The organism is Bartonella sp. B17 (genome assembly GCF_053795755.1).
Map to the genome: position 1 here is coordinate 1,591,075 of NZ_CP200032.1, position 115,343 is coordinate 1,706,417.

94 protein-coding genes (2 of these 94 only partly in view) are annotated in these 115,343 nt (G+C 36.7%); 37 read left to right on the forward strand and 57 right to left on the reverse strand.

What is annotated here, in order from left to right; genetic code table 11:
- On the reverse strand, positions 1 to 1,964 hold the 5' portion of the coding sequence (locus V4B18_RS07235) for a S9 family peptidase (protein WP_455475752.1). 136 nt of this gene lie to the left of the window's left edge; the window shows 1,964 of its 2,100 coding nt (coding positions 1-1,964); it begins with the start codon at positions 1,962 to 1,964; its stop codon lies off the left edge, out of view.
- An 885-nt stretch (positions 1,965 to 2,849) separates the two neighbouring features.
- Between V4B18_RS07235 and V4B18_RS07240 the strand changes: the two genes are divergently transcribed.
- Entirely contained in the window at positions 2,850 to 3,281 is a 432-nt protein-coding gene (locus V4B18_RS07240; protein WP_455475753.1) for a MucR family transcriptional regulator, read from the forward strand.
- Positions 3,282 to 3,396: 115 nt separating this feature from the next.
- Here the strand turns inward: V4B18_RS07240 and V4B18_RS07245 are convergent, their stop codons facing one another.
- Positions 3,397 to 3,807 (reverse strand): SufE family protein, encoded by a 411-nt coding sequence (locus tag V4B18_RS07245; protein WP_455475754.1) that lies wholly within the window; start codon positions 3,805 to 3,807, stop codon positions 3,397 to 3,399.
- 192 nt (positions 3,808 to 3,999) lie between these two features.
- Positions 4,000 to 4,290, reverse strand: coding sequence for a DUF5330 domain-containing protein (locus V4B18_RS07250; protein ID WP_455475755.1), 291 nt, complete (start codon positions 4,288 to 4,290; stop codon positions 4,000 to 4,002).
- 1,014 nt (positions 4,291 to 5,304) lie between these two features.
- Between V4B18_RS07250 and V4B18_RS07255 the strand changes: the two genes are divergently transcribed.
- Positions 5,305 to 6,129 carry a peptidoglycan-binding domain-containing protein gene (locus V4B18_RS07255; protein WP_455475756.1) on the forward strand — a complete coding sequence of 275 codons (825 nt, stop codon included), beginning with the start codon at positions 5,305 to 5,307 and terminating at the stop codon, positions 6,127 to 6,129.
- Positions 6,130 to 6,343: 214 nt separating this feature from the next.
- On the opposite strand, the gene ppdK is transcribed toward V4B18_RS07255, so the two are convergent.
- The 3 genes from ppdK to V4B18_RS07270 form a co-directional block, all read right to left on the reverse strand.
- A complete protein-coding gene (ppdK, locus tag V4B18_RS07260) occupies positions 6,344 to 9,019 on the reverse strand; it encodes a pyruvate, phosphate dikinase (RefSeq protein WP_455475757.1) in 2,676 nt (891 codons plus the stop codon).
- A 195-nt stretch (positions 9,020 to 9,214) separates the two neighbouring features.
- Positions 9,215 to 9,865: a DsbA family protein gene (locus V4B18_RS07265; RefSeq protein ID WP_455475758.1), complete on the reverse strand. Its 651-nt coding sequence runs from the start codon at positions 9,863 to 9,865 to the stop codon at positions 9,215 to 9,217.
- An 86-nt stretch (positions 9,866 to 9,951) separates the two neighbouring features.
- A complete protein-coding gene (locus V4B18_RS07270) occupies positions 9,952 to 10,452 on the reverse strand; it encodes a DUF721 domain-containing protein (protein ID WP_455475759.1) in 501 nt (166 codons plus the stop codon).
- 189 nt (positions 10,453 to 10,641) lie between these two features.
- Here V4B18_RS07270 and mutY point away from each other — a divergent pair, with 189 nt between their 5' ends.
- Positions 10,642 to 11,700: an A/G-specific adenine glycosylase gene (mutY, locus tag V4B18_RS07275; RefSeq protein WP_455475760.1), complete on the forward strand. Its 1,059-nt coding sequence runs from the start codon at positions 10,642 to 10,644 to the stop codon at positions 11,698 to 11,700.
- Positions 11,701 to 11,751: 51 nt separating this feature from the next.
- On the opposite strand, the gene V4B18_RS07280 is transcribed toward mutY, so the two are convergent.
- On the reverse strand, positions 11,752 to 12,894 hold the full coding sequence (locus tag V4B18_RS07280) for a DNA methyltransferase (RefSeq protein ID WP_455475761.1): 1,143 nt from the start codon (positions 12,892 to 12,894) through the stop codon (positions 11,752 to 11,754).
- Positions 12,895 to 13,217: 323 nt separating this feature from the next.
- On the opposite strand from V4B18_RS07280, the gene V4B18_RS07285 reads away from it, so the two are divergent.
- From V4B18_RS07285 to V4B18_RS07300, 4 genes are all read left to right on the forward strand, one after another.
- A complete protein-coding gene (locus V4B18_RS07285; RefSeq protein WP_455475762.1) occupies positions 13,218 to 13,919 on the forward strand; it encodes an HAD family hydrolase in 702 nt (233 codons plus the stop codon).
- Between the two features lie 645 nt (positions 13,920 to 14,564).
- Positions 14,565 to 15,962, forward strand: coding sequence for a threonine synthase (gene thrC, locus V4B18_RS07290; protein WP_455475763.1), 1,398 nt, complete (start codon positions 14,565 to 14,567; stop codon positions 15,960 to 15,962).
- An 82-nt stretch (positions 15,963 to 16,044) separates the two neighbouring features.
- Positions 16,045 to 17,316 (forward strand): M16 family metallopeptidase, encoded by a 1,272-nt coding sequence (locus V4B18_RS07295; protein WP_455475764.1) that lies wholly within the window; start codon positions 16,045 to 16,047, stop codon positions 17,314 to 17,316.
- Positions 17,317 to 17,762: 446 nt separating this feature from the next.
- The gene (locus tag V4B18_RS07300; RefSeq protein WP_455475765.1) at positions 17,763 to 20,642 is read left to right on the forward strand and encodes an EAL domain-containing protein; all 2,880 of its coding nucleotides are present in this window, start codon (positions 17,763 to 17,765) and stop codon (positions 20,640 to 20,642) included.
- 55 nt (positions 20,643 to 20,697) lie between these two features.
- Here the strand turns inward: V4B18_RS07300 and V4B18_RS07305 are convergent, their stop codons facing one another.
- Positions 20,698 to 21,282 (reverse strand): YqgE/AlgH family protein, encoded by a 585-nt coding sequence (locus tag V4B18_RS07305; RefSeq protein WP_455476558.1) that lies wholly within the window; start codon positions 21,280 to 21,282, stop codon positions 20,698 to 20,700.
- A 68-nt stretch (positions 21,283 to 21,350) separates the two neighbouring features.
- On the opposite strand from V4B18_RS07305, the gene V4B18_RS07310 reads away from it, so the two are divergent.
- A complete protein-coding gene (locus tag V4B18_RS07310) occupies positions 21,351 to 22,208 on the forward strand; it encodes a protein-disulfide reductase DsbD domain-containing protein (RefSeq protein WP_455475766.1) in 858 nt (285 codons plus the stop codon).
- A gap of 51 nt (positions 22,209 to 22,259) precedes the next feature.
- Here the strand turns inward: V4B18_RS07310 and rnhA are convergent, their stop codons facing one another.
- The 4 genes from rnhA to cyoE all read right to left on the reverse strand — a co-directional run bounded on the left by rnhA (position 22,260) and on the right by cyoE (position 25,883).
- Positions 22,260 to 22,727, reverse strand: coding sequence for a ribonuclease HI (gene rnhA, locus V4B18_RS07315; protein WP_455475767.1), 468 nt, complete (start codon positions 22,725 to 22,727; stop codon positions 22,260 to 22,262).
- A gap of 5 nt (positions 22,728 to 22,732) precedes the next feature.
- The gene (locus tag V4B18_RS07320) at positions 22,733 to 23,692 is read right to left on the reverse strand and encodes a homoserine kinase (protein ID WP_455475768.1); all 960 of its coding nucleotides are present in this window, start codon (positions 23,690 to 23,692) and stop codon (positions 22,733 to 22,735) included.
- Between the two features lie 23 nt (positions 23,693 to 23,715).
- Positions 23,716 to 24,747: a 4-hydroxy-3-methylbut-2-enyl diphosphate reductase gene (gene ispH, locus V4B18_RS07325; RefSeq protein ID WP_455475769.1), complete on the reverse strand. Its 1,032-nt coding sequence runs from the start codon at positions 24,745 to 24,747 to the stop codon at positions 23,716 to 23,718.
- Between the two features lie 200 nt (positions 24,748 to 24,947).
- The gene (gene cyoE, locus V4B18_RS07330; protein WP_455475770.1) at positions 24,948 to 25,883 is read right to left on the reverse strand and encodes a heme o synthase; all 936 of its coding nucleotides are present in this window, start codon (positions 25,881 to 25,883) and stop codon (positions 24,948 to 24,950) included.
- A 290-nt stretch (positions 25,884 to 26,173) separates the two neighbouring features.
- Between cyoE and V4B18_RS07335 the strand changes: the two genes are divergently transcribed.
- Together V4B18_RS07335 and tldD are read left to right on the forward strand one after the other, a co-directional pair.
- Positions 26,174 to 26,731: an invasion associated locus B family protein gene (locus V4B18_RS07335; RefSeq protein WP_455475771.1), complete on the forward strand. Its 558-nt coding sequence runs from the start codon at positions 26,174 to 26,176 to the stop codon at positions 26,729 to 26,731.
- A gap of 119 nt (positions 26,732 to 26,850) precedes the next feature.
- Positions 26,851 to 28,266: a metalloprotease TldD gene (gene tldD / locus V4B18_RS07340; RefSeq protein ID WP_455475772.1), complete on the forward strand. Its 1,416-nt coding sequence runs from the start codon at positions 26,851 to 26,853 to the stop codon at positions 28,264 to 28,266.
- A 54-nt stretch (positions 28,267 to 28,320) separates the two neighbouring features.
- Here the strand turns inward: tldD and V4B18_RS07345 are convergent, their stop codons facing one another.
- From V4B18_RS07345 to V4B18_RS07380, 8 genes are all read right to left on the reverse strand, one after another.
- The gene (locus V4B18_RS07345; RefSeq protein ID WP_455475773.1) at positions 28,321 to 29,574 is read right to left on the reverse strand and encodes a class I SAM-dependent RNA methyltransferase; all 1,254 of its coding nucleotides are present in this window, start codon (positions 29,572 to 29,574) and stop codon (positions 28,321 to 28,323) included.
- A complete protein-coding gene (locus V4B18_RS07350; protein ID WP_455475774.1) occupies positions 29,571 to 30,314 on the reverse strand; it encodes a TlyA family RNA methyltransferase in 744 nt (247 codons plus the stop codon). Before V4B18_RS07350 ends, V4B18_RS07345 begins: the two co-directional genes overlap by 4 nt.
- Before the next feature lies 1 nt (position 30,315).
- Positions 30,316 to 32,238, reverse strand: a complete 1,923-nt coding sequence (dxs, locus tag V4B18_RS07355) for a 1-deoxy-D-xylulose-5-phosphate synthase (RefSeq protein WP_455475775.1) — start codon at positions 32,236 to 32,238, stop codon at positions 30,316 to 30,318.
- A gap of 217 nt (positions 32,239 to 32,455) precedes the next feature.
- A complete protein-coding gene (locus tag V4B18_RS07360) occupies positions 32,456 to 32,710 on the reverse strand; it encodes an exodeoxyribonuclease VII small subunit (RefSeq protein ID WP_455475776.1) in 255 nt (84 codons plus the stop codon).
- Positions 32,711 to 32,717: 7 nt separating this feature from the next.
- Positions 32,718 to 33,830 carry a 3,4-dihydroxy-2-butanone-4-phosphate synthase gene (ribB, locus tag V4B18_RS07365; protein WP_455476559.1) on the reverse strand — a complete coding sequence of 371 codons (1,113 nt, stop codon included), beginning with the start codon at positions 33,828 to 33,830 and terminating at the stop codon, positions 32,718 to 32,720.
- A 15-nt stretch (positions 33,831 to 33,845) separates the two neighbouring features.
- The gene (aroC, locus tag V4B18_RS07370; RefSeq protein ID WP_455475777.1) at positions 33,846 to 34,934 is read right to left on the reverse strand and encodes a chorismate synthase; all 1,089 of its coding nucleotides are present in this window, start codon (positions 34,932 to 34,934) and stop codon (positions 33,846 to 33,848) included.
- 146 nt (positions 34,935 to 35,080) lie between these two features.
- Positions 35,081 to 35,899 carry an enoyl-ACP reductase FabI gene (gene fabI / locus V4B18_RS07375; RefSeq protein ID WP_455475778.1) on the reverse strand — a complete coding sequence of 273 codons (819 nt, stop codon included), beginning with the start codon at positions 35,897 to 35,899 and terminating at the stop codon, positions 35,081 to 35,083.
- 119 nt (positions 35,900 to 36,018) lie between these two features.
- A complete protein-coding gene (locus V4B18_RS07380; RefSeq protein ID WP_455475779.1) occupies positions 36,019 to 36,921 on the reverse strand; it encodes a DnaJ C-terminal domain-containing protein in 903 nt (300 codons plus the stop codon).
- 330 nt (positions 36,922 to 37,251) lie between these two features.
- On the opposite strand from V4B18_RS07380, the gene pdxH reads away from it, so the two are divergent.
- On the forward strand, positions 37,252 to 37,875 hold the full coding sequence (gene pdxH, locus V4B18_RS07385) for a pyridoxamine 5'-phosphate oxidase (RefSeq protein ID WP_455475780.1): 624 nt from the start codon (positions 37,252 to 37,254) through the stop codon (positions 37,873 to 37,875).
- A 472-nt stretch (positions 37,876 to 38,347) separates the two neighbouring features.
- Here the strand turns inward: pdxH and ubiA are convergent, their stop codons facing one another.
- Complete coding sequence (ubiA, locus tag V4B18_RS07390) at positions 38,348 to 39,352, reverse strand: 4-hydroxybenzoate octaprenyltransferase (protein WP_455475781.1); 1,005 nt, start codon at positions 39,350 to 39,352, stop codon at positions 38,348 to 38,350.
- Positions 39,353 to 39,445: 93 nt separating this feature from the next.
- Here ubiA and purD point away from each other — a divergent pair, with 93 nt between their 5' ends.
- Complete coding sequence (gene purD / locus V4B18_RS07395) at positions 39,446 to 40,729, forward strand: phosphoribosylamine--glycine ligase (protein WP_455475782.1); 1,284 nt, start codon at positions 39,446 to 39,448, stop codon at positions 40,727 to 40,729.
- A 440-nt stretch (positions 40,730 to 41,169) separates the two neighbouring features.
- On the opposite strand, the gene V4B18_RS07400 is transcribed toward purD, so the two are convergent.
- The 7 genes from V4B18_RS07400 to V4B18_RS07430 all read right to left on the reverse strand — a co-directional run bounded on the left by V4B18_RS07400 (position 41,170) and on the right by V4B18_RS07430 (position 48,136).
- The gene (locus V4B18_RS07400) at positions 41,170 to 41,694 is read right to left on the reverse strand and encodes a DUF6101 family protein (protein ID WP_455475783.1); all 525 of its coding nucleotides are present in this window, start codon (positions 41,692 to 41,694) and stop codon (positions 41,170 to 41,172) included.
- Positions 41,695 to 41,843: 149 nt separating this feature from the next.
- Positions 41,844 to 43,253, reverse strand: a complete 1,410-nt coding sequence (locus V4B18_RS07405; protein ID WP_455476560.1) for an FAD-binding oxidoreductase — start codon at positions 43,251 to 43,253, stop codon at positions 41,844 to 41,846.
- A 2-nt stretch (positions 43,254 to 43,255) separates the two neighbouring features.
- Complete coding sequence (locus V4B18_RS07410) at positions 43,256 to 44,218, reverse strand: L-threonylcarbamoyladenylate synthase (RefSeq protein ID WP_455475784.1); 963 nt, start codon at positions 44,216 to 44,218, stop codon at positions 43,256 to 43,258.
- Positions 44,215 to 44,886 carry a ribonuclease HII gene (locus V4B18_RS07415; protein ID WP_455475785.1) on the reverse strand — a complete coding sequence of 224 codons (672 nt, stop codon included), beginning with the start codon at positions 44,884 to 44,886 and terminating at the stop codon, positions 44,215 to 44,217. The genes V4B18_RS07410 and V4B18_RS07415 overlap by 4 nt, the downstream gene beginning before the upstream one ends.
- A gap of 262 nt (positions 44,887 to 45,148) precedes the next feature.
- Positions 45,149 to 46,057, reverse strand: coding sequence for a 4-(cytidine 5'-diphospho)-2-C-methyl-D-erythritol kinase (locus V4B18_RS07420; protein ID WP_455475786.1), 909 nt, complete (start codon positions 46,055 to 46,057; stop codon positions 45,149 to 45,151).
- A gap of 248 nt (positions 46,058 to 46,305) precedes the next feature.
- The gene (locus V4B18_RS07425) at positions 46,306 to 47,157 is read right to left on the reverse strand and encodes a S49 family peptidase (RefSeq protein WP_455475787.1); all 852 of its coding nucleotides are present in this window, start codon (positions 47,155 to 47,157) and stop codon (positions 46,306 to 46,308) included.
- Between the two features lie 190 nt (positions 47,158 to 47,347).
- Positions 47,348 to 48,136, reverse strand: coding sequence for a tRNA1(Val) (adenine(37)-N6)-methyltransferase (locus tag V4B18_RS07430; protein WP_455475788.1), 789 nt, complete (start codon positions 48,134 to 48,136; stop codon positions 47,348 to 47,350).
- A gap of 252 nt (positions 48,137 to 48,388) precedes the next feature.
- Here V4B18_RS07430 and V4B18_RS07435 point away from each other — a divergent pair, with 252 nt between their 5' ends.
- The 4 genes from V4B18_RS07435 (at position 48,389) to glyS (ending at position 54,468) form a co-directional block, all read left to right on the forward strand.
- The gene (locus V4B18_RS07435; RefSeq protein WP_455475789.1) at positions 48,389 to 49,405 is read left to right on the forward strand and encodes a polyprenyl synthetase family protein; all 1,017 of its coding nucleotides are present in this window, start codon (positions 48,389 to 48,391) and stop codon (positions 49,403 to 49,405) included.
- 95 nt (positions 49,406 to 49,500) lie between these two features.
- Positions 49,501 to 51,201, forward strand: coding sequence for a tetratricopeptide repeat protein (locus V4B18_RS07440; protein ID WP_455475790.1), 1,701 nt, complete (start codon positions 49,501 to 49,503; stop codon positions 51,199 to 51,201).
- Between the two features lie 100 nt (positions 51,202 to 51,301).
- Positions 51,302 to 52,246 (forward strand): glycine--tRNA ligase subunit alpha, encoded by a 945-nt coding sequence (locus V4B18_RS07445; RefSeq protein WP_455475791.1) that lies wholly within the window; start codon positions 51,302 to 51,304, stop codon positions 52,244 to 52,246.
- Positions 52,246 to 54,468: a glycine--tRNA ligase subunit beta gene (gene glyS, locus V4B18_RS07450; protein ID WP_455475792.1), complete on the forward strand. Its 2,223-nt coding sequence runs from the start codon at positions 52,246 to 52,248 to the stop codon at positions 54,466 to 54,468. Before V4B18_RS07445 ends, glyS begins: the two co-directional genes overlap by 1 nt.
- A gap of 253 nt (positions 54,469 to 54,721) precedes the next feature.
- Here the strand turns inward: glyS and V4B18_RS07455 are convergent, their stop codons facing one another.
- The 8 genes from V4B18_RS07455 to V4B18_RS07490 all read right to left on the reverse strand — a co-directional run bounded on the left by V4B18_RS07455 (position 54,722) and on the right by V4B18_RS07490 (position 62,597).
- Complete coding sequence (locus V4B18_RS07455; protein WP_455475793.1) at positions 54,722 to 55,219, reverse strand: F0F1 ATP synthase subunit B; 498 nt, start codon at positions 55,217 to 55,219, stop codon at positions 54,722 to 54,724.
- An 11-nt stretch (positions 55,220 to 55,230) separates the two neighbouring features.
- Entirely contained in the window at positions 55,231 to 55,797 is a 567-nt protein-coding gene (locus V4B18_RS07460) for a F0F1 ATP synthase subunit B (RefSeq protein WP_455475794.1), read from the reverse strand.
- Positions 55,798 to 55,932: 135 nt separating this feature from the next.
- Positions 55,933 to 56,163 carry a F0F1 ATP synthase subunit C gene (locus V4B18_RS07465; RefSeq protein ID WP_004855165.1) on the reverse strand — a complete coding sequence of 77 codons (231 nt, stop codon included), beginning with the start codon at positions 56,161 to 56,163 and terminating at the stop codon, positions 55,933 to 55,935.
- A 54-nt stretch (positions 56,164 to 56,217) separates the two neighbouring features.
- Positions 56,218 to 56,976, reverse strand: coding sequence for a F0F1 ATP synthase subunit A (locus tag V4B18_RS07470; RefSeq protein ID WP_455475795.1), 759 nt, complete (start codon positions 56,974 to 56,976; stop codon positions 56,218 to 56,220).
- Between the two features lie 7 nt (positions 56,977 to 56,983).
- On the reverse strand, positions 56,984 to 57,409 hold the full coding sequence (locus V4B18_RS07475) for an AtpZ/AtpI family protein (RefSeq protein ID WP_455475796.1): 426 nt from the start codon (positions 57,407 to 57,409) through the stop codon (positions 56,984 to 56,986).
- Positions 57,410 to 58,105: 696 nt separating this feature from the next.
- Entirely contained in the window at positions 58,106 to 59,533 is a 1,428-nt protein-coding gene (gene der, locus V4B18_RS07480) for a ribosome biogenesis GTPase Der (RefSeq protein WP_455475797.1), read from the reverse strand.
- A 4-nt stretch (positions 59,534 to 59,537) separates the two neighbouring features.
- Positions 59,538 to 60,209 (reverse strand): DUF2659 family protein, encoded by a 672-nt coding sequence (locus V4B18_RS07485; RefSeq protein ID WP_455475798.1) that lies wholly within the window; start codon positions 60,207 to 60,209, stop codon positions 59,538 to 59,540.
- Between the two features lie 615 nt (positions 60,210 to 60,824).
- A complete protein-coding gene (locus tag V4B18_RS07490; protein WP_455476561.1) occupies positions 60,825 to 62,597 on the reverse strand; it encodes an SLC13 family permease in 1,773 nt (590 codons plus the stop codon).
- A gap of 381 nt (positions 62,598 to 62,978) precedes the next feature.
- On the opposite strand from V4B18_RS07490, the gene V4B18_RS07495 reads away from it, so the two are divergent.
- Together V4B18_RS07495 and nhaA are read left to right on the forward strand one after the other, a co-directional pair.
- On the forward strand, positions 62,979 to 64,670 hold the full coding sequence (locus V4B18_RS07495) for a hypothetical protein (protein WP_455476562.1): 1,692 nt from the start codon (positions 62,979 to 62,981) through the stop codon (positions 64,668 to 64,670).
- Positions 64,671 to 64,801: 131 nt separating this feature from the next.
- Positions 64,802 to 66,163, forward strand: coding sequence for a Na+/H+ antiporter NhaA (gene nhaA / locus V4B18_RS07500; protein WP_455475799.1), 1,362 nt, complete (start codon positions 64,802 to 64,804; stop codon positions 66,161 to 66,163).
- A gap of 815 nt (positions 66,164 to 66,978) precedes the next feature.
- On the opposite strand, the gene V4B18_RS07505 is transcribed toward nhaA, so the two are convergent.
- Positions 66,979 to 68,235, reverse strand: coding sequence for an aspartate kinase (locus V4B18_RS07505; RefSeq protein WP_455475800.1), 1,257 nt, complete (start codon positions 68,233 to 68,235; stop codon positions 66,979 to 66,981).
- A gap of 195 nt (positions 68,236 to 68,430) precedes the next feature.
- On the opposite strand from V4B18_RS07505, the gene ubiG reads away from it, so the two are divergent.
- Positions 68,431 to 69,174, forward strand: coding sequence for a bifunctional 2-polyprenyl-6-hydroxyphenol methylase/3-demethylubiquinol 3-O-methyltransferase UbiG (gene ubiG / locus V4B18_RS07510; RefSeq protein ID WP_455475801.1), 744 nt, complete (start codon positions 68,431 to 68,433; stop codon positions 69,172 to 69,174).
- Between the two features lie 20 nt (positions 69,175 to 69,194).
- Here the strand turns inward: ubiG and grxC are convergent, their stop codons facing one another.
- Both grxC and V4B18_RS07520 read right to left on the reverse strand, forming a co-directional pair.
- Complete coding sequence (gene grxC, locus V4B18_RS07515; RefSeq protein WP_455475802.1) at positions 69,195 to 69,455, reverse strand: glutaredoxin 3; 261 nt, start codon at positions 69,453 to 69,455, stop codon at positions 69,195 to 69,197.
- 47 nt (positions 69,456 to 69,502) lie between these two features.
- Entirely contained in the window at positions 69,503 to 70,270 is a 768-nt protein-coding gene (locus V4B18_RS07520) for a ComF family protein (RefSeq protein WP_455475803.1), read from the reverse strand.
- A gap of 607 nt (positions 70,271 to 70,877) precedes the next feature.
- Between V4B18_RS07520 and V4B18_RS07525 the strand changes: the two genes are divergently transcribed.
- Positions 70,878 to 71,762 (forward strand): methyltransferase domain-containing protein, encoded by an 885-nt coding sequence (locus tag V4B18_RS07525; protein WP_455475804.1) that lies wholly within the window; start codon positions 70,878 to 70,880, stop codon positions 71,760 to 71,762.
- A gap of 14 nt (positions 71,763 to 71,776) precedes the next feature.
- On the opposite strand, the gene V4B18_RS07530 is transcribed toward V4B18_RS07525, so the two are convergent.
- The 4 genes from V4B18_RS07530 to V4B18_RS07545 all read right to left on the reverse strand — a co-directional run bounded on the left by V4B18_RS07530 (position 71,777) and on the right by V4B18_RS07545 (position 76,319).
- Positions 71,777 to 73,132, reverse strand: coding sequence for an L-cystine transporter (locus V4B18_RS07530; RefSeq protein WP_455475805.1), 1,356 nt, complete (start codon positions 73,130 to 73,132; stop codon positions 71,777 to 71,779).
- 316 nt (positions 73,133 to 73,448) lie between these two features.
- Entirely contained in the window at positions 73,449 to 73,862 is a 414-nt protein-coding gene (mutT, locus tag V4B18_RS07535; protein WP_455475806.1) for an 8-oxo-dGTP diphosphatase MutT, read from the reverse strand.
- Positions 73,863 to 73,998: 136 nt separating this feature from the next.
- On the reverse strand, positions 73,999 to 75,237 hold the full coding sequence (gene argJ / locus V4B18_RS07540) for a bifunctional glutamate N-acetyltransferase/amino-acid acetyltransferase ArgJ (RefSeq protein WP_455475807.1): 1,239 nt from the start codon (positions 75,235 to 75,237) through the stop codon (positions 73,999 to 74,001).
- A gap of 128 nt (positions 75,238 to 75,365) precedes the next feature.
- Positions 75,366 to 76,319, reverse strand: a complete 954-nt coding sequence (locus V4B18_RS07545; RefSeq protein ID WP_455475808.1) for a peptidylprolyl isomerase — start codon at positions 76,317 to 76,319, stop codon at positions 75,366 to 75,368.
- Positions 76,320 to 76,724: 405 nt separating this feature from the next.
- On the opposite strand from V4B18_RS07545, the gene secA reads away from it, so the two are divergent.
- The 4 genes from secA to prmC all read left to right on the forward strand — a co-directional run bounded on the left by secA (position 76,725) and on the right by prmC (position 82,013).
- Positions 76,725 to 79,442, forward strand: coding sequence for a preprotein translocase subunit SecA (gene secA / locus V4B18_RS07550; RefSeq protein ID WP_455475809.1), 2,718 nt, complete (start codon positions 76,725 to 76,727; stop codon positions 79,440 to 79,442).
- Complete coding sequence (locus V4B18_RS07555) at positions 79,426 to 79,875, forward strand: Fur family transcriptional regulator (RefSeq protein WP_455476563.1); 450 nt, start codon at positions 79,426 to 79,428, stop codon at positions 79,873 to 79,875. The genes secA and V4B18_RS07555 overlap by 17 nt, the downstream gene beginning before the upstream one ends.
- 195 nt (positions 79,876 to 80,070) lie before the next feature.
- Entirely contained in the window at positions 80,071 to 81,150 is a 1,080-nt protein-coding gene (prfA, locus tag V4B18_RS07560; RefSeq protein WP_455475810.1) for a peptide chain release factor 1, read from the forward strand.
- Positions 81,147 to 82,013, forward strand: a complete 867-nt coding sequence (gene prmC / locus V4B18_RS07565) for a peptide chain release factor N(5)-glutamine methyltransferase (RefSeq protein WP_455475811.1) — start codon at positions 81,147 to 81,149, stop codon at positions 82,011 to 82,013. The genes prfA and prmC overlap by 4 nt, the downstream gene beginning before the upstream one ends.
- Here prmC and nrdF read toward each other — a convergent pair.
- From nrdF to nrdH, 4 genes are read right to left on the reverse strand one after another with little or no spacing between them, the layout of a single operon-like run.
- Complete coding sequence (gene nrdF / locus V4B18_RS07570) at positions 82,010 to 82,984, reverse strand: class 1b ribonucleoside-diphosphate reductase subunit beta (RefSeq protein WP_455475812.1); 975 nt, start codon at positions 82,982 to 82,984, stop codon at positions 82,010 to 82,012. The genes prmC and nrdF overlap by 4 nt on opposite strands.
- Positions 82,985 to 82,996: 12 nt before the next feature.
- Entirely contained in the window at positions 82,997 to 85,147 is a 2,151-nt protein-coding gene (gene nrdE / locus V4B18_RS07575; RefSeq protein ID WP_455475813.1) for a class 1b ribonucleoside-diphosphate reductase subunit alpha, read from the reverse strand.
- On the reverse strand, positions 85,129 to 85,527 hold the full coding sequence (gene nrdI / locus V4B18_RS07580; RefSeq protein ID WP_455475814.1) for a class Ib ribonucleoside-diphosphate reductase assembly flavoprotein NrdI: 399 nt from the start codon (positions 85,525 to 85,527) through the stop codon (positions 85,129 to 85,131). Before nrdI ends, nrdE begins: the two co-directional genes overlap by 19 nt.
- On the reverse strand, positions 85,527 to 85,751 hold the full coding sequence (nrdH, locus tag V4B18_RS07585) for a glutaredoxin-like protein NrdH (RefSeq protein WP_455475815.1): 225 nt from the start codon (positions 85,749 to 85,751) through the stop codon (positions 85,527 to 85,529). The genes nrdI and nrdH overlap by 1 nt, the downstream gene beginning before the upstream one ends.
- Before the next feature lie 614 nt (positions 85,752 to 86,365).
- On the opposite strand from nrdH, the gene V4B18_RS07590 reads away from it, so the two are divergent.
- The 7 genes from V4B18_RS07590 (at position 86,366) to V4B18_RS07620 (ending at position 93,544) form a co-directional block, all read left to right on the forward strand.
- Positions 86,366 to 87,118, forward strand: coding sequence for an ABC transporter ATP-binding protein (locus V4B18_RS07590; protein ID WP_455475816.1), 753 nt, complete (start codon positions 86,366 to 86,368; stop codon positions 87,116 to 87,118).
- Between the two features lie 5 nt (positions 87,119 to 87,123).
- A complete protein-coding gene (locus V4B18_RS07595; protein ID WP_455475817.1) occupies positions 87,124 to 88,011 on the forward strand; it encodes a metal ABC transporter permease in 888 nt (295 codons plus the stop codon).
- Entirely contained in the window at positions 88,008 to 88,931 is a 924-nt protein-coding gene (locus tag V4B18_RS07600) for a metal ABC transporter solute-binding protein, Zn/Mn family (RefSeq protein WP_455475818.1), read from the forward strand. The genes V4B18_RS07595 and V4B18_RS07600 overlap by 4 nt, the downstream gene beginning before the upstream one ends.
- A gap of 394 nt (positions 88,932 to 89,325) precedes the next feature.
- A complete protein-coding gene (gene ugpB / locus V4B18_RS07605; protein ID WP_455475819.1) occupies positions 89,326 to 90,654 on the forward strand; it encodes a sn-glycerol-3-phosphate ABC transporter substrate-binding protein UgpB in 1,329 nt (442 codons plus the stop codon).
- 103 nt (positions 90,655 to 90,757) lie between these two features.
- Positions 90,758 to 91,642, forward strand: a complete 885-nt coding sequence (gene ugpA / locus V4B18_RS07610; RefSeq protein WP_455475820.1) for a sn-glycerol-3-phosphate ABC transporter permease UgpA — start codon at positions 90,758 to 90,760, stop codon at positions 91,640 to 91,642.
- Between the two features lie 10 nt (positions 91,643 to 91,652).
- Entirely contained in the window at positions 91,653 to 92,504 is an 852-nt protein-coding gene (gene ugpE, locus V4B18_RS07615; RefSeq protein WP_455475821.1) for a sn-glycerol-3-phosphate ABC transporter permease UgpE, read from the forward strand.
- Between the two features lie 2 nt (positions 92,505 to 92,506).
- The gene (locus tag V4B18_RS07620; protein WP_455475822.1) at positions 92,507 to 93,544 is read left to right on the forward strand and encodes a sn-glycerol-3-phosphate import ATP-binding protein UgpC; all 1,038 of its coding nucleotides are present in this window, start codon (positions 92,507 to 92,509) and stop codon (positions 93,542 to 93,544) included.
- 111 nt (positions 93,545 to 93,655) lie between these two features.
- Here V4B18_RS07620 and V4B18_RS07625 read toward each other — a convergent pair whose 3' ends face one another.
- The 4 genes from V4B18_RS07625 to V4B18_RS07640 form a co-directional block, all read right to left on the reverse strand.
- Entirely contained in the window at positions 93,656 to 94,378 is a 723-nt protein-coding gene (locus tag V4B18_RS07625; protein WP_455475823.1) for a glycerophosphodiester phosphodiesterase, read from the reverse strand.
- Positions 94,379 to 94,468: 90 nt separating this feature from the next.
- Positions 94,469 to 95,308 (reverse strand): abortive infection family protein, encoded by an 840-nt coding sequence (locus V4B18_RS07630; RefSeq protein WP_455475824.1) that lies wholly within the window; start codon positions 95,306 to 95,308, stop codon positions 94,469 to 94,471.
- A gap of 247 nt (positions 95,309 to 95,555) precedes the next feature.
- Positions 95,556 to 97,112: a glutamine-hydrolyzing GMP synthase gene (guaA, locus tag V4B18_RS07635; RefSeq protein ID WP_455475825.1), complete on the reverse strand. Its 1,557-nt coding sequence runs from the start codon at positions 97,110 to 97,112 to the stop codon at positions 95,556 to 95,558.
- 132 nt (positions 97,113 to 97,244) lie between these two features.
- The gene (locus V4B18_RS07640; protein ID WP_455475826.1) at positions 97,245 to 98,531 is read right to left on the reverse strand and encodes an RsmB/NOP family class I SAM-dependent RNA methyltransferase; all 1,287 of its coding nucleotides are present in this window, start codon (positions 98,529 to 98,531) and stop codon (positions 97,245 to 97,247) included.
- A 385-nt stretch (positions 98,532 to 98,916) separates the two neighbouring features.
- Here V4B18_RS07640 and V4B18_RS07645 point away from each other — a divergent pair, with 385 nt between their 5' ends.
- Positions 98,917 to 99,054, forward strand: coding sequence for a hypothetical protein (locus V4B18_RS07645; protein ID WP_455475827.1), 138 nt, complete (start codon positions 98,917 to 98,919; stop codon positions 99,052 to 99,054).
- Positions 99,055 to 99,220: 166 nt separating this feature from the next.
- Here V4B18_RS07645 and guaB read toward each other — a convergent pair whose 3' ends face one another.
- The 3 genes from guaB to V4B18_RS07660 all read right to left on the reverse strand — a co-directional run bounded on the left by guaB (position 99,221) and on the right by V4B18_RS07660 (position 104,205).
- Positions 99,221 to 100,720 carry an IMP dehydrogenase gene (gene guaB, locus V4B18_RS07650; RefSeq protein ID WP_455475828.1) on the reverse strand — a complete coding sequence of 500 codons (1,500 nt, stop codon included), beginning with the start codon at positions 100,718 to 100,720 and terminating at the stop codon, positions 99,221 to 99,223.
- A 152-nt stretch (positions 100,721 to 100,872) separates the two neighbouring features.
- Positions 100,873 to 102,390, reverse strand: a complete 1,518-nt coding sequence (locus tag V4B18_RS07655) for a phospholipase D-like domain-containing protein (RefSeq protein ID WP_455476564.1) — start codon at positions 102,388 to 102,390, stop codon at positions 100,873 to 100,875.
- Between the two features lie 438 nt (positions 102,391 to 102,828).
- The gene (locus V4B18_RS07660) at positions 102,829 to 104,205 is read right to left on the reverse strand and encodes a sigma-54-dependent transcriptional regulator (RefSeq protein WP_455475829.1); all 1,377 of its coding nucleotides are present in this window, start codon (positions 104,203 to 104,205) and stop codon (positions 102,829 to 102,831) included.
- A gap of 254 nt (positions 104,206 to 104,459) precedes the next feature.
- Between V4B18_RS07660 and V4B18_RS07665 the strand changes: the two genes are divergently transcribed.
- Positions 104,460 to 104,819 (forward strand): hypothetical protein, encoded by a 360-nt coding sequence (locus V4B18_RS07665; protein WP_455475830.1) that lies wholly within the window; start codon positions 104,460 to 104,462, stop codon positions 104,817 to 104,819.
- Between the two features lie 272 nt (positions 104,820 to 105,091).
- On the opposite strand, the gene V4B18_RS07670 is transcribed toward V4B18_RS07665, so the two are convergent.
- Both V4B18_RS07670 and galU read right to left on the reverse strand, forming a co-directional pair.
- A complete protein-coding gene (locus V4B18_RS07670; protein ID WP_455475831.1) occupies positions 105,092 to 106,087 on the reverse strand; it encodes a KpsF/GutQ family sugar-phosphate isomerase in 996 nt (331 codons plus the stop codon).
- A gap of 39 nt (positions 106,088 to 106,126) precedes the next feature.
- Entirely contained in the window at positions 106,127 to 107,017 is an 891-nt protein-coding gene (gene galU, locus V4B18_RS07675) for a UTP--glucose-1-phosphate uridylyltransferase GalU (protein ID WP_455475832.1), read from the reverse strand.
- 247 nt (positions 107,018 to 107,264) lie between these two features.
- On the opposite strand from galU, the gene V4B18_RS07680 reads away from it, so the two are divergent.
- Both V4B18_RS07680 and V4B18_RS07685 read left to right on the forward strand, forming a co-directional pair.
- Positions 107,265 to 108,527, forward strand: a complete 1,263-nt coding sequence (locus tag V4B18_RS07680) for a lytic murein transglycosylase (protein ID WP_455475833.1) — start codon at positions 107,265 to 107,267, stop codon at positions 108,525 to 108,527.
- Positions 108,528 to 108,542: 15 nt separating this feature from the next.
- Positions 108,543 to 109,589 carry an SGNH/GDSL hydrolase family protein gene (locus tag V4B18_RS07685; protein WP_455475834.1) on the forward strand — a complete coding sequence of 349 codons (1,047 nt, stop codon included), beginning with the start codon at positions 108,543 to 108,545 and terminating at the stop codon, positions 109,587 to 109,589.
- Positions 109,590 to 109,738: 149 nt separating this feature from the next.
- Here the strand turns inward: V4B18_RS07685 and V4B18_RS07690 are convergent, their stop codons facing one another.
- Positions 109,739 to 111,763 carry a M3 family metallopeptidase gene (locus V4B18_RS07690; RefSeq protein ID WP_455475835.1) on the reverse strand — a complete coding sequence of 675 codons (2,025 nt, stop codon included), beginning with the start codon at positions 111,761 to 111,763 and terminating at the stop codon, positions 109,739 to 109,741.
- Positions 111,764 to 112,122: 359 nt separating this feature from the next.
- On the opposite strand from V4B18_RS07690, the gene mgtE reads away from it, so the two are divergent.
- Positions 112,123 to 113,499, forward strand: a complete 1,377-nt coding sequence (gene mgtE / locus V4B18_RS07695; RefSeq protein ID WP_455475836.1) for a magnesium transporter — start codon at positions 112,123 to 112,125, stop codon at positions 113,497 to 113,499.
- Between the two features lie 299 nt (positions 113,500 to 113,798).
- On the forward strand, positions 113,799 to 115,343 hold the 5' portion of the coding sequence (typA, locus tag V4B18_RS07700) for a translational GTPase TypA (RefSeq protein WP_455475837.1). 282 nt of this gene lie beyond the right edge of the window; only the first 1,545 of its 1,827 coding nucleotides appear in the window; the start codon lies at positions 113,799 to 113,801; its stop codon lies off the right edge, out of view.

Here is a 115,343-nt window from a genome sequence, read left to right on the forward strand (position 1 = left end):
TCATCTATTTTTAAATCACGCAATTTTGCCACCCATTTTGCAGGCTCCCAATAAGTTACACGAGGATCAGTCAATCCAGCGATTACAAGGATAGAGGGATATTTCTGAGCTTTGACATTATCGTAGGGTGAATAAGAAGCGATAAGATTATAATCTTCTTGTGACTCAAGAGGATTACCCCATTCTGGCCACTCTGGAGGCGTTAATGGTAATGAAGCATCTAACATTGTGGTTAAGACATCAACAAAAGGCACATTAGCAACAATTCCAGCAAAATCCTGTGGAGCTATATTAGCAATAGCACCCATCAACATCCCTCCTGCAGAGCCACCCTGAGCGATAAGACGATTATGAGCAGTGAATTTATTATTTACAAGATAGCGCCCACAAGTAATAAAATCTGTAAATGTATTGTATTTAAAGTGGTGTTTTCCTTTCTCATACCATTCAACTCCTTTTTCTTTTCCTCCACGAACATGGGCAATTGCATAAATAAAACCTCTGTTAACCAGAGAAAGTACATTGCTATTAAAGCTAATAGGAATGGAAATTCCATAGGCTCCATAACCGTAGAGCAAGCAAGGTGCACTACCATCAAGCACAGTCGTTTTATGATAAAAAAGTGAAATAGGAATTTTCTCGCCATCATCTGCAATTGCTGTAACACGTCGCGTTATATATTCATCCTGATTATGCCCAGAGGGAACTTTTTGCGTTTTTAAAAGTATTCGTTCACGGCTTTTCATCTCATAATCAAAAATTTGATCAGGTGTTGTCATTGATGAATAGGAAAAGCGAATGGTTGAACTATTATATTCTGCAGCACCTTGTAAACCTAAGGAATAAGCTTCTTCTGTAAAAGCAATGGAATGAGTTTGCCTAGTAGCACGCTCCATTATCTGTATACGAGGGAGCCCCTCAAAACGTTCGAGCCAAATAAGAAAATCTTTATAAGCATCATGAGATATGATTAGACGTCCAAGCTGATGCGGTACAAGTTCAGACCAATTTTCTGATTGTGGGTATGAATATGGTACTATCATAATTTTAAAGTCTTTAGCATTACCTAAATTGGTAAGAATGTAAAAGACATCACCACCTTCTGTAAGCGAATATTCAATACCTTTTTGTCGCTTCCTTACACATTGTGGAACAGTAAGAGGCGCTTCAGCGGGAATAAGCCAAATTTCTGACGTTTCATGATCATGAACAGTAATATAAATAATATCGTTAAGTTTAGAACCACTTACGTGTAAAAAAAATCCTGGATCATCTTCACGAAAAATAAGCTTATCTTGCGATTGATCAGTGTTTAATCGGTGATAATAAAGCTCAGAGGGTCGATGATTTTCATCCATTTTAGTATAGAAAAAACCTTCAGATTTTGCATCCCACACAATCTGTCCGGATGTATCAACAATTATATCCGTGCAGTCCAACAATGTTTTTAAGTTACGAACTTTAGCTATGTAAAATTCTGATCCTTTGTCATCATAAGTCCATACAACATGTGTATGATCAGGAGATTCTTGAACCGAACCAAAATTGAAGTATTCTTTACCTTCTGCCAAAGTATCACCATTAAGATAAAAACTTTTTTCTCCTCCATTCCTTAGTGTACGAAAATAATGTGGCTGTTGACCTCCAATAACATAAGAGAATCCATAGGCAAAAGAGCCACGTTTTATAGGAACAGAACTATCATTTTCTTGGATTCGGCTTTTCATTTCAGCAAAAAGCAAATCTTGTAATGGTTTTGTATCTGCCATTTGGGAAGCTTGATAAATATTTTCTTTTTCAAGATGATGTCGAATATTTTTATCAAGGCAGTTTGGATTTTTAAAAACATCTTGCCAATTAGATGCACGCAACCAATAGTAGGGGTCATCACGATAAACACCGTGATACATTTCTCTATGAGCGATTTTTTTTGCTTTAGGGGGAAGTATAGGTGAGCTAGTCATACACAATCCTATGTAAAAGATGTTGATGATTTTGTCTATATGTTAGAATCATATCATTTATATAATAGCGCAAATCTATTACTTTTGCTCACTTGCAAAAATGTAGCTGAAGTATATTAACGGCGGTTACGTTATGAATTTTGTTTATTGTACACTGGCAAATATTATCTTTTGTGAATGTGAAGCGGCATTCTAGTAGACAAGCTAAAAATTGGATTTTTGATAACAGAATTACATTTTTAGATTGGTAGAATCGATTGTTAAGCATACACAATTAAAGCATATCAGTGGGACAGCGTTACAATTTGAGAAAAAAGCCCTTCTGCTACCGTACTGATGTGTGATTATAGCTATTTTAGTATTAATTTTTTTACAATGCACTACATTCATTATGCACATTTTGATTTATATATTTTATTTTTTTGTTTTATTCACTATATTTTTATTAAAATTTAAAAACCATTTTAATAAAAATATTATGTGTATTTTATGTATATAAAATTTATTTTTTCAGAATAGATACTTAAATTATAATAATATCAACATATAAAATGAAATATTTTCTTTATATATTACAGTTTTAAATTTATTAATTTTATTTCTAAATTCAATATAACATAGATAAATTTATGATATATTCTATTTTTATGCATGATATTCTATAATATAAGACTATAAAATAAAAGAACATAGCTTAGTTTTACTTATTATGTATTATGACAAAAAAGAGGAATTTATTTGATTTTTTTGTGTTTAGACGATTTTATAGAATAATTGAATTGACAAAAAAGATTTTTGTACAATATGAAACCTACGTGCATGGGATCTCTGTGTCATGAGTATAAATGCGAATGATGTGTCGGTTATAACTTAAAGGAAATAAGAATGGAACATCGCCCAGTCTTGGAGGCTGAAAGCAATTTGATTATTACATTGGTTGCTGATATTGTTGCTGCTTATGTGAGTAATAATTCAATCCGACCGACTGAGGTACCCAATTTAATTGCTGATGTTCACGCTGCTTTTCTCAAAGTAGGAAATATGGAGTTACCGGAAGTTGAAGTTGAAAAGCAAAGGCCTGCTGTTAATCCAAAACGCTCAGTATTTCCAGATTATCTCATCTGCCTTGAGGATGGAAAGAAGTTTAAATCTTTAAAGCGTCACCTTATGACACATTATGGAATGTTGCCTGAGGAATATCGTGAAAAGTGGCAATTGGACAGCTCTTATCCTATGGTTGCACCTAATTACGCAAAAGCACGCTCAGCTCTAGCAAAAGAAATGGGACTTGGACGAAAAAGTCAGCAGAAAAAATAAAATTACCATATCTACTCAGAAATAATGAAACTTCTTATATAACGGATAAGAGTATTTTTTGTAGTTATGTTTCTTATGATAACTTTCTGTTATTGTTTTTGCGAGAGTCTAGTGTTTATAGATGGCTTTCGTTACGGATTCGTTCAATCATCGATTTAAGGCCATTTGATCGTTGTGGTGTGAGATTTTCGCTTAAGCCAAGTTTTTCAAGGAGTCCTTCAGCATCAGCATCACGAATTTCAGAGGCTTTTTTACCTGAATAAAAAGTGAGAAGAATGTAAATAAGTCCACGCACAATGTGAGCATCAGAATCACCTTGGAATGTTAATATTGGATTTTCTGAATGATCATGTGAAAATAAAAGCCATACTTGGCTAACGCAACCAGGAACTTTATGGGCGTCGTTTCGAGCACTTTCTGGAAAGGGTGGCAATTCATTGCCAAGTTCAATTACATAACGGTAGCGATCTTCCCAATTATCTAAAAGAGAAAAGTTTTCTATGATATCATCAATTGTTTCTGCCATAACCCCATCCTTATTTTAATTTAATCTAATTTTATAATCATGTTGATTTATTTAATGGATAAATTAAGTGTTTATTTTTTTAGCATGAAACCAATGACAAACATCCAAAACTTTTATTGTATGATTCTATTATGTGTAAACTTCTGTGCATCCACATTGAAAAAATTGCTTTTAAGTTGAACCATATTCTTATCATTCAATATGCTGTCCAAGATATTCATAAGCCGCTCTTGCACCATGATATGCACGTTCACCAAGTGAACTTAAAAAGGATTTTCCAATTTTGCATGTTTCTGAATTACGCTCACAGAATGACCATAAATCACTTAGAGCTTCTTTAAAAGCAACAACTACGTCACTTGTTGTCGTATCTTGATTTCTTTTGGCAGAAAAATGGTTACCACTTGGTTCAGCTGCAAAAAATGAAATAATGACAAAAATAAAAAACAAAAAGAATGATATTTTGATTAAAAAGCGGATCATGAGCAGCCAATATATCGCAATTGTAAACAAAACAATAGTAACAGTTTATACTCTTTTTCTTTATAAAAATTATAAAATTAGCATATTACAACATTAAGCATTTGTTTATCAAAATCTGTATCATGAATCTGTATTGCAAAAATATGTTATGAAAATTGTACAAAGGTAAAGTATCTTTTCCTTAGCAACTTAACATAAAATTTGTACAATAAAAATAGAGAAGACCATTGAATACACATCAATTCGCATTCTCACCATATATAATGGAGGTCAATGCACTAGCAATCAAGGGAAAACAATAGATATTAACGATGATAATGGAGGAAAAGGATTAGAGTACTATATAACATCTATTACAATTTTCTATTACCTTTCTTTTACTGCAAAGAAGCTCAAATATAAAATTGAGCAATTTTTTGCTATCTTGCAGATATTTTGAAATTAATTTTTCCTACAATTCACAAAATTTATTGAATATTAGTAGAGTGAATTTATATCGAACATAACGAGATATTGAGACAAACACATGCTGATTTTATCGTTGCACAGAAGTATAAGTTCATCTACATGGAACATTCAAAAACACATACTGCTATCAGCTTTCCAGCGCTATGGGATGTCTCAGTTCTACTTTACATATTATCAAATACGTGCGCAAAAAAGTGATGAGATTATATATGCACATAGCTTAGATAATCACAGAAAATTAACTATACACAATGATAAGATGGAAAATCAAAAAAATGATATTGCATAGTTAAATTGTTTAACTTTCCTTTTTAATTTTCCTTTATGCATACTAAAAAATACACGTGGAATATAAAATTTAGATTAGAGAATCGGATAAAAGATTATTGCTTATTTATAAACTCACACATTGATCAACGACCATATTGATTTTTATAATTTGAAAAGATGGAGAGCAATGATATAAATGCACCCTCCTTGGATTAAGAATGCGAATAGTTTATGTTGATTTCTGTGTAAGAAAATAATTGCAATTTGAAATAAAAAATGACAAAAAAACGAAAAATGCGCAAAACAAAATCTGTAAAACGGAAGACACACAGTAGTATTATTATAGCATTTTTTCTCATAACTGGTCGTTTATTTTTTTGGATAATAAAACAAATTTATTTCCTTACACAAAAAAATGCTTTACTGGTTTTTGGTTTTCTTATTTTTATTATTAGCTTTGGATTTATTTCATTTAATGCTTTATTTTCGCAAATAAGAACATATCAAGGTATATTTTCTCAGATAAAAATTACATCTGCTTTAAGCATAGGACAAAATTCTGATTTATCTCCAAAAGAAGCAAAATCTCACGCAGATGCCTCTCCTATTCCTTTACCATCTCTAAATGATATACGCACAAATTCATCTACAGAATTTCTATCAGAAAGCATGCTAGAAATGCAAAAAAAATTGGCAAAACTAGGATTTTATGATGGTCCTTTAGATGGAAGAGACGGACCTAAAACGCGTCGCGCCATAGCATTATGGAAAAAGCAAACCGCTGATAAAAATACTATTTCACCAAATCCCGCAACAGATGAGATTGCAATATTAATTAAGCGTAGCGAAATAGAAATGGAAAAAGAGTTATCCTATTCAAAAGCAGACATTTTAAAATCTCCGCTTCCAGCTAAAAATATTGTGCGCGTTCAGGAAGCTTTACGTGCTTTTGGTAACCAAGAAGTAGCTATCACAGGTGTAGAGGATCAAAAAACTATTGATGCCTTAAAACAATTTCAAGAAATGTTTAATCTTCCCATAACGGGTAAAATTGATCAAGTAATTTTGAAAAAAATGCGTGAAATTCGTTTGTTGAATTGAAGATAATCCTTCATCTTTTAGAATATAAAATGAAAATATATGAACTATGTGATCTTATGTTCTCTTTCATCAATAATACATCAAAGATATAATTTAATCTTTTCCTTATGTAACCAACTGTGATCTCTAAAAACTTCATTCTTCCTTTAGTGAAGCAAAAAAATAAATTAATAATTTATCCTGTAAATTACAGTCGCTACACAATGAACATATTTCAAAAATTTTTAGTTTTTTTTGCAATTGCAGACTGTGCTGCAGCTAAACGCGCAATTGGCACTCGAAAAGGAGAACATGAAACGTAATCTAAATTATTTTCTTCACATAAAGCAATAGAAGCAGGATCTCCTCCATGCTCACCGCAAATTCCTAGTTTAATTTTTGCGCGCTGTGAACGTCCACGCTGTGCAGCAATAGTAATGAGTTCTCCTACCCCATCACGGTCAATTGATACAAAAGGATCTTGTTCCAAAAGTCCTTTTTGAAAATAAGTTGTTAAAAAAGAAGCTGCATCATCACGTGAAATACCAAAAGTAGTTTGTGTCAAATCATTAGTCCCAAATGAAAAAAACTCTGCGGTTTCTGCAATTTCGTCTGCCCGAAGAGCAGCTCTTGGAAGCTCAATCATCGTCCCAACTATGTACTGAATATTACTTCCCTTCTCTTTCATCACTTCACTGGCAACCTTATCAACATACGCTTTCACAAAATCTAATTCAGATTTAAGTGCAACAAGTGGAACCATAATTTCAAGCATAACAGGCGATCCAGATTTTTGCGCAGCTTCCACTGCAGCTTCAAAAATAGCTCGCGCTTGCATTTCTGCAATTTCAGGATAAGTAATAGCTAAACGGCACCCTCGTAACCCAAGCATAGGATTAAATTCGTGCAATTGCTGAGCGCGATCACTAAGTACTTCAACAGGAACTCCCATAGCTGCCGCAACTTCATAAATTTCTGCATTCGTTTTTGGTAAAAACTCGTGTAACGGTGGATCTAATAAGCGGATAGTAATAGGCAAACCACACATAATTTCAAATAATTTGATAAAATCTGAGCGCTGCATTGACAAAAGCTTATCCAGCGCTTTACGACGCCCACTTTCATCATTACTTAAAATCATTTCTCGCATAGCGACAATACGCTCGCCAGAAAAAAACATGTGTTCCGTACGACAAAGACCAATACCCTCAGCCCCAAAGGAACGTCCCATACGCGCATCAGACGCTGTCTCAGCATTGACACGAACTTTTATACGCCGCATGCCATCAGCCAACTTCATTAATTTTGCGAAATCTCCGCAAAGTTCAGGCTGCAACATAGCAACCTTCCCTTTAAAAATCTCCCCGCTTCCACCATCAATCGTAATGACATCGCCTTTTTTAAAGCTTTGTCCTGAAACAAACATTGTATTTGCATTATAATCAATTCGCACACTTCCTGCACCTGAAATGCACGGCTTTCCCATACCACGTGCTACAACAGCAGCGTGACTTGTCATACCACCACGCGTCGTTAAAATTCCTTCTGCAGCGTGCATACCATGAATATCTTCTGGACTTGTTTCTGTGCGCACTAAAATAACTTTGCGACCTTCTGTTAGTGCAGTTTCTGCTTCTTCAGAAGTAAAAACAATTTCACCAGTTGCAGCCCCAGGAGAGGCAGGTAGACCACGTGCAATTACAAAACGTGTAGCTTTAGGATCCAGTGTGGGATGTAGAAGTTGATCAAGCGATTTTGGATCAACTCGCATTACTGCCTCTTCACAGCTTATCAAGCCTTCCTCAACCATTTCAATCGCCATCTTTAAAGCTGCACGTGCCGTTCGCTTTCCAGAACGAGTCTGCAGCATCCATAATTTACCTTTTTCAATTGTAAACTCAAGATCTTGCATATCTCGATAATGCTGCTCAAGCTTCTGAGCAATCTTACACAACTTCAAAAAAGCCTCTGGCATAATTTTTTCTAAAGATGATTTATTTGAACCTGCAATAATACGCGCATTTTCCGTGATATTTTGGGGGGTTCGAATACCTGCTACAACATCTTCCCCTTGTGCATTGACTAAAAATTCACCGTAAAGCTCTTTTTCTCCCGTCGATGGATTACGTGTAAAAGCAACACCTGTTGCTGAATCCTCACCCATGTTGCCAAATACCATTGCCTGTAAATTAACCGCTGTTCCCCAACTTTCAGGAATATTATTTAAACGACGATAAGTGACTGCGCGCGCTGTCATCCAACTTGAAAAAACCGCCCCAATTGCACCCCACAACTGTTGCTCAGGATTTTGTGGAAAAGGTTTTCCTAACTTTTCTTCAACATGTGCCTTATAGGAAATAATAACATCTTTCCAATCAGCTGCTGTCATTTCTGTATCGACATCATAACCATTGCGTATTTTTACTTCATCAAGAATCTCTTCAAAACATAAATGATCTAATCCCAAAACGACATTAGAATACATTTGGATAAAGCGGCGATAACTATCATAAGCAAAGCGTTCATCACTAGCCTGTAAAGCAATGGCTTTAACAGTCTTATCATTCATGCCAAGATTCAGTACTGTATCCATCATTCCAGGCATAGAAACCCGTGCCCCTGAACGAACAGAGAGTAAAAGTGGTTTTTCTTCGTTACCAAATTCACGCCCTGTTTGTTCAGCAATTCGTTTAAGTGCTTGTTGAACAGCCTTCTGTAATTCTTCTGGATAAGATTTATTGTGTGCGTAATAAAAATTGCAAACTTCTGTCGTAAGAGTAAATCCGGGAGGTACGGGCAACCCAAGATTACTCATTTCTGCCAAATTAGCTCCTTTGCCACCGAGAAGATTACGCTCACTCGCACTTCCTTCTGCATTGCCATCACCAAAACTATAAACCCATTTTTCCACCGTACGTTGTGCCTCCCATATTAATAATATCAAAATATCATATCATTTGATCCAAGTTAATCTTCAAAAACAACGCTTCAATTCAAAATTGGCCAAAAATCAAAAAACGTCGCTTAATAAATGCACACAACCAATTTTCTTTGGAAAAAAGCAATGATCACAAGCATCAATACTCACCATCTGAAAAAACTTATTTTAAAAAAAACTATCAATCACCAAGGATAAGGCTTCTACTGACATTGTACCTTCATACATATTACCATTAATAAAGAAGGTAGGTGTCGCTTTGACACCAAATTCTTTTCCATGTTCAAAAGATGCATTAACTTCATTTAGAATAGACTGATTTGTTAGACAAGCATTAAAACTCTCTTCAGTAAAACCTGCCATAAAAGCAATTTTCTTTAACGGTGTTAAAGCATCTCGCACAAAAGCCCACTCCTGTTGTTTTTCAAATAAAATTCCTATCAAAGGAAAGTAACGATCTTCAGGTACACACCGCGCTAACATAAAGCCTGCCGTTGCCCGAGGATCAAAAGCAAATTCTCGAAAAATCAATTTTGCTTTCCCCGTTTTGATATATTTTTTACGAATTTGAGGGAGTACATCATTATAAAAACTCGCACAATGAAAACAGGTTACTGAAGCATACTCAACAATTGTTACTGGTGCATTTTCTTCTCCCTCAATCTTATCTTTAACCTTGCTTAATTGAAGAATTTTACTCATGTCAACAATTGCAACTGGCTTAGGCATAGGAACTGAAGCAATTGCTGCATCAACTTGTGTAATTATCACCAAAATTGAAATGATTGCGGAAGATAAAAGAGAAAAAAAATTTATCATAAATAATACTTTTCTTTTTTTAATTAAATAAACAAGGATTCAATATCTTCTTACTTAGATGAAAAAGAAGTTTAAAATACTCTACTTTATTTATTATTTTTTTCTGCAAAAATGCAACAGCCAAATTCGTAAAGTGATTGACGCAAATTTTTATTTGTAATTTTTTCAAGCATCTTTTCTACATGTTTTTTGTCTTTTTCACTTAGAGCCAACTTTATTGGCAAACAGTCTGTAGGAGAAACTATATATCTTTGTTCAATTTTGATACGATCAATAGCTATATACCCAAAAAAAGCATTAATTCTATGAAGCAATTCGCCTGTTTCATGAATTACTTTTAATGCAGCAAATCCTTCACAAGCTATAACAAGCGTTGCAGGTTGAAAAATTTCATCCTGATCGACACGACGTTTCCAAATAATTTTAAGAGGCATTGTATGCTTAGCGATATCGTGTCCTGCAATCTGTAACCAATGCTCTATAAGTGCTACATTAAGACCCGTTCGCTTGCGTAAAACCGGATCAAGCATTTTCGCTACAGTTTCAAAAAGAGAATAAAAATGGCGCTTTTTAAATTGTTTGCTCATTTTTTTGTTCATTCTTAAAATGTTTGTCAAATTATAACATTAAAAATTATTATCCTACGAGCTAATCAAATACCGACAAAATCCGATACTCCTATTCAATCAAATCCTACAATAAAAAGAAAAAATGAGTTATAAATTTAAAATAAGTACTTTTTTGTATTTTATATTTTCCTATGATTGAAGGCAATCATGTATAAAATTCCATTCTATCTTCTTTCTTGGTATGATCAAAATCACCGACATTTACCGTGGCGCATTACTCCTAAAGAACAAATGCAAGGCATCTGTCCTGATCCTTATCGGGTTTGGTTATCTGAGATTATGCTTCAACAAACAACTGTTGAAGCTGTTAAGTCTTATTTTCAAAAATTTATAAATCTTTGGCCTGATCTTCCTTCTTTAGCGAAAGCCTCACAAGATGACATTATGAAAGCATGGGCTGGTCTTGGATATTATTCACGTGCACGCAATCTTAAAAATTGCGCTCAGCAGCTGATTCAAAATTTCGCAGGACAATTTCCACAATCCGTAAAAACATTACGAACTCTTCCTGGTATTGGGGATTATACTGCAGCTGCTATCGCCGCAATTGCGTTTAACTGCCCTGTAGCCGTTGTTGATAGCAATGTCGAACGCGTTGTAACTCGCCTGTTTGCAATCAAATCAATATTACCCAAAGCAAAAACGGAAATTAAAGAAAAAACACAAAAAATCGTTTCTTTAAATCGTCCTGGCGATTTTGCTCAAGCCATGATGGATCTGGGGGCAACAATTTGTACACCGCGCAAACCATCTTGTTGCCTTTGCCCTCTTAAAAGTTTATGTAAAGCAGCAAAATTGCAAATAGCAGAATTGTTACCAATTAAAGCTCCTAAAAAAGAACGACCTTTAAAAGTGGGTGTCGCTTTTGTTGTGCTTAATGAAAATAACCAAATTTATCTAGAAAAACGACAAGATAAAAAACTACTCGGTGGAATGACCCAAATCCCCAACAATATCGGAATAAACGATGAAAACGGACTTCAAAATGCGCCCTTTACTGCCAATTGGCAATTCAAAGGACAAATTACGCACGTTTTTACCCATTTCTCTCTAAAACTTGATGTGTATTATATCAGTGGTATTCGTGAAGTAAAAAGGGAAAACGGCTGGTGGTGTGACATAAACTATCTTGCAAAAGAAGCCCTCCCCACTGTTATGAAAAAAGCCATTTCCACAGCCATCCCTGATTATTTTAGATTTAAATAACTTTTCCTACTATCAAAATGAAATAACCCTAAGTATGAACTCATTTATTTTTTATAGAACACCAGTTTTTAACATCTGTGAGCGTATTATCGCTCTTAAATCATTTATTGACTTTAACTTTCCATTTTCCTCGTAATACCAAAATGTCCAACCATTACAACTTTGCGAATCTTGAGCCTTTCTTCCCATTGCATGAATAGAACCAGCTTCACCACCATGCATGATAGTACCATCTACTCTTACAATAGCCGATACTTGCTTCTTTCGATCGTAAAGAACGTCCCCAGGATGCAATAAACCTGCTTCAAGCAAACCATTAAATGCTACACGCGGTTCTACTTTTTTTCTATCAAAAACCGCTAATTCCGATTCATCTAAAGATTTAACCGCAGCAATCCTCTCCTGTGCAGCATCAATGTAGTGTTGCTCGCGCTCAATACCCACAAAATCGCGCCCTAGATATTTGGCAACAGCGCCTGTCGTTCCTGAACCAAAAAACGGATCAAGAATAACATCACCTGGTTTACTAGAAGCCATAATAATACGCGCTAATAACACTTGTGGTTTTTGTGTTGGATGTAATTTACGCCCTGCTTTATCTTTTAAGCGTTCAGCACCCGTACAAATAGGAAAAAGCCAATCTGAACGCATTTGCACATCTTCATTCGCAGCTTTTAAAGCATCATAATTAAACGTGTATTTTTTATCTTTTTGATCGCGAACAGCCCAAATCAGCGTTTCATGGGCATTTTGAAAACGTCGTCCCCGAAAATTAGGCATGGGGTTGTTTTTACGCCAAATGATATCATTAAGAACCCAAAAGCCTAAATCTTGTAATGCTGTACCAACCCGAAAAATATTATGATAAGATCCAATAACCCAAAGTGTTCCATTGGGTTTCAATACACGACGACAAGCAAGCAACCATGCACGTGTAAAAGCATCATAAGCAGCAAAATCTTCAAATTGATCCCATTCATCGTTAACTGCATCAACCAATGAATGATCTGGACGATACAAAGCACCCTCTAATTGTAAATTATAAGGAGGATCCGCAAAAATCATATCAACTGAATGTTTTGGAAGTTTTTCCAATACTGCAACACAGTCTCCTTTAAAGATTTTGTTGCGCCATGGCATCTGTGAGGAAGTAGGAGTATAAACGAAATCTTTTTGAAGCTGAAGAACTGTCATAAAATACCCAACAAAACGAAATAGAGTTGTCCTATAACCAAAATGATTTATAGGCCCGCATTACTGATCTATATTCACAAAATAGAGTAAATGTATCGTTAAACTTATTTAAAATTGATGCTAGTTTTTACTTTTTCAAAAAAATAAGATAATTTTATATGAGAAAATTTTTATTTTTCTTTCTTTAAATACACTATTCACATATCCTCTACTCCATCAAAATGAATGGGAATCATTTTTAAGTATATTTTGAATTAAAATCTTCTCAGTGTCCTTTTCATGCAGTTTTTTTAAAACTACAAACAGAATATAAGGAATATTTTATGCCTCAAATAGATCTTGTTATTTTTGATTGTGATGGAGTTTTAGTAGATTCTGAATATCTCGCAGCAAAAATTGGATCTCAATTATTAAAGCAAATAGGGTATGAAATATCACCTGAAGAAGTAAGTAGGCTTTATTCAGGATTAACTTTTCTTGATATTTTAAAAAAAGTTGAACAAGAAACAGAAAAACCAATTTCTGCTCATCTCGTAGATAAAATGGAAAATCTTTTTCGGAAACAAATAAAAACTGAATTACGTGCTATCGATGGCATAAGAGAAGCGGTAGAAGCTATTAAATCTCGCTATCCTTATTGTATTTGCTCTAATGCAGCGAGCATAGATATAAAAGAAATGCTCACCATTGTTGGCCTTTATGACCTTTTTGATGATAAAGACAAAATATTTTCTGCCCCCGAAGTTGGAACAAAAAAAAGTAAACCCGCTCCTGATGTTTTTCTTTTTGCCACACGACAATTACACGCAAAGCCAACAAACACCGTTGTTATAGAAGATTCTATTTATGGCGTACGTGCTGCAACAACAGCAGGTATGCGCGTCATTGGTTTTACTGGCGGATCACACAGTTATCTTAGCCATTCTAACGCTCTTGTAGATGCTGGCGCCGAAACATCTATCACCAAACATGCTCATTTAGTAGAAGTCTTAGAAGCGATGGCAGTATGGCAAGACTTATCATAAAAAAGTCTCTTAAACGCACATCAACTAACCCCTCTTATTCAATAACCTTTTTTGCAGCAACACACTTATTAGATTGAGGTATATTTGTGCTCATTTGCATACAAAAGTGATTAAGACTTACCATTATCATAAATAATAAATTTACTCATATTGCCTAACCTGGATTAGATAAAAACTGATTATTGCAAATAAGTAAATTTTTTATTCCTTTCAATAACAACGATATGACATAGCACGTCGAATATCTTTAGAGTTATAATCTACAAATACACAGTTCAAAGTTGTACCCACATGAAAAAAGTTTCATAAGGCGTATTCTTTATGCATAAACATTATAAAGTAATGCTCAACGTACCTTCCTTATCCAGATTATATCGCATGCATGTAAAACATTCATTATAATAAATTATCCACCAATAAAAAAACAATTGAACTATAAACACAACAATTAAATATTATAATGAAAATTATTAAAAACAATATATTATCATATAAATTTAAAGCAATATAATAAGATAAAAAAAATTATAAAAAAGCTACTATCTACTAGACCAATAAAACTTCCATTCATTGAATAATTTTTATATCGTTAAAAGCGTAAAATAGATAACTTCATCAACCTACCGGAAATAAAGGAAAAGACACATGAAATATATCAGCACGAGAGGTGAAGCTCCTGCTTTAGGATTTACTGAAACTATCATGACTGGGTTAGCTAGTGATGGCGGTCTTTATCTTCCAGAAAAATTTCCTCACTTATCACCAGATGCATTACGAGCGCTTCGCGGACAATCTTACACAACAATTGCAAAAACTATTCTTTGGCCTTTTGTAGATAATGAAATTGAATACACATCTTTTGAAAAGATAATTGCCGAATCTTATGCTACCTTCCATCATCCTGCAACTTGTCCATTGCTGCAAATTGGCTCTGATGAATTTATTCTTGAACTTTTTCACGGTCCTACTTTAGCATTTAAAGATGTTGCAATGCAGTTTCTCTCCAGACTAATGGACTACATTCTCACTAAAAAAAATAGATGTGCAACAATTGTTGGTGCCACATCAGGAGATACAGGGGGTGCAGCAGTGCAAGCTTTCGCTGAAAGTGGACACGCAGACATTTTTATTCTGTTTCCTAAAGGGCGCGTATCACCCATTCAACAAAGGCAGATGACAACTAATAAAAGCACAAATATTCATGCCATAGCCATAGAAGGAAATTTTGATGATTGCCAAGCACTCGTTAAAGCAATGTTTAATGACCATGATTTTCGTCAAAAAAAAGCGCTTTCAGGAGTTAATTCTATAAATTGGGCGCGAATCATGGCACAAGTTGTTTATTATTTCTCATCCGCGCTTTCCTTAGGTGCTCCCGATAGATCGGTCTCATTTACCGTTCCTACTGGGAATTTTGGCGACATTTTTGCGGGTTATGTCGCAGCCCGTATGGGATTACCTATTGCACAGCTGATCATCGCAACAAATGATAATGACATCCTTGTACGCACATTAACTAGTGGCATTTATGAAATACGACCGATAACTCATACAACATCGCCCTCTATGGATATTCAAGTCTCCTCTAATTTTGAACGATTGCTATTTGAAAGTAGTGACCGTGATCCCGTGTGGATTCGCAATGCAATGGAAAATTTAAAAAAATCAGGACGTTTCCATCTTGATGAAAAACAGCTTAAAAATATTCGTTCCCTATTTTCTGCTGGGAAAAGTAATATGACTGAAACAGCTCAAACAATTGACGGCATTTATAAAGAAAGCGGCTACCTCGTTGATCCACATACAGCTGTTGCCCTTAAAGTTGCGCGTAAAAACAAGCAACCACATATTCCGATGATCATCCTTGCTACCGCTCATCCTGTTAAATTTCCTGATGTAATTAAAAGTGCCTGTGGTATTGATGCCCCATGGCCATCTTGTTTAAACGATCTAATGGAACGCAAAGAGCACTTTATAAGTCTTGCTAATGATGAAAAAATAGTAAAAGACTACATTGCTTTAAAATCACGTGCATCTTATTAAGGTTCATTGCGTTAACTTAAATAACAATACTCCAATGTCTTTACAGCAAGACACTGGGCTTATTTAATGGAGTCGTAAACACATGGGTGTAAATATCAGTCGCCTTAGTAATGGTTTGACTATTGCCACACACACAATGCAACACATTGATAGTGTCGCGCTTGGAATATGGATTAAAGTCGGCTCACGCAATGAATCCCTCACACAGCATGGCATCGCCCATCTTCTTGAACATATGGCCTTTAAGGGAACTGAAAACCGTACAGCCTTTCAAATTGCAGCTGATATTGAAGATGTTGGCGGTGAAATTAATGCCACCACAAGTACTGAAACAACTGCCTACTTTGCACGTGTTCTCAAAGATGATATCCCACTTGCCATTGATATTTTAGCTGATATTCTGATGAATTCAAAATTTGATGAAGACGAATTAGAACGAGAAAAGCAAGTAGTTTTTCAAGAAATTGGTGCTGCTCGTGATACTCCTGATGATATTGTCTTTGATTACCTTACCGAAACAGCTTTTCGTCACCAATCTTTTGGCCGTTCGATTTTAGGAACACCAAAAACAATTCAATCATTTACATCTGCTGATATCCATAATTTTATGAATAAGCAATATAGTGCAGATCGTATGATAGTTGTTGCCGCAGGAGCAGTACAGCACAAAGATTTTCTGCAAGAAGTAGAAAGCCGTCTTAGTACTTTTCGTCCCCATTCAACAGCACCTCTTGCTAGCCTTGCAAATTATGTTGGCGGCGATTTTCGCGAATATCGAGATTTAATGGATACACAAGTTGTTCTCGGTTTTGAAGGGCGTGCCTATCATGCACGCGACTTTTATGCTACCCAAATTCTTTCAATTATTCTTGGCGGCAGCATGTCATCACGCCTTTTCCAAGAAGTGAGAGAAAAACATGGATTATGCTATTCTATTTATGCTTTTCATTGGGGATTTTCAGATACTGGACTTTTTGGCATTCACGCCGCCACTGGACAAGATAAGCTAAAAAAGCTGCTCCCTGTAATTCTTGATGAACTCTCTAAGGTAGGAAAAAATATCCATGCAAATGAACTTCAACGCGCACAAGCACAATATCGCGCTAACCTTATAATGTCACAAGAAAATCCATCCAGTAAGGCGCACCTAATTGCCCGACAAATTCTTCTTTATGGTCGACCAATTCCCATATCAGAAACAATTGAACGCTTAGAACTTATTACTCCCGCAAGATTAACTGATTTAGCTACTCGTCTTTTTATTAATTCCACTCCAACACTAGCAGCCGTCGGACCTGTTGGGCCTCTCATACACTTTGATGATTTAACATCAACTCTCTCATCCAATAAATAAGACTGAATACCGCTCTCTTCAAACATTTTAATGCATATATGTAAAACATGCTTTTAAAAACATCTGTATAATGATACGCATAAACGCTATAATAAAATTCACCACTAAAATTCTTTTTTTACTGAATAAGTTTTGGAAATATTTTTCAAAATGGTATACAAAACTATCCAACTTACACTTCGTGTGATAAACAGTTAGTGAGCAAGAGTATATCTGCAAAATTTGAAAACTAATAATTTTATTTCTTTAAAATGTAAAATTCTATTAGTTTTATGTTTCATTGAAGCAAGCAATTATCTGATTTACTTTTGTGTAAGATCGTATAACTTTTTCAAAAGAAAATAACGGCCGTTTATTTATATAAAACAAATTATAAAAAGTGGATGCATCTTTTCGAAAATCTAAGTAAAAATTAAACATTCTAAAAATGCTAAGAGTGGTATATTGTGAAGAGTTTGCGTAAAATAATTGATATCATTTTTGTTATAATCGTCAACTCTTTTGTCTATCTTACATCGGCACAAGCCATTGAACCAGTTAAAATTTCTCCCAAGGATGCCGCTCTTGACCTCTCAAAAGCAATAGAAATTCATCACACAAATAACTCTATTTTTCAAACAAGTACAGCACCAAGACAAGATGGTATTGTATGGCGCATTGAAGTGCAGGCAAAAAGTAAAAATTTTTCTGGAAATTGGGCAGTATTTTCTCTTGCAAACCCAACAGATGAGCAAATCGACCGTCTCATAGTTGCACCTCATTATCGCATGGCTCATTCAGGCTTTCTTTGGCCAGACCTTGGATCAATGCGGATTCAATCCATCACTCCAAGTGAAGGATTTTCTCTCGATCGCCAAGCCAGCGCAAATTCAGACATCTTTCGTATTACCCTTAATCCTGGTGCTGTCGTTACGTTTATTGCTGAACTCAATTCCGCGAATCTACCACAAATTTATTTATGGAAACCTGAAGCTTATAAGGATGCAATAAATTCTTATACGCTTTATCATGGTATTCTTCTTGGGATATCAGGTCTATTAGCACTTTTGTTAACTGTCCTCTTTGTCGTTCGTGGAACAAGCCTCTTTCCTGCAACAGCCGCTGTTGCTTGGGCGGTTCTTTTTTATATTGGGATCGACTTCAATTTTTTAAACAAATTCTTTGCTGTTACACTAACAACGCAACCGATCTGGCGTGCTAGTACAGAAGTAGCACTTGCCGCTACATTCTTTATTTTCTTGTTTACATATCTACGTCTTAATCGCTGGCACTATCATTTTAGTTATGGTGCAATCGCTTGGATCATAGCTCTTTGTAGCCTTGGAGCATTTGCTATTTACGATCCAACTAGAGCAGCTGGAATTGCTCGCCTATCATTTGGCTTCACCACCGTAATTGGTATACTCTTAATTGGTTATTTTTCTATCCAAAACTATGATCGTGCAATCATGCTCATCCCAACGTGGTTGTTAACTAGCTTCTGGTGCTTTGGAGCGTACGCTTGTATAGCAGGATATTTAAACAATGATATTATTCAACCAGCCTTGGCGGGAGGATTAGTACTTATCGTTCTTCTTATCAGCTTTACTGTCATGCAACAAACTTTTTCTAATGATGCGTTCCATGAAGGAATATTCTCCGACCTTGAACAACAAGTTCTTGCATCAAAAGGGGCTGGAAATATTATTTGGGACTGGAATGTTGAACGTGACAAAATCGTTGTTCACCCAGATATGTCAACTCTTTTTGGCACTGAAACACGCAAACTTAATGGCTCTATGAACAACTGGATTTCAGCTTTGCATTATGATGATCGTGAACGCTTTCAAGCCGTATTAGATATCATTCTAAAAAATAAAAAAGGGCGCATTGATCAAATTTTTCGGCTATCTTCAGGTGGAGGCTATTATCATTGGTTTTCTCTTCGCGCACGTCCTGCTATGCAAAAAGATGGAAAAATAACGCGTATCATTGGAACTATTGTTAATATTACTAACCACAAAAAAGCCGAAGAGCGCTTATTGCATGATTCAATTTATGACAGCTTAACTGGTCTTCCCAACAAACAAATCTTCCTCGACAGGCTACAAAATTATACTTCTTTGGCAAAGGCAAATATTAAAATTAGACCAACAGTTTTTATGATTGATTTTGATAATTTTTGTCAAATTAATCGCAAATTGGGCATAGCTGTCGGAGATACCGTGCTGCTTATAATTGCGCGCCGTTTGAATCGTCTCATTAATTTTCAAGACACTTTGTCACGTCTTTCTGCAGATCGTTTTGCAATTATTTTGCTAAGCGAAACTGAACCGCAAAAAATTGCAGCATTTGCAGAACATTTGCATAAAACAATTTCAGCACCTATTTCACTTTCAGAAAAAAAAATAATACTTTCAACATCAATCGGACTAGTTACATGGAGTGAAAGCAGATCAACTGCTAAAGACATTTTTAATGATAGTGAATTAGCTATGATTCGCGCGAAACAAATGGGCGGTAATCATATTGAACCTTTTCGTCCTAATTTTCGCACTCTGGGTCTTGAACATAACAGCATGGAGAAGGACATTCATTATGCTATAAAACGTAATGAAATGAAAATCCTTTACCATCCTATTCTTAATTTATCAGATGGACAAGTTATTGGATTTGAAACAATTGTAGAATGGCATCATCCAAATTATGGAAATTTAAATGTCTCTGATTTTATAAAAATCGTAGAAAATGAACAGATCGTGATGGATTTAGCTCAATTTATCATTGATAATGCTATTATTGATCTTACAAATATACAAGAAAAATTTTCCCAACAATCTTTCTTCATTTCAATAAATTTACCAAGTCCGGAGATGATTCATCCTAGCTTTATAAGCCAGCTGCGCTCCATTCTGCTTCGCCACCCGCTCAATAAAGGGTGCTTAATGATAGAAATATCTGAGTTTGTCTTACGGAAAAATCCTGAACAATCAGCGCATTTTCTTGAACAGATTAAAGCATTAGGAATGAGTCTTGCGTTGGATAATTTTGGAACAGGTTATTCATCACTTACTTATCTTGTCCGTTATCCATTCGATATGGTTAAATTGGATCGCTCACTCATCTCAATCGATTCACCTAAGAAAAAGCTTATTCTCAAGTCCATTATCAATATGGCAAAAGATCTTAATTTACAAATTATCGCAGAAGGTGTTGAGAATGAAAAAGAAGCCATATTCCTGAACAAAGAAGGCTGTAAATATGTTCAAAGCACGCTTGTTACTAAACCAATTGCCCTCGAAGAGTTAATTACTCTCGTACAAAATCACTTTTCTTATAAAACTTAAAACGTAAACAAAGTTAAGATATTTCAGAATATGAATTAAAAAATAGTACAAATCTCTACGCATGTCCCATTTCGGAAACAAGATAAGTTGGATTAATTCCCATACGCATCAAGATTTCATCGTATTTACGATCTAAATTGCTTTCAAAAAGAAAACTTGGCGATGCAGGATTAATTAGCCAACTGTTTGCAGAAATTTCAGCCTCAAGCTGTCCTGCTTGCCATCCTGCATAACCTAGCGCTATAAGCGCCTGTTGAGGACCTTGTTCACAACTGATCGCTTTTAGTATATCAACAGTTGCAGTAAAGCAGATCCGGTTTGCAACAGGAATGGTTTCTTCACAAACGTAATCATCTGAATGAAGTACAAAGCCGCGCGATGGCTCAACAGGCCCACCATAACGCACAGGCAACTTTTTTATTGCCTCAGGAAGATATCTTTTTTGGGTATCATTTATCACCCTAAGATGAAGCAAAAGCTCTGGAAAATCAACATAGTGTAATTGATTGAGAATAATCCCCATAGCGCCAGCATCAGAATGCGCACAAACATAAATAACAGAACGAATAAAGCATTTGTCATTCATCCCAGGCATTGCTATAAGTAATTGTCCGCCTAAAAAGCCATCATGCTTATTTATCAATCTGTTATTCTCCGTTATTCATACGTTAAAATTCAGTTCAATTGCTACAAAAAAATAAAGTTCAAATGAAAAAAGCTCAAATCTTTACAAATTTTAAAAGTATCTCAACTTTTTTTCATAAAAAACTTTTTGCCACATTAAGTATAGCATTCATATTTTTAGGATTAGTTAACGTCTCTCTAAGTGACCCAAAAAAACAAAAATCACATCTTTCTGCAACACCTTGGTATGAATCAGATGGAGGACGTGTCAGACTAGCTACTACTACGCCATCTCTTTCCGGAGTAAGAAATGGTATTATTGAAATTATACTTAAACCAGGGTGGAAAACCTACTGGCGTAATCCAGGAAATTCAGGCATGGCACCATTTTTTAACTTTAACCAAAAGGTTTCTTACGAAATTTTTTATCCTACACCACAACTTTATGAAACAGAAAACGACTGGACATTAGGCTACAAGGGTAAAGTGATATTCCCTTTCACTGTTTCTGATTCAGGAAAAGATTTAAGTGGCTCTTTCACTTTTGGAATATGTAATGAAATCTGTATTCCATTTACTGTTCACTTTAATTTTTCACCGTCTTCCTCAAAAAACAAACATCTTCCTATGTACTTATTAAAAGATGCTCAAGCCTCTCTACCTCGCACAACACATGATGAATTTCAAATAAGTGTTCAGCAAGATACAAACGCCCTCCTCATAAAAATAGGAAATAACAACAAAACCGCACCATCCTCTCTCTTTTTAGATGGAGGAGAAATGCAAATTGGGCCAGCTAAAAAAATAAGTAATAACGCGGAATGCACGCTTTTTAGCGCTCCTATCTATTTCATACCAGATAAAATAAACCAAATAGTTTTTTATACAGTTTCCTTTAAAGACTACGCTTTAAGTGGAACGTTCATGCTTCACAAGCAATAAACAAAACTGTGCTACTCTATAATTATAAAAAGAAAGACTTTTAAACCAAATTTATGCTAGGAAGCACCCACTTTCACGATATTGAGTAATCGCTTGACGTGCAAGTGCATCTGCACGTTCATTATCAGGGTGACCAACATGCCCTTTCACCCAATGCCACCTGACAGTATGATAAGAACAGGCATCTTCAAGAGCTTGCCATAACTCCATATTTTTAACAGGCTTTTTTGACGCAGTACGCCAATTATTCTTCTTCCAACCTTCAAGCCATACAGATATACCGTTTCGGACATAAATTGAGTCTGTATAAAGATCGACCAAACAAGATTCTTTAAGTGCTTTCAACGCACAAATTGCCGCCATCAGTTCCATTTTATTATTGGTCGTGTAGATTTCTCCACCACAAAGCTCACGCTCATGCCCATTCCAGCGTAAAATAGCCCCCCATCCTCCAATTCCAGGATTACCTGAGCAAGCACCATCCGTGTAAATTTCAACAACTTTTTGCTGATTTAACATAAAATTCAAAAACCTAATTCACTCAAAAAATTTGCATGACTGAAAAAACAAAGCTTGTGCCAATATTCCCATGGATCTTTTCTAACGACAAAACTACTCGGTGGTGTATTGAACCAATCGTAAAGGCGTGTAAGTAAAAACCGCAAAGCCGCACCACGTGCCAACAAAATCATTGCATCCAATTCTAAAGGCACCAATGTCCTTATTTTTTGATAATTTTCTATTAGCCCATGCGCTTTTGTAAGGTTATAAGAATGATCGTTTTCAAAACACCAAGCATTTAAACAGATAGCTAGATCATAAGCAAAAAAATCGTTACAAGCAAAATAGAAATCTATAATACCAGAAAGACGATGGTTCAAGAAAAATACATTATCATTAAATAAATCAGCATGAATAATACCTGTTGGCAAATTCGACGGCCAATTTTCTTCTAAAAATGCTAACTCTGTATTAATTTTTTTTTCAAACTCTTCAAGCAGCGGATCTTCCACCATTTGGCAACTTTTCCATAACAGTTTCCAATCTGTGAGGGAAAGAGTATTCTGACGACTAAGTGAAAACCCCTGTCCTGCTAAATGTAATTGAGCTAAACTACTCCCTACTTCACAGCAATGATATACATCAGGCTGACGAACCCACGTTCCTTCCAAAAAAGTAATAATAGCAGCAAAACGTCCTGATAATTCACCAATCATAGCTCCATCATTTTGAACTATTGGTTGAGGACATAAAATTCCACGTTTATTTAAGTACTGCATAAGACTACAAAAAAAAGGCAAATCGTCTTTTGAAATACGTTTTTCATAAAGTGTTAAAATAAACTTCCCATTTGTCGTATGCAGCATAAAATTAGAATTTTCGATACCTTCTTCTATACCTTGATAGGATAGAAGCGAACCTATTGAATAACGCGTCAAAAATGCCTTCAAATCATTTGGATGAATATTTGTATGAACCGCCATTATTTTGTTTTCATTCTGAACATTTACATATCCTGATTTTTGTTTTTTATCGTTTTAGCTTGACCATTAACAAAAGCCATATCTTGAGAAGTTAAAACGACATTGCGTAATTCACGGTTAACCAAAAATCTTTCCATTTCCACTACTGTTTCAGCCAAATCTATCGTAACATCATAATGTTTTCGAAAGGCTGAAATAATTTCATCAACAATAATTTCAGGAGCAGATGCCCCTGCTGAGAGACCAACAACGGAAAGAGAACCTAAACGATCAAAATTAATTTCATCAGCCCGTTGAACTAAAATAGATTGCCGTGCACCAAACCTTTCAGCAACCTCTACTAAGCGCCGTGAATTAGAGGAGTTTGGTGCACCAACAACCAAAAACAAATCACTCCCCAATGCTGCCGCTTTAACAGCATTTTGGCGATTTGTAGTAGCATAGCAAATTGATTCAGCAGCTGGTGCTTGCAATGTAGGAAAGCGTTCTTGTAAAATATCAAGAATCCCTGCTGTATCTTCAACAGAAAGTGTTGTTTGTGTCACAAATCCCAATTTATCTGGATCATTTGGTTGGTAATGTAGCGCGTCTTCTACCGTTTCAATTAACGTAACAGCCCCTTGTTCAAGCTGTCCCATTGTTCCTATCACCTCAGGGTGACCAGCATGACCAATCAATATAACATGGCGACCATGGCGTTGATGCCGTATTGCTTGTTTATGAACCTTAGAAACCAATGGACATGTCGCATCTAAATAAAACAAATTATAGTGTAGAGCTTCTTCTGCTACAGATTTTGGCACACCATGGGCAGAAAATATAACAGGTTGACTGCGATGTTCTTCTGGAATTTCATTAAGTTCTTCCACAAAAATAGCACCCCGTTGCTGTAGTCCCTCGACCACATAGCGATTGTGCACAATTTCATGACGAACATACACTGGAGCACCATATTTTTTTAATGCAAGAATGACAATCTGAATGGCACGATCAACCCCTGCACAAAATCCACGCGGACCACAAAGACGCATTGTTAAAGGGGGGAGTACAGACATAAACCATCCTTAATATCTATAACTTTAACTACATATTCAAATGGAATACCATTATGTATGTGCTACACAAACAGCGTTAAAGAGAAAAACCTGAAAACGCTCTCTTTACTATAATAGTACTACATATGTGATGCCACTATTTATGATTTTTATACAAGAAAAGCTATTCTGATTTGGCTATTTGTATTAATTTTATTGTATTAGAGCAAAACAAAAGACCAAACAAGAGATTCAATCAAAAGAATTCCGAATATAGCAGCCAAATAAAATAACGAAAAGAAAAACATTCTTTTTGCCATCGAAATAGTCACATCCTGCATATCAGCTTTTAATAAGCGATAAGCAAAATAAACAAAGATAACGCTCAAAATTGTCGATAAAATTCCATAGAAAATTCCCGCAAACCCAGTAATATAAGGTCCAATGGCACATATTGCCGTCAGAATGGTATAAAATAAAATCTGTTTTTTCGTTGAACGCTCGCCACGTACATTAGGCATCATAGGAATGCCTGCCGCTCCATAATCAAGAGATGAAAATAAAGAAAGAGACCAAAAATGCGGTGGGGTCCACATAAAAATAATCAAAAATAACAAAAAGCTATTAATACTTACTGTCCCCGTTGTTGCGGCCCATCCAATCATGGGTGGAAATGCCCCAGCTGCACCACCAATAACAATATTTTGCGGCGTTACACGCTTTAGCCAAATTGTGTAGATAACGATATAAAAGAAGATTGTAAACGCAAGAAGAAATGCTGCAAACCAATTAATAATCCCTCCCATAATCAACACCGAAAGTGTAGAAAGAACAATGCCAAAAATAAATGCATTTCTAGGGCTAATTTTACCAGTAGGAATAGGACGATTCTTGGTACGCTCCATCACCGCATCAATATCAGCATCATACCACATATTAAGCGCCCCTGCACCACCACCGCCTACAGCAATACACAAAATTGCCAAAAGGCTATATAATAGACTCATAGAGACAGGTGACACAACCAGCCCAACCACAGCTGTGAATACAACCAGTGACATAACGCGCGGTTTTAATAACGTAATATAATCATAAACACTCGATTCTGGTGGAATTGATTTACCACTTGCAGCCGATAATTCTCCAGAAATAGACATCCCACTTAAATACCTTTTCCACCCTTGCACCTACAAAAAAATACTGTTCGGACATATTGGAACAATGCAATTAATATCATAACACTTTTGAAAACATATAGAATACCTATTTATACGCCTCCATTAAAATAGATCATAAAACAATACTAAAAACTTTGTCTTCTATAAAATGTTGTTTTTTCACTTTTCCTTTTATTTCGTGCATGCGAATTAATACGTTTGGGGTTGTAGTGATTTTGTGTTACAATTCAAAAATCCACTTTTTATGTAAATCTGTGTATAAAAGCGTAATGTTAATTCGAGTAGGTCTTTCTGTGATACTTTATAAATTGCTAAAAAGAATTTTCTTTGTTTGTCTTATTATTCACGTATTTTATAATATTTGCACCAATCATGCTATTGCACAAACATCTAATACGCAAAATGTCCCCACTCCACAAACTTACGGTGCGTGGACAAAAATTTGCGCCCTTCCACTAGGAACACCTAATATACAATGTGAGATTGTGCAAAATATACAGACAAAAAATCGTCATGATATTACCCTCCGCGTTACATTTTATAAATTACCAAAAAATCAAGGGATCTTGATGCGTGTCTTTACCCCGATCCGAGTTGAATTGCGCCTCGGTGTTGGTATAAAAATTGACGATAAAGATATAGGGAAAATAGAATATCGCCGTTGTCTCGGTGATACATGTGTTGCTGAAGCTGTTCTGAAAGAAGATATGTTACAACTCTTTTTGAAAGGTAAAACAGCAACCTATTTTGTTTTTACAACTCCTGAACAAGGTATTGGAGGTCTCGTTGATCTTCACGGTTTTGCTGATGCTTATGCAGCCTTATAGAAGTGGTAAAATTTATACAGGTCAACCAATAAAAGCATATCACTGCTCACTTTACAACTTCCCTCAATTTTAAGACAATAAAAAATCTTCTAGATAATCAATAAAATAGGATAGCCATTATGAAATCGCTGATTGATCATTTTGATATTTCTTCATCTAAAGTGCAATCACTTGTACAAGAATCACTTTATCATGCTGATGATGGCGAACTTTACCTTGAGTATACAGAAAGCGAAGCACTCTTATTTGATAATGGACAACTTAAAAACGGCTCATTTCATCAAGATATGGGATTTGGTCTACGCATTGTTTCTGGAGAAGCTACTGGATATGCTCACTCTAGTGAATTATCAGCTGCTGCACTTAAAAACGCTAGTGAAGCGGCTAAAGCCATCACCTATAATAACCATGTAGGATCTTATAGCGCAGCTCCTCAAAAAACAAATAAAAAGCTTTATCAACCACATAACCCTCTTAATACTCCATCATTTGAAGATAAAAGCGCGCTTTTGCAAAAAATTGATGCTTATTTACGCAAAAAAAATGATAAATTGCATCAAGTTACGGTTTCTCTTTCTGGTTCATTACAGCATGTCGAAATTTTACGTGCTGATGGGTATCTTGTTCGTGATATCCGTCCTCTTGTGCGACTGTCTATATCTGTGGTTGCAGCTGAGGGGAATCGACGCGAAAATGGCTTTTATGGATGTGGTGGACGACAAGCATTTGCCTCATTCATTAGCGAAGAAAATTGGAAAAAAGCTGCCGATGAAGCTTTGCGTATGGCTTTAATAAATTTAGAAGCAGAGGCAGCACCAGCTGGAACATTTGATGTTGTCTTAGCCAATGGATGGCCTGGTGTTATGCTTCATGAAGCCGTCGGACATGGTTTAGAAGGTGACTTTAACCGCAAAAAAACATCTGCTTTTTCTGGACTTTTAGGTCAACAAATTGCTGCAAAGGGTGTTACAGTTGTTGATGATGGCACAATTCCCAACTGCCGTGGCTCACTCACTGTTGATGATGAAGGCACACCATCGGGATGTAATGTTCTTATTGAAGATGGAAAGCTTGTTTGTTTTATGCAAGACAGGTTAAATGCTCGGCTTATGGGTGTTAATCCAACTGGAAATGGGCGGCGTGAATCCTACGCACATGCACCAATGCCGCGGATGACCAACACGATGATGCTAGGAGGAGACAAAACACCTGAGGAAATTTTATCCTCACTAAAAAACGGTATCTATGCTGTTTCATTTGGCGGAGGACAAGTTGATATCACTTCTGGAAAATTTGTATTTGAATGTACCGAAGCATATCGTGTAGAAAATGGAAAAATTGTAGCACCAATAAAAGGTGCAACCCTTATAGGCAACGGACCAGAAGCCATGAAACGTATTACAATGATTGGGAATGATAGCAAGCTTGATAACGGTATCGGTATGTGCGGAAAAGCTGGACAAAACGTCCCTGTTGGTGTTGGACAACCCCATCTTCGAATCAATAATATGACAATTGGTGGAACTACACTTTAATAAAATTAATCAAACACACTTAATGAAATAATTTTTCATTGTCATTCAAGCCTGCTAAAGTTTCCAACCTGTTTTTGTTTTTTTCTTACTCAGAACAGCAACAACTTCAACATGCGGTGACCATAAAAATTGATCAATCGGAATAATCTGCTCTATTGTATAATCGCCTGCAACAAGAAGAGATAAATCATGAGCAAACGTAATAGGATTGCATGAAATAGCAACCACACGCGGAATATTTGCCTTCGCTAACTCATGCACCTGTCCTTGTGCACCAGCGCGTGGAGGATCAAAAACAACGCTATCGAAACACTCAAGCTCCTTCGCAGAAAGTGGACGACGAAAGAGGTCACGTTTTTCACAAGTTACTGTTTTTAAGCCAATTGCAAAACGTGCTGCCCGTTTTAAATTTTTTAACGCCATTCCATCATTTTCTACTGCATGAACATTCATTTTTTTTGCCATCCGCAACGCAAATGTTCCAACTCCTGAAAACAAATCAACAGCATTTTTTGCTTTTTTTAAATGATTCAAAACAATGTTGCCCATAACATTTTCTGCTTCAAAAGTCGCTTGAAGAAACCCACCAGAGGGAAATTCAACATGGATATCTCCAAAAGAAATCAATGGTTTTTCTCGTTCAACAAAAACTTCACCTTCAACAGATAAACGTGTAATTCCACGAGCAAGCGCTTTATGAATCATTTTTTGACGAGTATGTTCATCTCGTACAGTACAACCATTTAAAGCAATGTCTAAGCCATTTTTAACAGATGTTATCGTAACGTGAAAGCGTTTGATATGATGACTTACAAGAGCGCAAAGTGCCTTGATATCATCTAGTTGAGATATAATTTCTAAACGCGTAACTGGACATTCTTCCAGAGCTACGACATCATGAGATAAATAACGGTTAAAACCAATAACACGGCCTTGTGTAGTCATAAGCGCTGTTAAAGTAATCCGTCTACGACTATGATACCCACATTCAATTAAAGGAGAAACAAAAATATCAATCTTATGCTTTTTAAGTGCATCAACAACTAATTGCCGCTTCCAAGCTCGATAAGCATCAGAGCGCCAATGTTGAAGTGTACACCCCCCACAATTTTCAAAATGTTGACAAATAGCATCAACGCGTTCTGGTGATTTCTTTTCTAAGGCAATAAGTGTTCCATATTTTCCATGAAGAGCGATTGTAGCAACCTCTCCTGGTAACGTAAAAGGAACATAAATAGAGCCGTTTGGTGTGTTGGAAATACCATAACCATTTACTCCAATATGATCGATTGCAACCTCATTGCTCACTCTTTTTCTCCGAATAATAAATATTCCAAATTGCCATCACCACCTAAAATAGGTGAAGGCAATAAACCCTTTGCTGTCCATCCTATCTGAGTATTCAGCCAATCAAAAAGCTCTTCAGCGATTTGTTTTGCTACTGATGGATTTTTCAATATCCCATCCTTACCAAGACCTCCTCGACCAATCTCAAATTGTGGTTTTACCAATAAAACCGCTTGAGCTCCATTTTTAGCTAAAGACAAAACAGGAGGTAATGCCAGCTTAAGAGAAATGAAACTAACATCTGATACTATAAGATCAATTTCCCGCCCGTCTAAATGTTTTCGCTTAAAATCTCTAACATTTAATCCTTCTAATAAGGTTATCGCACTATTTCCAGATAAACGTGCATCACATTGATTATGACCAACATCAACAGCAATCACATGAGCTGCCCCACGCTCTAAGAGAACTTGTGTAAAACCACCTGTCGATGCACCAATATCAATGGCAGTCACTTTGTCAGTTACAATCGGAAACGCATCAAATGCACTAATTAATTTCAATGCCGCACGCGAAACATAATTCTGCGCTGGATCGCAAACTACAATTTCTGCGTCATCAGAAATTATCTTCCCAGCCTTTAAAATTATTTCACCGTTAACCTTAACTGTTTGACGTACAATGGCATCACGTGCTCGAGAGCGCGTAGTAAAAAAATTTTTTTCAACTAAAAGAACATCGAGCCTTTTATTAACAACCATCTCATACTAAAACTTTCTGTATTGTCGGAATTTTGCGTCCCAAAGCAGAAAAGACAATATTAACAACACCAGCAGCATCAAGTCCAATACGCGAAAAAACTTTTTTTGGTGAACCGTGATTTAAATACTCATCAGGAAATTTTAATGTGCGAACCTTTAAACCATTCTCTAAAAGCCCTTCTTGTGCCAAAAATTGTAATAAATGCGCTCCAAATCCACCTATTGCACCCTCTTCAATTGTTACTAATAATTCATGCTCACGTGCTAAACGATGCATTAAATCTTTATCTAAAGGCTTTGCAAATCGTGCATCAGCAACAGTTGTAGACAATCCATGTGCTTCCAACTTATCCGCTGCCACTAACACTTCAGATAGCTGTGTTCCAAAACAAACCAAAGCTACCCTACTTCCTTCACGCAAAACTCGCCCTTTTCCAATTTCAAGCAACTCGCCTCGTCGTGGCAAATCTATACCAACACCTTCACCACGTGGATAACGAAAAGAAATAGGTCCCTGATCATAAGCTGCTGCCGTGCGCACCATATGCATCAATTCAACTTCATCAGAAGGAGCCATCACCACAAATTCAGGAAGAGCCGCTAAAAAAACAATATCAAAACTTCCAGCATGTGTTGCACCATCTGCACCAACAAAACCTGCTCGGTCAATCGCAAAACGCACTGGTAATTTTTGAATTGATACATCATGCACAATCTGATCATAAGCACGCTGTAAGAAGGTAGAATAAATTGCAACAAAAGGCTTATATCCTTCACAAGCAATACCCGCAGCAAAAGTTACAGCATGCTGCTCAGCAATACCAACATCAAACATCCTGTTGGGAAACTTTTTAGCAAAAGCATTAAGACCTGTCCCTGTTGGCATTGCTGCCGTTATACCAACAATCCTATCATCACGCGTAGCTTCTTCTATTAAAGCTTGAGAAAATACTTTTGTATAAGAGAGAGCTTTACTCTGTACTTTAACTTGTTTACCTGTCACAATATCAAAACAATTAACTCCATGATATTTATCAAATGATGCCTCTGCAGGTGCATATCCTTTTCCTTTATGAGTAACTACATGCACTAAAATAGGGCCGTTAGGATATTCACGTACATTTTTTAAAACAGGCAGTAAATGACTTAAATTGTGGCCATCTATTGGTCCCACATAATAAAAGCCAAGCTCATCAAATAAGGTTCTCCCAACTAAAAACATCTTTGCAAATTCTTCCGAACGATGCGCTTGATCCAAAAAGAATTTTGGCAATTTTTTGCTAAACATCTTCACTCGTTCACGTAAACTACGATAGGCAGGATGGGAAACTAACCGTGCAAGATGGGCACGCATAGCACCAGTAGGAGGTGCAATCGACATGTCATTGTCATTAAGAATAACAATCAAACGCGCATCCAACGCACCAGCATTATTCATCGCTTCATAAGCCATACCAGCAGACATAGCGCCATCACCAATGACAGAAATGATGTTCCGCTTTTCTTCTGCTTTCAAAGTATTAACCACCGCCATACCAAGACCGGCTGAAATAGAAGTAGAAGAATGCCCCGCACCAAATGGATCATACACACTTTCTGAACGCTTTGTAAAACCTGATAACCCTCCCTCTTGGCGCAATGTACGAATCTTATCTCTACGACCCGTTAAAATTTTATGCGGATAAGCTTGATGTCCTACATCCCAAACAATTCTATCTTCAGGCGTATTAAAAACATAATGTAGCGCAATTGTTAATTCAATAACGCCAAGCCCTGCACCAAGATGCCCTCCCGTCACAGAAACAGCATCGATTGTTTCAGTTCGCAACTCATTAGCTAGCTGTACCAAATCAGTCTCTGGCAACGCTCGCAAATCTTGTGGAGAACAAATACGATCAAGTAATGGCGTTAATGTCTGAGACAAAAAAAACTCCTTATACTATATTAAAAGAGTAAAAGACATAATATATGCCTTGTATTTTTTCATTCATGGTGTACGCATTTCTACTGGAATATTTTATATACCTGAAATTATCTACAGATTTTCTCATTTTATAAATGAGAAATTAATAAACTTATTTCTTATAAACTAAATGATTTTGTCTTTTACTTCGTAATAAATATCCAAAAATTACTGGATATTATTCGGAATCAAGTAGCTCTACACCTTCTGGAGAACTTCCTTCTGAAAGCTGAATTTTTTCAACTTTAGCTTCGGCCACTTTCAAGAGTTTATCACAATGTTTTTTAAGAGCTTCACCCCGCTCATAAATATCAATTGATTGCTCTAAAGGAACATCTCCTCGTTCCAAATTTTCAACAATCACTTCAAGTTGCTGAAGTGCTTCCTCAAAACTTAACGCCGCGATATCTCCCTTTTTTATCTCTTGTTTCATATGAACCTCACAAGATATCTGTTCTGGATATGCGAATTCCAAAACCTTCTAAACCTACATAATAACGCTCTTTAGAAGCATAAACAATAACTGAACTGATTCCTAAATGCTTCAAAATTTGTGACCCTAAACCAATTTGGCGCCATTCTTCCTCACGCTCAATCGCCTGTACATGGTTTTCTTGTCTTGCTATTGCCATTTTCTGCATGTCAACAGCCAATTGAGAACCAACACCAACAGATCCTTCACGCAAATAAACAAAAACACCACGTTTTTCCTTTTCTATCATACGCCGCATGATAGCTGCAATATTCGATGATTTACCAAAAACATCATTTATAATATTTTCACGATGCAAACGCACAGGAATATTCTCACCATCACTAATATCACCAAAAACGATTGCAACATGTTGAACCACTTCCCAAGGGAGTTGATAGCTTTGAGCAACAGCTGATCCTACAGATGTTTCAATATGCATTTCTCCAACATGCTTGATCAACATTTCTTTACGTTGGCGATAAGCAATCAAGTCTGCTACTGTTATCATGTGCAATTGATTGTCTTGTGCAAATTTTATAACTTCATCTCCATGCTTAACGCTGCCATCATCATTGACCAACTCACCAATAACACCAACTGGTGGTAAGCCAGCTAATTTACATAAATCAACAGCAGCCTCAGTATGACCTGAGCGCATGAGAACGCCCCCTTCATGCGCAGTTAAAGGAAAAATATGTCCTGGACGGACAAAATCACTCGCACTAACATTTGGATTGGCAAGATTACGAACCGACAACGCACGATCATGCGCTGAAATACCTGTTGTGATCCCATGTTTAAAGTCAACGGTAACAGTAAATTGAGTGCGATGTACAGAATTATTATCTGATACCATAGGAGTAAGATTAAACCGTTGCGCCTCTTCTCTCAGCATAGGTGCACAGACAATGCCAGTTGTATGGCGGATAATAAATGCCATCTTTTCCTCTGTACAATGCACGGCAGCAACTATTAAATCACCTTCATTTTCACGGTCATTATCATCCGTAACCACAACAATTTCACCGCGTTCAAAAGCCTGAATAGCAGAAATAACTTTTTTTTGATCATACGTCATCATTCACCTTTCGAATCAACCAACTTGGCCGCGATGCCTTAAATAGTGATCAGCAATAGCACAAGCCACCATCGCTTCACCAACAGCAACAGCACGAATTCCAACACACGGATCATGACGTCCCTTTGTTACAACGTTTATATCATTACCATCACTATCAACTGAGCGACGAGGAGTTAAAATTGATGAAGTGGGCTTAACTGCAAAACGTGCAACAATCGGCTGTCCACTAGATATTCCGCCTAAAATACCACCAGCGTGATTAGATAAAAAAAGTGGTTTTCCATCACTTCCCATACGCATTTCATCTGCATTCTCCTCTCCCCTCAAACGAGCTGCAGCAAATCCATCACCAATTTCAACCCCCTTAACCGCATTAATGGACATTAATAATGATGCAATATCCTGATCCAATTTTGCATAAATAGGTGCTCCCAGCCCTGCTGGAACATTTTCTGCAACAACCTCAACAATAGCACCAACAGATGAACCATCCTTGCGTAATTTATTTATGTAATCGCTAAAAAAGTGCACCATCTCTGCATCAGGTGTAAAAAAAGGATTGTTATCAACCTCTAACCAATCCCAACGATCACGATTAATATTATAAGGACCAATTGCTATCACAGCTCCCCTTACAAGCAAGTTAGGAACAATTTTACGTGCGAGAGCACCTGCTGCAACACGCGCTGCTGTTTCACGCGCTGAAGCACGTCCTCCACCCCGAAAATCACGAATACCATATTTAATATCATAAGTATAATCTGCATGACCTGGACGATATTGATGAGCAATTGAACTATAATCTTTAGAATGCTGATCCATATTTTGAATAAACATAGAAATCGGAGTACCTGTTGTCACCAATGTTGTTCCATCGTCCTGAGGAACAACGCCTGAAAGTATCTCAACTTGATCCAATTCTTGGCGCTGTGTTGTATATTTAGATTGTCCAGGTCGGCGCTTATCAAGATAATATTGGATCTCAGAAAGAGTAAAAACAATCCCTGGTGGACAACCATCAATGACACAGCCTAAGGCAGCGCCATGGCTCTCACCCCATGTCGTTACACGAAACAAATGACCAAATGTATTATGCGACATGAAAAATTATCCGTTTATCTGCCAAATACATGCAATTATCGCGTATACATAGCTGTATTAAACACGATTCACATTCCCAAATATATTGTGACTGTTTTAAGTTTGGTCACATTATTGCTATTAAATCCAACCTTATAAACCAAACCTTATTCTTTAACGACAGAAATATCCGGTGCATCAACCGCCTTCATGCCTATGATATTATAACCTGAATCAACATGATGCACCTCACCTGTAACAGAACGAGATAAATCTGAGAGAAAGTAAAGAGCAGAATCGCCAACCTCTTCAATTGTCACCGTACGACGCAGGGGAGCATTATATTCATTCCATTTTAGAATATAGCGAAAATCACCAATGCCAGAAGCAGCCAGCGTCTTGATTGGCCCAGCAGATATAGCGTTAACGCGAATATTCTTAGGACCTAAATCCACAGCCAAATATTTCACGCTTGCTTCAAGAGCCGCTTTGGCAACTCCCATCATGTTATAATTCGGGACAACCTTTTCTGCACCATAATAACTCAACGTTAAAATTGAACCGCCATCTGACATCAATTCTTCTGCACGCTTTGTAAGCGCTGTTAAGGAATAAACAGAAATATTCATTGTCATCATAAAATTCGCTTCGCTAATATCAATATAACGACCACTTAATTCATCTTTATCAGAAAAACCAATAGCATGAACCAAAAAATCTAACTTGCCCCATTTTCTTTCTATTTCCTTAAAAACTGCGTCAATAGATGCACTATCCGAAACATCACAATGACCGCAAATAATTCCCTTTACTTCCTCAGCTAAAGGCTCAACACGTTTTTTTATCGCCTCACCTTGGTAAGTAAAAGCAAGATCCGCTCCTGCTGCGCTAGCCGCCTTAGCGATTCCCCAAGCGATAGAGCGATTATTAGCTAGTCCTAAAATTAGACCACGCTTGCCACACAATAAACCACCACCATTAGCCATCAGTCATGTCCCATTGCTACTTAAAATTAAACTACTTATCTGCTATGACATAGGTCAGCTTCTTCTTCAAGCAATTGGTTTAAAATCAAACAAAAACTATTCTTTTGTATAATTTAAAGTTAATCTTTTTGCATTTGCAAAAATTGTTCTAATGCTGCATCCCCACCTTCTGGCAACATAATACGAACATGCACATAAAGATCATCTCTTTTGCCGTCTTTCAAACGAAGCCCCTTCCCTTTCAGCCGTAGAATACGATCAGAACTCGACCATGCAGGAATAGTTAAAACTACACGCCCTTCCAGAGTCTCGACTTCTTCTTTTGCTCCTAAGACCGCATGTTTAAGTGGAACCGGTAAATCAAGATGAAGTGCTCTTCCCTCAACCCGCAAACGAGGATGCTTTTGAATGTGAACCGTTACTAAAGCATCCCCTGCTTTTCCATACGCTACCTCTTCTCCCTGACCTTTTAAACGAATAGTTTGCCCATCTTCAACATAATCTGGGAGCTTAATTTTTAACTTCTTTCCATTAGGAAAAACAGCTTCCACTCTTTCTGCACCAACTAACTGCTCTAATGTCACCGTAAGACTGGCACGAACATGAGCCCCTTGTTGAGACTTATTATATTGTGCAGAATTTGAAAAACTTCCTCCTCTTCCAAATAGATCGCGAAAAATATCACTCGCCTCAAAACTTGTACCACCTGAAGAACCAAAATCAAACCCACTTGCTCCTCCTGAAAAAGGGTTGTATCTACTTCTAAAATTTCCGCCAGCGCCATAGGCTTGATGAATTGGTTTTCCTTCCATATCAATTTCACCGCGGTCAAATTGCGCCTTTTTATCTTTATCGCCTATAATTTCATAAGCTTGATTAATTTCAGAAAATTTCTCTTTAGCTTTCGTATCATCCATATTGTGGTCTGGATGATACTTCTTTGCCAATCTTCTAAATGCAGATTTAATCTCTTGCGGTTTCGCGGTACGATCCACACCTAAAACTGTATAGGGATCACGCATATCGTCCTCTTTTCAGTCTTTTCATTTTCAAAATATCAGCTGATACGTTGTTCAATATCCCTCACAGTTTTATTAGTCACTTTGTATAATATTTTTTCTCTCCCTATATGTCTATGAAGGAATTAAAATACCAGAAAAATATATTTTTATTTTTAATATAGTTCATCGCATTCTATGCTAAAGACAAAAATTATTAAAACACCGTAAAAATAATATAATATTATTGCTCTTTTAAAATAAAAAATACCAAAACAGTACTTTTTAATAGCAGAGTACATTAAAATAAATCAAAAAATACCTTACTTCTGCTCACTGATATTAGGAGATATTATGAATAACAAAGTACAAACAGAAGACAATTTTACGCAAATTCAAGAACCTTTTTCACTTTTTGCTAATTGGCTTGAAAAAGCAACAATAAACGAAATAAATGATCCTAATGCTATGGCATTAGCAACAGTTGATGAAACAGGCTTACCTAACGTTCGTATGGTTCTTCTCAAAAGCTTTAATCTTCAAGGCTTTGTATTCTATACTAACTATGAAAGCTGTAAAGGACAAGAAATTTTAAAGTCAATGAAAGCATCCTTAGGTTTCCATTGGAAATCACTTCGACGTCAGGTTAGAATTAGGGGAATTGTCGAAAAAGTCAGCACTAAAGAAGCAGACGCATATTTCCAATCGCGGCCACGTGGCAACCAAATTGGTGCATGGGCATCCAAACAATCTCAACCATTAGAAAACCGTTTTGTTCTCGAAAAAGCAATTGCTAAATATACCGCATGTTATGCGGTAGGTAACATCCCACGCCCACCTTATTGGTCTGGTTTCCGTGTTAAACCTCTTTCTATCGAATTTTGGTGTGACCGCCCTTTTCGTTTACATGATCGTATACTTTTTACACGCAATTCGACTGAGAACACCAACTGGCAAAAACAAAAACTCTACCCTTAATTCTTAAATTTTAAAATGTAGAGCCCTTTTTTCTCATAACAGTTAAACAGCATATTTGCAAAATGAGGCTTAATCATTGATTTCAATTTTAAATAACGATTTTTATTTTTTGGGTTATTGCCTTTTGGATAAATGTTACCAGCTATAAAATTATAGTTATATAAGCAAGGATACTATGATTTAGATATTTAGCAAAATCTTTAAAAATGAAGTATAAAAAGCAAGATGTATTTTGTACATTTTTATTCTGCTTCAATAAAGAAAAGCTATTTTTGTTAAAGCCAAAATACTCATTTCAAACATTTTAACAAAATAACGCTTCTGACTTGTTTTTTAATCATTAAGATTCAAAGAGAAAGCAATTTTGTATGGAGAATGATTTTGAAACAAAAATTCAATCACAAAATACAAACAGCCCTTTCTACTTTAGCTACCGCATAATTGCCTTTTGTCATTGGTTGGACTGCAATGATTAAGCAGCGGGATAAAGCACCATCCATATGCCACCGCACACCAAGCCAGCAAAAATTAAAAAACCAACAAATGAATTAGATTTAAAAAGCTTTAAGCATTGTAAACTATCATCTATATTAATGACTGTAATTTGAATAAACATATGAATGCTTGCAGCAAACAGTCCTAAGAAACTTAAAATAGGAACCTGTGCAAAATAAAATGCTAAACCTACTAATACCACAAAACCACTGTACAAAAATACTAATGCAAGCTTAGTGTCTTCTCCAAAGAGAAGTGCCGTAGAACGTACACCAACAGTAGCGTCATCTTCTTTATCTTGATGCGCGTAAATTGTATCATATCCTATCGTCCATAAAATTGATCCCGCATAAAGGAAGATCGCTGCCCAACTCAAGCTTCCGTACACAACTGCCCATCCCATTAATGCTCCCCAATTAAATGCAATTCCCAAAAAAAATTGCGGCCAATATGTTACGCGTTTCATAAAAGGGTAAATTGCAACTGCTATTAATGACGAGATACCTAGGAAAAAACTAAACGTGTTAAATTGTGATAAAACGCCTAAACCAACAAAACATTGTACCAATATAAAAATTTTTGCCTGAAACCGACTTACGTGACCTGTTGGTAATGGACGAGAACGTGTTCGTTCTACCTGAGAATCAATTTTATGATCAATAAGATCGTTCCAAGTACATCCTGCACCTCGCATAGCAACAGACCCCAGAAAAAAAAGAAAAAGATACCAAAACCAATCAAATAACATTAGCAAAAGAGGCCGTTGAAGCATTTCATAAGAAAGAAAAGCCATAGTTGTTGACCAAAAACAAGGCCACATCAACAACTGCCACCCAACAGGCCGATCCCAACGCGCCAATTGAGCATAAAACCACAAAGAACATGGAAGAAAATTATAGACCCATTGTCTAGAGGATGCATCCATAACCCGTCCCTGACTCTCACAGGATTGAATATGTGCAATATTTTTATTTTTTTTCATCAAATGGTTTTACCTTTTGTCTTGCGATAAAAGCGTTTCATTCTTATGACAAGGAAACTAATTTCATTATCGTTTTTGTAGTAGGAGTAAACAATGAACATTCTTCTTATTGGTTCAGGTGGACGAGAACATGCTTTAGCATGGAAAGTAGCAGCGTCACCACTGCTAACAAAATTATATTGCGCTCCTGGAAATCCTGCAACAATGGAATTTGGTGAAAATATTGATTTGAACATCGATGACCATTCTCTCGTTATTGATTTTTGTAAAACACATTCTATTGACCTTGTTATCGTTGGGCCAGAAGCACCATTAGTTGCAGGGATAACAGACGCTCTGAATAGCGCCAATATCTGTGTATTTGGACCGACTCAAAAAGCTGCTCAGCTAGAAGGTTCAAAAGCTTTTACAAAAGATTTATGCCACAAAAATAATATTCCTACAGGAACATACCAATACTTTAATGATGCTTTAAAAGCTAAAGCCTACATTCGTCAACAAGGTGTTCCCATTGTCATTAAAGCTGATGGCTTAGCTGCTGGAAAAGGTGTTGTTGTTGCAACAACAATAGAAGAAGCATATAATGCAGTCGATGCCTGCTTGAGCAATGCGTTTAATAATACAGAAGCAAAAATTGTTGTAGAATCTTTTCTTGAAGGTGAGGAAGCGAGCTTCTTTTGTCTTTGTGATGGTAAAATCGCTATTCCTTTTGGATCTGCGCAAGATCATAAACGTGTTGGTGATGGTGATACCGGAGCTAATACTGGGGGCATGGGTGCTTATTCACCAGCACCTATCATGACAGAAGAAATGATTAATCGCACCTTGAAAGAAATTGTTGAACCAGCTTTATATAGTATGAATGAGATGGGCGCCCCCTTTAAAGGTATTCTCTTCGTTGGATTGATGATAACCCAGAAAGGGCCAGAATTAATTGAATTTAATGTGCGATTTGGTGATCCTGAATGTCAGGTTTTAATGGTGCGCCTAAAAGAGGATCTTCTACCACTTCTTCTTGCAGCAGCTCAGGGAAATCTTGAAAAGAGATCACTTCAATGGTCTGAAAAAATTGCTCTGACCGTCGTTATGGCTGCCAAAGGTTATCCAAATTCCCCTAAGAAAGGCACAGTTATCCGTAATATTGATCAAGTAAATACTCTCCCTGATGTGAAAGTTTTTCAAGCTGGCACAGCATTATATAATGGAGAATTAATTGCTAATGGTGGACGCGTTTTAAATATAACAGCAACAGGAGAAAGCGTTACACACGCACAAAAACGTGCCTATGAAGCTGTCAATTGTATCGACTGGCCAGAAGGTTTTGTCCGACGTGATATTGGATGGCGAGCTATTGCTCAAGAAAATTTACCCCTTTGATTCTCTTTTCTTCTTTATAATTTTTACATGATAACATAGTGTATAAGTTAGCTAACTGTTTCTATTTCATACAGCTTTGGCAAAAATATTGAATTTTTCTTAAAAAAATTATAAATCTGAAGCATTCATGCCAATCACAAAATAAACGAGAAAAGCAGTTGTTCTAAACATGAAAGCGAATCACAATTATGTGGTCATTTATTGCTATGTTTATTTAAGGATTCATTCACTCAGCACCTCTTATAAAACAGCTTTGCGCTACGCAGCTTAAAAGACAGTACTACATATTATTATTGCTTTTGCGTATAATGATTAGTCATAATTTTGTTTACTTATCATCAGATAGAGCTTTAATGACAGCTAATAACAAATATAAAATACAGCACAAATGAACGCATTCACCTACACAATATGCAGAAACTAATGCGTATCAATCATTGCTATATAGCAACCCAATCAGCAATCATCAGACGCAAGCCTAACGGATTACGGTAACGAAGTAAAAAGCGCTTTTGCTTATAGTTTAATGTCCGACAAAAAAACTGACGTATATCAGAACGATCTTTGACAATCATAACACTATCATCTTCATTAATCATAAGCATAGGAAGATCATAAGTATCCGCCCATAATCGCCAATCCAAAAGAACATTATTCAAATCTCTAGAAACTAAAAGTGGGATACAAGCTTCTTCATCTACATGGAGCAACTCTAACGCAACGGCTCTTTCCCCTGAATGCGTTTTTACTGTACGTGCTGCAATCCCTCTGAAATGATAAGCTGGCACTAAACGCGATAAACTCGAGGAAGCATCATTTTTAAAAAAAACACCGCGTTCACTTAACAAACAAATCACTTTATTGCCCGTTTTTGATGAAGAATATGTTGTTGCTTGTGGCAAATGGCACGGATCTAAACGAAATTCAAGCCCCGCTTTTGCCTGATTAAAGCATTGATTAGCCATAACAGTTTCCCAATTTTTCTTAATAACATACACCCTCTACCAGCTTTTTCTCATCGGATTATTAAAAGATTTAATAAAAAACAACTGGTTTGTTTTTTGGTTACTAAAGTCTAAACAAAAATATATGATAAAGTTTTAATGTTATTATACTACAATATTTTTTTAGGGTTCATAATCTCTAAAGGATCGAGCATTTTCTTAATCCTCTGCATAAGATCCAATGCAACAGATGATTTAAAAGTACGTAGCTCCTCGCGCTTAAGCTGGCCAATTCCATGCTCTGCAGAAAATGCACCCTGATAGCGCATCACTAGATCATAGATGCGGTGATTCATTTGTGATCGTAATTGCAAAAACGCAAAAGTATCAGCTCCAACAGGCTGTGTAACATTGTAATGCAGATTTCCATCACCCATGTGTCCAAAACACACTACTCGTGCACCTGGAGCAGTATCTTCAACGATACAAGCTGCCTCAATAATAAAATCAGGAATCGAAGCAATCGGCACCGCAATATCATGTTTAATAGATCCTCCTGCTAATTTTTGTGCATATGAAATACTTTCACGTAATTTCCAAAAAAAATCTTGCTGCTTTAATGATTGTGCAATAACAGCATCTTCTATCACTGCAGCTTTTAAAGATTTTTTTAAAATAGTATTTAACACTAATAACGCCTCATCATCTCCCTTCAATGATGAAATATTAATCAACACATACCATTCATGCTCATGTTCAAAAGGAGACCTTTCACACCTGTTATATCCTAGAGCCATCTGCAAACTGAGCTTTCCCATAAGCTCAAAACCAGTCAACATCTGCCCTCCATGACATTGAGCAAAAGATAAAAATGCAAGAGCCATAGCTGGACTTTGTAAGCCTACAAAAGCAACTGCTTTTCCTTTAATTTTTGGAAACAATTTTAAAACTGCTGCAGTTATAATTCCTAAAGTGCCCTCCGCACCAATGAAAAGATTTTTTAAATCATAGCCACTATTATCTTTTTTTACGAAACGTAAGTCTTCTAAAATTCTACCATCAGGCAAAACAACTTCCAAACCAAGACAAAGCTCACGCATATTGCCATAAGCTAAAACAGCCGTTCCTCCAGCATTAGATGAAAGATTTCCCCCTATCTGACAAGAGCCTTCTGAAGCCAAAGAAAGAGGGAAAAGACGACCAGCTTCATCTACTTTTTTTTGTAAATTATGCAAAACAACGCCAGCCTCAACTACAGCAAAATTACCATCCAGATTAATACATCTAATCTTGTTTAATCGCTCCATGGATAAAATAACGCTGCACCCACTTTCATCGGGCTGTTGACCACCAACAAGCCCTGTATTTCCACCCTGAGGCACAATCGGTGTGCGTGTTTGACTAGCCAATTGCATAATTAATGATATTTCTTTTGTAGAAGACGGTCGTAAAAGCAATGGTGTTTTTCCATGAAAAAGTCCTCGTTCTTCAAGCAAATACGGTGCAATTAATGCCTGATCTGTTATAGCATATGCAGTACCAACAATTTTTTTAAATTTCTCAATCAAATCTTGCTCCATCTTCATTTCTCCTTTGGAGCCGCTGCACGTATTAAACGATCATTAATAGCCTCCCCCAATCCGTATGACGGAATAGGTTCTACAGCAATAGATTTTACTTTAAGTGAATCCAATTGTTTCATATATTGAAATAAGTGAGAAGCAGCTTCTTCTAACTGACCACTCTCACTAAGATTTAAAACAGAAACGGCATTTTCAGCCCCCATACTACGCTTAGCCCCAAACGCTAAAAGCGCTTCACCGTATTTCACCTTTTGCACATTTAAACGAACCGTAGCATTAGGCGCATAATGCGATTTTAACATACCTGGAGCCTCAATTGTTGCCCACTGATCCAGCCGTTTCAGCGGTTTTCCTGTAACATTTTCAATGTCCTCAGCAGCAAGCCCTCCAGGACGCAAAAGATAAACACTATCACCCAAAACTTTAATGATTGTTGATTCGAGCCCTATTTTGGAATACCCTCCATCAATAATCAAAGGAACGGCTTCTCCTAAAGATGCAAAAACAGCTTCAGCCGAAGTAGGACTAAGACGTCCTGATTGATTTGCACTAGGGGCTGCTAAAGGTCGACCAAAATATTGTACAACTTCTGCAAAACAGCTATCTGGAAAACGAACAGCTAATGTATTAAGGCCAGAAGTAGTTAAAGGGTGTATATTATGATATGTCTTTAAAGGTAAGACGCACGTCAAAGGTCCTGGCCAAAAAGCTTCCATTAATCGACGTGAAATAGAATCAATTTCAACGTAGCGTTCTGCCATAACGATGCTGCTTACATGAGCAATAAGAGGATTAAATTTTGGTCTCTTCTTTGTGCAAAAAATAGCAGCAACCGCCTTTCCATTAGTTGCGTCACCAGCCAATCCATAAACAGTTTCTGTCGGCAAAGCTACTAATCTCCCCTGTTCAAGAAGTGCAACCGCCTTTTTTATTGAAGTACTATCGAAAGGCAGAATTGTCATGATATCTTATTCCTGTAGCGCTCTTTGAACGGCGCAAAACTATAACGATGTAATCCAACGATTGGTCCATATTTATCAAGGGCTGTACGATGTGCTAACGTTGCATAGCCTACATGCTTCTCAAAGCCATAATCTTTATAAATTTGCCCAACACACTCCATCATCCGATCTCGCGTTACTTTGGCAACAATGGATGCTGCCGCAATTGAAACTGAACGCTGATCGCCTTTAATCAAAGACATTGCTGGACACGGTAACTGAAAAGGAATATCGCGCCCATCAATTAGTGCATAATGAGCTGGCACTGATAATCCTGTGATACAGCGATGCATTGCTTCTAAAGTTGCTTTTCTGATATTCGACTGATCAATTGTATGGGAACAAACACTAGCGATCGAAACTGCTAATGCATTTTGCAAAATTTTATAATAAAGTTCATTGCGTTGTTTGACAGAAAGTTTTTTTGAATCATTCAATCCATCTGGAATGTGATCTTTATCAAAAATAACTGCTGCTGTTACCACAGGACCCGCAAGAGGACCGCGCCCAACCTCATCAACACCTGCTATATGAGAAAATCCCTTTTTTTGTAAATCCAATTCGCACAAAAAGTTTGGTTTAAGCGATAAATTAAACAAATTTGATAAATTATTAATTTGGTGAGACATACACCTATTTTTGCACTATCACCCATTTTTCGCAAGTCTTACAGCAAAAATAACGCATACATAAACTCCTATTTCTCACGCAAATACAAAAAGAAATTAGATCGATGAAATCCCTAAAAAACATTCAATTTCCTTCAATATTATCCACTACGTTTTACATACCACCACCTAAATTTAAAAAACGCAAATTCTATAAATTTCTTAACTTTTACATAGAGCATTATCATTGGATAAACAAAATTTCTTACTTTTATATTTTTACCTAGAACGTCCCTAAAGTTACAATAGGTCTTACAAACCAGTTTGGATGCATCGATTTGATAAAAAGAGCTGCTTGCTGAGCTGCTTGCTTATCTTTAAAAATACCAAAACAAGTTGCACCAGCCCCAGACATGCGAGAAAAAAGAGAGCCGTTCTTGTTTAATGCATCTAAAACCTCAAGCAATTGAGGCGCAATTTTTAATGCCGGAATAAAGAGGTCATTGCGCGTTTCTTGTAAAGCTTCAACCAATGAATAAACTGTCTTTAAAGCTGCTGAATCAATTTTTAAGGGAGAATGATCGCGCTTTTCTAAAGTCTGAAAAACATCTTTTGTTGCAATGTGTTGTCCATGATTAACCAATACCATTGCAAGAGAACAGGCCTCTTTCATCCGTGTTATATTTTGCCCAATCCCCTTAACAAAAAGCGGCTGCTTATATTCTAGTGCAAAAAAACACATCGGAACATCAGCACCAAGCACTAAGCTCATTTCCGCTAATTTTTCACAAGAACAATCAACCCTCCATTGCTGACGCAATATACTTAAAACACCAGCAGCATCACCCGAACCGCCACCAATCCCCGAAGAAACTGGCAATATTTTAACAAGTTTTAAAAATGCAGGTCTCGCGTGTTTTGGAAATGTCTCACGCATAAAATCATATGCGCGAACCACTAAATTATCTGTATCAGAAACGAGTTCGTTGGCAAAGGAACCTGTTAAGACAAAACGCCCCTGCCCAAAAGGTGAACAAATCAAACAATCACCACTTAGGCTAAAATAGACCAAACTCTCTATTAAATGATAACCATCAGCGCGCTGACCAACAACATGCAAAGCTAAGTTCAATTTAATGGGTGTAAATACATAAACATGCCCTTTGAACAAAGCTTCTACATCCGATATCATCTTAAATAATATTCACCTGTACTAGAATCCTTCACCAATGTGCCTATTACCTCTGTATGCCGCGGTTTAGCTTCAGTATTATAAACACGTCGCATAGTTTTCTTTACTTGTTTCTTCAACAAACAACACATATAAAAAGTTGTAATATAAATTAAACCTGATGTAATCATCCGTACCATTTCAAATCTTTTTCTTTCTATCAGCAGCATCACGAACTAATTTTACCATATATTGCATCATTATTCCAATCATAAACCATACCGCTGCCAGAGTGCGCGCTCTTCCGCGATCATCATTGCACTATCAACTGCCGTATGAATCGCATTAACAGTAACGCCTGAAGGAAATTTAGACCCTACAAGACTTTTCGGAGGAGTAATCAATCGAAGTTTAGCATCATGACCAAACCGTTCCTTAATAACAGAGCGCACATCATTCAATCCATCAACTAGGCCAAGCTCAACGCCTTTCATTCCACTCCAAAACATTCCTGTAAAAATATCTGGATCATCTGACAACTTCTCTCCACGTCGCTCCTTAACTAAATCAATAAAAGTTTGATGAACTTCGAGCTGTAAAGATTTTAAATGTTCAATACCTGTCTTCTTTTCTGGCTGAAAAGGATCTAATACAACCTTATTTTTTCCTGCTGTATATACACGGCGCTCCACACCAATTTTCTTCAAAAGCTCTGGAAAGCCAAAGGAGGCTGAAACAACCCCAATAGAGCCAACAACTGAAGAAGGATCAGCAAAAATTTCATCCCCAGCACAAGCAATCATATAACCACCTGATGCGGCTACATCTTCAATAAACACAAGAACTTGTTTATTTTTTTCTTTTGCCAAATCACGGATACGCTTAAAAATAAGACGTGATTGCACAGGTGAACCACCAGGAGAATTAATAATAATAGCAACAACGGGCGATTTTTTATGAGCAAAAGCCTTATCTAAGAGATTAGCACATCTACTCAATGAAAGCGTACGCGCTATCAACGAAGCTGAATCCATAATCGCCCCATGAAGACGCACCACAGGAATTTCAGGCTTACTAGAACAAAAACGATGTGGAATAAGATTTTTGATAACATTAACCAAAGCAAGACTTCCTTATAAACTAGGGATAACCAAATAAGCATGAAAGATAAAAGGGAAGAAAATAACTTGTACACAAAAGTAACCAACAAAGATCAAAATTACAAATCCTAATTCATCCAAATTTAAAACCCTTTTTAAAATTTAATTTTAGCCTAAACTTAAATAATAAATTGAAAAACACAAGATATCGTTAAAAAAGTTCCCACAGACTTATACGCCCATTATTAATTGCATCAATTTTTGGTGAAAAAGCATGACTATCACCATCGTGTATAACCAATGGCGGTAATATAGATAAAGCTGCTCGACTTCCCCGTTTTGCATAAAATAAAACACGAATTGCAGCGGTTAGAGCACGCGCGTGAATAGGAATTATGCAGACATTACCAAAACGCCCTTCCAAAGCATGCAATATATCAGTCAGAGATTGTGGACGTGCAATTAATCCTAAATATCCCTTTGGTTTAATAATTGCTGCTGCGCTTCGCAACCAATTGTCAAACATTGCTTCAGGCATAACATGCGCTTCCAATTTTTGTTCATCAGGTGTTTTGCGATCTGTAGGATTATTAAAAGGCGGATTCATAATTGCAAAATCAAAAGCGTTATCCGCTAAACCTGCTTCTAAGCGAGCTCTCCCCCTGAAAGTAACATCTGCTTCTAACAAACAGACTCTATCAGCAAGTTTCTCATTTTGCTTTAGCATAAGCGTTTTTTTAGCACAAGATACCATAAAAGCTGAACGCTCAACCAATGTAACATGGACTTCCAAACAACGCGATGCAACTGCTAATCCTGCAGCACCAGCACCAGCACCCAAATCAACAACCTTACCCTTAAAGTTGCTCGGAACCAAACTGGCTAATAACATAGCATCCATACCAGAACGGTGACCACGTGAACGTGGCTGAGCTAAATAAAACTTTCCACGATGAAAGCCATCAATTGTTTCGTCATTATGATTCGCTATTTTATTCATTTAAAAGTCCAATAATCATCCTCATAATCTGTATTTTTTCCTATCAATAATTTCAAAAACGAAGTTATTTTAAATTTTTTATAATTTCATAAAAACAACATTACTAAAATATGAAAAATATTCCTTGTAAATATCATTCAATACTTGCATTGCAACGTGGTATCAAAACTTGAGTCGAAGCAAAACCCTCTTTATGCTATAGACGAAATAAAATTCATATATGCCCACTGCAATACTCTAGGAGAAAACGCATTGAGTGCTGCCACAAAACTAGATCAAGTAAAAAATAATCAGACTCCTTTTCAATCCCTCATCAATCTGACCAAAGATGATATGGAGCGTGTAAATCAATTCATCCTCTCTATGGCAAAATCAGATGTTGAAATGATTCCTGAAATCTCTAACCATCTTATTTCATCAGGTGGAAAACGGCTACGCCCAATGATCACATTAGCTTCTGCTCATATGTTTAGTTATAAAAATGATGGACATATAAAACTCGCAACAGCAGTTGAATTTATGCATACAGCAACATTGTTACATGATGATGTCGTTGATGAAAGTAATTTACGACGTGGAAAATCTACTGCAAGAATGATTTGGGGAAATCAAGCAAGCATACTTGTTGGTGACTTTCTATTAGGACAAGCTTTTAAAATGATGGTCGATGTTGGTTCTATAGAAGCACTCTCTGTCTTAGCAAATGCTGGGGCAATTATTGCTGAGGGAGAAGTTATGCAACTTTCTGCCGCAAAGAATATAGAGACAAGTACTTCAGATTATCTCAAAATTATTAACGCAAAAACAGCTGCACTTTTTTCAGCAGCAGCTGAAGTTGGACCAATTATTGCCGGTTATGGATATGAAGAACGTTCTGCATTGCGCAAATATGGAACATTATTGGGATTGGCTTTCCAATTAATTGACGACGCACTTGATTATGGCGGAATAGCCAAACATTTGGGAAAAAATATAGGAGATGATTTCCGAGAAGGAAAAATTACAATGCCCGTTATCCTCGCATATGCACGGGGAAATGCTACAGAAAAAGCGTTTTGGAAAGAAGCCCTTGAAAACAGCAATAATGGTGATGAAGACTTCGCATACGCTCAACAGTTAATAGAAAAATATGACAGCCTCACAGATACAATAGAGCAAGCAAATATTTATGGAAGACGTGCAATTAGCGCTCTTGCTTCAATGAATGGAAGTCCCGCTCACAATGCCCTAGTCGAAGCTGTTGATTTTTGTATTGCCCGTGTAAACTGATTATTTTCGATAGTTACCAATATTTTTAAGTAAAGTAGTCAGATATAATTTATAAACTGTGTGGTCAATTGATTATCTTAAGAAGGATTAATTCTATGCGCAATGCAATAGTATCCCGCTTTTTTATTCCCTTTATCGCGGGTATCATGCTGATGCCATCCTCCACCTATAGCAAAACTGATACCACTATCAATGCAGGTTCATTTACAGGTGCCTACCTAGCTGGAAAAGTTGCAAATCATGAAAACAAAACAAATCTAGCAATCAGTTATTTTAAACAAGCGCTCGTTTATCAACCTGATAATGTCGAAACACAAATAGATCTCCTTGAAGCGATGCTATCTGTAGGTGCCTTTAAAGAGGCTGTAAAACAAGCCAAAAAACTGAAAAGGCAAGGTATTGTGATTCCCTTTGTATCTTTGACATTATCAGTAGAAGATCTCATCAAAAAAAATTACAAGAGTGCTAAAAATATTCTACAATTAGAATTAAAAGCACCTCCCACACCCAATAATCCGATCCCTGAATTAATCGGTTTTTGGGCAGAATTTGGATCTGGCAATAAATCTCAAGCAATCGCTAATCTTGCAAAAATTCAAGGACCTGCTTGGTATGATCTCTTTATACATTACCATCTTGCACTCATGAGTGATCTAGCAGGACATATACAGAATGCAAAAAAATATTTCACTCAAGCACTTAATAACCAACAAGGCCCTCTTATCGCTCCCAATACCTATGAACGTATTACCATAGCCTATGCTTCATTCCAATTGCGTCATAAAATGCGCAAACAAGCCATTCAAACTCTTAAACGCGGCGAACAAATGTTGCCAAACCGAGAAATACTCACGAATATTCGAAAAAAAATCGAAAATGGTGCTTCTTTAGAAAGGTTAATCAAAACACCTCAACAAGGAGCAGGCGAAGTATTATATAATTTTGGAACAGAAATTAACCAAAAAAGTTCAGGGCGTATTGCACGTATTTTTCAACAATTATCTCTAATTTTGTATCCTCAAAATGAGGTAATACTGTTCCAATTGGCAAATATTTCTGCAAAACTAAATGACCTCGATGAAGCAATTAAACTTTACAGAGCTTTACCTACTAACTCTCCTTACTATAAAGATGGGCAACTATGGCTTGCACTCATTCTTGCACATAACAATAATTGCGATGAAGCCATTAAATTGCTCACGTTATTAAATAAAAAATTTCCCAATGATCGTCATATTTTTATAACATTAGCCGCTGTTTATATGCAGGATAATAAATTTGCTGAAGCAGCTCAAACTATGAATCGTGCTATTGCGCGAATAACAAATTTTAAACAAGATGATTGGAAACTCTTTTATCAACGGGGTATCGCTTTTGAGCGTTTGCAGCAATGGTCAAAAGCGGAAGTTGACTTGCGAAAAGCACTTGAATTTTTTCCTGATCAGCCACAAGTTCTTAATTATCTAGGCTATTCGCTTGTTGATCGTGATCAAAAACTCGAAGAATCTCTCCGTATGCTGCAAAAAGCCTCTGCATTACAATCTCAAAATAGTCATATTTTGGATTCTTTGGGGTGGGCCTATTATAAACTTAAGCAATATAACCAAGCTGTTAAAATATTGGAAAATGCTGTTAAGTTGCAACCTGAAGATCCAACATTAAATGATCATTTAGGTGATGCCTATTGGAAAATTGGACGCAAACGTGAAGCAGTATTTCAATGGAATCATGCAATCGATGGAAAACCAGAGAATTCTCAAAAAATCCAAGAAAAGTTGAAATTTGGCTTGCAATAAACAACGATGCTTGACCATAACTGTAGGAGACAATAGACAGTAGTGGAAGCTGAAATTTTTGGTTATCTGTCTTTTGAATGAATATTAAAGAGTATAAAACGTGAAACTGCCTGAATATCTCAATCCCACACGTTCTTTTCAGGGGCTTATTTTAACTTTGCAAAATTATTGGGCTCATTACGGATGTGCCATTTTGCAGCCTTACGATATGGAAGTTGGAGCTGGCACTTTCCATCCAGCAACAACTCTGCGCTCACTAGGACCACGTCCTTGGAAAATTGCTTATGTTCAATCTTCTAGGCGCCCTGCAGATGGTCGATATGGTAAAAATCCAAATCGCTTACAGCACTATTATCAATTCCAAGTGCTTCTCAAACCTTCACCTCCAGATTTACAAGAGCTTTATATAAAATCTCTACAAGCTATCGGTCTTGATACAAAACTTCACGATATTCGTTTTGTTGAAGATGATTGGGAAAGCCCAACACTCGGCGCATGGGGACTTGGATGGGAATGCTGGTGCGATGGGATGGAAGTTTCTCAATTCACTTATTTTCAACAGATCTGTGGCATTGAATGTGCCCCAGTTTCTGGAGAACTTACCTACGGACTTGAGCGTCTAGCAATGTATATTCAAGGCGTTGATAATGTCTATGATCTTAACTTTAATGGTTTAGATGGAGAAGATAAAATCAGTTATAAGGATATTTTTTTACAAGCAGAGCAAGAATATTCGTATTATAATTTCAAATTCGCTAATACCAAACTATTACATCAACATTTTATTGATGCTGAGTGCGAATGTATCGCACTCCTTGAAGCGGGAAAACCAAACAAAGAAAATAGCTTATATTTGTGCGTTCTTCCAGCTTATGATCAATGCATTAAGGCTAGTCATATCTTTAATCTTTTGCAAGCACGTGGCGTAATTTCTGTGACCGAACGACAAAGTTATATTCTTCGTATTCGCGATCTCGCACGTCGTTGTGGTGAAGCATTTTTACTTACTGAAGCTGGTCAAATACATACTAACGGAGAAGCCTAATGTCTGATCTTCTTCTTGAGCTTTTCAGCGAAGAGATCCCTGCCCGCATGCAGCGAAAAGCTGCTGCTGACCTTAAAAAACGTGTTACGGATAAACTTATCGATGCAGGCTTAACCTATAAAGCTGCCCGTGAATATTGGACACCCCGTCGGCTAACATTAGATGTGCGCGGTCTTTCATTGCGCTCAAAAGATATCCACGAAGAACGAAAAGGACCTAGTATAAAATCACCACAACACGTGATTGATGGTTTCCTACGTGCAACAGGACTGAATGATATTTCTGAAGCAAACATTGCGCATGATAGTAAAAAAGGTGATTTTTATATTGCTAAAATTATCAAAAAGAGCCGGAGTACAGAAGAAATTGTTGCTGATATTTTGCCGGATATTATTCGCAATTTCCCATGGCCAAAATCCATGCGTTGGGGCAAAGATTCAGCAAAAAGTGGAGCATTGAAGTGGATTCGTCCTTTACAAAACATTCTCTGTATTTTTGGCTCAGAAATTGGAGAAACGCATGTTATTCCGTTTATAATTGATTCTCTTAGAAGCAATAATTTAACTTATGGTCACCGCTTTTTAAGCGATAACAAGCCTATCCAAATTCGCTGCTTTGATGACTATATTACCAAACTTGAAGCTAATAAAGTCATTCTTGATGCAGAAAGACGAAAAAATATTATTTTAGCAGATGCTCAAAATCTTTGCTTTGCAAATGGCTTAGAATTAGTTCAAGATGATTCTCTTTTAGAAGAAGTCGCAGGGCTAGTTGAATGGCCTGTTGTACTTATGAGTGATTTTAGCAAATCTTTCCTTGATATTCCTCCAGAAATTATTCGCTTAACTATCAGAGCCAATCAAAAATGTTTCGTAACCCGTAAACAAGGTGAAAAAATTAAACTCTCTCATCATTTTATTCTTGTTTCTAATATTCTTGCAAATGATGAGGGAAAAGAAATTTCTAAAGGAAATAGTAAAGTTATATGTGCTCGTCTTTCCGATGCGCTTTATTTTTGGCAAGTAGACCAACATGATTTACCCGATATCAAAGACTTAAAATCCTCTGCAAAGAAATTTAATCTTGATTTGAATAAGCCTCTTGATCAGAGAATGGCACGGCTTGACCATTTAAATGTGACTTTCCATGCAAAACTGGGAACACAAAGTGCAAGGGTAGAACGGATCGCAACTTTAGCACAAAAAATTGCCTCTTTAGTGCAAGCAGACCCTCTTTTAGCTAAACGCGCTGCAATCCTCGCAAAAGCGGATTTACAAACAGAAGTTGTAGGGGAATTTCCTGAACTGCAAGGGCTTATAGGACGAAAATATGCACTCCTTCAAGGAGAAGACCCTCGCGTAGCTGAAGCAATAGAAGACCATTATAAACCTCAAGGACCAAAGGACCATGTTCCACAAGAACCTATCGCTATAACAGTCGCACTGGCTGATAAAATTGACATGCTTGTTGGCTTTTGGTTTATTAATGAAAAACCAACTGGTTCAAAGGATCCTTACGCATTAAGGCGAGCAGCACTAGGAATTATTAGGCTTGTACTTTCCCGTGATTGGAAAATCAACCTTATGCCACTCTTTCATCTGGCTGCAGATCTTTTTTTGCAACAAAAAATTCAACCTAGGACATTCCTTATAGAAGCTGAGAATTCACAGAATATTCTTTCAGAAAAAATAGAATATATTTTATCAGACCTATTGTTCTTTTTTCATGAACGTTTGAAAGTTTATTTGAAAGAGGAAGGTATTCGTTATGATGCTATTGAAGCAGTTTTAAATAAAAATGCTGATGATTTTTTATTGGTTGCACATCACATCAAAGCGCTTATCACCTTTATCAATACAAATGATGGAAATACTCTTTTAACCGCGATAAAACGTACTGTAAACATTCTTGAGAATGAACTTCAAAAAGGAGTACCAATAACGAACGAAATTAACCCTGAATTTTTTGTTGAAAAAGAAGAAAAAGAACTTTATCAAGCAACCATTGAGGTTGAAAAAAAGGTTTACAATTACATTAATACAGCAAATTTGTCACTTGCGTTGAGCGCACTAGTACCACTTGAGAGATTTATAGATGCATTTTTTGAAAAAATATTGGTAAATGATAAAAACTTTAATATTCGAGCCAATCGCCTTGCTCTTCTTAAACGTATTCGTACTATTACACAAGCAGTCGCAAATTTTTCAAAACTTACAGTATAAAATAAATGTTCCATAATTTAAAATGATGGCAATAAAATTTTGGTACTTTTTAATGTTTTTGTTATCAAATATCTTCGTAAATATTACAAAGTGATTTTACGTGAGCGTTTTAGAGAGTTTTAAAATATAACTTAAACAATGTCTTATAGTAAATAAAATTAAAACGGACAGAAACCTTATAAAGCGCTTTAACTTTTAAGGAAAAACTATATTTCTAAAGAATTTTACCTTATTTATAATATATGAAAAACCATTAATTGAGATTTGCTGTCATCTGAGTTATGGATTCTTTAATAAGAGACATTTTAATAAACTCATCAGCTTTGTCATTAGAATCTAATTCCTTTGCAATAAGTATACGCGCAGCGGAAACAGCCAATTCGATAGCAGACGAAGAAACTGTACGTATCGCATCAGCCTCTGCTTGTGCAATTTTTTGCTCTGCCAATTTATTGCGATTCCTCACATATTCTTCTGCTTTTGTACGAGCCTCAGCGATCACTGCTTCAACTTCACGTTTAGCCGCAATAATAATTTCTTGCGCATCCTTTTCTGCTTCTGCATGTTTGCGTTGATATTCAGCTAAAATTTCTTGCGCCTCTTCACGAAGACGAAGAGCCTCATCAAGCTCATCCTTAATACGCTTTGCTCGCATATCAAGATGGCGCACAACCATCTCTGGAACTTTAAAATAGACCAAAAGCACTAAAAAAAGAATTAACCCAACTAAAGCCCAAAAAGTATCTGTCATTTCTATAATCCTTAACGGCCTGCAGCTTTAATAGCTGAACTAACAGATTCTTTGCTGACATCAACATCAATCAATTTTTTAACAATTTCAAAAGCTAATTCTTCAGCAATTGAACCAACATTTTGCATAGCTTTATCTCGAATTTTTGCTATCTGCTCTTCAGCATCTGTTAGTTTTTTCTCCAGTCTCTCTTCAATTTCCTTTCGTTCAAGTTCAGCCTTTTCTTTTATCTCTTCACCTGCTTCCTTTGCTATGACATGTGCTTTTAAACGAGCTTCCGTTAATTTCCGCTCGTACGTTTCGACCACAATATCAGCTTCCTGCTTCATACGTATTGCTTGATCTAAATCAGATGCGATCCGATCCCGTCGTGTTTCAATAACACCACCAATGCGCGGCACAATAACACGAGAAATGAAGAGATAAAAAAGCCCAAAAGAAATAGCCAACCAAAAGAAGTGCGAACCAAAATGCGCCAAATCAAAAGGTGGAAACACACGTTCCGCATGCTCTGCCGCATTTTCAATACGTTCTATCGGCGTCTCAGAAGCATGTGCATAAGCGCTAGAAACAAACATTCTATTTTATCCTTTAAACAACTTATTAAGCTCTTCTATTCAAAACCGAAGGCAATTAATTAGCTTCTTTCCGTCAAGAAACAAAAGGCACATCCGCTTCTCATGGAAAAAACAGACATACCCTTTTTAAAATAATTAAACCGCAAAAAGAAGCAATAAAGCAACGAGCAATGAAAAAATACCCAAAGCTTCCGTCACAGCAAAACCAAAAACGAGACGGCCAAACTGACTGTCTGCCGCAGATGGATTCCGTAACGCACCAGAAAGATAGCTACCAAAAATATTTCCAAGACCCAAAGCCGTCCCAGCCATCCCAAAGCACGCAAGACCAGCGCCAATATATTTTGCAGCAAGCACTAATTCCATATTATTCTCCTTTGAAGCGAAATTATACTATTTGACGAAAAAACATCAATTTTATTAATGTCCCGGATGAACTGCATCATTCAGATACATACAAGTTAAAACCATAAAGACGTAAGCTTGAAGAAATGCAACCAAAAATTCAAGAGCAGTAATTGCTACAGTCATAATGAGCGGTAAAATCGAACCGCTAACACCCATGATTCCTACTCCGACCATCGAGACAATAAAACCAGCAAATACCTTGAGAGTAATATGACCAGCAAGCATATTAGCAAAAAGACGAAGTGAGAGACTAATAGGGCGAGACAAAAAAGAAATAACTTCAATCATAGTAACCAAAGGTAAAACGACAACAGGTACACCGCTGGGTACAAACAATTTTAAAAAAACAACTCCATGCTTATAAAAACCATAACCAATCACAGTTAGAATTACTAACATTGCTAATGAAAAAGTGACCATAATTTGAGAAGTAATCGTATAAAAATATGGGAATAAACCAATAAAATTAGCTACTAAAATAAAAGTAAATAGCGAAAAAACTAAAGGGAAAAATTGCATTCCCTGCACACCAGATGATTCCCGTAAAGTCGATGCTACAAACTCATACGCCATTTCTGAGATAGACTGCATCCGCGTTGGAACTAACCCACGACTTGACGACGAAATGAAAAGAAATATTGAAGTTATAAAAACGGTAGCAACTATAAAGAGTGATACATTTGTAAACGATAAATCTACATTTCCTGCGGAAATATTAATTAACCGTGTAACTTCAAACTGATGAACAGGATCTGGAGCGTGCGATGTCACTTCAACCTCATTTATTTGGCCTCTTATCAGCCTCTTTATCTTGACGCGGAGCGCCATTTCCTCTTAATTGTCTGAAGGACATATACCCTACAGATCGAAGAATATTCCATATACCAGCAGCAAATCCAAGAAAAAGAAAAAATACCAATCCCCATGGCGTTGAACCTGCTAACTTATCAAGCCCCAATCCTAGAACAGCGCCAACAATAATACTTGCAAAAAACTCACTAGAAAGCTCAATTGCATACGCCATTTTTCCTCGTGGCTCTCCTCCTTCATTGTAAAACCCCCGCTTCTTTAATGCCTTTTTACGCATTAAAGCTAAATCTAAATTCCGACTACGATATTCTAAATTTTTTGAATGAAAACAATCTCCCTGTCTTTTTTCTCCAGTGCTCCCTTGTGGCATAATAGGCTCACCACCTTTTGCCATAATTAGCTCCTTCATCAAAAAATAAAATTAAAACGCACCTTAAAAAACTATACGCAACATATTGTTACCGAATTTATTCGTCAAGTCGCCAAAACAAATCTCTCACAATTTATCGCATAAAAATTATCGTATTAAAATGTCCATTTCAACTTCATTAACTTTAACCATAACACACTCTTAAGATAATTATAATAACTTAATAGATAATATATTACTGCTTTATCTTAAAAACTACACTAATCCTTATGTTATAGCATTAACAATATACTATAACGAAAAAAACACTAAAGTCAGTTAATTATCAACCAACAGTTATTCATTGTACATAAACCCAAATTACCATTAATTAAATTATTCGCCTTTTTATATATAATTCTGCAAATAACTAATATAAAAGAGATTTTCAGCATGACCATCATATCACTTGAATAATTACGACCAATCTCTTTTAGTCTCCTCTTCTGATTCTTAAAAATTTACCGTTCTTTATTTTTTTGCATACACTACCGTAAACAGCAAAATCTCTGTCTACCAATTATCCTTACTTTTTACGACAAAGTGGCAAAAAGATGTTTTGATAACAAAAATCACTTCTCCCCTTTTTACTGATGGTAACATCCTTATCTGATTGATCAGTTACTTTCGATTTTAAAACTCGATCTAAGATGTAGATTTCATTATTAAAAAATAAAGAAGCTACTTCTCTTTAGAACGTGCTGCAAAAGGATTTTCAGATGTTCGCAATGATATACGAACTGGAACACCTAACATATCAAACGTATCACGCAATCCATTAGAAAGATAACGCACATACGATTGAGGCATCATCTTTGGTCTCGAGCAAGAAATCACAAACCCAGGAGGGCGTATTTTAATTTGTGTTATATATTTAATTTTAAGTCGGCGTCCAGAAACTGCTGGAGGTGGATGATGTGTCACAACAGTTTCAATCCATTGGTTTAATTTTCCCGTAGAAATACGACGATTCCACACACGATGCATCATTATGATATTTTCCATGAGTTTATCAATCCCTTGACCATATTGACCTGATAATGGGACAGCTCTTAAACCACGAACCTGAGGAAGAAGGCGAGCACATTTTTCATGTAAATCAACCAATTTTATTTGGTGATTTTCAACAAGATCCCACTTATTGAAAGCAATAATGGGAACACGCCCCTCACGAATCACAAGATCAGCAATTTGTAAATCCTGCTTTTCAAAAGGCGCAGTTGCATCAAAAACGATTACCACTACCTCTGCAAAACGGATAGCACGTAAAGTATCTGCAACGGAAAGTTTTTCTAATTTTTCTTGAATCTTTGACTTTCTACGCAAACCTGCAGTATCAAAAAGTTTAATATGACGACCGCTCCATTCCCAATCCACTGAAATAGAATCACGCGTAAGCCCTGCTTCAGGACCTGTTAATAATCGGTCTTGCCCCAACATACTATTGATGAGAGTTGACTTACCTGTGTTTGGGCGACCAGCAATCGCAATCCGAATGGGTTTACTTTCATCGTAAGTAGACCCCTTTTCTCCAAAATTCTCCACATCTTCACCAACAGATGCAAATTGAGCAACAAAATGTTCTTCTTCATTTTTATTTTCAAAAATCCCATCCTTACTAAGAACATCCACAATTGCCCCACGAAGATCCGAAAGACCTAAACCATGTTCAGCAGATATTGGATAAGGCTTACCCAAACCTAATGACCAAGCTTCATATTCTCCCCCTACAGCGGCTTTTGATTCAGATTTATTAGCAACAAGCACAATTGGTTTCCCTGACTTGCGAACCAGTGAAGCAAAATTTACATCGCTCGGTACTATCCCACTTTTTGCATCAAACATAAATAAAATAAGATCTGCTTCATCGATGGCAGCTTTTGTATGTGAGCGCATACGACCTTCAAGTGTATGATCATCTGCTTCTTCCAGCCCAGCCGTATCAATCACATCAAAATGCAAATCCTGAAGCTTAGCCGCGTGAATGCGCCGATCACGCGTCACGCCCGGCTTATCATCAACCAAGGCCAATTTTTGCCCAACCAAACGGTTAAATAGCGTTGACTTTCCAACATTAGGCCGACCAACTATAGCAATGGTAAGGCTCATCAGCTTATCCCCTATTTGCCTTACCTTCAGCTTGAATGAGCTCAACCATAATTCGTGCCCGATCTGTTATTTTTGAGTTTAGAGCATCTTCTTCAAAAATTTTTCTAAAATAATAAACTGCATCATCCATTTTGCCCGCTTTATAAGCAGATAACCCCAAAGCCTCTCTTGCAGACATCCGCATGGGATCAGCATCATTTGCCATATCTTCGACGCGCTTTTTGACATCATCCAAGGTTCCTGTATCGACTAAGATATAAGCAGCTCGAACTTTTGCGACTTTTCGCAAAATTTGCGGCGCTTTTTCATCAGCCGCAACTAAATCAAAGACCTTCACCGATTTAATAGCATCACCCTGTTCCATTAACAAAGAAGCCTCACGCAGACGCGCAAGAAAAGGATATCCACCAAAATCAGTTCCCTTAATATCTTCCAATTGCTGCATAGCCTTATCAAAATGGCTTTCATCTGCAAGATCAAGCCCCTTCATAAACATCTCACCAATATGACCTGCTTTCTTCACTTGTTCATAGTGATAAATTTGATAAACTGCTATTGTTAGTACAAAAATAATAATTGCAACAATAATCGAAAAACCATAACGTTTCCAAAAGACACGAGCCTTTTCTTGACGAAACTCTGCATTTACTTCAGCAATAAAACTATCATACGACATATATCATACCTTAGAAAAAAAACTAACTCCTGCACTTTACGTACAAACAAAGATGGTAGCCTTCATTAACTAAAAATCTTTAAATTGTCAGCCTATTCTAGCTTAAAATCAATGTGCTTTTACATTAATTAAATTCTTATAACATACCAATAAAAAATAATGTAACTACTTCTTGGTTTATGTTGTAACTTTTACATATATTTAATTTGCGAGAAATAAAAATTATCCTTGACGTTAATTTTTATTATGCATTGCTTACAAACTCATATTATTAGCAATTTTAATAAAAAATATACGTGCAGAGTCGTGTAATCTTTTATCCCCTTACAAGCAGTATTGTGCTTTTCAAAACCTTCATTACAGAATTGCAATAATAAGCCAATTTATAAAAAACTTCAGTCAAAAGATAATGATCAAATTCTCATAATTGAAAACGTTTGAAGCTAAATAAGCAAAGATTATTATTTAGCATACAAGAGTTGTTGGATATTCATGGTAAAGTTTAATAGAAATCAAATTTTCAAAAAATGTCTTCCATAAAAAGTAATCCTTTAAATTGAATTTCATTCAATTAATAATTTTTCTGCGATTATATTTTAAGATTGTTAAACTATTTCACTGTAATGGCCAAATCCACATCAACATTGGAACGGCAATGATTACTACTAATACCGCTAATGGAGCACCCAAACGCGGATAATCACTAAAACGGTATCCCCCTGGCGCCATCACCAACATGTTACATTGGTGTCCGATAGGTGTAAGAAATTCACAACCAGCACCAATTGCAACAGCCATTAAAAAAGCTTCAGGTTTATAATGAAGAGAATGAGCAAAACTTGATGCAATTGGTGCGACCATCATTACTGTTGCTGCGTTATTCAAAAATGGCGTCACTAACATTGCTGTAATCAACATAAGTGCTAACGCGCCAGATGGTGGTAAAAATACCGCTAATTGACTAAGCCAATAACCTATAAGATCTGTACTCCCTGTTTTCTCTAACGCTTCACTTACTGGAATAAGAGCAGCTAATAATACTAATATTTGTCCATCTAATGCTTGATACAGATCACGCGCTGGCAAAACACGAAAAATAACCATCGCAGCCGCTGCAGAAAAGAAAGAAAATGCAACCGGAACAATCTGAAAAGCCGTAAAAATAATTGCCACAAATAGAATAGCTAAAGATATAAGACCATGTCGTAAATTCCCAAACATAATATTGCGTTTTGCTAAGGGCAAGCACTTTAGCTCTCGCAACAAATTTGGAATAACCGTATCCTGTCCCTGTAAAACAATCACATCTCCAAGGTGGAAATCAATATCGCCAAGCCTTCTTCGAACTCTTTCATATTGGCGACTTATTGCAAGCAAATTTATACCATAGCGATCAAACAACGAAAACTCTTTTGCACTAATGCCAATAAGAGGAGAATTATGTGTGATGACCGCTTCAATGATATCAATATCGCTGTCTTTATCGCCTGTAGGAATAGTTCTACCAGAAGAAAATGATAAACGAGCAGAACTAATCACACTATCCAGTCCCGTATGCGATCCTTCCAGCAAAACGATATCACTTTCAGAAAAAACAAAATCTGGCAGTGGTGAAATAGATACTTTGTTTCTGATGATCTGGATCACCATAACCTCACCACTTGACGGCTTAACGAGATCAACAATAGTTTTCCCTATAATCGGCGAATTAGCTGGAATACGCACTTCCGCAACATAATTACGGATATCAATAGCATCATCAAATGATGCGCCTGAACGCACACGCACCGGCAACCGCCAAGAAAAAAAGATCAGATATAATACACCGGCAGTAGCAACCACTGCACCAACTGGCGTAAAATCAAACATAGTAAAAGGAGTTCCCTCTAAGCGTTCTTGCATCGCTGAGATAACGATATTGGGAGAAGTCCCTATCTGTGTCATAAGACCACCCAATAAAGAACCAAATGCCATTGGCATCAAAAAGACAGAGGGTGAAATCTGAGAACGACGAGCAAATTGAAAAGCAATTGGTAGCATGATAGCCAAAGCACCAATGTTTTTAACAAACATTGACAACAATACCACAGAAATGACCAAAAAAGCTAATTGGAGATGTACCGATTTGACATCTGGCCATATCCGTTGAATAATGAATTCCATTATACCAGAACGCGATACAGCAGTACTGACAACAAATACACTGCCCACAATTATAACAATATCATTACTAAAACCGCTAAACGCTTCCTTTGGGCTGACAAGACCAACAATACAAGCAATCAATAATGTACAAACAGCAACAATATCGTAACGAAATCGATCCCAAATAAAAACAACCATCATGAGACCAATGATCAAAAAAGCCATTATTTGATCTTCTGTCATAATACTCATCCTCTCCCCATTAAATTACAATAAACAACAACATGTCTTTTGTTTTTAACTACTCTTATAAAAGGCGACAAGACAAAAGCAGATATGAATATGTTTCAAAAATGATTTAACATTATAGCCAAAACCGTAGTTAACATATACTTGTTTATCTGTTATGGTAATGTTTTTACAAAATGCTAAAACTTAAGAAAATTGATGACAGTTGATAAAAGTATATTGAAAAAAAGGAAAAAATTACTCTACATGCAGAATGAGCATAAATAAAATAACTGTTGAAACCAGTACATATCCACTCTGTTTAAGCCTTTGTCATAGCTTTAAGGAAATTTTTTTAAATTTTTACGTATAGCACTAAAAACGAAAGAAAAAATGATGGTCAACTTTAATAGCGAATATAGGGCGAATCTAAAATACTGGTTAATATGTATTATTGGATTTTTTGCTATTTTGGCAATCATGGCTGTTGGCGGTTTTTATATGGCAAAACCCCATCTTAATAGTCTTGTAAAAAAAGAATTAGCCCGCCGCTCCATACAAGCAATAAAATCTGAAGTTAGCATTATAGGCAAGGTTAACTTAAAGAATGTAATTGTACCCATCCCCAACAATATGACACTTAGAATTGGTGCACTTTCAGCTCGTCCTCCTATTTTCTTTATTCCTGGCACTTTCACACTTTATGATGTCTATTTCACTCATAACAATATTCATGTAAAAATTCCAAAAATCTCTATTAATGGAGTATCCTTAAAAGAAAAAGATACCACTATTACATCTCACCTTTTACAGTCAATTATGCGTATTAAACTCTCATCAATTGCTGCACCAGATATACTGCTTTTGATAAAAAATGAAAATAAACCAGCTGAAAAAGTTGAAATAAAAGATTTTCGGCTTTACAATCTTAAAAATGGTCATATCAGTTCTGTTGGCATTAAAAAGATAAACCTTGGAGTAACAACAGAAAATAGTGCTAAGCCGGTACACCTTATCGCTAAAAGTAATGCGGTAAAAGCGCATGATATTGACATCAACTACGCTTATTCTGTCATTTCTGGAAAAAACAACATCACTAATCAAGGAAAAAGCATCACTGGTTCTGTTTCTTTGGATGACATAATGGTAGACATTTTTGAGGGAACAGAAAAAAATGTCTCTTTCTCTCTCGGCAAATTTAAAACATCTGGTTTAAAAATGAAACCACTTGAACAAACGCCTGAAAAATTGATTAAAGCGTATCTTAGTGCAAAAAAAGAAAATAATAAAACAGCTCAAAAAACAGCGCTAAATGTCGCTTTCATAGACACTCTACTCGCCATTACCTCAATTGATACCCAAATTGATAAATTCGCTATTGATGTGCCACAGCTAAAAGCAGCGCTCGATTCATTCCAATTTAAACCAAGCCAGTGGGAACAGCCTATACCCCAAAAACTTTGGCTCTCTCTTAACAATCTTTCAATTTTACCTAAAAAAATAGAAAAAAAAGACTTAGACTTCTTGAAAAACGTGTATTTTGAACATCTTAATTTTTCAGGAAAACTTGATATTTCTTACGATGAAAAAAAGCGTGCGATCCTTCTTAATACAATGTCTTTCAACATAAAGAATATTGGGTCTGGAGAAATATCTGCTAAAATTATTGACATTGATAAAAAACTTTTCTCTGGCAAAAAAGATGCAATGATTGCCGCTTTTCAAAATTTTGGCATAACCGAAATTGACATACGCTATACGGATGCTGGCTTTATTGACCAACTTTTTTCTTATCTTGCTCAAAAATTTAATGATAATAAATATGATCTCAAAAAGGAACTTTATGACGATTTCTATCTAATAATGACGCAAAGTCCTAAAATATTGCTAAAAAATCATAAAAAAGCGGAAAATGTTTCACAGTCTTTTGGTAAATTTGCTAAAAATCCACAAACACTAATCATTAAAATAACAGCAAAAGATAACAAGGGTCTTACAATTACTGATTTCGAAGCTGCTTTACAAAACGATTTGTCTGCAGCTTTGAGCAAAGTAAATCTAACCGTCACAAATAAACCTTTTCCTTAAAACAACGATTTACCTGTAAATTAAAGGCTTTATTTCTATTTTTTTCTTTTATATTATACCCGTAGAGTGCCTACATAGCAGTTTGCACAAGAGGTATATATTAGCAAAATTATCGATATCTGGAGTTATTTATGTCTGATTTATCTTCAAAGCGTTTGCCAAATCGTGCTTCTCGTGTCACAAATCAGGCTCTTTCTGCCATTGAACGTTTTCTTCATATTGAAGCCCTCAGTGGTATTATTCTTTTACTGGCAGCGGCTGCCGCGCTCATTTTAGCTAATTCTCAATATTCGTCCCTTTATGAAACTTTTTGGCATACATCTCTTGGTTTTAATTTTGGTCATTTTGCCCTCTCATGGGATCTACATTTCTGGGTTAATGATGTTCTCATGACGGTTTTTTTTCTCGTAGCAGGAATGGAAATTCGACGTGAAATTCACGAAGGTGCTCTTGCTGATTTTAGACAAGCAGTTTTGCCAATTGTAGCAGCAATAGGTGGAGTTTGTCTTCCTGCAATTATTTACCTCAGTTTCAATCTAAATGGTGGACATGCTTATGGTTGGGCAGTACCTACAGCTACAGATATTGCTTTTGCTCTTGGTATTCTCGCTCTCCTTGGAAAAAAAATTCCTTCTAATCTCCATATCATTCTTTTATCCCTAGCAATTATCGATGACATCATTGCTGTTCTTATCATTGCTTTCTTTTATTCAACTAATCTTGATCCTAGTGGCTTAACTATCACTGCAGCAGGTATTGTTTTGGTGTTATTTTTTCAATGGATCGGATTTGCATCAGCATGGCTTTATGTTTTACCAGGTGCAATCATCTGGTGGGGTTTGATGATAACAGGTGCTCATCCATCGCTAACTGGTGTAATTTTGGGCATGCTGACTCCAGTTTTTCCCACCCGTACTTTTATCGCTCCACTCACAATACTGAGCAATGCAATGCAAGTTCTTCAAGAAAAAAATATAAAAACAGATTTTCATCATATCTCAACTGCATTGAAAAAAATGCGCAAAGGACAGCGAGATATGATTGCACCAATAATACGTGTTCAAAAAATATTACATCCATGGGTTGCTTATTGTATAATGCCAATCTTCGCCTTTGCGAATGCGGGTGTTAGTTTTGCAAACTTTAATCTTTCTGTTGACAAATCATTCTTGATTGTGCTTGGCGTTGTTATTGGTCTGTTTGTCGGAAAACCTCTTGGTATTATCACGGCTAGCTATCTAGCAGTAAAATCAGGATTATGTCGTTTACCTCCTAATACAACGTGGACAGGCATATTATTGATTGGATTTTTAGCAGGAATTGGTTTTACAATGTCTATCTTCGTTTCGATGCTTGCTTTTAAAAACATTGTCTTGCTTGACTCTGCAAAAATTGGAGTACTATGCGGATCTGGCTTATCTGCTCTTATTGGTCTTGGATATGGGATCATTTATATCAGACGTAGCCAAAAAAAAATTTTTAATTCTCAATAAATTAAGTGACAATACACTTTTTTATGTTAGCTTTTTCAACAGAAATTCCGCTTAATTTATTGTGCTTAATCATATAGATGAATAAGAAAAATATTTAGATATATTTTCTTTACTTATTCTGCGTATAAACAGAGAAACTCACTACCATTTTAAAAGTCTACTCAATTCAATTAATGGGCTTAAAAAAAGCTGAGCCACGATAACATGAAATTTGTATAAAGTAATTGTTTTAATCTAGTTGCATCATTCAGATCCTGACTAGCACCAATGAAAAATATATAACAAATCATCCACAAATATCATTTATTAAAATTATTATAATAGCAATTTTAAGTATCTCAATTTAATTTGACTATAAGTATCAAATTATACTTTCCATAACAAAAATATTTGAAACCTGCCTTCTTCATAAAATTGATATATAAAAAGCTGCGCATATTCTAAATTAAGATTATTTTTCAATAGATTACCCTATAACCTCCTACTTTAAATGCTTAGTTTACCCATTTAGTAAAAAACCTAATGTCAAACTACAAAAGCTTATTTAGAATATGAAATTTCAACGAAATAAATCTTATCAACTTTATTTTATACGCAATCGCATAAATAACCCAATGAAATCAAATCTGCTTGATCCATAACGATAGAATCTGCATTTACAAAAATATCTCTTTGTAACATACGCATTCCTGAGCTATCGTAACGCATTTTTCTTCTCTTACAAGACGACCTATTTCTACTGTATGGAGAACTCTTTACTCCTCTGCATAATGAGTATCTCACATGATTTGTAAATTCTTTAGAACAATAAACGCTTATCCTTTATCCAGCCCATAAACAGCATGCAATGTTCTTACCGCAAGTTCAGTGTAAGCGCTATCAATTAAAATAGAAATCTTAATCTCTGAAGTTGTGATTGCTTGAATATTAATACCTTTTTCAGCCAAAGCTTTAAATGCTGTAGCCGCAACACCTGCATGGCTGCGCATCCCAATACCAATTACAGACACTTTCGCAAGATCACTTTCAAATTGAATAACGTCAAACCCTATTTCTTTGCGATTTTTTTTAAGAAGTGCAACAGCCCGATCTACATCTACTGATGGAACAGTAAAAGTCATATCAGTTGTTGAACCATCTTCAGAAGTGTTTTGTACAATCATATCAACATTAATGCGCTCTTCAGCTAAAGGACCAAAAATTGCTGCAGATATCCCAGGGCGATCTGCAAGTCGACGTAACGAAATTTGAGCTTCATCCTTAGCAAAAGCAATACCAGTAACATTCTGTTGTTCCACAATTTCATCCTCATCGCAAATAAGTGTTCCAGGAGAATTTATTGGATCGTCCATATCTACAGCATCTGGATCTTCAAAACTTGAACGCACAAAAGTACGAACTTTATGAACCATAGCCAATTCAACAGAACGAACCTGTAAAACTTTTGCCCCTAGAGAAGCCATTTCAAGCATTTCTTCAAAAGCCACTTTTGCTAAACGGCGTGCCTTAGGTTCTATACGTGGATCGGTTGTATAGACACCATCTACATCTGTATAAATATCACAACGATCAGCCCGTATAGTTGCTGCTATTGCAACAGCACTTGTATCTGACCCACCACGTCCCAAAGTAGAAACACGATTATCTGGAGCTAGCCCTTGAAAACCAGCAATAACAGCTACTTGACCTTCCTGAAAACACTGTGTTAAAAGAGATCCGTCAATATTTGTAATACGTGCAATACTGTGTGCACTATCAGTACGAATCGGAATTTGCCAACCAAGCCATGAACGAGCGCTCACTCCCATTCCTTTGAGGGTAAGAGCCAATAAACCTGCTGTTACCTGCTCACCAGAAGCAACAATTATATCATATTCATAAGCATCTATATGCGCTGGTGAAGCATCGCGCGCCCACTGGACAAGCTCATTGGTTTTACCAGCCATTGCTGATACAACAACCGCAACCTCATTGCCTGCATCTACCTCTCTTTTGACATGCCGTGCAACATTATGAATACGTTCAATATTTGCTACAGATGTCCCGCCAAATTTCATGACAATACGCGGCATTAATAACACTCTTACCTTTAACGTTTCCTATCTCAAATCATAATGAGAATAAGGCTTTATTAACGTACCAATAAACCAGTTTTTGACATACAGAATATCTATCATTTGTGCAAGCTTAGTATGTTTATGTTAATTTTTCTTGACTTTGAATAAAATCCACTTGACTTAATTATTAAAAAATAAAAGGAGAGTGACATGATAAATGAAACGCATACCACAATTGATCAGAATGAAATTGATCGCTTTTCACGTATTGCTGCTGAATGGTGGAATCCACAAGGAAAATTTCGACCACTTCATCAATTTAATCCAACGCGCCTTGCCTATATTAAAGAAAAAATCTGTCTTGCATTTCATCGCGATCCTGCTTCTTTTACACCCTTCGAAAATTTAAAAATTCTCGACATTGGATGTGGAGGTGGTTTATTGTGTGAACCAATGGCACGCCTCGGCGCCACAGTCGTTGGAGCGGATGCTGCACAAACGAATATTGAAGTTGCAAAAATCCATGCAGTTCAAAATGGTCTTTCTATTGATTATCGTACCACTACTGCAGAGGCATTAGCCAATGAAGGAGAACAATTTGATGTGATCCTTAATATGGAAGTTGTGGAACATGTTGCTGATGTTAATCTTTTCATAGCAGCTACAGCAACACTGCTTAAACCACAAGGATTGATGTTTGTCTCAACACTTAACCGTACATGGAAAGCATGGGGATTAGCCATTATAGGTGCTGAATACATCTTACGTTGGCTTCCTAAAGGAACTCATGATTATAAAAAATTCATAAAGCCTCATGAACTTAAAAATTTCCTATCAAAAAACACCCTCATTGTCATTGATGAAATAGGCATTACCTACAATCCACTCAATGACAGTTGGAATCGTTCAAAGGACATGGATGTCAATTATTTGCTTCTTGCAAAACGACCTTAAGTTAAGAGTAATCGTATTTATTAGCTTTGTATGTCCTTTAATAAAGAATTAAGCTCATCTTTTGTTTCTAAGGCATAAAGATCATCACAACCTCCTACGTGATAATCACCTATAAAAATTTGTGGAAATGTATTACGCCCATTAGCTCGTGTTACCATTTCTTGACGAAGAGACGTTGATGCGTCAATATCTGTATATTTTACGCCTTTTTTATCAAGCAAATCACGCGCTTTTGCACAATAAGGACAGTTAGGGCGCGTATAAAGTATAATTTCTTTCATAATTGTTATCCTCCAATAATTTTAATGTAGTCGATTTTAAATATCCCTCAAGAGTTAGGCAAAACAAAAACCTCTTCTAAAGCACGCGAAAATGTTAGAACATCAACCTGCCGCGCACCAGCACGTTTTAATGTTACAGCCGCTGCTGTAACTGTCGCACCTGTTGTGAAAACATCATCAATCAACAAAATAGAACATCCCTCTAGATATTTTTTAACTTTACAAGGAACCTCAAAGGCATTCAACATATTCAATTTTCTCTCCTTAGCAGATAAACTAACCTGTGGACGTGTATATCTACGACGCACAAGCCAGCTAGGCTTGAAAATTTTCTTCTGTGTTGTTGCAATATAACGAGCAAGTTCAGCAGACTGATTATAACGCCGTTCCCAAAAACGACGAAAATGCAATGGAATGGGAATAATGACATCACAATCATCAATAATCTCACGTCCAGCAAACAGCATCCAATTAGCCATAAAAGGTGCCAACTCTACATGATCACCATATTTTAGCCTCGTTACAAAAATTTTTGCTACTCCTTTATGAACAATAGCAGAGCGAGCACGCGAAAAAGGAGGAGAACTTTGAATGGCTTCACCACTGAGAAAACCATCTCCCATGTCGCAAATAAAAGGAATCCCCATAACAGGACAATAAGGCTTTGTAATAAATTGAAGGTCTTTCCAACATTCAGAACAAACCGTACCGTAAGCAGAAACTATTTTTTTACATCCAAGACAAACTGGTGGATATAAAATTGTTATCAAGCGTTCAATAAACTTACCCAATATATCCCCATCACTTAAAGCCATTTTTTTTTAAAATGTAACATCATCAATTTAAGCTTTTATAACATTTCTAAGCAAGAAAATTGTTTTTACATTTTCAAATTTATAAAATTGTATCCCTTTAAAAGTTTATTGAAAAAAGTCTACCAGCTAAAAACTTATTAACAAATTGAGTAAAACGATATGGCTGCTTATAATGTCGTACGTATAATGTGCTTCGTTAAAAGATATCTATGTCCACTTGTAAATCTTTGAAAATAGTTCCTGTATGGTTTTAAAATATTAGATTTTGTTTTACTCTACGAGATTGATACTCAGCTTATCATTTCTGCAACATTCCTCGTATTATCTTCTCAATACAACATAACGCAAAATAATAAATAATGAGAGATATTACTGCCATTAACCAGCTTTGTAAGCTATAAAATTAAATATGTTTCTACCATAAAAAAATTTTCGTAAATTAATTAATTCCATAAAAATTATATGTTTTTTAGTGAATAATTTCTTGTGTTACTGATACATAACATAAAATATGTTTTCTTTCGTATCATAAACTTGACATAGCTTGCATAAAGATGAACCTTTTTCCAATATTACTATATTATATAGATGGAAGGTACTCAACGAAGTGTCGCATTCTTTAATTTTCGATCATGCTCGTATTGAGCAATACCGCAAGCGTGCCTTTCAAATAGCAAAAAAAGGGCATGACTTTTTACTATCCCACATGGCAGAGGATCTTTATAAACGTTTAAGTACCATTAATCGTCTCTTTACATTGTGTCTAGACTTACACAGTCACACAGAGCTTGCTACGAAAGCTTTAATAAAATCTGGTAAAGTCCGTTCCATAGAACGAGTTGAAACTGACCCGCTCTATCAAAGTCATGATACAAAATTTCATTTACGCCATAGAGAAATTCTTAATTTCCCTCAACATTACTGTGACCTCATCGTTTCGCTTCTTTCATTACAATTGACAAATGATACCCCTGGTGTTCTTAGCCAGATAAAAAATATTCTTGCACCAGACGGTTTATTTCTCGCTGTTATGGCTGGAGCTGGTACACTCATTGAACTGCGTGAATGTTTACTACAAGCTGAGATCGAAATCTATGGCGGAGCAAGTCCTAGAATTTATCCTTTTGCAGATATTCGTGATGCAGGAGCTCTTTTACAGCGCGCTGGTTTTGCTTTACCTGTAGTAGATATTGAAAATGTCACTGTACGCTATAACACAATGTTCGATCTTATGTATGACCTGAAAGCTATGGGAATGCAAAATGCACTAATCAACCGCTCACGACGTCCTGTATCAAAGCGCTTTTTCCTTCGCGCTGCTGAAATCTATACAAAACAATTTAGTGACCCTGATGGACGCATTCGCGCACATTTTTCTTTTATCTGGCTTTCTGGTTGGGCTCCTCACCAAAACCAACAAAAGCCTATGCAACCAGGATCAGCTCAAGTATCTCTCGCAAATATTTTAGAAAAACAATCACAAAAACCGTAATTTCAAGGTAACAATTATTTTTTAAAAATGCTTTTATCCGTTTTACGTAATATTTGGCTTGTTACAGCTCCAGCTAACATCGAACCACTTACATTTAAAGCTGTACGCCCCATATCAATTAGAGGTTCAATAGAAATGAGTACAGATACCAAATGAACAGGAAGCCCCATAATCGGTAATACGATCAGTGCAGCAAAAATAGCACCGCCACCAACACCAGCAACACCAATAGAACTTAACGTTACAACACCAACGAGACTAGCAATCCAAGCAGGATCAAGAGGGTTAATCCCTACAGATGGTGCTATCATGGTCGCAAGCATGGCCGGATAAAGGCCTGCACAACCATTTTGTCCAATAGTTGCTCCAAAGGAGGCTGTAAAACTCGCAATTGATTGTGGTATGCCAACCAACTGTGTTTGTGCATCAATATTTAAAGGAATACTTGCAGCACTTGAACGACTACTAAAAGCGAATGCTAAAACAGGCAAGCTCTTTCTGAAAAAGCGAAATGGGTTAATTCCTGATATGCCAAGCAATACACCATGAATTCCAAACATAAGTATAATGCCAACATAGGAAGCGATGACAAAAACCAACAATTTTAAAATATCTGCAATATTTGAGGTCGCTCCTAATTTAGTCATAAGTGCAAAAATACCATAAGGTGTTAAAGCAATTACAATACGGACTAATCGCATAATCCAAGATTGTGCGACTTGAATAAATAAAAGCGCTTTTTCTCCTTTATCTGGATCATCTTGCTTTAAAAGAGTAGCCGCAGCACCTAAAAATGCTGAAAAGATAACAACACTAATAACTGACGTCTGCTTTATCCCACCTAATTCAGCAAATGGATTCTTAGGTATAAAGGATAAAATCATCTTTGGTGCACTCATACCTTCCAATTGAGAAGTATGATGAAAAAGAACAGCGGAAACACTTTCCTCTCCATGTATCAAGCCATTCGCTGTTAATCCAAAAAAATTAGCCACAAAAACGCCAATCAATGCTGAAAGAGCAGTTGTAAAGAGCAATATGGAAACTGCTGCTACACTAATTTTACCAACATCATAAATAGAGTGCAAATGAGAAACTGCTAAAACAATAGAGACAAAAACCAATGGCATAACAATCATTTGTAATAACGAGATATAACCATCTCCAACAATGTTAAACCATTCAACAGATTTTAATAAAGTGATTTCACCCTCTCCATAAATAATCTGCAAAGCACTTCCAAAAACTAAACCTAAAATAAGTCCCAACGTAACACGTAATGAAAGCCCCCATTTTATTTTCTTACTTTGAAAGAGCAATAATAAAAAAATAACAAATAGAGATAAATTGATAAAAAAATTAAATGTCATTGTTTATGCCTACTATCGGTTACGCTTAAATATGGGAAAAAAGTATAGCTCAAAAGCAATATGCAATATTAGGGAATAAAATATAAAGTTGTACATATGCTAAAAAATCATTATTTTAAATTTTTAGTTTAAAATATTTACTAATAACTATTTAAAATAGTTTTAAAAAATAAAATACTTTTAATACAAAAGAAGTATGAACCATTCTTTTTAAATTTCAAAATAAAGTGACATAAAAAAATGCACCATAGTGATGAGCAAACAATTTGTCGCGCGGAAACAGAAAATGTTTCTAAAATTTTTTTTCATAAACACATTAAAGTAAAAAATTTTTTAACACCTGAATCAATGGCTTATCAGCATCAAGCATAGAATAATTATCTAAATCACTAATAAAAACCCATGCTAAATTTTGTCCTTCTCTCCCCTGTACAATACCATCGTAATGATAACAAAGATATAATGGCATTAAAAGATGAAACTCTCCATAGTTATGACTCGCAAACGTCAAGGGTAATAAATTATTTGATGAAATGTGAACGCCAATCTCTTCCTTTAATTCACGAATTAATGACTCTTCTGGAGTCTCGCCTTGTTCAATCTTCCCACCAGGAAATTCCCATAAACCAGCCATTGATTTTCCTTTAGGACGCTCTGCAAGCAAAACACGATTGCTCTGATCAACCAATGCACATGCAACAACAAGAAGAAGTGAATTTTTTATATACATACCACCCTTTAACATGGGAAATAACGATGATAACTTCTTTTATCATCCCCCACCTTTCATAAAAAAATGAAAAGATTTAACTCTCCATCTCTTTTTTAAATATACAGATATCTGATGCTAATTCATAATGCACCAATTAACTTCTGTAATCTCCATTTATCGTAACGTACTCCTTTGTCAAATCACAAGACCAGATTGTCGCCTTACCACTACCCAAACCAATATCAACACGAATTGTAATATGTTTACCCTGCATATAAGCACCAATTGTCTTTTCATTGTACTCAGGATCACGTTCACCATTGATAGCTAAGCGATGTTTACCAAACCAAATAGTCAGTAGATCACGATCTACTTCAACACCTGCCTTGCCAACTGCCATAACGACTCGCCCCCAATTCGCATCTTCACCAGCAATTGCCGTTTTTACAAGTGGTGAATTTGCAATTGATTGAGCAATAGTCTTAGCATCATTATCTGTTGTAGCACCAATTACATTAACTTCAATTAAATGACGAGCGCCCTCACCATCACAAACAATTTGCAGCGCAAGCTCAAGAAAAAGCTCACTTAATTGTTCCAAAAATACCTGATAACGCGGATCGGACTTACTCGTAATGCAGGGGAAAACCTCTTGTTTTTTCCCTGTTGCAAACATCATTAGTGTATCTGATGTTGAAGTATCACTATCGACAGTAATCGAATTGAAAGAGCCTTGAACTGCCTCTGATAACATGGATTGTAGTATATCTGAAGAAATTACTGCATCACTCACCACAAAAGATAACATTGTTGCCATATCTGGTGCAATCATACCAGCACCTTTTGCAATCCCGTTAATGGTAATAATCTCTCCCCCGCAATCAAATCTGCGCATAGCAAGTTTTGGAAACGTATCAGTTGTCATAATGGCTTTTGCAGCCTCCAACCAATTGTCTTCTTTTGCTGTCTTAGCCATATTGGATAAAAGATTTACAACACAAGACGCATCCATCGGCTCTCCGATTACACCTGTAGAGGCTATAAAAATTTCATTTTCTTCAGCGTTCAAAACACTTGCTGCAGCATGCATTATTGCATCTGTTGTTTGCTTTCCTTTGCGTCCCGTAAAAGCATTTGCATTCCCCGAATTAACAACAACCCCCCTAGCGACTCCATGAGAAAGCGATGCGCGACAGTGATCCACAGGAGCAGATGGACACTTTGAACGTGTAAAAACACCAGCCACACTTGCTGGCGTATCAAATACAATAAAAAGAAGATCTGTACGACCTTTATATTTGATCCCAGCTTCTGCTGTTGCTATCCGCACACCCGATAAAGGTGGGAGCTCCTGTATTTTTGAGAAAGGAAAAGGTAATATTTTTAAATCCACAGCATATTTTCCATAAAGATAAACGAAACGCCATGCAATCAAATGGTTAGGAATAAACACTCCATCGCAAATAACTGCTGGGCTTTTTTAATAAAATCAATACACTAAATCGCCCAGCTTTAAAAACGCTATTCTACTTCTTCTTCACCAGATGTATCACCTAGCAACGACATACCATTTTTATTAAGTGATTGCATAAGTTCTGCAATATGAGCATCAGGATATTTTACATCTAACTTACTGCGCAACTCAGTAATAAGTTTTTGGTAGCGCTCTTTTATAAGCTGTGTACGCAACATCTCTTTTACATCATCAAATACAGGAGGTTGCTTTAAACGACGATCTTCCACCTTTATAACATGCCAACCAAAAGGGCTTTCAACAGGATTTTTAGTATATTCTCCAACTTTCAAGCTAAACGCGGCGTCTTCGAAAGGCTTCACCATTTGACCGTGGCTAAAATAATCAAGATCACCCCCAACAGCAGCTGAACCATCTGTTGAACTCTTTTTTGCAATTTCTGCAAAATTTTCTCCCTTATTTAAACGCTTAATAATAGTTTCTGCTTCTTTTTTTGTTTTAACTAAAATATGGCGTGCTTTAATTTCATCCTCTTTAGGTAAAGCAGCAACTTCTTTATCATAGAGAGCTACCAAATCAGCATCTGAAATTTGGTCAACAATCATTTGTTTAAAATACAACTGCTGAAGAACATTATCGCGCATAATTGCCATACGTTTATTGTAGGCTTCGGTCTTATCGATTCCTTTGCTAATCGCTGCTTTAGTAAGTACGCGCATATCCATGTAGGCTTTCAAAACCGTTATACGGCGCTGTTCATCAGGGATACTTACTAAATTAGGGTTTATTTCGAGCGCTAACTCATCCAATTGCCCTGCTGTAATCTCTTTTCCATCAATAACTGCCATAACGTGAGAGGGTGCAATGTTTTTTTCAGAAGCTTTCTCCAAAGCCTTTAAGTCATTCGACGCAGACTCCACGCTTTCTTGGGCCATCACCCCTAAATTTGTACTCGCTAATAAAATTGATGTCAAAAACAGCGTGATAAAGTTTAATTTCATAAATAGGCTCCTTAAAGATAAACGCATGTCTAAAAATTTTGATTTTTTATCATAACACTTTAGATCTCTAAACATAGATAGTTTATTAAAAAAACATAAATTTTCCATTTTATTTTAGTTTATCATACTCTACTTTGTGACACTGAAAAATATGGTAATGTAAAAAATGCCATATTATTCTCTAAATTACTCTGCAATGTATCAACTAAATGACATTACTGAAGTTGACACAGTGCGCTTATCCCCTTATCTCTACTGTTAAATGAAGTAAAAAATTACGCACCAACAAATATAATAAATGTCGTCTGCATCTAATCGTATTAAACCCCTTGGAAGATGCTGAGTATGGGGATAATATATGAAGCACCTAACTGTAATGATAACAAATAAAAGAAAGGGCCATGAATGGTCGGTTTAGGCGTTCTTGCACGTAAACTTTTTGGTTCAGCTCATGAGCGTCGTCTCAAAGCTTTTCGCCAAAAAGTCATAAAAATTAATGCTTTGGAAGAACAATTTCAAAAATTAAGTGATACACAACTCTGCCAAAAAACCGATGAATTCCGTAAACGATTAACGGAAGGTGAGACTATTGATTTGCTTTTACCAGAAGCTTTCGCAACTGTTCGTGAGGCAGCAAAGCGTGTTTATAATATGCGTCCTTTTGATGTACAGCTCATTGGTGGGATGGTACTTCATGAGCAAGGTATTGCTGAAATGCGTACAGGTGAAGGTAAAACATTAATGGCAACACTACCAGTTTACCTAAACGCATTGGAAGGAAAAGGCGTCCATGTCGTTACAGTAAATGATTATCTCGCTGAGCGTGATGCTGAAACTATGGGGAAACTCTATGGTTTTTTAGGATTGACAACAGGTGTGATTCTTCATGATCTTGATAATGATGCTCGCCGAGCAGCCTATGCATGTGATATTACCTACGCAACAAATAATGAATTAGGTTTTGATTATCTTCGCGATAATATGGCTTTTAATAGTAGTCAAATGGTTCAACGTGGACATCATTATGCAATCGTCGATGAGGTTGATTCGATTCTTATTGATGAAGCGCGTACCCCTCTTATCATTTCTGGTCCTTTAGAAGATCGCACTGATTTCTATAACTTAATTGATACATTTATTCCTACCTTGACTCCAGAAGACTACGAAATAGATGAAAAACAAAAAACGACAACTTTTACCGAATTTGGGACTGAAAAAATTGAAGAAATACTCAAGCAAGCTGGACATCTTAAAGGCGAAAGTCTTTATGATATAGAAAATGTTGCTATTATCCATCATATAAATAATGCCTTAAAAGCGCATAAACTATTTACCCGTGACAAAGATTACATTATCCGAAATGATGAAATTGTTATTATTGATGAATTTACAGGGCGTATGATGCCAGGACGGCGTTATTCTGAAGGACTTCATCAAGCACTAGAAGCTAAAGAGCATGTTGCTATTCAACCAGAAAATCAGACATTAGCTTCTATCACTTTTCAAAATTATTTTCGTATGTATAGAAAATTATCTGGTATGACAGGTACTGCAATAACAGAAGCTGAAGAATTTAGTAATATTTATGGACTTGATGTTTTTGAAGTTCCCACAAATTTACCAGTACAGCGTCGTGATGAGGATGATGAAATTTATCGAACAGCGGAAGAAAAATATCGTGCCATTGTGCATAATATTCGTCAAGCACACGAAAAAGGACAACCTATTCTTGTTGGAACAACCTCTATTGAAAAGTCAGAACAATTAGCAGAGCTCTTACGAAAAGAAGGTATTACCAATTTTAGAGTCCTGAATGCTCGCTATCATGAGCAAGAAGCATACATTATTGCACAGGCAGGGGTTCCTGGAGCTTTAACCATTGCAACCAATATGGCAGGTCGCGGTACTGATATACAGCTTGGTGGCAATGTCGAGATGCGCATTAGACAAGAATTGCAAAACATGCCCGAAGGAGCAGAGCGAACCGCTAAAATTGAAGAAATAAAAAAAGATGTCAAGCAACTCAAAGAAAAAGCTTTGGCAGCGGGTGGACTTTATGTTATTGCTACAGAACGTCACGAAAGTCGTCGTATTGATAACCAGCTTCGTGGTCGTTCTGGTCGTCAAGGCGATCCTGGTCGATCAAAATTTTTCCTTTCTCTTCAAGATGATCTTATGCGTATCTTCGGCTCTAATCGTATGGATAGCATGCTGCAGAAACTTGGATTGAAAGAAAATGAAGCCATTATCCATCCATGGATTAACAAAGCCATCGAGAAAGCTCAAAAGAAAGTCGAAGCGCGGAATTTTGAAATTCGTAAAAATTTATTAAAATACGATGATGTCATGAATGATCAGCGCAAAGTTGTTTTTGAGCAGCGTATGGAAGTCATGAATGCAGACGATTTGGCTGAAATGATTCTTGAGATGCGTAACGAAGTGGTTGAAGATTTGGTAGAGGCTTATGTTCCATCAGGAGCATATTTTGAAAAATGGGATACTAAAACTTTACAAACGGAACTTCATCAGCTCTTCAATCTTGAGCTTCCAGTGGAAGAATGGGCCAGAGAAGAGGGAATTGCTCAAGAACAGATATTAGAACGCGTATCTGATGCGATTGTTCAACTTGAAAACGAACGCACTGAACGTTATTCTCCAGAAATTATGGCTTATTTCCACAAAGCAATATTACTCGAAACCATTGACACGTTATGGCGCGAACATCTAGTAAATTTAGATCATTTACGTTCTGTTGTTGGTTTTCGTGGTTATGCGCAAAGAGATCCTCTTAACGAATATAAAACAGAAGCATTTGAACTCTTTCAAGCCATGCTCAAAAATTTGCGCAAACATGTCATTTCTAAACTTATGCGTTTTGAGATTATCCAAGAACCTACAGAAACACCGCTACCTGTGCAAATTGATACAGATCATTCTGGTGCTGATGATAAAAGTAAAGAAAATGATCCCACCTTATGGACACAGTCACGGGAAAATAGATTTGTCTCTCCTAAGGATCGTGATCCTTGCGATTTAACTACATGGGGAAAAGTTGGGCGCAACGAGCGTTGTCCTTGCGGTTCAGAAAAAAAATACAAACACTGTCATGGGGCTTTTGTTTGAAAAGCAAACAATTGAAATGAGTAAAAAGCGAAATTATGAACAAGAATTACGTACTGCGGGTTTGAGGGTAACACGTCAAAGGCGTGTGATTCTTGATATTTTGACCGACACAAATGACCATCCGAATGCATTCGAAATTTTTCAGCGTGCCAACAAAATAGATTCTAGTATTTCGCTTTCAACTGTTTATCGAACAATGAAAACATTAGAAGGAAACGGGACAATTCATCGCCATTCTTTTAATGGTGGACCATCTCGTTTTGAGCAAGCAGATGGGGAGCACCATGATCATCTCATTGACATAGATACAGGAAAAGTCATTGAATTTCAATCTGATATCATTGAAAAGCTGCAGAAGGAAATCGCTAAATCTCTTGGATATGATATTATTCATCATCGTTTTGAAATTTATGGGAAAAAACGCAATTCTTAAGTTAATGATTTCATATGTATAATCAAAAAGCGCTTCACAAAAATCGAACTTTACACAAATTCACCATAAAAAAAACTACAGTTTTCGTTGGCAAGAGAGCTTTTCTACTTTATTATCACTTCTTTTATATGATGTTATAAAAATCAGTCATCAATATCATCGCAAATTACTACAACAAATTAGGCTAGTATTATCATGGTTTCTTTGCCGCAAGATCGTATGAGACAGCTTGAAAAGCGCTTTGAAATAATTGAGAGCCAAATGGCTAAAAGCCCAAATGCTGGAACTTATGTAAAGCTAGCTTCTGAATACGCAGAGTTACAGCCAATTGTTACTTCTATACGAATATTAAACGCTCTTTATATAGAAATCACAGAGTTAGAAATTATAATTAATGATAAGTTAACAGATGTGGAAATGCGTGGCCTTGCTCAAGAAGAACTGCCATCATTATTTCAGAAAAGGGAACAACTTGAGCAAGAACTCCAAATTCTTCTTTTACCCAAAGATATTGCTGACGAAAAAAGCGCTATTGTTGAAATTCGAGCAGGAACAGGTGGATCAGAAGCTGCACTTTTTGCTGGCGATCTTTTCCGCATGTATGAACGTTATGCAGATGCCCATAACTGGAAAGTTGAAGTTGTTTCACTTAGCGAAGGTGAAGTTGGTGGATATAAAGAAATTATTGCCACCATCTCAGGTAAAGGGGTTTTTTCCAAACTAAAATTTGAATCAGGTGTTCACCGTGTACAACGCATTCCTGAAACAGAAACGGGTGGACGCATTCATACATCCGCTGCTACCGTTGCAGTGCTTCCAGAGGCCGAAGAAATCGATATTGAGATCCGTCCTGAAGATATTCGAATCGATACAATGCGTGCATCTGGTGCAGGAGGACAGCACGTCAACACAACTGATTCCGCTGTTCGTGTCACACATATTCCAACAGGAATTATGGTTGTACAAGCAGAAAAATCACAACATCAAAACAAAGCACGTGCGCTTCAAATTTTACGAGCACGCCTATTCGATATTGAACGACAAAAAGTGGAAAGTGAACGCTCAGAATCACGTAAAAACCAAGTTGGTTCTGGTGATAGATCAGAACGTATTCGCACCTATAATTTTCCTCAAGGACGTGTCACAGATCATCGTATTAATCTTACATTATATAAACTTGATCGCATCTTAGAGGGAGACCTTGATGAGCTTATTAATGCTCTCATATCTGATTACCAAACCACTCTCCTCACAGAAATGGATGATAATAAATGAATGATTATTCTCTCAATAATGTCATTCGAAAAACTCAAGAAAAATTACGCGACCACGCAATCCCTGAAGCTAATCTTGATGCCAAAATACTAGTTGAATGGATAACAGGTACAAACACATCTGATAGAATTTGTAAACCAAATATTCGTCTATCTTTTGAACAAATTTTAAAATTAGAACACGTTATACAGCGACGTATTGCTTGTGAACCTGTTTATCGTATTATAGGAACACGAGAATTTTATGGTATACCCTTCGCGTTATCTCAAGATACATTAGAACCACGCCCTGACACAGAAACGCTGGTGGATCTCGTTTTACCACTCTTAAAAAAACAAGTAAAAAAGTCAAAAAAAACAGTACTGCTTGATATGGGGACAGGAAGTGGTGCCATTGCCATTGCAATTCTTAAACAAATTCCTCAATCTTATGCAGTAGCTGTTGATATTTCTGAAGATGCTCTCAAAACGGCCACAAAAAATGCAAAAAATGCAGAGGTAATTCGTCGTTTTACACCTCTTCTTAGCGACTGGTTCAATTTTGTAACAGGTCAGTTTGATCTCATTATTTCTAATCCACCGTATATTCCAGAAAAAGATATCACAAAGCTTGCAAAAGAGGTACGTCTTCATGATCCGTTACGCGCACTAATTGGTGGGAAAGATGGTCTTGATTTTTACCGAAAGCTTGCCCATAAAGCAGCAAACTACTTAAAAGCAAAGGGTTACATAGCTATTGAAATCGGTTACTCTCAAGAAAAAGAAATCTGCAACTTGTTTGAAACAAATGGTTTCCAATGCCTAGAAATGCGCAAAGATCTGAATAATATACCCCGCGCACTTCTCTTTTCACGCAATCATTAAAACTCCCAATCCTCATCCGTAGTGGCAACTGCCTTACCAATAACATAGGAAGAACCAGCACCTGAAAAAAAGTCGTGATTTTCATCAGAGTTCGGTGACAAAGCTGCTAAAATAGCTGGATTAACACGACAAACCTCTGATGGGAAAAGAGGTTCAAACCCAAGATTCATTAAAGCTTTATTTGCATTATAATGAATGAAAATTTTAACATCTTCTGTTAACCCAATATCATCATAAAGATCTTCAGTGTATTTGCATTCAATATTATAAAGATCGAAGAGCAACTCAAAAGCAAAATCCTTAGTTTCCTGCTTTTTTGCTTCATCAAGTTTTGCAAATCCCAATTGAAATTTATAACCTATATAATAACCATGTACGGCTTCGTCACGAATAATAAGCCGAATTAAATCAGCTGTATTACTCAATTTAGCGCGACTAGCCCAATACATAGGCAAATAAAAACCAGAATAAAATAAAAAGCTTTCAAGTAAAGTAGAAGCAATTTTTTTCTTTAATGGATTATTTGCTTCATAACGCTCAAGCACTAATCTCGCTTTTTTTTGCAAATGAATATTTTCCTCTGACCATCTAAAAGCGTCATCAACTTCTACCGTCGAACACAAAGTTGAAAAAATAGAAGAATAAGAACGTGCGTGAACTGCCTCCATGAATGCGATATTCGTCAACACGGCTTCTTCATGCTCTGTTATTGCATCAGCCATCAGTGAAATGGCTCCGACAGTATTCTGAATCGTATCCAAAAGAGTTAACCCCGTAAAAACACGAACAGTTAACTTACGTTCCTCCTCTGTCAGACTTAACCAAGAAGGAATATCATTGGAAAGAGGAACTTTTTCAGGCAACCAAAAATTTCCAGTTAAGCGATTCCAAACTTCAAGATCTTTTTCATCATGCAACTTATTCCAATTGACAGCGCTAACAACAGGATTTTTGGTTGAAATCTTTGTCATATGAATTATCTCCTATAAACTGCACGAAACACATCCATCCACTTCTGTTCCGCTTAATGCCATTTGCCGCAATCGTATATAATAAATACTTTTTATACCCTTTTTCCAAGCATAAATTTGCGCACGGTTAACATCACGCGTAGTGGCCGTATCAGGAAAAAACAATGTTAATGAAAGACCTTGATCAACATGCTGTGTAGCAGCAGCATAGGTATCAATAATTTTTTCAGGACCAATTTCATAAGCATCCTGATAAAAATTCAAATTTGTATTATCCATATAAGGAGCAGGATAATAAACGCGCCCAATTTTACCTTCTTTACGAATCTCGATCTTTGAAGCAATAGGATGAATCGAAGATGTCGCATGATTAATATAAGAGATAGATCCTGTGGGTGGCACAGCTTGAAGATTGCGATTATAAAGCCCATATTCAATAACTAATTTTTTTAGCTCTTCCCAATCTTTTTGATCTGGGATCACAATATTGTTCCGTGTGAAAATTTCTTGTACAAGCGAAAATTGTGGCTTCCATTCTTTTTCAATATATTTTGCAAAAAAACTGCCATCTGCGTAAGCTGATTTTTCAAACCCCGCAAATACTTCTTGACGCTCGCGTGCAATTAAATTGGAAGCACGTATTGCATGAAACACCACAGTGTAAAAATAGATATTAGTGAAATCAATCGCCTCTGGAGATCCGTAATAAATCTTTTCACGCGCTAAGAAACCATGCAAATTCATTTGCCCTAAACCAATCGCATGACTTTCTGCATTGCCTTTCGCAATAGAAGGTACACAAGCAATATTGCTCATATCAGAAACAGCCGTAAGAGCACGGACAGCAATTTCTACAGTTTTCCCAAAATCATTACTTTCCATCGCTTTTGCAATATTCATTGAACCAAGATTGCAAGATATATCACTTCCAATAGTACGATACGTTAAATCCGTTTCTAACTCACTAGCCTCACTCACCTGCAAAATTTCTGAGCATAGGTTGCTCATACTTATACGCCCTGCTATCGGATTAGCTCTGTTAGCAGTATCCTCAAATAAAATATATGGGTAACCTGATTCAAATTGAATTTCTGCTAACGTCTGGAAAAAAACACGTGCACTTATTTTCTTTTTACGAATCTCTGCATTATCAACAAAAGATCGATAATGCTCCGTCAAAGAAATATCGCTAAAAGGTTTGCCTGTGACACGTTTAATATCATAAGGTGAGAATAGATACATATCCTCATTATTACGTGCAAGCTCAAAGGTAATATCAGGAACAATCACACCAAGTGAAAGAGTTTTGATTCTAACCTTTTCATCAGCATTTTCGCGCTTCGTATCCAAAAATTTCATAATATCTAAATGATGCGCATGTAAATAAACAGCGCCCGCCCCCTGCCGCGCACCAAGTTGATTGGCATAAGAAAAAGAATCTTCCAAAAGCTTCATCACAGGCAAAACACCTGAAGACTGATTTTCTATTTTCTTTATAGGTGCTCCTGCTTCCCTCAAATTTGTCAAACAAAGCGCCACACCCCCACCACGCTTTGAAAGTTGCAAAGCCGAATTGACCGAACGACCTATCGACTCCATATTATCTTCAACTCGTAACAAAAAACACGAGACCAATTCACCACGTTGTTTTTTCCCCGCATTTAAAAATGTCGGTGTTGCAGGTTGAAATCGTCCTGTAATAATTTCATCCACAAGACTCTCAGCAAGAGCTTTATTTCCTTGTGCTAAATATAAAGCAACAAGGCAAACACGATCCTCGTAACGCTCAAGATAGCGCTTCCCATCAAAAGTTTTTAGCGTATAGCTAGTATAATATTTAAATGCGCCCAAAAAAGTAGGAAAGCGAAACTTAAATGCATAAGCACGTTTAAAAAGTTTTTTTATAAAAGAAAAATCATAAAGCTTAAATAAGGATTCTTCATAATAACCTTCCTCTATCAAATAATCTACTTTTTCCTTAAGATTATGAAAAAACACCGTATTTTGATTAACATGCTGAAGGAAATACTGCCTTGCCGCAAGCCGATCCATATCAAATTGGATACAACCATCTTCATCATAAAGATTAAGCATTGCATTTAATGCATGATAATCCGTGACTTTATCTAGTTTTTTCAGCCGTTCTATACCGATTGTTTCCAAAACTTTTCCAATCCCTTTTTTACACACATAACATCTTCCTCAGTTCCACGAAGCTCAAAACGATAAAGACAAGGCACCAAACATTTTTCAGCAATAATCTTGCTAGCTAAACCATAATTGCGACCAAAACTACGATTTCCACTACCAATAACACCACGAATTAATTTGCGATTCTCCATTTCATTAAGAAAACGGATAACCGCCTTTGGCACAGCCATCCTACCTTCACCATCTGCATATGTAGGAACAGCCAACACATAAGGTTCATCAACTAACGCAAACGGTTTTTTTTTATCAATCTTGAAAAGTCGTTGGCCAATCTGAGAAACAAAATATTCAGTATTACCAGTTGTACTAGAATAATAAACAATAAGCCCCATTAACCACAAAGACCACTAATCATATCCGGTCTGAAACCAGACCAATGGTTTTCACCACAAACTACTACAGGAACTTGACGATACCCCAAGGATTGAACAAAATTATACGCTTGTTCATCACACGAAATATCAACAACGTGATACTCAACACCTTTAGCATCAAAGGCACGCCGCGTAGCGTCACATTGAACGCAAGATGGCTTGCTATAAATAGTAATCGACATTTTCTTTCACTTCCATAATTCCAAAAATCAGCTTTTACGCAAATATGTGTAACTCTTTATGCCCTAATTCAAACAACACATAGTTTTTTAAACACAACAGAAGATCCCCACATTCTTAATCAACTAATTTAAAATTATGATAAGAATATATGATTATCTTACAATTTATAGTAGTGTCCCCCGATCATAAAATAATCGCTTGCTTGCATTGCATTTCCCTCTTACCGTCTTAAAAAAAATAAACGATCTACGATAACGCCCGAAGCACCCGCTTCAAATACTCATTTTTCCTCTTTCATGACAAAAAATCCACAAAAGACAAAAAAGACACCCTAGCGAAAACACTATTTTACTCTTTAAAAATATATCATCTCCCATTACGGAAATAACTCAAGCACCAAGTGGAATACACACACCTCCATTTCGCGCTGCCAATACTGTATATTTTTAATATTTCACTAAGAAAATTCAACTACTGTTTTGAACTTTCCACGACCTTTTCACTTCTTAATTTTCAATATTAGCTCCCAAGATATGTAATAATATAACATTTTATTGACATATGTAATAATATAACATAACTATCATTGTAAAATAATGAAATGGTATGGATTATGAGTCTGCATTTTAACAATGCAACATTAGGCTATGTAGGAAAGATAGCAATAAGAAGTTTTTCAGCGAAACTAATAGCAGGTTCGTTAGTCGCAGTAACAGGGGACAATGGATCTGGAAAATCTACGTTGCTTAAAGCTGTTGCTGGCTTAATTAAACCTCTTAATGGCAAAATTACAAAACCCCAAAAAAGCCGTATTGCTTATCTATCTCAGCAATGCGACATTGACCGAACATTTCCAATTAATGTAGAAACGCTTGTAAAAACAGGGCTATGGTTTTTTTGCGGATTATGGAAAAATCAGCGTCCTTATCAGTATAAAATTCAAAATGCGCTTGAAATAGTTGGGCTCACAGCACTCGCTGCCCAATCACTTAGTACGCTATCAAGTGGTCAATTACAACGTGCACTTTTTGCGCGTATTATTGTACAAGACGCTGATATTATTTTACTTGATGAACCTTTCAATGGTGTAGACCATAATACCCAAAAAGACCTTTTAGCGTTAATTACTCATTGGCAACAGCAAGGACGAACAGTCCTTACAGCACTACATGACCCCCTAGTTATACAGAAATACTTTCCTCAAATGATCCAAATTAATGAACAAAACGCCTTTTATGGAGAAACAAAACTGTTTTTTAACAACGACAATCAGCATATTATGCCACCTTTTATATCCAAACCCTTCCAAATCAGATCGATAAAACAATACCTTACTATCAATGATTCTAACTGTATTGGATTGTAATTTAAGTGTACGCGTTTTTTCTTTCACCTTTTGTCGATTTTCATTTCATGCAAAGCGCACTCATTGGTTCAATTCTTTTATCAATCAGCGCTTGCCCTACTGGCGTATTTTTGATGCTACGCGGAATGAGTCTAACAGGAGATGCTATATCCCACGCCATTCTGCCTGGTGTTGCAGCTGCCTTTCTTTGCTGTGGTTTTTCCCTCATATTTATGACACTTGGTGGAATCTTAGCTGGCATCATTGTCGCAATAGCGACTGCCATAATTTCACGAAATAGCGTTCAGAAAGAAGATGCATCAATGACAGTCTTTTATCTTATTGCGCTAGCAGCAGGTGTCATCATTATTTCGCTAAAGAATTCAACTATTGATTTGCTTCATCTCTTATTTGGTTCGGTACTTGCTATTGATACTCAAGCTCTCTGGCTCATCACTACTATAATGCTTATTACAGTGTGCAGCCTTTGCATTTTTTGGCGCGCTCTTGTAATAGAAAGTTTTGACCCTTTCTTTTTTAAATCGCTCTCTCCATTGAGCAAATATGTCCATATATCGTTACTTGGACTTGTAGTGTTAAATCTTGTTGGTGGTTTTCAATCATTGGGAACATTGCTCTCCGTTGGCATTATGATGATCCCAGCCATTACAGCCCGTTTTTGGCTTTCGCGTCTTGGTTCTATTTGCATACTTTCTATTTTTTTAGGAATCATTTCTAGCACATGTGGACTACTGCTTTCTTTTCATCTGTCACTTCCCTCTGGCCCCGCTATCATCATTACTGCAGGATTTATTTATCTTCTTTCCTGCCTTATAAGTCCACGCGGCTTTATTGTTACACGGTTTCCTCACCTCTTTACGCATTCTCCCCCTTATCATAAGGAAATGATGTGACTCGATTTGTTTTTCTTGGAAATTTCTTGTTACTTACTCTTTTCTCATTTTTTGCTTCTGCACATAATGCGCAGAATAAAATCAGAGTTGTTGTAAGTTTCTCTATTCTTGCAGATTTAGTGAAAAACGTGGGAGGTGACCGCATTTTTATGACCACTCTTATTGGCTCCAATGCTAACACCCACATCTATGCACCAACACCCCGTGATGCACAAGCTCTTAAGAATGCCCATATCATTTTCATCAATGGTCTTCATTTAGAAGGATTCATTGACCGACTTATTACAGCAAGCGGTACGAAAGCACTCCTTGTAGAAACTAGTGCTAATATTTTTCCTCTCGAAATTAAAAACCAAAGACATGGTGTCGGGCAATACCACCATCACAGCAACATTGATCCACATGCTTGGCAAACTATCCCTAATGTTAAAATTTATGTAAAAAATATAGCCATTGCTTTTTGTAAAATTGATGAACAATCCTGTGAAAATTACCGCAAAAATGCCAACGCTTATATTCAAAAACTCAACGAAATGCAGACAATTATCACAACACAAATTGCAACCATCCCAAAAGATAAACGTACGATTATCACATCTCATGACGCTTTTGGCTATTTTGCTCAAGAATATGGTTTTACCATTCTTGCACCTCAGAACACATCAACAGAAACTGAAGCCACCGCAGCCGATGTAGCCGAACTCATTAAACAAATTAAAACGAATAAAGCGGCTGCATTATTTGTTGAAAATATTTCAAATCCTCGCCTAATAGAACAAATTTCAAGAGAAACAGGCTTAAAAATTGGTGGAATACTGTATTCCGACGCATTATCAAATGAAAATGGTCCGGCCGCAACTTACCTCGCTATGATGAAACATAACGTCAACACCATTATCGAAGCCATAATTAAGCACTAAGACTATTTTTCAAAGATTATAAGTTAAATATCATAAAAATTAAATATACAACCTTCTCTAAATCATCAATTCAAGTACTATAACAACTCAGGCTAAATAATATTTACTATTTGTATTTTCAAGCTTTTCCTCTACGCTTTTCAATTAAAATATTTTAGTTTTTTCATTAAATATTCACAACGTTTTTGTTCACATACAATGTCGGTTTCTGTTCGCATATAATGTCAATAGTACAAGGAAAACTGAAAAGTTTAAACAAATTCGTTTGACCTTTTGATGGTTCCTGTTTAAATGGGTCAGCATATTTCTGAAACAGAACCTTCATGGCATGTTTATGTATAATGCTATTTATCTGAGGAAGATTTGTGTTCCATCACTTCAGAAAGGGTAAGCCATGAGTCGTTTTTATTTTTCTATAGCAGCATTTACAATTGCTACTACCGTAGCAGCAACTACAGGTTTTGCGCAAACAAAAATCAGCTTTTGGCACTCTATGAGCGGCGAACTAGGGAAACAAACCGAAAGTTTTATTAACGATTTTAATGCAAGCCAATCTGAGTATAAAGTTGTTCCTTCATTTCGTGGTGAATACGAAGAAGGCATGATCTCCCTCATTGCGGCATTTCGCGGAAAACAACAACCAGTTCTTGCTCAGATCTATGAAGTTGGTACTGGAACCATGATGGCAGCAAAAAATGTAATTTATCCAGTTTATCAACTTATGGCTGACACAAAACAAGAGTTCAACTCAACAGACTATTTACCTGCTATCAGCAGTTATTACTCCGATTCTCAAGGAAGAATGTTGTCTATGCCATTTAATGCTTCAACACCAATTCTTTATTACAACAAAGATATCTTTAAAAAAGCAGGACTTGATCCAGAACAACCACCTAAAACATGGCAAGATGTTGAAAATTTTTCGAAAAAAATCCTTGAAACTAAAGCAGCTAGCTGTGGCTTTACAATGGCATATGCATCTCAATGGATTGGTATAGAAAATTTTTCAGCTTTGCATAACATTCCTTTTGGAACGAAAGAAAATGGTTTTAATGGATTTGATTCAGAGCTTACATTTAATGGACCTTTACAGGTGCGTATGTGGACCGATCTTAAAAAATGGTCCGATCAAGGTCTTTTTCGCTACGGTGGTCCTGCCGGTGCATTAGATGCAACCCCAATGTTTATGGCGCAAAATTGTGCAATTTTTATACAATCTTCAGGATCGCGCGCTGGAATTGTTTCCGAAGCTCAATTTAATGTTGGATTTGGTATGCTACCATATTATAATGATGTAGAGGGTGCACCACAGAATTCAATTATTGGTGGTGCTTCCATTTGGATATTGAAAGGTCATACAAAAAAAGAATATGCAGGAGCAGCTGCTTTTCTTAAATTTCTCTCAAAAGCGGATAACCAAGCAAAGTGGCACCAAAAAACAGGTTACCTTCCAACAACAAAAGCCGCTTATGAATTAAGTAAAGAGCAACATTTTTATGACAAAAATTTAAATGCAGATATAGCCATCAAACAAATTAATCTCAACCCACCAACAGTTAACTCAAAGGGGATAAGATTTGGTAATTTACCACAAATTCGTTCCATTCTAGATCAAGAATTAGAAGCTGTTCTTAGTGGATCTAAGACACCAAAAGTGGGGTTAGATACAGCTGTTGAGCGTGGAAATAAGCTTCTCCGTGAATTTGAAAAAACAAACCGTTAAATTGCATGATCGTTATTAAAAATTAAAAAACTCAACCTAAAGGTTGTCTTTTCAATTTCTTTATCATCGACCTTCCAATGCCTTTTATTAAAGAACATTAAAAATGCAAGAAAAACATGCATATTTTAAAAATAGCCTACTTCCTTACTGGCTACTCTTTCCTCAACTTGCGGTAACTTTTCTGTTTTTTTTTCTACCTGCTGCTCAAACAATAAAATTATCTTTTGAACGTGAGGATCCTTTTGGTTTTACGACAACATTTATTGGTCTTGAGAATTATATAACAATCTTCTCTGATCCTGTTTATATAAAGTCATTGCTCACAACCGCGATATTTTCTATTTCTGTCACTGTTGTGGCAATGGTAATATCGCTTCTTTTGGCGGTCTGTGTTGATCGTGTTATTCATGCCAAAAAAGCTTATACTATGCTTTTGCTTTGGCCTTATGCTGTTGCTCCTGTACTAGCTGGTGTATTGTGGTTGTTTATTTTTCACCCTGCTATTGGAATTTTTCCCTTTCTCTTTGAAAAAATAGGTATTATTTGGAATCATCGTATCAGCGGTGTTCAAGCTATGATCATGATTGTGATTGCTGCGAGCTGGCAACAAATATCTTATAATTTTCTTTTTTTTCTTGCCGGTCTTCAATCTATTCCACGCTCCCAAATAGAAGCAGCCGCAATCGATGGTGCTGGTCCCTTTAAACGATTTTGGACTGTCATCTTCCCACAAATTTCACCTACAACCTTTTTTCTCCTCATCATAAACATTCATTATGTCATGTTTGATACATTCGGTATTATCGACAACATGACTGCTGGAGGACCAGCACGTGCAACAAGCACACTTGTCTACAAAGTGTATGATGATGGCTTTAAAAATCAAATAATTGGTGCATCAGCAGCACAATCAGCAATATTAATGCTTATGGTTATTGTCTTGACATTTATCCAATTTCGCTGGATTGAACGTCGCGTGCAATATTAAGAGGAAAATCATGGTTGAAAATCGTCCTATTTTGAGATTTATGACCCACCTTATCCTGATTTGTGGTATCATTGTCATTTGTTTTCCAGTTTATGTCGCTATTATCGCCTCAACTCACAGTTCAGCTTCGTTTAGTGCAGGAACACTTCCACTCCTTCCAGGAAAATACGCGTTAGAAAATTACACAATAATCTTTGGTGACAAACTTGTACAACTTGGTCTTCCACGACTGGGACCACTTTTAATCAACTCATTCATTATGGCACTTGGTATTAGTATTGGAAAAATTATTATTTCGCTCTTCTCTGCCTATGCAATTGTCTACATGCGCTTTCCTTTTAGAAAAACTGCTTTTGCCCTTATCTTTGTTACGTTAATGCTCCCTGTCGAAGTCCGCATCATCCCAACATACGTTGTCGTCGCAAAATTGGGCATGATAAACACCTATAGCGGAATGATTATTCCACTCATTGCATCAGCAACAGCTACATTTTTATTTCGTCAGTTTTTTCTGACTATCCCCGATGAACTTTTAGAAGCTGCACGCGTCGACGGTGCTGGACCATTTAAATTTTTCAAAGATATCCTCCTACCTTTAAGCAAAAGTAACATTGCAGCTTTATTTATCATCATGTTTATTTATGGATGGGTACAATATCTCTGGCCTCTTATTGTTACAACGGATCAAGAGCATCAAACCATCCTTGTGATTCTAAAACAGCTTATAGTGGAATCACTTCAACACGATCCCCAATGGAATATTCTTATGGCAATATCAGTCGTTGCCATGGTACCACCTGTTTTAATTGTCATTTTTATGCAGCGGCTTTTTGTTAAAGGCCTCATTGAAACGGAGAAATAACTGTGGCCGTAATTCAGTTATCTAATATAAAAAAGCAATATGATAATGGTATTTTGATTATTAATGATCTAAATTTAACCGTTGCTGATAGTGAACTTCTTGTCCTTGTTGGTCCTTCAGGATGTGGAAAATCAACTTTATTGCGCATTATCGCTGGACTAGAACAAGTTACTTCAGGTGAACTTTATATTGACAATGAGCGTATCAATGATCGTGAACCAGCTGACCGTGACATTGCTATGGTTTTCCAAAATTATGCACTTTACCCGCACATGACGGTTCGTGGAAACTTAGAATATGGATTAAAAAATCGTAAAACCCCAAAAGACGAAATTAAGAAGCGCGTTGCACATGCTGCAAAACTTTTGCAAATAGAGCCATTTCTGGATCGTAAGCCGCGACAATTATCGGGGGGGCAACGACAGCGTGTTGCAATGGGACGTGTGATTGTACGACAGCCACGCGTCTTTCTCTTTGATGAACCACTTTCAAATCTTGATGCAAAATTGCGTGCGCAAATGTGTGTTGAAATTAAAGCGTTACAGCGTTCTTTAGGTACAACTAGCCTTTATGTCACTCATGATCAGTTAGAAGCAATGACATTAGCAGATAGAATCGTCGTTCTTAATAAAGGGCATATAGAACAAATTGGCACTCCCATGGAAATTTATGATCATCCAGCGACAACCTTTGTTGCTGAATTTATTGGTTCTCCCCCTATGAATTTTCTTGATCGTCAAGTTTTGGAACAATATTTGGGAAACTCATTTGCTTGTAGTGAAGACACTGATCTTTTGGCATTTAGGCCAGAAGCAATTTTATTAGGTGAATATCCAGATAAAGGATTTGTTTTTCATACACAAATTGAACTTATAAAACCTATTGGAACAGGATGTCACATTGTAACGCGTTGGAATGATTCTATTTTTAATATAGAAACAAAAGAGCGTCTCACGGATAGCTATGGACAAAAATTAAGCTTTACTGTTGCTTCTCAAAGTTTTCATACTTTCAATAAGAGTACAGGAAAATGCACGTAATTAGTGGCAACTAAAATGCAAACTCGATAAGCTGCATAAATTAGAAAAATTTTTTACCACTCCATTCTTTTTGGATATACAATTTTATCTGTATAATAGTGTAGAATCTTTTTACTTTTGTGAACGCAATTGTAAAGCAAGATCAGGTTGGTCTGTTGTAATATAATGTACTGGCATATCAAGCCAATGCGATAACCGAACTTTTCCGTTGACTGTCCATACTCCTACAGTAAAACCAGCATCAACCGCAGATTCAATAAAATCTTGTGAAGTAATGGAGCCATATAAACTTAGATCACGATACCCTAGTTGTTTCCATTCAGAAAAATAACGACACATATCGCCTTCAAAGTTATCAATGCATGGACCAGATGGTATTCCTGCTTCAATGAAGGGGCGAAGGCTAATAGGGTCAAAACTAATTGCAGAAACGCGTTCTTCTAAATTTCGACTTTTTATTAATGCAAGTGCCTTTTGTGATAAAGTATATTCACGTTCAATTTTGCCACATGTTTTAATTTCAAGATGCAGACAGACTTTTGTTGGTTCCAAAAGATCAAGCAGCTCTTCCAACAAAGGAGGAGCTTCATTGCTGCCTTTCACGCGGAGTTTTTTGCGTGTTTCATTATCAACATCGTGGATATACCCCTCTTTTCCAACCAATTGTTCCAAATGAAAATCGTGAAATACAACCACTTCACCACTTTTTAGCAGATGAACATCGCACTCAACCTCATCTACTCCTAACGCAATTGCATGACGAAATGCTGCAAGAGTATTTTCAGGATAAAGGCTTGCTCCTCCACGATGAGCAATAATTTTTTGTTTAGACATAGAAGGCTTCACATTTTCCAATTTTAAATGATACGATTTAGATATGTAGCAAGATGGTAACTAAAAAATCAATATCTGATCTGCAAACAATTAAAAAGGAACATCACTGCTCAAAGCATTTTGTTCGGCACCCGAATTATCAAGAACTTGAATTTTCTTTTCTAATGAATTAATGAACTGCATTGTGATACTGATATAATTTAAAATCAGCAAACCTTCCTCGTAACTTAAAAGCAAATTAGGATGTGCGAGGGTGTTATTATTACGTACCTTATTAAAATCCTGCATCAACCGAATAGTAGATTTTATAATACTCTCAGTCATTTCAGACTTAAGGTAACCATCTTTACTTAATGCTTTGTCCAGCACTTTTACGTATTCTCCATAAAGGCTGTGGAGTGGCTTATTATTATTTTTATCAACTGCAACCTTAATACCGTATTTTTTGCATTTTTCGCGAATAAAGATGCACAAGCAGGTATGCAACCGATCTAAAGCAGCTTCAGGTTGATCTCTATAAATAGAATCGTTGATATGCTGGATGGCTATCTTAAAGTTTTTCACTTTACAGAAAGTGCTCAAAACACTTAGTCCATCCGATTGTTGAGAATTTTGAAGACGGTAAGAAGTCTTCTGGCAATCTAAAATTAATTTAATATCTTTGTTGTCAATCCAATTCTGTTCGACACCAAAAGCAATTAAACCGTCCATAACACGACCCACTACACAATCAGAATCTATGTCCCAAAACGCACGCATTCTTTTAGCTTTTGAGGTACCATGCTTAGAATATCTCGACGCGTAAATATCTACTCCATACTCGTTAAAAAATGCAGCATACGTGCAATTTGTAAAATCTAAAACAAAACCATCGCCCATCTTAAACAAACGCTCGAATTTCTGACGTTCAAGAAAATTCAGATTGGACATGCATCCTCTTTATAAAACAAAAAACAGTTAAAATCCCACGATAGATACTATTACCATTAGTCAAACAGCACCAAATGCTGAACCGAAGCTCAAACAACATAACCAATCGCGCTGTAGAAAAAATAGACTTTTAATGATACCATACATAGAAAGATGATCCCACGCTGAAGCAGACAAATTGCAACTTTACACAGGTTTGTATAACTTTAAATGAGATTCAATGCTTGAGAAGATGCTCAGTATAAGATCACTCCCACTCAATGGTACTGGGAGGTTTTGAAGTTATATCGTACACAACACGATTGATACCCTTAACTTCATTAATAATGCGCGCAGCTGCCTTCCTTAAAAATTCCATATCATACGGATAAAAATCAGCAGTCATACCATCTACAGACGTTACAGCACGAAGGGCACAAACAAATTCGTAAGTACGCCCATCGCCCATAACACCAACAGTCTGAACAGGAAGAAGGACAGCAAAAGCTTGCCAAATTTCATCATAAAGACCAGCTTTACGAATTTCATCAAGATAAATAGCATCCGCCTCGCGTAAAATTTTTAATTTTTCACGTGTCACCGCACCTGGACACCGAATTGCTAGACCAGGCCCTGGGAAAGGATGGCGACCAATAAATTGTTCAGGTAATCCTAACTCTCTCCCTAAAATACGAACTTCATCCTTGAATAGCTCACGTAACGGCTCTACAAGTTTCATATTCATTCGTTCTGGCAATCCACCTACATTATGATGGCTTTTAATTGTTACGGATTCACCAATAGCTGATACGCTCTCAATAACGTCTGGGTAAAGCGTCCCCTGTGCTAAAAATTCTGCTCCACCTATCTTTCTGGTTTCTTCTTCAAAAACTTCAATGAAAAGACGACCTATTGTTTTACGTTTTTTCTCTGGATCTGTTTCATCTTCTAGAGCATTGATAAATATATTGGCAGCATTAACATGGATAAGATTTATATTATAGTGCTCTCGAAATAATGTAAGAACTTCTTCAGCTTCATTTTTACGCATTAACCCGTGATCTACAAAAACACATGTCAGTTGATCTCCTATTGCTTCATGGAGAAGAACAGCCACAACTGTTGAGTCAACCCCTCCTGAAAGACCACAAATCACACGACTTTTTCCAACTTTTTCGCGTATCTCAGCAATCATGCGGTCACGATAAGCCGCCATTGACCAATTACTTTTAAGACCGGAGATTTTATGAACAAAATTTTCCAACAGCTTTGCACCATCTGGTGTATGTACCACTTCGGGATGAAACTGCACCGCATAAAAACGACGTTCTTCATCTGCAATGGCAGCATAAGGAGCACCTTTTGATGTTCCGATAACACGAAAACCTTTTGGCAAATCTGTTACACGATCACCGTGGCTCATCCACACTTGATAAGAAGAGCCTTTTTTCCAAGCATCACCAAAAAGTGCACTCTCTTCTCGCACCTCCAGAAAAGCACGTCCAAATTCACGTTCACGCCCAGATTCAACTTTTCCTCCAAGCTGAACACACATTACTTGTTCACCATAACAGATCCCAAGAACCGGAATACCAGCCTTAAAAATTTCCATCGGAGCACGCGGTGAACCATCATCGAGAGTTGAATGAGGACTACCCGATAAAATAACAGCGTCAGGTCTAGTTTTCTTGATCCATTCTGAAGCCAATTGAAACGGAACAATTTCAGAATGAACGCCCATTGCTCGTACCCGTCGCGCAATCAGTTGCGTAACTTGCGAACCAAAATCAATAATAAGAACAGTACCTGAATGCGATGTACTCATAGAAATCCAATCAATAATTGCGAAAAGTTAGTAAATGAGATTTATTATTCAATCTTTCTTTTTTCACAAGCTAATTAACATGGAAAAAACATTATTTTTAAAAATTAGAAATAAAAAACCTGAAAATGTAGATTAATGCTCTTGTTGCAAAATAGATAAAAAAAAGCCATCTGTTTTTGTTGAAGCCGGTGATAAAGTGAGTCCATAATTTGAAAATATTGGTTGCACAGTCGAAAAACTAAAATGTTTTTGCCACAATGTTTGCATATTTATGGGATGAAAATTGGAATGCTGCTGAAGAAAACGAGAAATTTGTCCCTCATTTTCATCAAAAAAAAGAGAGCATGTTATATAGACTAAACGCCCACTTGGTTTAAGATAATTCAGTACCGCATTCAAAATAGCACTCTGTTCTGTTTGGCGTTTCTTCACCTGTTCTGGTGTTAAGCGCCACTTTGTATCTGGACGACGACGCCATGTTCCTGTGCCACTACATGGAGCATCCAATAAAACAATATCCATCTGACCTATTAACGGCTTTAATTCTTCTACATGCCCTCGTGACTGTACATTACGAACACCAGCTCTTCGAAGACGATCAAATATAGGAGCCAAACGCGCCTTATCTAAATCATAAACATAAATTTGTCCGCGGTTATTCATGTTGGCGGCTAAAGCTAGGGTTTTTCCACCAGCACCAGCGCAATAATCCAACACCTGCATACCTGCTTTTGCTTCAATAAGATGAGCAACAATCTGAGACCCTAAGTCCTGTATTTCAAAGTGCCCCTTTTGAAAAGCAGGTTCAATTTGAACATTGGGATGACGACCAAATGTTTCAATTGGTGCAATCCTTAAGGCTTGTCGAAACCATGACAAAGATTGAACTTTAATTTTGGCTAATTCCTTAAGTACCTTTTCTGGTGTTGCTTTCAAACTATTTACACGTAAATCGAAAGGAGGACGCGTTGCTAACGCAGCAGCTTCCATTACCCAATTATTTGCAAATAAAGGCAATAAATGAGCTTTACACCACTGAGGTATATCACCGCGAATATATTCTGGTGCATCGATTAATTGTCGCTTTTGCCAAGATTGACGCTGCGTTTCTCCTAATAACTGCGGAGCAAACCGATCACCATTTAATTCTGCATCAACTTGTTCAATGACCATTTTTCCAGTATCTAATAAGGTAGCGAAAACACTATCTCGAATATCATCACTATTCATACGCCATTGTAAAGAGTAACGTCGTCTCAAAACATCATAAACAATTGTACCAATTACTGCGCGATCTCCTGCCCCAGCAAAACGATGAGAAAGCCCCCAGTCTCTTAAAGCTTCACCTACAGGACGGTGCCGCTCTTCTATTTCTTTTAAAACATCTATCGCTGCCTGTAAGCGCCCACCTAATCGCATTCATTTCTCCCATTAGATTTAAAATAGTTTAAGCAAAAAACAAAATTATCTTTCTTCCGGACAGAGAACTCTTCTCAAAATCATAAAAATTACATTAAAGACTGAATGCTCCCGATCATGAAATGCGCAAAAATTATACCTCTTTTATTACTCCATAAAGCTCAGTATTTAGTAACTTTATATAGCAGCGTCCAACATAAAATATTTAATATCTTTTAAATGTTATTATCCTGAAAAATGAAAAGATACTTTTACCAAAACTATACACCTTCATCCTATTTCCAACAAAACGTGAGATAAATTTTAAAAACCACTTGGAACCACTATTTAGTACGACCGTTTCCACTGTACTAGCTTATGCTAAATAATTTAAAAGGAGAAAATAATGAACACTCACAATAATGGGAAAACAGCTTCATCTAAAACAATGTCTTCAAAAAACGAAAATAAATCCGTCCAAAGTGATCAAGCTCACAATCGTCAACGCGCATCGAAGATGGATCAGAAGACCGAAAAAAATTAACCCTCTCAATTTCATGTAATTCAAAGGAATTGGAGGCTAGCACTCCAATTCTTTTTTATGTTTGGAGGGTTATTATCAAAAGTACAACGAGAAAAATGATAATTTTCATACACTTTTTTAAAGATCTTTTATGTTATTGTTGAATGACTCTAAGCTTCTAAAAACATTAAATAGGTCTGCGATAATTCGGACTCTCCCGTGTAATAGCCACATCATGAGTATGGCTTTCGTGAAGTCCAGCATTGGTAATGCGAACAAATGTTGCTTTTTCACGAAATTCCACTAGATTTTTTGCTCCAACATATCCCATAGAAGCACGTAATCCACCAGCTAGCTGATGCAAAACCGATGCTATAGATCCTTTATAAGCAACCTGACCCTCAACACCTTCAGGGACTAATTTAAGCTCATCACGAACTTCATCCTGAAAATAACGATCTGCCGATCCTCTTGCCATAGCACCAACAGATCCCATACCACGATACGCTTTAAATGACCGTCCTTGATAAAGATAAACTTCGCCAGGGCTTTCTTCTGTACCCGCTAAAAGAGAACCAATCATAGCAGCTGAAGCTCCACCTGCTAGGGCTTTAGCAAAATCGCCAGAAGCTTTAATCCCACCATCAGCAATTATAGGAATACCAGCTTTATCAGCGACCTCTGCAGCGCCCATAATAGCCGCAAGCTGTGGCACACCAACACCTGCAACAATTCGCGTTGTACAAATAGAGCCAGGACCAATACCAACTTTTACCGCATCTGCACCGCTATCAATCAAAGCTTTTGTAGCTTGCGGAGTCGCTACATTCCCAGCAATAACAACCGTAGAAAGTGTCATTTTTTTAATACGCTCAACTGTTTCAAGCACACGCTGAGAATGCCCATGAGCTGTATCAATCACTAATACATCGACGCCGGCATCAACTAACCGTTCAGCACGTTCAATCCCCTTATCCCCCACACTACTTGCAGCAGCAACACGCAATCGACCTTGAGAATCTTTAGCAGCATTCGGATTTAATTGTGCTTTTTCAATGTCTTTTACCGTCACTAAACCAACACAACGACCTTGTTCATCTACAACCAATAACTTTTCAATACGATGATGATGCAAAAGATATTTAGCTTCGTCTAGCCGGACATTTTCACGTACTGTGATCAAATTTTCATGCGTCATTAATTCATAAATTTTTTGTTTTGGATCTGATGCAAAACGCACATCTCTATTTGTCAAAATACCAATAAGTCTCCCAGTAGTTTTACCTTTAGCACCATTTTCAACAACTGGAATGCCCGAAATTCCATAAGAGCGCATCAAAGCTTTCGCCTCTTCAAGCGTTGCGTCCGGCCCAATTGTCACTGGATTGACAACCATACCAGATTCAAATTTTTTTACTTGACGTACTTCTTCAGCCTGCTCTGCAGAAGACATGTTGCGGTGGATAACACCAATAGCACCAGCTTGAGCCATAGCAATTGCTAAACGCGATTCCGTTACAGTATCCATCGCTGCTGAGAGCAACGGCAAATTTAACTCAATATCCGCTGCAATACGCGTTTTAAGATCTACTTGGCTCGGCATAACAAGAGAATGACCCGGCTGTAAAAGGACATCATCAAAAGTCAACGCCAATGCACCTGTCTTCGTTTCAACAATTTTTGCCATAACCAAGGTCCTTTTAATAACAAAATACTGCAGGTAACGTTAAGATACAAACTGCAGTTCTCAATAAATTGTGAATTGGCAATGAATTATGCCATGCTACAAATAAAATGAAAAGAAAAATAAACCAATTTTTTGATGATCATTTGTAAAATCTATAATTGTGATTCAATAGGGAACCAACTCACTATTTTTGCAAATATACGACGCCCAAAATTGCTTTCTGGCTCAGAATCAATACTACACTGTCTTTCATTTTCGATAAAATCCCAATAAATGCGGTTATTATCACCAAGACGGAGATGATAACTCATTTCGCCGGTCGTTTCCTCAGAAAAAAGCAAATCTAATCTCGCCGCAATTGGTGCACATTCAAAAAGAATCCCCATTTCTGTATTTAGTGCAGCTGATCGAGGATCAAAATTTAAAGATCCAATAAAAGCAGTTTTACGATCAACTAAAAAAGCTTTAGCATGTAAACTGGCCTTACTTGATCTAAATAGGCGCACTCCATGTGTATCGCCATCTGGTTTTAGCTCATAAAGCTTAACACCACTTTTTAACAACGCTTTGCGATATGGCACATAACCACCATGCACAAGTGCTACATCAGTAGCAGCCAAAGAATTAGTAAGAATTTTAACATCAACACCTTTTGAGACCAAGTTGCTAAAATGCCGTGTACCGACCTTCCCAGGAACAAAATAAGGTGATGTAATCTGAACCGTCTTTTTGGCACTCCCAATAACCTGTGCAAGTGTCTTCATGAGCCAATTTTCTGTTTTTTTTCGCAACGCTTTTTCTGGAGGATCAGAAAGAACAACAACTTTATCCGCTAAAAATAACCGCTTGCCCGTATAAATAAAATGCTCAAAATTAATCTGCTTGTTGACATAGTCCAGATAAACTTTAGCAAGTTTAGAATTACGAAATTGTCGTAACTTATCCTTCCAATAACCAAGACTACTCGCACTTTTTGAAACAACTAAAGTATGAATCGGTAAAACGACAGCGCTATTCCAAAAATCATCAAAGATAGCTTCAACCTTTTTAACCGATGGACCGATTAACATCAAATCTAAATCTCGAAAACGTGATTTTTTACCTGCATCAAAATAAGAATCTGCAAGATTGCGTCCTCCGACAAAAGCTACTCTACCATCCACAATAAAAGCTTTATTGTGCATTCTGCGTGTTACAGTAATTGCTCTTAATATAATTTCTAAACCACGACGTAAACCACCCTTACGTGCTCGCCCCGGATTAAACATTCTAACCTCAATATTAGGATGCTTGTCCAACGCAATATAAGCTGGATCATGTGCCTGAGCATTAATGTCATCTAAAAGAAGGCGCACCCGAACACCACGATCAGCTGCCTCAACAATTTCACTTAATAACAAACGACCTGTTAAATCATCATCCCAAATATAATACATCAAGTCGAGACTGCGCCCTGCTTCTGCGGCTCCTATCGCACGAGCACAAAACGCATCCAAATTATTGATGATGAGTGAAAGAGCATCTTTATCAACCCCTAATCCATCCGCTTTTTCCGCTAATTGAGACACTATACGATCAAGCTTGGTTTCGTCTTTTTTTACAGTAAATGCATAGGAGCATTCTCCCCGAGCATTTTTCATAAAACGCCCATATGTATAAATCGCCAACATGGAGGCAACAAAAAAAAATATAATACAATGAACAATAATCTGTAACAGAAACAAGAAGGATACTTTCTATTTTCCAACCCATCGCATCATTATAGATACGAACCACAACACAAAAATCAACGCTCCTATCTTAAACCATATAACAAGCAAAACATTATCCATTGCTTAAGAAAACATAGATGTATTCAGCGAATCTAAAATTTTTGCTCCAGTGTCAAAAAGCATAAAAAATACAGCTATTAGATCTAAGATCAACCTTAACTAAAATTATAAAAACTTAAATAAAAAAGAGAGCTGATAATAATTTCATTAAATAAGATGTATACGCATTGATTGCACAATTACCATCTTCAATAATTAAAATTTATAGCAAACTATATTATTCCTTTCTAAAAATCATGCCTTTTCATAAATAAATATCCGATTTAAATTTTACTTCTAGTCTTGACTGTTTATCATTTTCAATTCATCCATTTTGCGATAAAGTGTAGAGCGCCCGATACGAAGACGACGAGCAATCTCACTCATACGTCCATTATAGTGTTTAACCGCTTTCTCAATAATATCACGCTCCATATCAGCAAAAGTACGAATATGCCCATCAGCATTAAAAAATTGTATTGATTCTTTTTCACGATGTTCTTGAACATCATTCTCAATTATATTTGGAACACCCATCAATGAATTTCCCAATAGCTGCGGAAAATCTCTAATGGTTAACAATGGTCCCTCACTAAGTAAAACAGCGCGAAATAAACAATTTTCAATTTCATCCCAATTACCAGGCCAATCATAATGCATGAGCAATGAAAGAGCTGACTCTGCTAAGCCATGCACATGCGATCGCCCTGTCTCAATAATAATTTTGTCAATTAAACGTTGCATAAGCTCTGGAAAATCATCTCTTAATTCTCGTAAAGCAGGAACACTGATAGATAATTGGGAAAGTTGTTCAAACAAACTACGTGAAAAAAAATCTTCTTGAACCAAACCAGCAAGCCGCGACGTTGAAATAGCAATGATCCGGAAAGGATATGCTTTTTTTCTTGCATCTTTTTCTCTTTCTCGAAGATAATGTGAAAAACGTTTTTGCTGTATAGGCTCGAGCCGATCAACATCACAAAGACAGAGTGTTCCCTTTTCAAGAGAAGAAACCAGTGGTAAAAATTCGTTAAACCACTGGCGTTTTTCTTCTTCTGGATCAACAATAGCTGAACATCGAAAACGGATAAAATCTCCTGAACACAAACCTTCATGATGAATAATGCGGGCTAATGTTTCACGACCAGTCCCTGCTTCACCTTCTATTAAAAGATTTTGTAAAGAAATCGCTGCTCTCTTTGATTTTTCTAGTACACTCTGCATTGCTTTACTTTTTACGCATAGATCTGAAAATCGTAAATGATTTTCATTTTTCCGCCGAATATAATGAATCTCACGCTCTAATGCAGAAACAAGAGCAAGCATATCCAGAGTAACCCTTAATCGCAGCAATGTGACGGGATAAATCCAGTAATCAATAGCTCCAGCTGTTAAAGCTTTCTGAAGTAATTCTTGATTATCTCGTGGCACTATCACAACGATAGGAACAAAAACGCCTGCAGCTCTAATCATTTTAATCAAATCGCTCACACTTAAATCACTCATGACGACATCAAGTAATGCAAGCACAATATTTTTACGTCTGTGCAAAAGATCAACCGTACGTAAGCCATTTTCTGCTTCAATAACACGATAACCAAAGCCTCGGAGCATAGCAGAAAGCTCTCTGCGTTTTCCATAATCTTCACTTGCAACAAGAACGGGACCAATCATAATTTTAATAATCTCCTTTGAGACTACTAAGCGGCTTAATGTAATAATTGTTGTAAACCATAAGAATATATCTCATCTCTTGTGCTTCACATACGAGCTCCATCAAACCTGTTAGCTAAATACAACATTAAGGCATTTTTTTCCATTTTTTTTGCTTTTTCATTGATTTTCATCAAAATTCCCATATTGACTAATGGAATCATTTAACGATGCTAGAATTTCAAAAATAGAGTAATGCAAATTAGAGAAAAAAAATGAAACACACTTGCCATATTTTATGTCTTATCATCACTTCTTTGGCTTTAGTAGCGTGCAGCTTTTCGCAATATTATGGACAGAATATACCAGCTGGAATTGATGGTAAATGGGTTGATGAGAACGGTATCATTTCTTCTTTCCACAATGGTGTTTTTGAAACAACTTCAGCAGATACACACGAAAAATTATCAGAAGGGACTTATAAATATATCAGTGCTCAATATGTAGAAATTGAAATACACTCAATTCTCCGTGGAACGATATCTCGAGTAAGTTGTGCAATATCACATAACAAGATGGAACTTTTATGCTCATCCTATGCGGGATTACCATTTTCTCTTAAGCGAAAAATTTAAATAGAAGTCAAAATTGTCAACAAAGATAAATAAAGCAGCTCCATATAGGAAACGCGAATCTTTCTTTGTGGTATGCTTTCCTTTCAGATATACAAATATTAATGCGATTATCTGTTAAAAAAAGTATACCAATGATATGAATAAACGATTATCTTGTCCGATAAGTATTTTTATTTAATAAAGCCAACCCACGGCAAAAACTTCATCTTTTATTTATGAAGTCATTTTTTATACCTAATGGTAAAATTTTATCTTTTATGGAGATCATCCGCTTAAACAGCGCCAACACGCAAAAGATCGTGAAAATGGACAATTCCTATGGGTTTTTTATCTTCAACCACGAAAAAAGCTCCGATATGGTGATCATTAATAAAAGCTGTTGCAGCACCAACTAATGTATCTGGATCAACAATTTTGGGTTTTTTTGTCATAACCTCATCAACACTAAGCTCTGATAAGTTAACATGCATGTTACGCGCAAGATCACCATCAGTCATAATCCCAATCAATTCACCTTTTTGATTTACGACGCCAACACAACCAAAGTGCTTTTTAACCAAAATATTCATGGCCTCAACCATAGCTGTCCCCTGTATAACCAAAGGAACATTATCACCTTTGTGCATAATATCACGTACATATTTAAGGCTTGCACCAAGAGAACCACCAGGATGATAAATTTTAAAATCCGTTGCAGTAAAGCCACGCATTTCTAAAAGCGCAACAGCTAACGCATCTCCCATTGCCAATTGCATAACTGCTGAAGTTGTAGGCGCAAGCCCATGGGGACACGCCTCTTCTATCTTTGGCAACAATAGTAAAATATCAGCTTGTCGCCCTAATGTAGAATACTCCCCCGATGTTATTGCAATGAGTGGAGTCCGAAATCGTGCAGCATAGCTCATAATGCCGTTTAATTCCAAAGTTTCTCCCGACCATGATAAGGCGAGAATAACATCATCAGCCCCAATCATACCAAGATCGCCATGATTGGCTTCTGCAGCATGCACAAAAAAAGCAGGTGTTCCCGTTGAAGCTAAAGTTGCAGCAATTTTTGTTCCTATATGGCCGCTCTTCCCAAGACCCGTAATCACCACACGACCCTTAGCATTCCTGATGGTTTGAACAGCAGCTTCAAAAGAAGAAGAAAGACCTCCAAGAAGAGCTGTTTCAAGAGCTTCAAGCCCCTGTTTTTCACTCGCAATAGTCTTAAGTGCCGATGTAACAGCGTTATATGAGATTAACATATGAGAAGATTGTTCATTCATAACCAAGTCTGATAAATGAAATTAAACTGGAGGTCTATATCATTTTTCAATTTTAATAATTTTAAGCAAGTTCTTTAATGAAGTAGAAACTTGCTCATGCATATCGACACGCGCTAAAGAAAACGCAATATTTGCTTCAATAAAACCAGTCTTAGAACCACAATCAAAAGTGAGCCCATCTAACTGAAAACCAAAAAAATCCTGTTCATCTGAAAGTCGTACCATCGCATCTGTTAATTGAACTTCATTCCCTGCCCCCCGCTTTTGATTAGAGAGAATATTAAAAATTTCTGGTTGCAAAATATAACGTCCATTAATGTATAAATTCGATGGAGCTGTTCCTTTCGTTGGCTTTTCTACCATTTTTATGATTTCAAAACCGTTTTCAATCTGTTTGCCTTTTTCAACAATCCCATATTTATGAGCCTCCCTAGGATTGCATTCTTGAACCGCGATAATATTACCCCTACCAATTTTCTCATAAAGATTAATCATCTCAGAAAGACAACCTCTTTTAGCTTGCATGAGCATATCTGGTAACAACAAAGCGAAAGGTTCTTGCCCTACTAATTCGCGCGCGCACCAAAGAGCATGCCCTAACCCTAAAGGCTGCTGCTGCCTAGTAAAAGAAGTCGTACCGGGAAGAGGCTGTAAAGCGTGTAAATGCTCAAGTTCTTCCTTTTTTCCACGTTCAGCAAGCGCTGTATATAATTCAACTTGCACATCAAAATAATCTTCAATTACTGCTTTATTACGTCCAGTAACAAAGATAAAATGCTCAATACCAGCTTCACGTGCTTCATCTACAACATATTGAATAACAGGCTTATCAACAATAGTTAGCATTTCTTTTGGTACTGTTTTTGTTGCAGGAAGAAAACGAGTACCCAAACCAGCCACAGGGAATACTGCTTTTCGAATTTTATGCACTATTATCCTCCTGATTAAATATATGATTTTCTGGCTTCATTTACCGCATGCTTTAACGAATTATTTGAATTACCATTATATTAAACAAGAAAAAATACAGGTAAGATAATTTTTGAAAGAATATTTCTTAAAAATAAATAATAAATTACAATATTTACTTACTTTCTTGAAAAGATAATCAACTAAGCCAATTTTAAAGATGAAGTTACAGTATATAAAAGCACTTGAATATTGATGGAAATTAAAAATGCAAACAATAGAATTTAAAAGTTTTTCTTTTTCAAGAAAATTGATAAATCGAAGCGCTATTATCATTGTTTCAGTCGCTATTTTTTATGCTTTTTCAATGTTTCTATCACCAATTTTGCACGCTGATACTAATAACGGTTTTCAAAACTGGATTAAAGAGTTTAAAAAAACAGCTTTAGCCAACAATATTTCATCATCTACGTTTGATATAGCTTTTAAAAATGTCAATACAATTGATCCAGAAGTTTTAAAAAGAGCTGCATACCAACCAGAATTTGTCGATCCAGCATGGAATTATTTCGATAATCGTGTCCATGATATTGCAATTATGGAAGGACAACACCAAAAGAAAAAATGGGAAAAGTGGCTTCCTGAAATTGAAAAACGTTTTGGCGTTAATCCCCATATACTCTTAGCTATTTGGTCAATAGAAAGCAATTATGGAAAAATTTTAGAAAACAAAAATGTAATGCGTGATACCATCCGTTCACTTGCAACTCTAGCTTATGCAGATAAAAAACGTGCAAAATATGCACGCGCACAACTGATTGCTGCCATGAAAATTCTCCAAAGTGGAGAAATTGAACGCTCCCAACTTACTGGATCTTGGGCTGGGGCATTGGGACATACGCAATTTATTCCAACCAGTTATCTCGCCTATGCCGTTGATATGGATGGGAACGGACGACGCGACATTTGGACTTCTATTCCAGATGCCCTTGCTACTGCTGCGAATCTTCTTCATATGAATGGTTGGCAATCTAATCTTCCTTGGGGAATAGAAGTCAAATTACCACAGGGGAAAAATTTTCCTAACGATTGGCTCTCCTTTGAACAATGGAAAAAGCTAGGCGTAAAACATGCAAATGGCCATCCTTTTCCTTCATCCTCTGAATTGGCAATGTTAAAATATCCAGATGGATCAAAGGGACCCATATTTTTAGTAACAAAAAACTTTTTTGTTATTAAACATTATAATAATGCAGACCGTTATGCTTTCGCAGTTGCTCTTTTAGCTAATCGCATTGCGGGGCATCCAGGATTGGTTCAAGATTGGAATCGACCTTTTCATCCTCTTACTTTTCAAGAGCGTAAAGAGCTGCAACATCGCCTAGCTGTGCTAGGCTATTACAAAGGAGAAGTTGATGGGAAAATTGGAACTGCTTCTAAAAGAGCAATTAAAGCTTTCCAACTGCGCCACAAATTAGAAGCAGATGGACATCCCTCCCATAAAATTCTTTTCCTTCTTCGAAAACAATAATCTGGAGTAAAATGTTTGCCTTCTTTTAGTCTAATACACTTTATTTTTCTGATTTCTTTCACCTCTGCCTTTATTGTTATCCAGCAAAGCCCAAGCAAAGCACATAACTTTTTCGAATTGTTATTTCACCATAAAAAGCAGGAACAACAACAGCCACAGATTACAGAGGATAAAGTATATAAGCTAGAAAAAAGAGCTATAAAACAAAAACCAGCACAAAAATTAAAAGAAAAAAATGCAAAACGCATTCTTGTTATAGGAGACTTTGTAGCTTCTGCTACTGCTGATGCACTCATGAAGCTTTTTGCTGATAATAGCGACATCATCGTCATAAACAATACAATGCCGAGTTCTGGCTTGGTTCGGACTGATTACTATTCTTGGAAAAACAATATTCCTGAACTCATTGATAAAAATAGACCTGAAGCTATTATTATAGCGATAGGTGCAAATGATAATCAACCAATCATAACACCGTATGGCATATTTAACACAGCACAGCTGGAATGGGAGAATGCCTATAAACAAAGAATTATCGAAATTGTTGAAATCCTTCATAATTCTGGGAAACCATGGGTATGGATTGGTCTGCCTGCTTTTGAGAATAATAATTTAACACAAAAAATGCGTATCTTTAACACACTTTATAAAAATACAACAGAAGCAACGAGTGGGCATTTCATCGATATCTGGGATGGTTTTGCTAATGCACAAGGTCAATTTTCTTTCTCAGGTTATAATATAAATGGAGAAATAGTAAAGCTGCGCACTTCTGATGGGATTAATTTTACTCTCGAAGGAAAGAAAAAACTTGCAGCTTATCTAGAAAAACAATTGAACATTATTTTCAATTCTCAACCATCTTCCTACAAAAATACAGATCCTATCCAATTTACGCAAGAGACAAATAATATTAACCGCAAATCTCCGATAAGCCTCGATGACATGGCACAACAAAATACGCACTTACTAGACAAAACAGATTCAAGCTCTATAAAAAAATCATGGATTCCTCAAAATGGGCATCAGAGAGACCGAGCTGATAATTTTTTTTTCCCGTAATATCCTTTTAAAATCAAAATCCTATTTTTTATAAATAAAAAAACACAATAAAAATCCATTGCATATAGCTATGATGAACAAAAAAGATACACAAATTTTTACAGCAAATATAAACGGTATAGCATATGCTATACCGTTATGCTTTTATTTTACAGTCCACGTTTTTTAATCATCGCTTCTGGTGAAGGCAACCGTCCCCGAAAATCTTTATAAAGCTCCTCTGGATCACGACTTCCGCCAGCAGAATAAATAAAATGCTTTAACCGATCAGAAAGCTCTGAATTAAACACATCACCGGTCTCTTCAAAAGCTTGAAAAGCATCCGCATCAAGCACTTCTGACCACATATAAGAATAATAGCCAGCAGCATAATCATCCCCTGAGAATATATGCGTAAAGTGTGGAGGACGATGACGCATGATAATTGTATTGGGCATTTGCAACTTTTCTAATTCCTGATGCTCAAACATTGTTGGATCAGTTATTGTTTCTCCTTTATGAAAAGCTATATCCACTAAAGCTGATGAAATAAACTCAACAGCAGAAAAACCAGCATTAAATATTTGTGTTGTTATCATTTTATCCATCAATGCTTGTGGCATAGGAATCCCTGTTTTTACATGCGTAGCATAAGATTTTAATACTTCTGGTACAGTTAACCAATGTTCATACAGTTGAGAAGGAAGTTCAACAAAATCGCGCGAAACCGATGTTCCAGATACAGATGGCCATGTTACATCAGAAAGTAAACCATGCAATGCATGCCCAAATTCATGGAAAAGCGTACGTGAATCATCAAGTGATAAGAGAGCAACCTGCCCTTTAGGCGGCTTAGCAAAATTACAAATATTATAGATAATAGGTTTTTGTCCTCCATTCAATTTATGTTGTGATTGCAGTCTGCTCATCCATGCACCAGATCGTTTTGAAGAACGCGCAAAATAATCGCCAATAAAAAGCCCAAGCAAACTTCCATCAGATTTTTTTACTTCCCACAATCGTGCATCATGATGCCAAAGTGCAACAGTATTTTTTTCTTCAAATGAAATTCCAAAGAGTCTTTTTGCCACGGCAAAAGCTGCTTCAATCATGCAATCAAGCTGAAAGTAATTTTTGATTTCGGATCCATCGAAAGAAAATTTCTCAGCACGCAGCTTTTCAGCATAATAGCGCCAATCCCAAGCTGCTAAGGGCTCATTGCTTCCCTGATTTTTTGCAAAATCTTGCAATTCAATTTGCTCAGCAGCAGCCTTAGCTCGCGCCCGCTTCCATACCGGCATGAGCAAATCCATAACTGCATCAACATTTTTTGCCATAGTATTATCAAGTTTTAAATCTGCGAAGGATTTGTATCCCAGTAATTTAGCCTGTTCATCTCGCAATGCAATGATTTCTACAATAATTTCTCGATTATCATTATCGTTGTTATTTTCTCCACGTTTAGCCCAAGCTTGGAACGCTATTTCACGCAAATCACGGCGATGAGAAAACTTTAAAAATGGTTCAACAATTGAGCGCGCCAATGTTAATGCATAGGTCTTTTCATTCCCCTTTTCGCGAGCAATTTCCTTCATTGAGGCGATAAGATCATCAGGCAAGCCAGATAAATCTTTCTGTTCTAAAAATAAAGTCCACTCAGCTTCATCTTTTAAAACATGCTGGCCAAAAGTAGCACTTAAAAAAGCAAGCTTTTCATTAATTTCAACAAGTCGCTTCTTGCCTTTTTCATCAAGTTTTGCACCATTACAAACGAACCTTTTCCACCATAATTCAAGGACACGCGTTGTTTCACTATCATACATACCTCGTTGCGACTGTTTATAGAGTACTTCTATTTTTGCAAATATTCGTGCGTCCATCATAATTTTTGAAGAATAACGAGAAAGCTTTACAACAAATTCCTGTTCTAATTGCTGAATCAACGCATTGCTATAAGCACCGGAACGCAAGAAAAATATCGAACATACACGATCAAGCGCTTTACCAGAAAGCTCAAAAGGCTGCAAAAAATTCTCAATTGTTGGTGCATCTTGCACTGCTGCAATTGCCTCAATTTCTTCTTCTGCTTCCTTAAGTGCTTGTTCAAAAGCAGGTTTAAAATCGTCATCATTTATTGAAGAAAAATCAGGAAGCCCTGCAAATCCCTTCCAGTCCAGCACTGCTGCTTTTGTCATAGTACTATATATCTCCATTACACATTTTAAAACGTAATACTTATTTTTATGATAAACATGATAATATTGTAAAATTTATCTCATGTACTTCAAAATAATATTTCAGACCTATATTTTGATACAAAAAATACTAAAGATAGCTTTACCACAAGGAGATAAACAAAAATCAAAATTACTACGCGCTTAATTTATAAAACTGTTTATAGCATGTGATGCTTGTGATTTATCCTTGACTTTATTTGGAATATTAACTTGAAGACCTAGTTAAGGGGGGATGTAAGCATCTTCCATAATTTTTGATTTATCCCTATCCATAATTTGGATTTACAATTCTCCACCTCTGCGGAAGGTATTTTATCATGACGGAAATCAAAACGGCCTTCGATTTTAAAAATTTGTCTCCTGAAGCTCTCGCAGAAGAATTAAAGAAGCGACATTTTGCCGATTCAATAGATATCATCAATGATCTTGATATTATGGAACGCGTGACTATTCTTGCTCTTCTCCCGCTTGATTATACCATTGAACTTTTTGATAAGCCAGAACTTGAACAACCTGCAGCTATTCTTGAACTTTTACCTGTAAATCGTTCTGTTGAAATTCTCGATGGTATGTCCGCAGACGCCGCGGCAGACGTTTTTCAAGAAATGGATGGAGAAACGCGCACACGGCTTTATGCCTTACTAAAACCTTTAACGCGATCTGAACTAAAAAAGCTCACGAGTTATCCCGATCATACAGCTGGTGCACTCATGACAACAGAATTTATAGCAGTTCCAGCAAACTGGACTGTAAAAAGAACTCTTGACCACATTCGTGATGTTGAGCGAACACGCGAAACAGTTTACACAAGCTATGTTATTGATCCCAAAATGGGTACCCTTCTCAAAGCTGTTTCACTTCGTAATCTTATTCTTGCTTCACCTGATGAGCAAATTCTAAATGTTCCCACGCGTGACACACCTATCACAATATCACCCTCAACAGATCATGAAGATATTGCTCGTCTTTTTCAACGCCACGATCTTCTCTCTGTACCAGTTGTTGATGAAAGCAACCATGTCATTGGTATTGTAACTGTCGACGATGTGCTTGACACTATGGTCGATGAGATGAATGAAGATGCCTATAAATTTGGGGGTATGGAAGCTCTCAATAAAGCGTATATGCAGATCAGCTTTATTGAAATGATGAAAAAACGCGGCGGTTGGCTTGCCTTGCTCTTTGTTGGTGAAATGTTGACAGCTAGCGCCATGCAATATTTTGAAACAGAGCTTGAAAAAGCAATTGTTCTTACCTTATTTATTCCTCTCATTATGAGCTCAGGAGGAAATTCTGGATCACAGGCAACATCCCTTATTATCCGTGCATTAGCTCTACGCGAACTCACACTTAAAGACTGGTGGAGAGTTATTATTCGTGAAGTTCCAACAGGACTATCTCTTGGTATTTTACTTGGAATGATTGGAATTATGCGCATAATTATCTGGCAACAGTTGGGTATATATAACTACGGGGAACATTGGATTGCTATTTCTATGACGGTAGGTGCAACTTTGATCGGAATCGTTACATTTGGTTCTCTATCTGGCTCTATGCTTCCTTTTATTCTTAAAGTTTTGAAATTTGACCCTGCAAGCGCTTCTGCTCCTTTTGTAGCAACTTTAGTAGACGTGACAGGTATTGTGATCTATTTTTCTGTAGCTTCCCTTATTTTATCTGGAACTCTACTTTAAACACATGAAGCAAAAATATATCTGCAACCTAAAATCTTTTTTATTTAAGAGAATAGGTTGCATTATTTATCTTTGAAGCACATATCTAAAATACTCATGTTATCAATTTTCTTGAGAAACTTCACAAAATAAGCTCAAAAGGGCAGAAAAATAAAAACCTTCGCGACACTTTGCCGTAGAAACACTTCTTCCTCTTCCAAAATTATAAAAAAGCATGTAAAAGGTTTTGTAATAGCAAAGGAAAAGATGCAAAAACTTTGCCTTAAATGAAATCTCATTAAACGAAAAGAAGAAAATTTATGCAATTGCGTAACATTGCCATCATTGCCCACGTTGACCATGGAAAAACAACGCTTGTAGACGGACTTCTCAAGCAATCAGGGAATTTTCGTGATAACCAGCGCACAAGTGAGCGTATGATGGATTCAAACGATATTGAAAAAGAACGTGGAATTACAATCTTAGCAAAGGCAACATCTGTTGTTTGGAAAGATACCCGAATTAACATTGTTGATACACCAGGTCACGCCGATTTTGGTGGAGAAGTTGAACGCATTTTGAACATGGTAGATGGAGCAATTGTGCTTGTTGATGCCGCTGAAGGCCCAATGCCACAAACAAAATTTGTCGTTGGTAAAGCACTAAAAGTAGGATTACGACCTATTGTTGCTATTAATAAAATTGACCGACCTGATGCACGCGCTGATGAAGTTATAAATGAAGTTTTTGACCTTTTCGCGGCTCTTGATGCAACTGATGAACAGCTTGATTTTCCTATTCTCTATGGATCAGGTCGCGATGGATGGATGTCTGAATCTCCCGAAGGTCCAAAAGATCAAGGATTAAGTCCTTTGTTTGATCTTGTAATTCGCCATGTCCCTTCTCCGACTGTGGCTGAAGGACCATTCCGCATGATAGGAACTATCCTCGAAGCAGATCCGTTTCTGGGACGGATTATTACAGGACGAATTCATTCAGGCTCTATTAAACCAAATCAAAGTGTCAAAGTTCTTGGACAAGATGGAAAACTTTTAGAAACTGGACGTATTTCAAAAATTTTGGCATTTCGTGGGCTAGAACGACAACCGATTGAAGAAAGTACTGCTGGTGATATCGTAGCAATTGCGGGTTTACAAAAAGGAACCGTTGCCGATACTTTCTGTGATCCTACGGTCAATGAACCACTCACTGCGCAACCAATTGATCCTCCTACCGTTACTATGAGCTTTTTAGTTAATGACAGCCCCCTTGCTGGTACTGAAGGAGATAAAGTCACAAGTCGTGTTATCCGTGACCGTTTGCTGAAAGAAGCAGAGGGAAATGTGGCTCTTAAAATTGAAGAATCCGCCGATAAAGACTCTTTTTATGTTTCAGGACGAGGAGAATTGCAACTTGCAGTTCTTATTGAAAATATGCGTCGTGAAGGATTTGAGCTTAGTGTTTCACGTCCGCGTGTTGTTATGCAAAAGGACGAAAATGGAATAACTCTTGAACCAATCGAGGAAGTGGTAATTGATGTTGATGAAGAGTACTCTGGAACTGTTGTTCAAAAAATGTCTGAACGAAAAGGAGAAATGGTTGAACTACGCCCCTCTGGAGGAAATCGTGTACGCCTTGTCTTTTACGCACCAACCCGAGGGCTTATCGGCTACCAGTCCGAACTTTTAACAGACACACGCGGCACAGCAATTATGAATCGCCTTTTTCATGCTTATGAGCCTTATAAAGGAGACATTAGTGGTCGTATTAATGGTGTTATGATTTCAAATGATAATGGTGAATCTGTTGCTTATGCGCTTTTTAACCTTGAAGACCGTGGACCGATGGTGATCGATGCTGGTGTT

Coding starts and splice junctions, on each gene's coding strand:
- V4B18_RS07240 (WP_455475753.1), top strand. CDS start 2,850: ATGGAACATCGCCCAGTCTTGGAGGCTGAAAGCAATTTGATTATTACA.
- V4B18_RS07245 (WP_455475754.1), bottom strand. CDS start 3,807: ATGGCAGAAACAATTGATGATATCATAGAAAACTTTTCTCTTTTAGAT.
- V4B18_RS07250 (WP_455475755.1), bottom strand. CDS start 4,290: ATGATCCGCTTTTTAATCAAAATATCATTCTTTTTGTTTTTTATTTTT.
- V4B18_RS07255 (WP_455475756.1), top strand. CDS start 5,305: ATGACAAAAAAACGAAAAATGCGCAAAACAAAATCTGTAAAACGGAAG.
- V4B18_RS07265 (WP_455475758.1), bottom strand. CDS start 9,865: ATGATAAATTTTTTTTCTCTTTTATCTTCCGCAATCATTTCAATTTTG.
- V4B18_RS07270 (WP_455475759.1), bottom strand. CDS start 10,452: ATGAGCAAACAATTTAAAAAGCGCCATTTTTATTCTCTTTTTGAAACT.
- mutY (WP_455475760.1), top strand. CDS start 10,642: ATGTATAAAATTCCATTCTATCTTCTTTCTTGGTATGATCAAAATCAC.
- V4B18_RS07280 (WP_455475761.1), bottom strand. CDS start 12,894: ATGACAGTTCTTCAGCTTCAAAAAGATTTCGTTTATACTCCTACTTCC.
- V4B18_RS07285 (WP_455475762.1), top strand. CDS start 13,218: ATGCCTCAAATAGATCTTGTTATTTTTGATTGTGATGGAGTTTTAGTA.
- thrC (WP_455475763.1), top strand. CDS start 14,565: ATGAAATATATCAGCACGAGAGGTGAAGCTCCTGCTTTAGGATTTACT.
- V4B18_RS07295 (WP_455475764.1), top strand. CDS start 16,045: ATGGGTGTAAATATCAGTCGCCTTAGTAATGGTTTGACTATTGCCACA.
- V4B18_RS07310 (WP_455475766.1), top strand. CDS start 21,351: ATGAAAAAAGCTCAAATCTTTACAAATTTTAAAAGTATCTCAACTTTT.
- rnhA (WP_455475767.1), bottom strand. CDS start 22,727: ATGTTAAATCAGCAAAAAGTTGTTGAAATTTACACGGATGGTGCTTGC.
- V4B18_RS07320 (WP_455475768.1), bottom strand. CDS start 23,692: ATGGCGGTTCATACAAATATTCATCCAAATGATTTGAAGGCATTTTTG.
- ispH (WP_455475769.1), bottom strand. CDS start 24,747: ATGTCTGTACTCCCCCCTTTAACAATGCGTCTTTGTGGTCCGCGTGGA.
- cyoE (WP_455475770.1), bottom strand. CDS start 25,883: ATGTCTATTTCTGGAGAATTATCGGCTGCAAGTGGTAAATCAATTCCA.
- V4B18_RS07335 (WP_455475771.1), top strand. CDS start 26,174: ATGTTAATTCGAGTAGGTCTTTCTGTGATACTTTATAAATTGCTAAAA.
- tldD (WP_455475772.1), top strand. CDS start 26,851: ATGAAATCGCTGATTGATCATTTTGATATTTCTTCATCTAAAGTGCAA.
- V4B18_RS07350 (WP_455475774.1), bottom strand. CDS start 30,314: ATGGTTGTTAATAAAAGGCTCGATGTTCTTTTAGTTGAAAAAAATTTT.
- V4B18_RS07360 (WP_455475776.1), bottom strand. CDS start 32,710: ATGAAACAAGAGATAAAAAAGGGAGATATCGCGGCGTTAAGTTTTGAG.
- ribB (WP_455476559.1), bottom strand. CDS start 33,830: ATGACGTATGATCAAAAAAAAGTTATTTCTGCTATTCAGGCTTTTGAA.
- aroC (WP_455475777.1), bottom strand. CDS start 34,934: ATGTCGCATAATACATTTGGTCATTTGTTTCGTGTAACGACATGGGGT.
- fabI (WP_455475778.1), bottom strand. CDS start 35,899: ATGGCTAATGGTGGTGGTTTATTGTGTGGCAAGCGTGGTCTAATTTTA.
- V4B18_RS07380 (WP_455475779.1), bottom strand. CDS start 36,921: ATGCGTGATCCCTATACAGTTTTAGGTGTGGATCGTACCGCGAAACCG.
- pdxH (WP_455475780.1), top strand. CDS start 37,252: ATGAATAACAAAGTACAAACAGAAGACAATTTTACGCAAATTCAAGAA.
- ubiA (WP_455475781.1), bottom strand. CDS start 39,352: ATGAAAAAAAATAAAAATATTGCACATATTCAATCCTGTGAGAGTCAG.
- purD (WP_455475782.1), top strand. CDS start 39,446: ATGAACATTCTTCTTATTGGTTCAGGTGGACGAGAACATGCTTTAGCA.
- V4B18_RS07400 (WP_455475783.1), bottom strand. CDS start 41,694: ATGGCTAATCAATGCTTTAATCAGGCAAAAGCGGGGCTTGAATTTCGT.
- V4B18_RS07405 (WP_455476560.1), bottom strand. CDS start 43,253: ATGGAGCAAGATTTGATTGAGAAATTTAAAAAAATTGTTGGTACTGCA.
- V4B18_RS07410 (WP_455475784.1), bottom strand. CDS start 44,218: ATGACAATTCTGCCTTTCGATAGTACTTCAATAAAAAAGGCGGTTGCA.
- V4B18_RS07415 (WP_455475785.1), bottom strand. CDS start 44,886: ATGTCTCACCAAATTAATAATTTATCAAATTTGTTTAATTTATCGCTT.
- V4B18_RS07420 (WP_455475786.1), bottom strand. CDS start 46,057: ATGATATCGGATGTAGAAGCTTTGTTCAAAGGGCATGTTTATGTATTT.
- V4B18_RS07430 (WP_455475788.1), bottom strand. CDS start 48,136: ATGAATAAAATAGCGAATCATAATGACGAAACAATTGATGGCTTTCAT.
- V4B18_RS07440 (WP_455475790.1), top strand. CDS start 49,501: ATGCGCAATGCAATAGTATCCCGCTTTTTTATTCCCTTTATCGCGGGT.
- glyS (WP_455475792.1), top strand. CDS start 52,246: ATGTCTGATCTTCTTCTTGAGCTTTTCAGCGAAGAGATCCCTGCCCGC.
- V4B18_RS07455 (WP_455475793.1), bottom strand. CDS start 55,219: ATGACAGATACTTTTTGGGCTTTAGTTGGGTTAATTCTTTTTTTAGTG.
- V4B18_RS07460 (WP_455475794.1), bottom strand. CDS start 55,797: ATGTTTGTTTCTAGCGCTTATGCACATGCTTCTGAGACGCCGATAGAA.
- V4B18_RS07465 (WP_004855165.1), bottom strand. CDS start 56,163: ATGGAATTAGTGCTTGCTGCAAAATATATTGGCGCTGGTCTTGCGTGC.
- V4B18_RS07475 (WP_455475796.1), bottom strand. CDS start 57,409: ATGGCAAAAGGTGGTGAGCCTATTATGCCACAAGGGAGCACTGGAGAA.
- der (WP_455475797.1), bottom strand. CDS start 59,533: ATGAGCCTTACCATTGCTATAGTTGGTCGGCCTAATGTTGGAAAGTCA.
- V4B18_RS07485 (WP_455475798.1), bottom strand. CDS start 60,209: ATGTCGTATGATAGTTTTATTGCTGAAGTAAATGCAGAGTTTCGTCAA.
- V4B18_RS07490 (WP_455476561.1), bottom strand. CDS start 62,597: ATGACAGAAGATCAAATAATGGCTTTTTTGATCATTGGTCTCATGATG.
- V4B18_RS07495 (WP_455476562.1), top strand. CDS start 62,979: ATGGTCAACTTTAATAGCGAATATAGGGCGAATCTAAAATACTGGTTA.
- nhaA (WP_455475799.1), top strand. CDS start 64,802: ATGTCTGATTTATCTTCAAAGCGTTTGCCAAATCGTGCTTCTCGTGTC.
- V4B18_RS07505 (WP_455475800.1), bottom strand. CDS start 68,235: ATGCCGCGTATTGTCATGAAATTTGGCGGGACATCTGTAGCAAATATT.
- ubiG (WP_455475801.1), top strand. CDS start 68,431: ATGATAAATGAAACGCATACCACAATTGATCAGAATGAAATTGATCGC.
- grxC (WP_455475802.1), bottom strand. CDS start 69,455: ATGAAAGAAATTATACTTTATACGCGCCCTAACTGTCCTTATTGTGCA.
- V4B18_RS07520 (WP_455475803.1), bottom strand. CDS start 70,270: ATGGCTTTAAGTGATGGGGATATATTGGGTAAGTTTATTGAACGCTTG.
- V4B18_RS07530 (WP_455475805.1), bottom strand. CDS start 73,132: ATGACATTTAATTTTTTTATCAATTTATCTCTATTTGTTATTTTTTTA.
- mutT (WP_455475806.1), bottom strand. CDS start 73,862: ATGTATATAAAAAATTCACTTCTTCTTGTTGTTGCATGTGCATTGGTT.
- V4B18_RS07545 (WP_455475808.1), bottom strand. CDS start 76,319: ATGAAATTAAACTTTATCACGCTGTTTTTGACATCAATTTTATTAGCG.
- secA (WP_455475809.1), top strand. CDS start 76,725: ATGGTCGGTTTAGGCGTTCTTGCACGTAAACTTTTTGGTTCAGCTCAT.
- V4B18_RS07555 (WP_455476563.1), top strand. CDS start 79,426: ATGGGGCTTTTGTTTGAAAAGCAAACAATTGAAATGAGTAAAAAGCGA.
- prfA (WP_455475810.1), top strand. CDS start 80,071: ATGGTTTCTTTGCCGCAAGATCGTATGAGACAGCTTGAAAAGCGCTTT.
- prmC (WP_455475811.1), top strand. CDS start 81,147: ATGAATGATTATTCTCTCAATAATGTCATTCGAAAAACTCAAGAAAAA.
- nrdF (WP_455475812.1), bottom strand. CDS start 82,984: ATGACAAAGATTTCAACCAAAAATCCTGTTGTTAGCGCTGTCAATTGG.
- nrdI (WP_455475814.1), bottom strand. CDS start 85,527: ATGGGGCTTATTGTTTATTATTCTAGTACAACTGGTAATACTGAATAT.
- nrdH (WP_455475815.1), bottom strand. CDS start 85,751: ATGTCGATTACTATTTATAGCAAGCCATCTTGCGTTCAATGTGACGCT.
- V4B18_RS07590 (WP_455475816.1), top strand. CDS start 86,366: ATGAGTCTGCATTTTAACAATGCAACATTAGGCTATGTAGGAAAGATA.
- ugpB (WP_455475819.1), top strand. CDS start 89,326: ATGAGTCGTTTTTATTTTTCTATAGCAGCATTTACAATTGCTACTACC.
- ugpA (WP_455475820.1), top strand. CDS start 90,758: ATGCAAGAAAAACATGCATATTTTAAAAATAGCCTACTTCCTTACTGG.
- ugpE (WP_455475821.1), top strand. CDS start 91,653: ATGGTTGAAAATCGTCCTATTTTGAGATTTATGACCCACCTTATCCTG.
- V4B18_RS07625 (WP_455475823.1), bottom strand. CDS start 94,378: ATGTCTAAACAAAAAATTATTGCTCATCGTGGAGGAGCAAGCCTTTAT.
- V4B18_RS07630 (WP_455475824.1), bottom strand. CDS start 95,308: ATGTCCAATCTGAATTTTCTTGAACGTCAGAAATTCGAGCGTTTGTTT.
- guaA (WP_455475825.1), bottom strand. CDS start 97,112: ATGAGTACATCGCATTCAGGTACTGTTCTTATTATTGATTTTGGTTCG.
- V4B18_RS07640 (WP_455475826.1), bottom strand. CDS start 98,531: ATGCGATTAGGTGGGCGCTTACAGGCAGCGATAGATGTTTTAAAAGAA.
- V4B18_RS07645 (WP_455475827.1), top strand. CDS start 98,917: ATGAACACTCACAATAATGGGAAAACAGCTTCATCTAAAACAATGTCT.
- guaB (WP_455475828.1), bottom strand. CDS start 100,720: ATGGCAAAAATTGTTGAAACGAAGACAGGTGCATTGGCGTTGACTTTT.
- V4B18_RS07655 (WP_455476564.1), bottom strand. CDS start 102,390: ATGTTGGCGATTTATACATATGGGCGTTTTATGAAAAATGCTCGGGGA.
- V4B18_RS07660 (WP_455475829.1), bottom strand. CDS start 104,205: ATGATTGGTCCCGTTCTTGTTGCAAGTGAAGATTATGGAAAACGCAGA.
- V4B18_RS07665 (WP_455475830.1), top strand. CDS start 104,460: ATGAAACACACTTGCCATATTTTATGTCTTATCATCACTTCTTTGGCT.
- V4B18_RS07670 (WP_455475831.1), bottom strand. CDS start 106,087: ATGAATGAACAATCTTCTCATATGTTAATCTCATATAACGCTGTTACA.
- V4B18_RS07680 (WP_455475833.1), top strand. CDS start 107,265: ATGCAAACAATAGAATTTAAAAGTTTTTCTTTTTCAAGAAAATTGATA.
- V4B18_RS07690 (WP_455475835.1), bottom strand. CDS start 111,763: ATGACAAAAGCAGCAGTGCTGGACTGGAAGGGATTTGCAGGGCTTCCT.
- mgtE (WP_455475836.1), top strand. CDS start 112,123: ATGACGGAAATCAAAACGGCCTTCGATTTTAAAAATTTGTCTCCTGAA.